Annotated in this window: 105 protein-coding genes, 2 tRNA genes, 2 rRNA genes and 2 pseudogenes (2 of these 111 only partly in view); 57 read left to right on the forward strand and 54 right to left on the reverse strand. The window is 64.7% G+C overall.

From position 1 onward, the window contains the following. The 3 genes from ACQY4S_RS24060 to ACQY4S_RS24070 all read left to right on the forward strand — a co-directional run. Window positions 1–2,677, forward strand: a 23S ribosomal RNA gene (locus tag ACQY4S_RS24060) (it extends 124 nt beyond the left edge of the window). A gap of 218 nt (window positions 2,678–2,895) precedes the next feature. After that, window positions 2,896–3,010, forward strand: a 5S ribosomal RNA gene (gene rrf, locus ACQY4S_RS24065). Between the two features lie 120 nt (window positions 3,011–3,130). Next, window positions 3,131–3,204, forward strand: a tRNA-Met gene (locus tag ACQY4S_RS24070). Between the two features lie 73 nt (window positions 3,205–3,277). Here the strand turns inward: ACQY4S_RS24070 and ACQY4S_RS24075 are convergent. Together ACQY4S_RS24075 and xseB are read right to left on the reverse strand one after the other, a co-directional pair. After that, window positions 3,278–4,015, reverse strand: a complete 738-nt coding sequence (locus tag ACQY4S_RS24075; protein ID WP_428487717.1) for a TlyA family RNA methyltransferase — start codon at window positions 4,013–4,015, stop codon at window positions 3,278–3,280. A gap of 5 nt (window positions 4,016–4,020) precedes the next feature. After that, entirely contained in the window at window positions 4,021–4,251 is a 231-nt protein-coding gene (gene xseB / locus ACQY4S_RS24080; RefSeq protein ID WP_428488489.1) for an exodeoxyribonuclease VII small subunit, read from the reverse strand. A 64-nt stretch (window positions 4,252–4,315) separates the two neighbouring features. Between xseB and ACQY4S_RS24085 the strand changes: the two genes are divergently transcribed. Beyond that, window positions 4,316–4,933 (forward strand): IS701 family transposase, encoded by a 618-nt coding sequence (locus tag ACQY4S_RS24085; RefSeq protein WP_428487718.1) that lies wholly within the window; start codon window positions 4,316–4,318, stop codon window positions 4,931–4,933. Window positions 4,934–5,004: 71 nt separating this feature from the next. On the opposite strand, the gene ACQY4S_RS24090 is transcribed toward ACQY4S_RS24085, so the two are convergent. From ACQY4S_RS24090 to ACQY4S_RS24105, 4 genes are all read right to left on the reverse strand, one after another. Beyond that, entirely contained in the window at window positions 5,005–6,591 is a 1,587-nt protein-coding gene (locus ACQY4S_RS24090) for an amino acid ABC transporter permease/ATP-binding protein (protein ID WP_428487719.1), read from the reverse strand. 305 nt (window positions 6,592–6,896) lie between these two features. Next, a complete protein-coding gene (locus ACQY4S_RS24095) occupies window positions 6,897–7,766 on the reverse strand; it encodes a transporter substrate-binding domain-containing protein (protein ID WP_428487720.1) in 870 nt (289 codons plus the stop codon). Window positions 7,767–8,096: 330 nt separating this feature from the next. Continuing rightward, window positions 8,097–8,843, reverse strand: coding sequence for an SDR family NAD(P)-dependent oxidoreductase (locus tag ACQY4S_RS24100; protein ID WP_428487721.1), 747 nt, complete (start codon window positions 8,841–8,843; stop codon window positions 8,097–8,099). Between the two features lie 13 nt (window positions 8,844–8,856). Next, entirely contained in the window at window positions 8,857–10,338 is a 1,482-nt protein-coding gene (locus tag ACQY4S_RS24105; protein WP_428487722.1) for a S10 family peptidase, read from the reverse strand. A 303-nt stretch (window positions 10,339–10,641) separates the two neighbouring features. On the opposite strand from ACQY4S_RS24105, the gene ACQY4S_RS24110 reads away from it, so the two are divergent. The 5 genes from ACQY4S_RS24110 (at window position 10,642) to ACQY4S_RS24130 (ending at window position 16,827) form a co-directional block, all read left to right on the forward strand. Beyond that, a complete protein-coding gene (locus tag ACQY4S_RS24110) occupies window positions 10,642–11,646 on the forward strand; it encodes a sulfotransferase (RefSeq protein ID WP_428487723.1) in 1,005 nt (334 codons plus the stop codon). Between the two features lie 206 nt (window positions 11,647–11,852). After that, a complete protein-coding gene (locus ACQY4S_RS24115) occupies window positions 11,853–13,319 on the forward strand; it encodes an oligosaccharide flippase family protein (protein WP_428487724.1) in 1,467 nt (488 codons plus the stop codon). Window positions 13,320–13,342: 23 nt separating this feature from the next. Beyond that, complete coding sequence (locus ACQY4S_RS24120) at window positions 13,343–14,134, forward strand: creatininase family protein (protein ID WP_428487725.1); 792 nt, start codon at window positions 13,343–13,345, stop codon at window positions 14,132–14,134. 105 nt (window positions 14,135–14,239) lie between these two features. Further along, complete coding sequence (locus tag ACQY4S_RS24125; RefSeq protein WP_428487726.1) at window positions 14,240–14,722, forward strand: (2Fe-2S)-binding protein; 483 nt, start codon at window positions 14,240–14,242, stop codon at window positions 14,720–14,722. After that, window positions 14,719–16,827, forward strand: coding sequence for a molybdopterin cofactor-binding domain-containing protein (locus ACQY4S_RS24130; protein WP_428487727.1), 2,109 nt, complete (start codon window positions 14,719–14,721; stop codon window positions 16,825–16,827). The genes ACQY4S_RS24125 and ACQY4S_RS24130 overlap by 4 nt, the downstream gene beginning before the upstream one ends. 51 nt (window positions 16,828–16,878) lie before the next feature. Here the strand turns inward: ACQY4S_RS24130 and ACQY4S_RS24135 are convergent, their stop codons facing one another. Genes ACQY4S_RS24135 through ACQY4S_RS24150 form a run of 4 tightly spaced genes read right to left on the reverse strand, consistent with a single transcriptional unit; the run spans window position 16,879 to window position 25,530 of the window. Beyond that, complete coding sequence (locus ACQY4S_RS24135) at window positions 16,879–17,793, reverse strand: FkbM family methyltransferase (protein WP_428487728.1); 915 nt, start codon at window positions 17,791–17,793, stop codon at window positions 16,879–16,881. Next, entirely contained in the window at window positions 17,790–18,824 is a 1,035-nt protein-coding gene (locus ACQY4S_RS24140) for a hypothetical protein (RefSeq protein WP_428487729.1), read from the reverse strand. Before ACQY4S_RS24140 ends, ACQY4S_RS24135 begins: the two co-directional genes overlap by 4 nt. A 44-nt stretch (window positions 18,825–18,868) precedes the next feature. Then, on the reverse strand, window positions 18,869–22,579 hold the full coding sequence (locus tag ACQY4S_RS24145) for an Eco57I restriction-modification methylase domain-containing protein (protein ID WP_428487730.1): 3,711 nt from the start codon (window positions 22,577–22,579) through the stop codon (window positions 18,869–18,871). Further along, window positions 22,576–25,530, reverse strand: coding sequence for a helicase-related protein (locus tag ACQY4S_RS24150; RefSeq protein ID WP_428487731.1), 2,955 nt, complete (start codon window positions 25,528–25,530; stop codon window positions 22,576–22,578). Before ACQY4S_RS24150 ends, ACQY4S_RS24145 begins: the two co-directional genes overlap by 4 nt. A 76-nt stretch (window positions 25,531–25,606) precedes the next feature. Between ACQY4S_RS24150 and ACQY4S_RS24155 the strand changes: the two genes are divergently transcribed. Beyond that, window positions 25,607–26,419, forward strand: coding sequence for an SDR family NAD(P)-dependent oxidoreductase (locus tag ACQY4S_RS24155; RefSeq protein WP_428487732.1), 813 nt, complete (start codon window positions 25,607–25,609; stop codon window positions 26,417–26,419). Next, on the forward strand, window positions 26,416–27,195 hold the full coding sequence (locus ACQY4S_RS24160) for an enoyl-CoA hydratase (RefSeq protein ID WP_428487733.1): 780 nt from the start codon (window positions 26,416–26,418) through the stop codon (window positions 27,193–27,195). Before ACQY4S_RS24155 ends, ACQY4S_RS24160 begins: the two co-directional genes overlap by 4 nt. Before the next feature lie 373 nt (window positions 27,196–27,568). On the opposite strand, the gene ACQY4S_RS24165 is transcribed toward ACQY4S_RS24160, so the two are convergent. Both ACQY4S_RS24165 and ACQY4S_RS24170 read right to left on the reverse strand, forming a co-directional pair. Next, a complete protein-coding gene (locus tag ACQY4S_RS24165) occupies window positions 27,569–28,498 on the reverse strand; it encodes an alpha/beta fold hydrolase (protein WP_428487734.1) in 930 nt (309 codons plus the stop codon). Window positions 28,499–28,584: 86 nt separating this feature from the next. Next, on the reverse strand, window positions 28,585–28,983 hold the full coding sequence (locus ACQY4S_RS24170) for a hypothetical protein (RefSeq protein WP_428487735.1): 399 nt from the start codon (window positions 28,981–28,983) through the stop codon (window positions 28,585–28,587). Window positions 28,984–29,103: 120 nt separating this feature from the next. Between ACQY4S_RS24170 and ACQY4S_RS24175 the strand changes: the two genes are divergently transcribed. Continuing rightward, window positions 29,104–29,676: a TetR/AcrR family transcriptional regulator gene (locus ACQY4S_RS24175; protein WP_428487736.1), complete on the forward strand. Its 573-nt coding sequence runs from the start codon at window positions 29,104–29,106 to the stop codon at window positions 29,674–29,676. Between the two features lie 179 nt (window positions 29,677–29,855). On the opposite strand, the gene ACQY4S_RS24180 is transcribed toward ACQY4S_RS24175, so the two are convergent. Both ACQY4S_RS24180 and ACQY4S_RS24185 read right to left on the reverse strand, forming a co-directional pair. Continuing rightward, window positions 29,856–30,146 (reverse strand): hypothetical protein, encoded by a 291-nt coding sequence (locus tag ACQY4S_RS24180; RefSeq protein ID WP_428487737.1) that lies wholly within the window; start codon window positions 30,144–30,146, stop codon window positions 29,856–29,858. A gap of 14 nt (window positions 30,147–30,160) precedes the next feature. Then, on the reverse strand, window positions 30,161–30,415 hold the full coding sequence (locus tag ACQY4S_RS24185) for a hypothetical protein (RefSeq protein ID WP_428487738.1): 255 nt from the start codon (window positions 30,413–30,415) through the stop codon (window positions 30,161–30,163). A 119-nt stretch (window positions 30,416–30,534) separates the two neighbouring features. Between ACQY4S_RS24185 and ACQY4S_RS24190 the strand changes: the two genes are divergently transcribed. Continuing rightward, on the forward strand, window positions 30,535–31,155 hold the full coding sequence (locus ACQY4S_RS24190; RefSeq protein ID WP_428487739.1) for a hypothetical protein: 621 nt from the start codon (window positions 30,535–30,537) through the stop codon (window positions 31,153–31,155). Between the two features lie 5 nt (window positions 31,156–31,160). Here ACQY4S_RS24190 and ACQY4S_RS24195 read toward each other — a convergent pair. Then, window positions 31,161–32,022 (reverse strand): annotated as a pseudogene (locus tag ACQY4S_RS24195) (IS1 family transposase). A gap of 409 nt (window positions 32,023–32,431) precedes the next feature. Between ACQY4S_RS24195 and ACQY4S_RS24200 the strand changes: the two are divergent. After that, on the forward strand, window positions 32,432–33,268 hold the full coding sequence (locus tag ACQY4S_RS24200; protein ID WP_428487740.1) for an SDH family Clp fold serine proteinase: 837 nt from the start codon (window positions 32,432–32,434) through the stop codon (window positions 33,266–33,268). A 276-nt stretch (window positions 33,269–33,544) separates the two neighbouring features. On the opposite strand, the gene ACQY4S_RS24205 is transcribed toward ACQY4S_RS24200, so the two are convergent. After that, window positions 33,545–33,745, reverse strand: a complete 201-nt coding sequence (locus ACQY4S_RS24205; RefSeq protein WP_428487741.1) for a hypothetical protein — start codon at window positions 33,743–33,745, stop codon at window positions 33,545–33,547. Window positions 33,746–33,954: 209 nt separating this feature from the next. On the opposite strand from ACQY4S_RS24205, the gene ACQY4S_RS24210 reads away from it, so the two are divergent. Beyond that, complete coding sequence (locus ACQY4S_RS24210; protein ID WP_428487742.1) at window positions 33,955–35,250, forward strand: NtaA/DmoA family FMN-dependent monooxygenase; 1,296 nt, start codon at window positions 33,955–33,957, stop codon at window positions 35,248–35,250. 184 nt (window positions 35,251–35,434) lie between these two features. Here ACQY4S_RS24210 and ACQY4S_RS24215 read toward each other — a convergent pair whose 3' ends face one another. Together ACQY4S_RS24215 and ACQY4S_RS24220 are read right to left on the reverse strand one after the other, a co-directional pair. Further along, entirely contained in the window at window positions 35,435–35,995 is a 561-nt protein-coding gene (locus ACQY4S_RS24215; protein ID WP_428487743.1) for an HNH endonuclease, read from the reverse strand. Window positions 35,996–36,148: 153 nt separating this feature from the next. Beyond that, window positions 36,149–36,796, reverse strand: coding sequence for an alpha/beta hydrolase (locus ACQY4S_RS24220; protein ID WP_428487744.1), 648 nt, complete (start codon window positions 36,794–36,796; stop codon window positions 36,149–36,151). A gap of 50 nt (window positions 36,797–36,846) precedes the next feature. On the opposite strand from ACQY4S_RS24220, the gene gluQRS reads away from it, so the two are divergent. Beyond that, window positions 36,847–37,683, forward strand: coding sequence for a tRNA glutamyl-Q(34) synthetase GluQRS (gene gluQRS, locus ACQY4S_RS24225; protein WP_428487745.1), 837 nt, complete (start codon window positions 36,847–36,849; stop codon window positions 37,681–37,683). Between the two features lie 27 nt (window positions 37,684–37,710). On the opposite strand, the gene ACQY4S_RS24230 is transcribed toward gluQRS, so the two are convergent. Both ACQY4S_RS24230 and ACQY4S_RS24235 read right to left on the reverse strand, forming a co-directional pair. Further along, entirely contained in the window at window positions 37,711–37,920 is a 210-nt protein-coding gene (locus tag ACQY4S_RS24230; RefSeq protein WP_428487746.1) for a hypothetical protein, read from the reverse strand. 102 nt (window positions 37,921–38,022) lie between these two features. After that, window positions 38,023–38,901: an SOS response-associated peptidase gene (locus ACQY4S_RS24235; protein WP_428487747.1), complete on the reverse strand. Its 879-nt coding sequence runs from the start codon at window positions 38,899–38,901 to the stop codon at window positions 38,023–38,025. 276 nt (window positions 38,902–39,177) lie between these two features. Between ACQY4S_RS24235 and ACQY4S_RS24240 the strand changes: the two genes are divergently transcribed. The 5 genes from ACQY4S_RS24240 to ACQY4S_RS24260 all read left to right on the forward strand — a co-directional run bounded on the left by ACQY4S_RS24240 (window position 39,178) and on the right by ACQY4S_RS24260 (window position 43,532). Beyond that, a complete protein-coding gene (locus ACQY4S_RS24240; RefSeq protein ID WP_428487748.1) occupies window positions 39,178–39,477 on the forward strand; it encodes a hypothetical protein in 300 nt (99 codons plus the stop codon). A 222-nt stretch (window positions 39,478–39,699) separates the two neighbouring features. Then, the gene (locus ACQY4S_RS24245) at window positions 39,700–40,473 is read left to right on the forward strand and encodes an SDR family NAD(P)-dependent oxidoreductase (RefSeq protein ID WP_428487749.1); all 774 of its coding nucleotides are present in this window, start codon (window positions 39,700–39,702) and stop codon (window positions 40,471–40,473) included. Continuing rightward, the gene (locus ACQY4S_RS24250) at window positions 40,473–41,567 is read left to right on the forward strand and encodes an extracellular solute-binding protein (protein WP_428487750.1); all 1,095 of its coding nucleotides are present in this window, start codon (window positions 40,473–40,475) and stop codon (window positions 41,565–41,567) included. The genes ACQY4S_RS24245 and ACQY4S_RS24250 overlap by 1 nt, the downstream gene beginning before the upstream one ends. A 7-nt stretch (window positions 41,568–41,574) precedes the next feature. Beyond that, window positions 41,575–42,684: an ABC transporter ATP-binding protein gene (locus ACQY4S_RS24255; RefSeq protein WP_428487751.1), complete on the forward strand. Its 1,110-nt coding sequence runs from the start codon at window positions 41,575–41,577 to the stop codon at window positions 42,682–42,684. Continuing rightward, entirely contained in the window at window positions 42,681–43,532 is an 852-nt protein-coding gene (locus tag ACQY4S_RS24260; RefSeq protein WP_428487752.1) for an ABC transporter permease, read from the forward strand. The genes ACQY4S_RS24255 and ACQY4S_RS24260 overlap by 4 nt, the downstream gene beginning before the upstream one ends. A gap of 581 nt (window positions 43,533–44,113) precedes the next feature. Here the strand turns inward: ACQY4S_RS24260 and ACQY4S_RS24265 are convergent. Continuing rightward, the gene (locus ACQY4S_RS24265) at window positions 44,114–45,256 is read right to left on the reverse strand and encodes a lytic transglycosylase domain-containing protein (protein WP_428487753.1); all 1,143 of its coding nucleotides are present in this window, start codon (window positions 45,254–45,256) and stop codon (window positions 44,114–44,116) included. Window positions 45,257–45,554: 298 nt separating this feature from the next. Between ACQY4S_RS24265 and ACQY4S_RS24270 the strand changes: the two genes are divergently transcribed. Together ACQY4S_RS24270 and ACQY4S_RS24275 are read left to right on the forward strand one after the other, a co-directional pair. Further along, complete coding sequence (locus tag ACQY4S_RS24270) at window positions 45,555–46,424, forward strand: ABC transporter permease (RefSeq protein ID WP_428487754.1); 870 nt, start codon at window positions 45,555–45,557, stop codon at window positions 46,422–46,424. A 3-nt stretch (window positions 46,425–46,427) separates the two neighbouring features. Then, the gene (locus ACQY4S_RS24275; RefSeq protein WP_428487755.1) at window positions 46,428–47,210 is read left to right on the forward strand and encodes an ABC transporter ATP-binding protein; all 783 of its coding nucleotides are present in this window, start codon (window positions 46,428–46,430) and stop codon (window positions 47,208–47,210) included. 31 nt (window positions 47,211–47,241) lie between these two features. Here ACQY4S_RS24275 and ACQY4S_RS24280 read toward each other — a convergent pair whose 3' ends face one another. Further along, complete coding sequence (locus ACQY4S_RS24280) at window positions 47,242–48,582, reverse strand: amidase (protein WP_428487756.1); 1,341 nt, start codon at window positions 48,580–48,582, stop codon at window positions 47,242–47,244. A gap of 34 nt (window positions 48,583–48,616) precedes the next feature. On the opposite strand from ACQY4S_RS24280, the gene ACQY4S_RS24285 reads away from it, so the two are divergent. From ACQY4S_RS24285 to ACQY4S_RS24295, 3 genes and pseudogenes are all read left to right on the forward strand, one after another. Continuing rightward, entirely contained in the window at window positions 48,617–49,453 is an 837-nt protein-coding gene (locus ACQY4S_RS24285) for an NAD-dependent epimerase/dehydratase family protein (RefSeq protein ID WP_428487757.1), read from the forward strand. Then, window positions 49,446–50,120 (forward strand): annotated as a pseudogene (locus tag ACQY4S_RS24290) (glutathione S-transferase family protein). Before ACQY4S_RS24285 ends, ACQY4S_RS24290 begins: the two are co-directional and overlap by 8 nt. Before the next feature lie 324 nt (window positions 50,121–50,444). After that, the gene (locus tag ACQY4S_RS24295) at window positions 50,445–51,155 is read left to right on the forward strand and encodes a DUF2278 family protein (RefSeq protein ID WP_428487758.1); all 711 of its coding nucleotides are present in this window, start codon (window positions 50,445–50,447) and stop codon (window positions 51,153–51,155) included. Window positions 51,156–51,294: 139 nt separating this feature from the next. On the opposite strand, the gene ACQY4S_RS24300 is transcribed toward ACQY4S_RS24295, so the two are convergent. From ACQY4S_RS24300 to ACQY4S_RS24350, 11 genes are all read right to left on the reverse strand, one after another. Beyond that, window positions 51,295–52,722 (reverse strand): S41 family peptidase, encoded by a 1,428-nt coding sequence (locus ACQY4S_RS24300; protein WP_428487759.1) that lies wholly within the window; start codon window positions 52,720–52,722, stop codon window positions 51,295–51,297. A gap of 250 nt (window positions 52,723–52,972) precedes the next feature. Further along, a complete protein-coding gene (locus ACQY4S_RS24305; protein ID WP_428487760.1) occupies window positions 52,973–53,788 on the reverse strand; it encodes a DUF169 domain-containing protein in 816 nt (271 codons plus the stop codon). After that, entirely contained in the window at window positions 53,785–54,897 is a 1,113-nt protein-coding gene (locus tag ACQY4S_RS24310; protein WP_428487761.1) for a hypothetical protein, read from the reverse strand. Before ACQY4S_RS24310 ends, ACQY4S_RS24305 begins: the two co-directional genes overlap by 4 nt. Before the next feature lie 166 nt (window positions 54,898–55,063). After that, the gene (locus ACQY4S_RS24315; RefSeq protein WP_428487762.1) at window positions 55,064–56,011 is read right to left on the reverse strand and encodes a cation diffusion facilitator family transporter; all 948 of its coding nucleotides are present in this window, start codon (window positions 56,009–56,011) and stop codon (window positions 55,064–55,066) included. Between the two features lie 4 nt (window positions 56,012–56,015). Continuing rightward, a complete protein-coding gene (locus ACQY4S_RS24320; protein WP_428487763.1) occupies window positions 56,016–56,672 on the reverse strand; it encodes a cation transporter in 657 nt (218 codons plus the stop codon). A 65-nt stretch (window positions 56,673–56,737) separates the two neighbouring features. Then, window positions 56,738–58,192: an N-acyl-D-amino-acid deacylase family protein gene (locus ACQY4S_RS24325; protein ID WP_428487764.1), complete on the reverse strand. Its 1,455-nt coding sequence runs from the start codon at window positions 58,190–58,192 to the stop codon at window positions 56,738–56,740. A gap of 192 nt (window positions 58,193–58,384) precedes the next feature. After that, window positions 58,385–59,437, reverse strand: coding sequence for a gentisate 1,2-dioxygenase (gene gtdA, locus ACQY4S_RS24330; RefSeq protein WP_428487765.1), 1,053 nt, complete (start codon window positions 59,435–59,437; stop codon window positions 58,385–58,387). An 18-nt stretch (window positions 59,438–59,455) separates the two neighbouring features. Further along, window positions 59,456–59,920 carry an aromatic-ring-hydroxylating dioxygenase subunit beta gene (locus tag ACQY4S_RS24335; protein WP_428488490.1) on the reverse strand — a complete coding sequence of 155 codons (465 nt, stop codon included), beginning with the start codon at window positions 59,918–59,920 and terminating at the stop codon, window positions 59,456–59,458. Window positions 59,921–59,922: 2 nt separating this feature from the next. Then, the gene (locus tag ACQY4S_RS24340) at window positions 59,923–61,149 is read right to left on the reverse strand and encodes an aromatic ring-hydroxylating dioxygenase subunit alpha (protein WP_428487766.1); all 1,227 of its coding nucleotides are present in this window, start codon (window positions 61,147–61,149) and stop codon (window positions 59,923–59,925) included. Between the two features lie 236 nt (window positions 61,150–61,385). After that, entirely contained in the window at window positions 61,386–61,598 is a 213-nt protein-coding gene (locus ACQY4S_RS24345; protein WP_428487767.1) for a hypothetical protein, read from the reverse strand. Beyond that, on the reverse strand, window positions 61,573–61,842 hold the full coding sequence (locus ACQY4S_RS24350) for a hypothetical protein (RefSeq protein WP_428487768.1): 270 nt from the start codon (window positions 61,840–61,842) through the stop codon (window positions 61,573–61,575). Before ACQY4S_RS24350 ends, ACQY4S_RS24345 begins: the two co-directional genes overlap by 26 nt. Window positions 61,843–61,993: 151 nt before the next feature. On the opposite strand from ACQY4S_RS24350, the gene ACQY4S_RS24355 reads away from it, so the two are divergent. Then, a complete protein-coding gene (locus ACQY4S_RS24355) occupies window positions 61,994–62,416 on the forward strand; it encodes a DUF2383 domain-containing protein (protein ID WP_428487769.1) in 423 nt (140 codons plus the stop codon). Between the two features lie 307 nt (window positions 62,417–62,723). On the opposite strand, the gene ACQY4S_RS24360 is transcribed toward ACQY4S_RS24355, so the two are convergent. After that, a complete protein-coding gene (locus ACQY4S_RS24360) occupies window positions 62,724–62,999 on the reverse strand; it encodes a hypothetical protein (RefSeq protein WP_428487770.1) in 276 nt (91 codons plus the stop codon). Window positions 63,000–63,273: 274 nt separating this feature from the next. Here ACQY4S_RS24360 and ACQY4S_RS24365 point away from each other — a divergent pair, with 274 nt between their 5' ends. Beyond that, window positions 63,274–63,804, forward strand: a complete 531-nt coding sequence (locus ACQY4S_RS24365) for a hypothetical protein (RefSeq protein ID WP_428487771.1) — start codon at window positions 63,274–63,276, stop codon at window positions 63,802–63,804. A 131-nt stretch (window positions 63,805–63,935) separates the two neighbouring features. On the opposite strand, the gene ACQY4S_RS24370 is transcribed toward ACQY4S_RS24365, so the two are convergent. From ACQY4S_RS24370 to def, 4 genes are all read right to left on the reverse strand, one after another. Further along, a tRNA-Ser gene (locus ACQY4S_RS24370) sits at window positions 63,936–64,025 on the reverse strand. A 65-nt stretch (window positions 64,026–64,090) separates the two neighbouring features. Next, entirely contained in the window at window positions 64,091–65,896 is a 1,806-nt protein-coding gene (lepA, locus tag ACQY4S_RS24375; protein WP_428487772.1) for a translation elongation factor 4, read from the reverse strand. Between the two features lie 108 nt (window positions 65,897–66,004). Further along, window positions 66,005–66,655, reverse strand: coding sequence for a COQ9 family protein (locus ACQY4S_RS24380; RefSeq protein ID WP_428487773.1), 651 nt, complete (start codon window positions 66,653–66,655; stop codon window positions 66,005–66,007). Then, window positions 66,652–67,197 (reverse strand): peptide deformylase, encoded by a 546-nt coding sequence (gene def, locus ACQY4S_RS24385; protein WP_428487774.1) that lies wholly within the window; start codon window positions 67,195–67,197, stop codon window positions 66,652–66,654. Before def ends, ACQY4S_RS24380 begins: the two co-directional genes overlap by 4 nt. Window positions 67,198–67,342: 145 nt before the next feature. Here def and rpsU point away from each other — a divergent pair, with 145 nt between their 5' ends. The 5 genes from rpsU to ACQY4S_RS24410 all read left to right on the forward strand — a co-directional run bounded on the left by rpsU (window position 67,343) and on the right by ACQY4S_RS24410 (window position 71,648). Beyond that, window positions 67,343–67,546, forward strand: a complete 204-nt coding sequence (gene rpsU, locus ACQY4S_RS24390) for a 30S ribosomal protein S21 (RefSeq protein WP_048860545.1) — start codon at window positions 67,343–67,345, stop codon at window positions 67,544–67,546. A gap of 379 nt (window positions 67,547–67,925) precedes the next feature. Then, window positions 67,926–69,353, forward strand: coding sequence for an MFS transporter (locus ACQY4S_RS24395; RefSeq protein ID WP_428487775.1), 1,428 nt, complete (start codon window positions 67,926–67,928; stop codon window positions 69,351–69,353). Between the two features lie 86 nt (window positions 69,354–69,439). Next, the gene (locus ACQY4S_RS24400; protein WP_428487776.1) at window positions 69,440–70,573 is read left to right on the forward strand and encodes an acyl-CoA dehydrogenase family protein; all 1,134 of its coding nucleotides are present in this window, start codon (window positions 69,440–69,442) and stop codon (window positions 70,571–70,573) included. Window positions 70,574–70,585: 12 nt separating this feature from the next. Beyond that, window positions 70,586–71,011, forward strand: a complete 426-nt coding sequence (locus ACQY4S_RS24405) for a VOC family protein (RefSeq protein ID WP_428487777.1) — start codon at window positions 70,586–70,588, stop codon at window positions 71,009–71,011. A gap of 184 nt (window positions 71,012–71,195) precedes the next feature. Further along, window positions 71,196–71,648, forward strand: coding sequence for a DUF29 domain-containing protein (locus ACQY4S_RS24410; protein WP_428487778.1), 453 nt, complete (start codon window positions 71,196–71,198; stop codon window positions 71,646–71,648). A gap of 171 nt (window positions 71,649–71,819) precedes the next feature. On the opposite strand, the gene ACQY4S_RS24415 is transcribed toward ACQY4S_RS24410, so the two are convergent. Beyond that, on the reverse strand, window positions 71,820–72,713 hold the full coding sequence (locus tag ACQY4S_RS24415; RefSeq protein WP_428487779.1) for a LysR family transcriptional regulator: 894 nt from the start codon (window positions 72,711–72,713) through the stop codon (window positions 71,820–71,822). 100 nt (window positions 72,714–72,813) lie between these two features. On the opposite strand from ACQY4S_RS24415, the gene ACQY4S_RS24420 reads away from it, so the two are divergent. Further along, complete coding sequence (locus ACQY4S_RS24420; protein WP_428487780.1) at window positions 72,814–73,209, forward strand: (R)-mandelonitrile lyase; 396 nt, start codon at window positions 72,814–72,816, stop codon at window positions 73,207–73,209. A 29-nt stretch (window positions 73,210–73,238) separates the two neighbouring features. Further along, entirely contained in the window at window positions 73,239–74,228 is a 990-nt protein-coding gene (locus tag ACQY4S_RS24425; protein WP_428487781.1) for an aldo/keto reductase, read from the forward strand. A 272-nt stretch (window positions 74,229–74,500) separates the two neighbouring features. Here ACQY4S_RS24425 and ACQY4S_RS24430 read toward each other — a convergent pair whose 3' ends face one another. Both ACQY4S_RS24430 and ACQY4S_RS24435 read right to left on the reverse strand, forming a co-directional pair. Beyond that, window positions 74,501–75,349: a TauD/TfdA dioxygenase family protein gene (locus tag ACQY4S_RS24430; protein ID WP_428487782.1), complete on the reverse strand. Its 849-nt coding sequence runs from the start codon at window positions 75,347–75,349 to the stop codon at window positions 74,501–74,503. Between the two features lie 18 nt (window positions 75,350–75,367). Further along, a complete protein-coding gene (locus tag ACQY4S_RS24435) occupies window positions 75,368–75,634 on the reverse strand; it encodes a hypothetical protein (RefSeq protein WP_428487783.1) in 267 nt (88 codons plus the stop codon). Between the two features lie 240 nt (window positions 75,635–75,874). On the opposite strand from ACQY4S_RS24435, the gene ACQY4S_RS24440 reads away from it, so the two are divergent. Together ACQY4S_RS24440 and ACQY4S_RS24445 are read left to right on the forward strand one after the other, a co-directional pair. Beyond that, the gene (locus ACQY4S_RS24440) at window positions 75,875–77,077 is read left to right on the forward strand and encodes a Zn-dependent hydrolase (RefSeq protein ID WP_428487784.1); all 1,203 of its coding nucleotides are present in this window, start codon (window positions 75,875–75,877) and stop codon (window positions 77,075–77,077) included. A gap of 56 nt (window positions 77,078–77,133) precedes the next feature. Then, window positions 77,134–78,471, forward strand: a complete 1,338-nt coding sequence (locus tag ACQY4S_RS24445; RefSeq protein ID WP_428487785.1) for an LLM class flavin-dependent oxidoreductase — start codon at window positions 77,134–77,136, stop codon at window positions 78,469–78,471. Window positions 78,472–78,627: 156 nt separating this feature from the next. Here the strand turns inward: ACQY4S_RS24445 and ACQY4S_RS24450 are convergent, their stop codons facing one another. Continuing rightward, on the reverse strand, window positions 78,628–78,870 hold the full coding sequence (locus ACQY4S_RS24450) for a DUF2188 domain-containing protein (RefSeq protein ID WP_428487786.1): 243 nt from the start codon (window positions 78,868–78,870) through the stop codon (window positions 78,628–78,630). Between the two features lie 86 nt (window positions 78,871–78,956). On the opposite strand from ACQY4S_RS24450, the gene ACQY4S_RS24455 reads away from it, so the two are divergent. Then, window positions 78,957–79,820 carry a class I SAM-dependent methyltransferase gene (locus ACQY4S_RS24455; protein ID WP_428487787.1) on the forward strand — a complete coding sequence of 288 codons (864 nt, stop codon included), beginning with the start codon at window positions 78,957–78,959 and terminating at the stop codon, window positions 79,818–79,820. A 29-nt stretch (window positions 79,821–79,849) separates the two neighbouring features. Continuing rightward, window positions 79,850–80,263, forward strand: coding sequence for an N-acetyltransferase family protein (locus tag ACQY4S_RS24460; RefSeq protein WP_428487788.1), 414 nt, complete (start codon window positions 79,850–79,852; stop codon window positions 80,261–80,263). A gap of 21 nt (window positions 80,264–80,284) precedes the next feature. Here ACQY4S_RS24460 and ACQY4S_RS24465 read toward each other — a convergent pair whose 3' ends face one another. Genes ACQY4S_RS24465 through ACQY4S_RS24510 form a run of 10 tightly spaced genes read right to left on the reverse strand, consistent with a single transcriptional unit; the run spans window position 80,285 to window position 89,683 of the window. Then, window positions 80,285–80,776 carry a flavodoxin family protein gene (locus ACQY4S_RS24465; protein WP_428487789.1) on the reverse strand — a complete coding sequence of 164 codons (492 nt, stop codon included), beginning with the start codon at window positions 80,774–80,776 and terminating at the stop codon, window positions 80,285–80,287. A gap of 15 nt (window positions 80,777–80,791) precedes the next feature. Next, window positions 80,792–82,246 carry a sodium:solute symporter family protein gene (locus ACQY4S_RS24470; RefSeq protein WP_428487790.1) on the reverse strand — a complete coding sequence of 485 codons (1,455 nt, stop codon included), beginning with the start codon at window positions 82,244–82,246 and terminating at the stop codon, window positions 80,792–80,794. Beyond that, window positions 82,246–82,443, reverse strand: a complete 198-nt coding sequence (locus ACQY4S_RS24475) for a DUF3311 domain-containing protein (RefSeq protein ID WP_428487791.1) — start codon at window positions 82,441–82,443, stop codon at window positions 82,246–82,248. The genes ACQY4S_RS24470 and ACQY4S_RS24475 overlap by 1 nt, the downstream gene beginning before the upstream one ends. 57 nt (window positions 82,444–82,500) lie before the next feature. After that, window positions 82,501–83,547, reverse strand: coding sequence for an ABC transporter ATP-binding protein (locus tag ACQY4S_RS24480; RefSeq protein WP_428487792.1), 1,047 nt, complete (start codon window positions 83,545–83,547; stop codon window positions 82,501–82,503). Beyond that, the gene (locus tag ACQY4S_RS24485; protein WP_428487793.1) at window positions 83,537–84,613 is read right to left on the reverse strand and encodes an ABC transporter ATP-binding protein; all 1,077 of its coding nucleotides are present in this window, start codon (window positions 84,611–84,613) and stop codon (window positions 83,537–83,539) included. The genes ACQY4S_RS24480 and ACQY4S_RS24485 overlap by 11 nt, the downstream gene beginning before the upstream one ends. After that, entirely contained in the window at window positions 84,610–85,515 is a 906-nt protein-coding gene (locus ACQY4S_RS24490) for an ABC transporter permease (protein WP_428487794.1), read from the reverse strand. The genes ACQY4S_RS24485 and ACQY4S_RS24490 overlap by 4 nt, the downstream gene beginning before the upstream one ends. Next, complete coding sequence (locus tag ACQY4S_RS24495) at window positions 85,512–86,465, reverse strand: ABC transporter permease (RefSeq protein ID WP_428487795.1); 954 nt, start codon at window positions 86,463–86,465, stop codon at window positions 85,512–85,514. The genes ACQY4S_RS24490 and ACQY4S_RS24495 overlap by 4 nt, the downstream gene beginning before the upstream one ends. A gap of 9 nt (window positions 86,466–86,474) precedes the next feature. Further along, window positions 86,475–88,076 (reverse strand): ABC transporter substrate-binding protein, encoded by a 1,602-nt coding sequence (locus ACQY4S_RS24500; RefSeq protein ID WP_428487796.1) that lies wholly within the window; start codon window positions 88,074–88,076, stop codon window positions 86,475–86,477. Continuing rightward, window positions 88,076–89,476: an amidase gene (locus ACQY4S_RS24505; RefSeq protein WP_428487797.1), complete on the reverse strand. Its 1,401-nt coding sequence runs from the start codon at window positions 89,474–89,476 to the stop codon at window positions 88,076–88,078. The genes ACQY4S_RS24500 and ACQY4S_RS24505 overlap by 1 nt, the downstream gene beginning before the upstream one ends. Window positions 89,477–89,479: 3 nt before the next feature. Continuing rightward, on the reverse strand, window positions 89,480–89,683 hold the full coding sequence (locus ACQY4S_RS24510) for a hypothetical protein (protein WP_428487798.1): 204 nt from the start codon (window positions 89,681–89,683) through the stop codon (window positions 89,480–89,482). Window positions 89,684–89,871: 188 nt separating this feature from the next. Here ACQY4S_RS24510 and ACQY4S_RS24515 point away from each other — a divergent pair, with 188 nt between their 5' ends. Both ACQY4S_RS24515 and ACQY4S_RS24520 read left to right on the forward strand, forming a co-directional pair. Beyond that, a complete protein-coding gene (locus ACQY4S_RS24515; RefSeq protein WP_428487799.1) occupies window positions 89,872–90,873 on the forward strand; it encodes an asparaginase in 1,002 nt (333 codons plus the stop codon). A gap of 16 nt (window positions 90,874–90,889) precedes the next feature. Beyond that, window positions 90,890–91,786: a TauD/TfdA dioxygenase family protein gene (locus tag ACQY4S_RS24520; protein ID WP_428487800.1), complete on the forward strand. Its 897-nt coding sequence runs from the start codon at window positions 90,890–90,892 to the stop codon at window positions 91,784–91,786. 188 nt (window positions 91,787–91,974) lie between these two features. Here the strand turns inward: ACQY4S_RS24520 and ACQY4S_RS24525 are convergent, their stop codons facing one another. Then, on the reverse strand, window positions 91,975–93,486 hold the full coding sequence (locus ACQY4S_RS24525; protein ID WP_428487801.1) for a purine-cytosine permease family protein: 1,512 nt from the start codon (window positions 93,484–93,486) through the stop codon (window positions 91,975–91,977). 804 nt (window positions 93,487–94,290) lie between these two features. On the opposite strand from ACQY4S_RS24525, the gene ACQY4S_RS24530 reads away from it, so the two are divergent. The 4 genes from ACQY4S_RS24530 to ACQY4S_RS24545 all read left to right on the forward strand — a co-directional run bounded on the left by ACQY4S_RS24530 (window position 94,291) and on the right by ACQY4S_RS24545 (window position 98,226). Then, window positions 94,291–95,625, forward strand: a complete 1,335-nt coding sequence (locus tag ACQY4S_RS24530; protein ID WP_428487802.1) for an amidase — start codon at window positions 94,291–94,293, stop codon at window positions 95,623–95,625. A 12-nt stretch (window positions 95,626–95,637) separates the two neighbouring features. Next, window positions 95,638–96,408, forward strand: coding sequence for an isochorismatase family protein (locus tag ACQY4S_RS24535; RefSeq protein ID WP_428487803.1), 771 nt, complete (start codon window positions 95,638–95,640; stop codon window positions 96,406–96,408). Between the two features lie 193 nt (window positions 96,409–96,601). Beyond that, window positions 96,602–97,567, forward strand: a complete 966-nt coding sequence (locus ACQY4S_RS24540) for a D-2-hydroxyacid dehydrogenase family protein (protein ID WP_428487804.1) — start codon at window positions 96,602–96,604, stop codon at window positions 97,565–97,567. Window positions 97,568–97,653: 86 nt separating this feature from the next. Beyond that, entirely contained in the window at window positions 97,654–98,226 is a 573-nt protein-coding gene (locus ACQY4S_RS24545; protein ID WP_428487805.1) for a TMEM175 family protein, read from the forward strand. A 78-nt stretch (window positions 98,227–98,304) separates the two neighbouring features. Here ACQY4S_RS24545 and rutA read toward each other — a convergent pair whose 3' ends face one another. Further along, window positions 98,305–99,384: a pyrimidine utilization protein A gene (gene rutA, locus ACQY4S_RS24550; RefSeq protein WP_428487806.1), complete on the reverse strand. Its 1,080-nt coding sequence runs from the start codon at window positions 99,382–99,384 to the stop codon at window positions 98,305–98,307. Window positions 99,385–99,499: 115 nt separating this feature from the next. On the opposite strand from rutA, the gene ACQY4S_RS24555 reads away from it, so the two are divergent. From ACQY4S_RS24555 to ACQY4S_RS24610, 12 genes are all read left to right on the forward strand, one after another. Next, window positions 99,500–100,861 (forward strand): MmgE/PrpD family protein, encoded by a 1,362-nt coding sequence (locus tag ACQY4S_RS24555; RefSeq protein ID WP_428487807.1) that lies wholly within the window; start codon window positions 99,500–99,502, stop codon window positions 100,859–100,861. A gap of 48 nt (window positions 100,862–100,909) precedes the next feature. After that, window positions 100,910–101,365, forward strand: a complete 456-nt coding sequence (locus tag ACQY4S_RS24560) for a DUF29 domain-containing protein (RefSeq protein ID WP_428487808.1) — start codon at window positions 100,910–100,912, stop codon at window positions 101,363–101,365. Continuing rightward, window positions 101,352–101,597: a DUF29 family protein gene (locus tag ACQY4S_RS24565; RefSeq protein ID WP_428487809.1), complete on the forward strand. Its 246-nt coding sequence runs from the start codon at window positions 101,352–101,354 to the stop codon at window positions 101,595–101,597. Before ACQY4S_RS24560 ends, ACQY4S_RS24565 begins: the two co-directional genes overlap by 14 nt. A 252-nt stretch (window positions 101,598–101,849) precedes the next feature. Beyond that, window positions 101,850–102,851 (forward strand): isopenicillin N synthase family dioxygenase, encoded by a 1,002-nt coding sequence (locus ACQY4S_RS24570; RefSeq protein ID WP_428487810.1) that lies wholly within the window; start codon window positions 101,850–101,852, stop codon window positions 102,849–102,851. Window positions 102,852–102,933: 82 nt separating this feature from the next. Continuing rightward, complete coding sequence (locus ACQY4S_RS24575) at window positions 102,934–104,487, forward strand: ABC transporter substrate-binding protein (RefSeq protein WP_428487811.1); 1,554 nt, start codon at window positions 102,934–102,936, stop codon at window positions 104,485–104,487. Further along, complete coding sequence (locus tag ACQY4S_RS24580) at window positions 104,487–105,437, forward strand: ABC transporter permease (RefSeq protein ID WP_428487812.1); 951 nt, start codon at window positions 104,487–104,489, stop codon at window positions 105,435–105,437. Before ACQY4S_RS24575 ends, ACQY4S_RS24580 begins: the two co-directional genes overlap by 1 nt. After that, window positions 105,434–106,318, forward strand: coding sequence for an ABC transporter permease (locus ACQY4S_RS24585; RefSeq protein ID WP_428487813.1), 885 nt, complete (start codon window positions 105,434–105,436; stop codon window positions 106,316–106,318). The genes ACQY4S_RS24580 and ACQY4S_RS24585 overlap by 4 nt, the downstream gene beginning before the upstream one ends. Next, window positions 106,315–107,352 carry an ABC transporter ATP-binding protein gene (locus ACQY4S_RS24590; RefSeq protein WP_428487814.1) on the forward strand — a complete coding sequence of 346 codons (1,038 nt, stop codon included), beginning with the start codon at window positions 106,315–106,317 and terminating at the stop codon, window positions 107,350–107,352. Before ACQY4S_RS24585 ends, ACQY4S_RS24590 begins: the two co-directional genes overlap by 4 nt. After that, window positions 107,349–108,323, forward strand: a complete 975-nt coding sequence (locus ACQY4S_RS24595) for an oligopeptide/dipeptide ABC transporter ATP-binding protein (protein WP_428487815.1) — start codon at window positions 107,349–107,351, stop codon at window positions 108,321–108,323. The genes ACQY4S_RS24590 and ACQY4S_RS24595 overlap by 4 nt, the downstream gene beginning before the upstream one ends. Window positions 108,324–108,432: 109 nt before the next feature. Beyond that, window positions 108,433–109,713: an NAD(P)/FAD-dependent oxidoreductase gene (locus ACQY4S_RS24600; protein WP_428487816.1), complete on the forward strand. Its 1,281-nt coding sequence runs from the start codon at window positions 108,433–108,435 to the stop codon at window positions 109,711–109,713. Window positions 109,714–109,777: 64 nt separating this feature from the next. Next, window positions 109,778–111,091, forward strand: a complete 1,314-nt coding sequence (locus ACQY4S_RS24605) for an NtaA/DmoA family FMN-dependent monooxygenase (protein WP_428487817.1) — start codon at window positions 109,778–109,780, stop codon at window positions 111,089–111,091. A 4-nt stretch (window positions 111,092–111,095) separates the two neighbouring features. Continuing rightward, window positions 111,096–111,849, forward strand: the 5' portion of a protein-coding gene (locus ACQY4S_RS24610) for an ABC transporter substrate-binding protein (RefSeq protein WP_428487818.1). 335 nt of this gene lie beyond the right edge of the window; 754 of the gene's 1,089 nt are visible here — the first part of the coding sequence; its start codon is at window positions 111,096–111,098; its stop codon lies beyond the right edge, outside the window.

The following is a 111,849-nucleotide window of genomic DNA, read 5'->3' on the forward strand; positions in this document are numbered from 1 at the left end:
CAACCCACCCGAAAGGGTATCGTCACATGAATCCATAGTGTGACGAGGCGAACCCGGGGAACTGAAACATCTCAGTACCTGGAGGAACAGACATCAACAGAGATTCCGCGAGTAGTGGCGAGCGAAAGCGGAACAGGCCAGTGGTTTTCGAAAGCTAAGCAGAACGCTCTGGAAAGTGCGGCCAAAGCGGGTGATAGCCCCGTATGCGTAAATGTTTGAAAATCCTTGAGTAGGGCGGGACACGTGAAATCCTGTCTGAACATGGGGGGACCACCCTCCAAGCCTAAATACTCCCTGGTGACCGATAGCGAACAAGTACCGTGAGGGAAAGGTGAAAAGCACCCCTAAAGGGGAGTGAAAGAGACCTGAAACCGAATGCCTACAAGCAGTCGGAGCGGCCGGCCCGCGAGGGTTTGGTGCCGTGACGGCGTACCTTTTGTATAATGGGTCAGCGAGTTTCCGTTCGCGGCGAGCTTAAGCCGGTAGGCGTAGGCGCAGCGAAAGCGAGTCTGAACAGGGCGTAGGGGTTCCCATCGTGCTTGCACGATGGGGTCCCGTTCAGTCGCGGGCGGAAGACCCGAAACCGAGTGATCTAGCCATGGCCAGGCTGAAGGTGCGGTAACACGCACTGGAGGGCCGAACCCACGCCTGTTGAAAAAGTCGGGGATGAGCTGTGGCTAGGGGTGAAAGGCCAATCAAACTCGGAAATAGCTGGTTCTCCGCGAAATCTATTGAGGTAGATCGTCACGTCTATGCCCTCGGGGGTAGAGCACTGGATGGGCTAGGGGGGTCCAAAGCCTTACCAAACCTAACCAAACTCCGAATACCGAGGTGTCTTGCGTGGCAGACAGACGGCGGGTGCTAAGGTCCGTCGTCGAGAGGGAAACAGCCCAGACCACCAGCTAAGGTCCCCAAATCGTGGCTAAGTGGGAAAGGATGTGGGAATTCCAAAACAACCAGGAGGTTGGCTTAGAAGCAGCCATCCTTTAAAGAAAGCGTAATAGCTCACTGGTCTAGTCAAGAAATCCCGCGCCGAAGATGTAACGGGGCTCAAGCCACGTACCGAAGCTGTGGGCGCACGTAAGTGCGCGGTAGCGGAGCGTTCCGTACGCCTGCGAAGCCATACCCGTGAGGGGTGGTGGAGGTATCGGAAGTGCGAATGCTGACATGAGTAGCGACAAACAGCGTGAGAAACGCTGTCGCCGAAAGTCCAAGGGTTCCTGCGCAAGGTTAATCCGCGCAGGGTGAGCCGGCCCCTAAGGCGAGGGCGAAAGCCGTAGTCGATGGGAATGGGGTTAACACTCCCCAGCCTGCTGGAAGTGACGAATGGCCGAAATTGTGCGGGCTTATCGGATTGCCCGTGCCGTCACGCCGTTCCGGGAAACAGCTCCAGCGTATAGACCGTACCCGAAACCGACACAGGTGGACTGGTAGAGCATACCAAGGCGCTTGAGAGAACGATGCTGAAGGAACTAGGCAAATTGCTCGCGTAACTTCGGGATAAGCGAGACCCAAGGGTGGGCAACCACGCTTGGGTGGCACAGAGCAGGGGGTAGCGACTGTTTAGTAAAAACACAGGGCTGTGCGAAGTCGAGAGACGACGTATACGGCCTGACGCCTGCCCGGTGCCGGAAGGTTAAGAGGAGGTGTGCAAGCACTGAATTGAAGCCCCGGTAAACGGCGGCCGTAACTATAACGGTCCTAAGGTAGCGAAATTCCTTGTCGGGTAAGTTCCGACCTGCACGAATGGCGTAACGACTTCCCCACTGTCTCCAGCATCGGCTCAGCGAAATTGAATTCCCCGTGAAGATGCGGGGTACCCGCGGTCAGACGGAAAGACCCTATGAACCTTTACTGCAGCTTTGCAGTGGCATTAGGAGGGGGCTGTGTAGGATAGGTGGGAGGCATCGAAGCCAGGGCGCTAGCTCGGGTGGAGCCAACCTTGAAATACCACCCTGACCTCTTCTGATGTCTAACCGCGACCGGTCAGCCCGGTCCGGGACCCTGCATGGTGGGCAGTTTGACTGGGGCGGTCGCCTCCTAAAGTGTAACGGAGGCGCGCGATGGTGGGCTCAGGCCGGTCGGACATCGGCTGCTGAGTGCAATGGCACAAGCCCGCCTGACTGCGAGAGTGACAGCTCGAGCAGAGACGAAAGTCGGCCATAGTGATCCGGTGGTCCCGCGTGGAAGGGCCATCGCTCAACGGATAAAAGGTACTCTAGGGATAACAGGCTGATCTCCCCCAAGAGTCCACATCGACGGGGAGGTTTGGCACCTCGATGTCGGCTCATCACATCCTGGGGCTGGAGCAGGTCCCAAGGGTTCGGCTGTTCGCCGATTAAAGTGGTACGTGAGCTGGGTTTAGAACGTCGTGAGACAGTTCGGTCCCTATCTGCCGTGGGTGTTGGAGACTTGCGAGGATCTGTCCCTAGTACGAGAGGACCGGGATGGACAGACCTCTGGTGCACCGGTTGTCACGCCAGTGGCACCGCCGGGTAGCTATGTCTGGACAAGATAACCGCTGAAAGCATCTAAGCGGGAAACTTACCTCAAAACCAGGTCTCCCTGGGGTCACACCCTGTAGGGCCGTGATAGACCATCACGTCGATAGGCCAGACGTGCAAGCGCGGCAACGCGTGCAGCCAACTGGTCCTAATCGCCCAAGCGGCTCGATCCCCCAACAGCCCCCTACAGGCCAACACCATGCATGGAAATCATCCCCCGCCACAGCCTCCGCCGTGACAGCCTTCCCCCCCAACAGCGCCGGGGTCGGTTGGCAACGGCGCGGGCCTGCAAGCCGCGGGGGTGAACGCTGCGGGCCGCCAACACAGTCACACAACACCAGAACCACGATCCCCCCTCGCCCAATCACCCTCGACAGGGTGGATTGGACGACCTGGTGGCCATGGCGGGGAGCCCGCACCCGATCCCATCCCGAACTCGGCCGTGAAAACCCCCAGCGCCCATGGTACTGTGCCTCAAGGCACGGGAGAGTAGGTCGCCGCCAGGTCCTCCCATCCACCCTGGAACGCCGTTGCCAGTCGTCAGGGTTCAGACGTCGATCCTCAGACGAAAGCGAAACCCCTCCAGCGCGCAAACCGCCACGTGAACGGCGCAACGTTACCACCACCGCGGGGTGGAGCAGCCCGGTAGCTCGTCAGGCTCATAACCTGAAGGTCACAGGTTCAAATCCTGTCCCCGCAACCCCCCCCATCACCATCCCCCACCACCGCAGAGGCCGCGCCTTCCTGTGGCGACAGGAGAACAAGGGGGCAGGTCATACAATCCGACTTGCACCGATTAGAAACTCCTTGTTTCCCTGCGGCCCTGTTACGGGACTTTCGAGCACGCCTGACACAGTCCAGCCAGGTAGACCTCGCCACCATGCCTCAACCCGCTCGCAAACAGCGTCATGCACAGTTGAATCGCGCACCACGCCCTTGTTTCCAACTGCCGCGACATCAGCCTCGAACTGAGGTTTTATCAGCGCAATAGCCCAGGCGCCGGGACCACATAGAGAGAGCGGCGCCGGCAGCAAGGTGGACAGTCCAATAAAGCTGACGTCACAGACCAGCGCCCCGATCGGCTCAATAGCCATTGTCGCATCCAGGTAGCGTGCGTTGGTCTTCTCGTGCACCTTGACCCGATCATCACAACGCAGTTTCCAGGCAAGTTGCCCATAGCCGACATCCACGGCGTGAACCTTCCTCGCGCCGTTCGTCAGCAGTACGTCGGTAAATCCGCCGGTCGAGGCACCCAGATCCAGACAAACCCGGCCGGCCGGAGAAAAGCCGAAATGCGCCAATCCATGCGCCAATTTCAATCCGCCGCGGGAAACCCAGGGATGCTCCTGCCCGCGTACCGCCAACAGCGTGCCCTCGGCCAGCAGATCGCCCGCTTTCGCGATGCGCTTATGACCGGAAAATACTCTTCCGGCCAGGATGAGCGCCTGAGCCTTGGCATTGTCTTCAACCAACCCAAGCTTGACCAGCCATTGGTCCGCGCGGAGCTTCACACGCCTTACTCAAGCGGCCGCGTCGCCAGAGATCCGTCGGCGCGCTGCACCAATGCCTCGACGCGCGCTTCCACCTCGGCAAGCTTTGCCTCGCAATGGCGGCGCAAGGTCACGCCCCGCTCGAACGCCTGGATCGCGGCATCCAGTTTAAGCGTGCCGCCCTCCAGGCGATGCACGAGCTGGTCAAGTTCCGCCAAGGCGTCCTCGAACGATAGCAGGATGACGTCGTCTCGCAGGCTGTCCGACACGCTTGGTTTTCCTCCTAATTCTACTGTGTCACTTTCTTCCTACATGGAAGGGATGACAAAACCTGATGCAAAGCAAACGCAGTCTGACGAGGATTGGTTCGCGGCCTATCTGGCTGGGATAACCCAGGTGTTGGGCCATGCCAGCCGAGTCGCACCGGCACAGGCCAACTGCAGCGGATTGTTGCTGCCCGGCGAACGCAAAAGCATCGAGCCGATGGCCGCGCGGATTGAACCGGATCAGGTGCAGGCGGTGCACCAGTCGATGCACCATGTCGTGGCCCAGGCCGCGTGGGATGACGCGGCGGTGCGCCAGCAGGTGCTGCCGGCGATCGCGCGGCATGGGCCGATTGGCTACTGGATTGGCGATGACAGCGGCTTCCCGAAGAAGGGTCAGCACTCGATCGATTTGGCGCGGCAAGACTGCCGGCGGCGTGGCAAGCGGGACAACCGCCAGGTGGCGATCAGCCTGTCGGTGGCCAACGATCAGGCTAGTCTGCCGGCTGGCGAGCAGCTTTATCTGCCGCAGGCCTGGCCAGATGACAGCGCGCGGCGCGCCGAGGCCGGTGTGCCGGAGACAATTACGTTTCAGACCAAGGGAGGGGGTGGGCATACCACTGAAAACAAAGAGATAGCGCATGATTGCGCTGAGCGGAACCTTTACGGCGCGTGAAGCACTCGAGCAAACAAAAAGCTAGACCCTGGTCGGACACTGGCGAAGATGCAGCCTCAATCAATCATGGTCTAAACGATCTCCTCCTCGATCTTGTTCACCATTCGCAGAAAGCGCCGGGTGCGCTCCTGAACCGGCCGGTCAAGAACCTGTTCGGCGGCACCCTGTTCCACGATCAAGCCATCGTCCATGAACAGGATTCGATCGGCGACATCGCGGGCGAAACGAACCTCGTGGGTGACGATAATCATGGTCATGCCTGCTTCAGCAAGGCCACGAATCACCGCCAGAACCTCCCCCACCAGTTCCGGATCCAGCGCGGAGGTTGGTTCATCGAACAGCATCACCCGCGGCGAGACGGCCAGGGCACGGGCGATTGCCACCCGCTGCTGTTGCCCCCCCGACAACTGATGCGGAAAATGTTCGGCGTGCCTGGCAAGGCCGACAGCGGCAAGCAGCCGCAGGCCGATGGCGCGCGCATCATCGGGCGGTTCGTGATAAACCGTTACGGGGGCCTCGATCACGTTCTCCAGCGTGGTCAGGTGCTCGAACAAGTTGAAGTGCTGGAACACCATGCCGATACGGGCCTTGGCGCGGGCCTGCGCCAGCCGGCGCGTGGGCCGTAGACCGCCGCCGGGTATCTTTTCGTATCCGACATGGATGCCGTGCACGGTGATCTCACCCCAGCCCAGCGGCTCCAGGTGATTGATCAGCCGCAGCAACGTGCTCTTGCCGGAACCGCTGGGCCCCATGATCACCACGACCTCGCCGGTATGCACAGTCATGTCGATGCTTTTCAGGACCTCCCGCGTGCCATAGGATTTTTGGACGTTCCGGCAGACCACGCACGGCTCGGCGTTCGTGCTTGCAAGATCGCGACAGATGCCGGCGATCAGCGTGGGCAGGCGTTCGCGCGGCGGTTCCGGGCGCGGCTCGGCCGCTGGCTCCGCAGGCTTGCTGCGTCCGAAAATCGACAGCAGACGCCCACTGATCCCCGTGCGATCGTCCCGCATGAAGTCGAAGCGGCGTTCGGCGGCGAGCTGTGCGACCGCAACCGCACTTGTCATGGTCAAATAGATCAGCCCAGCCGCGGTGAACACCTGGAAGAAGCGGAAGTTCTGCGCGACGATCTGCTCCGCCCGGAGCGTCAGTTCGTTAACGAAGATCACCGACGCGATCGACGTTCCCTTGATCAGGCTGATCGTCTGGTTGGCGAGAGCCGGCAGGATCGCCCGCATCGCCTGCGGCAGGATGATACGTCGGAGCGTGAGCAAGGGCGGCATGCCTAGCGCCGTTGCGGCGGTGCTCTGGCTGCGGTTCACCGACAGAATGCCGCCGCGGATGATCTCGGCGGTGAAGGCAGCCTCGTTCAGCGAGAAGCCGACCACCGCCGTGGTGAACGTGCCGAACGTCAGGCCCACCGCGGGCAGCACATCGAAAATGAACACGAGTTGCAGCAACAGCGGCGTGCCGCGCATGAACCAGATGTAGAACCAGGCAATGCCGCTTAGCACTGAACTGCGGGACAATCGCAACAGCGCCAGCCCCAGGCCAAGGATAAGCCCTGCCGCCATCGCCAGTCCGGCGATCTCGAGCGCCAGCAGGGCGCCCTGCAGCATGAACGATGAGGTCAGGTAAGTAACAAAATTGTTCGGCATGACGATGACTACCCAGCAAACATGCCAACGGACGGCTCCAGAAGCATGGAGCGGGCGTCCTGCCCCTGAAGTTTATCGTATTTCGCTGCGGCCCGTCGGTCTGGGCAGGCCATTGAAAGCAAGCATCCAGTACCGACCCCATGGCAGAAGATGACGCTTCTAAAGTATAGACGTCCTGCGCCGGCCGAGAGGCTGCATCCTTTTAACGCGCGACATATCGGTGCGACGCAGGCGCCCAGGCCGGCAGCCCTGCTCTCAAGCGACAAGCAGTCCACGTCACGACGCCCTCATCAACCGAATCGCACTCACTTGGTCAGGATTTCAGGAGGAAGCAGCAGCTTCGGATCAAGCTTGTATGACGTGTAGATCTTCGCGACCTGGCCGGTGGCCAAGGTAGCCCCCATGCCGTCGGCTATTGCCTGCTCAAGCTCCGTACGTCCCTTCGCGATGGCGACACCAACCTTGACGTCGGGCAGGAAATTGAACCCGGTCTCCATGTTCGGCCTTTCAGCCGTTGCCGCGACGGCCATCGCCGAGGACGACAGAACGATGTCGGCCCGATTCGTTTCGATCATCTGCCATGCACTAGGTCTGTCTTGATACGTAATGATATCGATGGGCGGCTTCCCGGCCTGGGTGCACTTCTGGTTGAGGCTGACGAGCAGCAACGCTTCAACCGTGCCGAGACCGGCGACGGCGCGAACACCGCACAGGTCAGCCAGCGATTGGATGTTCTTCGGATTGCCCTTCCGCAGTATCGCACTGTCGGACGCTGTACCGTACAGGACATAATCGACTTTTTGGGCACGCTCCGGCGTGTAGTAGAGGTCGTCCCACATGACGTCGATACGGCCGGACGCGACGGCGGGAAGCAAGCCCGACCAGGCGCCGACCTGGAAGGTCACCGGAACACCGATGCAAGCGAATACCACCCGCGCGTAGTCCGTGTCCGCGCCCAGCAGGCGGTCGGGATTTGACGGATCATGATAGCTATAGGGCAGCGACACGCCGTCCTGACCAACCTGGATGGTCTTGCCAACCAGGCCGGGATAACGCACGGCAAGCTTGTCCGGCTGGCAAGGCTTCACGTCGGCAGCGCATGCCGATCCCATCGACAAGAACAGCATGAAGCCGCACAAGGCGCTGGAAAGCCATGCTGCTGGCTGCGTGATCATGGCACGGATTCCTCAAGACAGAGGTGGCGAGGCGGTCTGTTGATCACAACGCTTGATGGATGCTTCGACTGCTGCGTTGGCGTGTACTTCGGGCTGATAGATCCGGTGGCGAACTAGCAATCCGCGTGCCAGCGTCAGACTGTTGTATGGCGGCCTTTGTGGACGGATACTGAAAGCGGCATCGCTGGCCTCTCCTCGGCCACGGAAAAACTTCCGCAACAGGCAGATCTGTCGCAGTGAGGCCAAAGCCAGCAGCCAATGTTTAACAATAGGGCAGTATGCTTGATATAGGACCGACGGAAGCCAGGTGACGCCGAAGTCTGACGTTCCCTACAGCAACTGCCCGCCATCCACTACGATCGTCTGCCCGGTCACCCACGACGCCAGCGGCGAGGCCAGGAACAGCACCACGTTCGCCACCTCCTCCGGCGTGCCCAGTCGCCCGAACGGGATCGCATTCAATACCGCGCCATAAAGCTTCGGGTTGTCCGTCTTGCGCCGGTCCCACACCCCGCCAGGAAACTCGATGGATCCCGGTGCGATCCCGTTCACCCGCACCCCGGCGCGCGCGTACATCGCCGCCTGGGTATTCGTGTAGTGGATGACCGCCGCCTTGATCGCGCCATACGGCGGCTGCCGCGCCGCTGGCCGCAGCGCGGAAATCGAGGATGTATTGACCACGCTGCCCTTCGCCGCGGTCAGGAACGGCAGTGCGGCCTGTGTCGCATGCACGATCGCCAGCATGTCGATCGCCAGGCTGGACACCCAGGCCGCCTCGTCATCCGCTGACCCAAAGGCCGAGGCATTGTTGACCAGCACGTCGATCCCGCCCAGTTCCGCCGCCGCCTCGGCGACATAGGCCTTGATCGCGGCCGCATCGCCCAGATCGACCGACGCGGCATGTGCCGTGTGGCCAAGGGCGGCGACCTCCCCGCGGGTCTTCTCCAGCGTCTCCGCGCCACGAGCGCAGATAGAGACATCCGCCCCGCTCGCCGCCAGTTCCAGCGCGATGGCGCGGCCAATGCCGCGGCTGCCGCCGCAGACAACGGCCTTGCGGCCGGTGAAATCGATGTTCATCGCGATCCTTCCCCTATTCCGGCGGATCGAACACCGCTTTGGCGTCCTCGCGCAATGCGGCGCGGGAGGCATCAGTGAAATAGAACATGTGCCCACCCGGATAGACCTTCAGCACGACCGGTGCCGCACCTGTCATCTCCGGCAGCATGTCCAGCAGCCGAGCGGTGCCGGCGTAGGGGGTACGGAGGTCGAACAGGCCCTGCGCAACCAGCACCCGCAGATGCGGATCGACCGAGCGGGCCGCCTGCAGCGCGGTCAGCGACTCTGGCCGGCCCAGGCCATGTCCCCAGTCCCAGGACCCGAACACGGCATCGCTCGACAAGTGATACACCATATCCGGGCGCCAGTTCAGCTTGCCGGTATAGATTGCCATCATGGCGCTGGTCACCGGTGCCTCGAAGCCGCCGAGAACAGGGTCGGGAAACTGACCGTCGAGCTGGCGCGGCGTTGGATCGGGTCGGGTCGCGGTGCCGTCGTAGACGCTGGCGACCTGACCGGGAGCCACTGCCTGTTGGAACACCGAAGCGTCCAGCCGCCCATGCATCCGCCGCACCAGCGCGGTGTCCAGGCCGGTCAATGCCGCCACCTGGGTGGTCAGCCGGTCCGTCGCCGCGGCGTCGTGCTCGCCGCGCAGGATGTCGGTGATATAAGCGCCGTGCGCATAGGCTTCCACATCGGCCAGATCCGAGCGTTCCACCGGGCCGTGTTCCGCCCGCACGACCGCGACCTCGGAGGGCAGCAGATCGACCCAGCTCAGCGGATCGGCGAAGCCGCTTTCCTGATGCACATCCAGCAACGGCGACAGCAGCACCAGCCCGCTGACACCGATCCCTTCATCCGATTGCAGCTTGCGCACCAGGCGTGGCCCGCGGAACCCGCCATAGCTCTCGCCGACGATGTATTTCGGTGATGCCATGCGGCCGTTCCGGTCCAGCCAGCGGCGGATCGTCACCGCCAGCGCGTCGATGTCGCCGCCAACCGACCACAGGCGCCGGCGGGTATCGGCATCCGTCGCTACGACCGAGGAATAGCCGGTGCCCGGCGGGTCGATGAACACCAGATCGGTGAAATCCAGCCAGGTCTCCGCGTTCGGCACCGGTACCGGGGAGGCGGAGGGGCCGTCGACATGCGTATCAAGACGGACCCGCCACGGTCCCAGCGCCCCCATCTGCAACCAGGCGGACGCCATGCCGGGGCCGCCATTGAAGACGAAGGTGACCGGTCGGAGGATAGCTTCGGCACTCTCCATCTGGTAGGCGATGAACGCTATGTCGGCGACCGGCGCATCCTTGCCGTCGCGCAGGCGAATGCTGCCGGCGGTCGCGGTAAAGCGCAGGACCCGCCCTGGCAGGTCAAGCGCCTGATGGGTGGTCAGATCGGCCGGCAGATGGACCGCCTCGGGCTCTCGCGTCGGCGGATCGGACCGTTGGGCATGGGCGGGATGAGGCACGCACCAAGCCAACAGCGATAACAGCAACAGCAGCGGCATCATCATCGTGGACCTATACCACGCGCCCCTCGTGCCGCACATCGAAGGGACCGCTGACGTCGTTATTCTTTGCCCGACTGAACGGCAGGCCGTTCCGGCCGGCTTGAACGCGAGCGGCGCTCGCGATGTCGGACGTCTGCCAACACAAGTACGCGAAGATCCAATCGTCGCATAGCCGTATCGGTAAAACGATGGCAGAAGCATTTTCTGCCTCCAACTCACGCCATGATCCGCCAGAGAATTTTGATGCAACCTTCGTAAATGTCAATGCTTTTTGGTGTAAACAAGGCAGCGCCTCTGGTCCGCTTCATGCCCGTTTCCAATCATTACGAAAAGCTTGCCGCGTCCGCCATCCTCGTCCTGGGTTCCCCAAGGTCCGGCACAACGTGGCTGGCGAAGATCATCGACAGCCATCCCGATGTTCTCTATCGGCACGAGCCTGATGAGCTGGCGGGTCCAGACCAGCGGGCGGCGCCGGTGGATCAAATCAGCGCCTGGATCCGTCAGCGCGGGCTCCGGTCGGCCGCCAAGCGTCCCTTCTTCGCGAAGTCATGGCGTCCCGTGCCGCTTGAGTTCACCCGCAAAAGTCTGTCCCTGGCGCTGGCGGCGGCACAACGCATCCCGATGACGGCCGCTCCCGCCAGCCGGTTGGCGCTGCCCGATCTGGTTGCCTTACATCGCCGTCATAAGGTGCGTGCCGCGGTCAAGCTGGTAAACTGGGATGGCAGCCTGGCCGTCGAGACCATGCCGGACTGCCGCTGCTGCTTTATTCTGCGGCATCCTTGTGGCCAGGTGGCATCCATCATGGCGGGCTGGGCTGACGGGCGCTTTGCGGCAAGCGGAACCGGTTCCGGCGAACCGGTCGATCTGGCCGAAGCCGTGTCGTTCGCCGCGACGAAGGGGGTCGGCAAGCGGGAATTCGATGCGCTTTCCGACGCCGGCAAGCTTGCCTGGGGCTGGCTGGCCTTCAACGAGCCAGCGGTCGAAAGACTTCAGCATCAGCCGAACGCACGTATCGTGATTTACGAAGACCTCTGCCGCCAGACCGAGTCCCTGTCAAAGGACCTCTTCGCCTTCGCCGGCCTTGAGTGGCAGCAGCAGACTGCCGCGTTCCTGGCCGCCAGCACGCGCGGCGGCCAGTCCTTGGGCTACTATGACGTGATCAGGGTCACCGCCGTGGTCGCGGACCGCTGGCGCCAGAGCATGAGCCGGCCGGACCAGGACGCGGTTCGCGCCATCGTACGCACCTCGCCGCTCACGCGGTATTGGTCGGATCTGGCGGCGGACGTGAACGACCCGGCCATCACGCAATAGCGGCTGATCGGATTTAAATTGAAACAACTTGGTTTCATGCCAACGTGACTTGTTCCAGCACAACGGTTAATCCAACTACGGGTTAATCGTTGCCTATCAGCCACCCGTCGTGCATGACAGGCATGACGGGTCGTTTTAACCGTTGGCACTGCCGGAACCAGCTATCACACCGGGGCCGCCACTTTGAGGCTAGAGGCAACGCGTCCGTGTATCGGCAGATCATCGGCTATATTCCATCCAACATTGTTCCAGCCGTCGTTTCGATGGTTATGATCTATGCCTATACGCGGCTTCTGTCGCCGGCGGCATTCGGCAGCTACACCTACGTCTTTTCGGCCATCTTGATCTTGCAGACCTCGCTGTTCTACGCGCTGCCAATCGCGGTCATGCGCTTCTATCCGGCGGCGACCATTTCCGGCCGACGCGACGACCTGCTGAAAGAGGCATACGTCGTCTTTTACGCCCTTTGTGGCGCGGTCTGCCTGCTATGGGTTGGCGCCGGTCTGCTGGTCAATCTGCCGGCGCAGTATCGTGCCCCGATCTGGCTGGCCCTGCCCCTGCTGTTGTTCCGCTCGCTGGTCCAGTTGAACCAGGCGATCAACCGCTCCGGCAACAACATGAGGCGCTTCAACACGATTGAGTGTCTCCATGCCGTGCTAGGCTTCGGCCTCGGGTTCTCGGCGCTGTTCGTCCTCGGACGCGGCGCGGATGCGATCCTCACAGGCCTGCTGATCGCCGCGATCCTCTGCGCCAGCATCGACCTGCGGCTGCTGGCGGTGCCGTTCCGCCGCGCCGCGAAGGTCCTGGATCGAGCCGAACTGGTCAGGCTGGTGGAGTATTCATGGCCGATGGTCGCGGTCGCGGCCACCGCCATGATCATGCAGAACAGCGACCGGTTCCTCCTCGGCTCGCTCGCCGGCACCGAGATGCTGGGGATCTTCGCCGTCGCCTACAATCTGGTGGAGCGGCCGACCACGGTGATATGCTCCTCGATTTCCACCGCGACCTTCCCGCTGGTGGTTCAGGTGCTGGAGCACCAGGGCAAGGAGGCGGCGCGCCTGCAGGCCGGGCGCAACGGGATCGCGCTGCTGGCGGTCACCCTGCCGGCCTGCGTCGGGCTGGCGTTCACCGCCGATTATGTGGCGTCATCCCTGGTCGGGCCGGCATTCCGCGATGGCGTGGCGACGCTGATCCCGATCATGAGCCTGACTGCCCTGGCACGCGGGCTGCGGGCACATTTCATCGACCACGCCTTCCATCTGTCCGGACGGCCGCTGATGATGCTCTGGACCTATGCGCCGGCCACGCTGCTGAACATCGGCCTGAACCTGTATGTCATCCCCCGCTACGGCATGCTGGGCGCCGCCTGGACGGCGTTCGCCTGCCAGTGCGGCATCGTCGTGGCCGGCTGGTTTGTCGGCACCTCGGTGTTTCCCGTCTGGCTGCCGGTCTGGCAGGTGGTCCGCTGCGTGGCCGCCGTGGTGCCGATGATCATCGGGCTTAGCTTGATCCGCTTTCCGCTGAACTGGTTCGGACTGCTCGCGGCGGTTTTGCTCGGCAGCGCGATCTATCTGGTAAGCGCCATCGTTCTGGACGTCGGAGAGGTTCGCACCCTCGGCTGGAACGCGCTGCGCAGGCGGATCAGGCCGAACATTGCGGTGCTCACGGATTGATCTCCGGCCAGGAGGCCACGTTCATGCAATACGAATGGCGGAAATTGCGGGCGGACCAGTTGCGGGAGCAGGCGCGTCTCGACGCGATCGTCATCCTGCCGGTCGCGTCGCTGGAACAGCACGGCCCGCATTTGCCGGTCGAGGTCGACTCCCTGCTGGGCGAGACGGTCGCCGCGCGAACCGCCGAGAAGCTGCTGGCGAAGCGCCAGCCGGTGCTGGTGCTGCCGGTGCTGTGGACCGGCCTGTCGGAGCATCACATGAGCTTCGGCGGTACGGTGACGCTGGACAACGCCGCGTTCGCTGCCCTGATCGAAGGCGTGGCGCGGTCCGTCCTGCGGCACGGGTTCAAGCGGATCGTGCTGCTCAACGCGCATGGCGGGAATGAAAACGCCCTGCGCACCATCACCGACGACCTGACGCCGAAGCTGGGCGTGCCGATCGTGCAGTTCACATACTGGTATGCCGCGGCGGTCGCGATCGCTAAAATCCTGGAGACCCAGGGTGGGCTGCAGCACGCCTGCGAGGCGGAAACCGCGATGATGCTGGCCATCCGGCCTGATCTGGTCGCGATCGATCGCATCCCCTTGGCAAAGTCCAACCCCACGCCGGACCTGTCCGATGTCGTCGGCGGCGGGGTCTATCGCTGGCGCAGCATCGGCAGCCGGTCGAGCTCCGGCGTGATCGGCAACCCGGAGGCAGCGACGCCAGGGAAGGGGGAAGCATTGCTCGACGCAATTTCCACCGCGCTGGGGGAGAAGCTGTGCAATCCGGCGCTATGGGATTTGCCGTGGACCTCGGAGAATGTCACGGATTAGCGCCAGCACGCCACGCTTGTCATCGCCCTGGGCTGACCGGACCGGGAAAGGCCCCGATAAACCGGCGATGACGAACAGGCGCCGGCGGTGAAAGAGGAAGCGACGATGACCATCGAGCTGACCGTCAACGGGCGCAGCGCCAGCATTCATGCAGCGGCCACCACGCCGCTGCTGGATGTACTGCGCAATCATCTGGATCTTAAAGGCTCCCGCTATGGCTGCGGACTGGAGCAGTGCGGCACCTGCATGGTGCTGATCGACGGCGAGCCGGCCTATGCCTGCGCGCGCGAGGTGGGCTCGCTGGCGGGCCGATCGGTGACGACGATCGAGGGACTGGGAACAGCGGACGATCCGCACCCGTTGCAGCGCGCGTTCCTGCAGGAGCAGGCCGGGCAGTGTGGCTACTGCCTGTCCGGGATCATCATCAGCGCCAAGGCGCTGCTGGACCGCAATCCCGCGCCGACCCGGGCGGATATCGTCGCGGCCCTGGATAAGCACCTCTGCCGCTGCGGGACGCACACGCGGATCATCGGTGCTGTCCAGAAGGCCGCCGGCATGGCCGTGGCGGTTACGCGAGCGGCGACATGAGCGAGAGCCTGCCCCTCAGCATCCAGAACAACCGGCGGATGGAGACGTGGCTGCGCTTCCAGCCGGACCGCACCGTCAGGCTGGCCGTGGGAAAGGTCGAGATCGGCCAGGGCGTGCTGATCGCGCTGTCGCAAATCGCCGCCGAGGAGCTCGATGTGGCGATCGGGCGGATCAACATCCTGTCCGGCGACACCGCTGACGCGCCAGACGAGGGATCCACCAGTTCCAGCCAATCGATCGAGATGTCCGGCCGGTCCGTGCGCCTTGTCAGCGCCGAGTTGCGCGCGCGCATCCTCGGCCGGCTGGCGCAGCGGCTGAACTGCGCGCCGGACGACCTGTCGGTGGACGACGGCGTCTTCCTGCAAAACGGCAACGCCACCGGCCATGACTACTGGAGCTTCTCCGGCACCGAGGACTTCGCCGCCGAAATTGAAGGTTCGGCTCAGCCGAAATCCCCCGCTGACTACAAGGTGGTCGGCCAGCCGGTTCCGCGCATCGACCTGATCGCCAAGGTGTCTGGCGCGGCGTTCATTCATGACATCGTCCGGCCGGACATGCTGCATGCCCGCGTGCTGCGCCAGCCGTCGCGTGACGCACGGCTGGCGGCGCTGAACGAGGTGGCGATCCGACGCGCCGCCGGGGCTGACATCCGGATCGTAAGGAGGGGTGACTTCGTCGGCTTTGTCGACGCAGACGAAACCACGGTGCAGCGCGCCGCCGTGGCCGCGGCTTCGCATGCGGTCTGGAGTGGCGTGCGACAGCTCGATCCCGCACAGCAGGAAGCCGCGTGGTACCAGACTCAGCCGTCGGACGATCGGCATTACGGCGATGCTATCCCGCCAGCCGACACCGGCGTAATCGTCAGTGAGACCTATTCCCGTCCGTTCGTCGCCCATGCCGCGCTGGCGCCATCCTGCGCGCTGGCGGAGTACCGCGCCGGCCATCTGTCGGTCTGGTCGCATACCCAAGGCGTCTATCCGCTGCGCAACAGCCTGGCTTGCATCCTTGGCTTACGGCATGACCAGGTGACGGTCCGCCACGCGCATGGCGCCGGGTGCTATGGCCACAACGGCGCTGACGATGCCGCGCTGGACGCGGCGGTCATCGCCCTGCGGATGCCTGATCATTGCATCCGCGTGCAGTGGCGGCGGGAAGAGGAATTCGGCTTCGAGCCGGTCAGCACCGCGCAGATGACCCGCATCCGCGCCGCTCTAGACGAGGCCGGACGGCCGGTGGACTGGACCGCCGAAATCTGGGCCGGCTCGCACGTCCAACGCCCGGTGTTCGGCGGCACCATGCTGGCGCATGAGGCGCTGCCGACCCCGCCGCCGCCCGCCAAGGCAAACGACCCGACCGAGGCGAACGGCGGCGGCGGCACCCGCAACGCGTTTCCGCTGTATGATTTTCCCGCCAAGCGGGTGATCCACCATCTGGCGCTGGAGACGCCGGTGCGAACCTCCTCGCTGCGCGGCCTGGGCGCGCTGCCCAATGTGTATGCATTGGAATGTTTCATGGACGAATTAGCGGAGCGAGCCGACGTCGATCCTGTCGTGTATCGTTTGTCGCTGCTGTCCGATCCGCGCGCGCGCCGGCTGATCGAAAACGTGGCGGCGCGCTGCGGCTGGGCGGCGCGTGGGCCGGCCGGCACCGGCCAAGGGCTGGGCCTGGCCTGGAGCCGCTACAAGAACAAGGCGGCCTATGCCTGCGTAGCGGTCGCGTTGGAGGTCGATCACGACATCGCCTTGCGCCACGTCTGGTGCGCGGCCGACGCCGGCCTGGTGATCAACCCGGACGGCGCGCGCAACCAGATGGAAGGCGGGATCGTGCATGCCGCCAGCATGACACTAAAGGAAAAAGTAACGCTGGATGGAGACGGTATCACGTCGCTGGATTGGCGCAGCTATCCGATCATGCGGTTCTCCGAGGTGCCGGAGATCGACACGGTGATCATCGACAATCCGCACCAGCCGACCTTGGGCATGGGCGAATGCACGTTCGGTCCGACCGCCGCCGCCATCGGCAACGCGGTGGCACATGCACTGGGTGTGCGGATCAGGGACATGCCGCTGACCCGGGAGCGAATAGCAGCGGCTTTGGTACGTTAAAGCGATTCCCGATCACGTCGCGCCAATCCGTCATGGCAAGCATCCGCCGGGTCAACTGCCCCCGTGAACATCCGTCCCATCCAGCGCCGGCAATGCTACATCACTGAAACCAACCGCATCGATGAAGCCATACTGCGGCGTCACGATACGCGGCACCGGCTTGGGCTGCAGCAGATACTGGCGCAGGAAGGCCATCCGGTCACCGCCTTCGATGCAGTGCCAGCGACCCTGCTCGTGAAAATACATGGTGCGGTACGGCGCCACCGCCTCGGCGACCTGCAACGCGCGCCGGATCCGCATCACCGCATTCAAGTATGCGTCCTCGCCCGCGACGAGATTGAACGGGTGGAACGACAGATGCAGGAACGGCCTGGTTTCGGCCAGCAGGGCGGCGATCGCCGGCACCACCAGATACTCCGCGCCTTCGATGTCGATCTTCAGCAGCGTCCGCCCGGTCACACCCACCGCGCGCAGCACGGCGTCCGCATCGCGTAAGCCGACCATCGCCTCGGGCGCGCCATCCAGGATGCGCCCGCGCTCGATCGTCCGAAAGATGCTGGAACCCGAGTCCGCGGCGCCCTTGCCATACAGCGGAACCTGCTCGTCGCGGTCGCCCAGCCCATGCCCGAACAGCCTGATGCGATGCCGCAGCGCATCGTTCTCCGCGACGTTGCGGTTCAGCAGGCCGAAGTTCGTCGGGCTGGCCTCGAAGGCGCAGACCTCCGCCACGCGGCCGGCGGCATATAGGCTCATCAGTCCGACATAGGCACCGACATCGATCATCTTGTCGCATGACGGCAGCACGGCATCGAAGAACTCCAGGGTGCCGGCTTCGAACGGCGAGCGGAACTCGTCCAGCGCCGCCGCCACGGCGGCATGCCGGATCACCCGGAAGCATTGACCACGCCAGGCCACGGGGTCCGAGGCCTCGGCTTCAGGCACCAGCCTGCCGGTCCCCACCATCATGATGCCATCGCCAGCGCCGGCGCCCGCAACAGCTCCGCCGTGGCGGCGAGTTGCCGGCTCAGCGAGAAGTGCCGCGCGACGTGGTCGCGCCAGCGATGCGGTGCGGCGTCGCGGATCAGCCAGACGGCCTCCTCCACCGTGCCGAAGCGCGTGGCCGAAGGCCAGAACTCGGCCGACCCGGGATGGTCGAGCACGGCCAGGTCGCAGCCGACCGAAGCAGCCTCGGCAATGCCATAGCCAAAGCTTTCATGCAGGCTGGTGTGCAGCAGGGTGCCGTTGCGCGCGTGCCAGGCCGGCATGGCGGAGGGCGGCAGCCGCCCGTCGATATGAACCGCATCCAGCAGATCGAGGCGCCCTGCCAGATGGAAGAACGACTCGGTCGCCAGCGGCTCACCGCCGTTGCTGCAGATATGCAGGTGGTAGCGCTCGTCCAGGACACGCAGGCCGAACAGGATCTGCAACGCCAGCGACGGGTTCTTGCGCAACGTCATCAGGCCGCACCAGCCGACGCGGTAGCGGTCCCAGCTCGCCAACGGAACAAACAGCGTCGGATCGAGGCCGTTGTGCACCAGATGCAGCCGCGTCGTCCGCTCCAGCTTCGGCGCCGCCTTGGCGACGCGGGCCGCCATGTCGCGGCTGACGACAATGACGTCGCTGACCTTGTGCCACGGCGTGTCCGCGACGTGGCTGGTCTCCATCGCCTCGATCCGGTGCACCCGCACGATCACCCGGCGGCCGCCGAAATCGGTCTGGCCGATCAGACGCGGGAACGGTGGCCAGCAGAACTCGAACCAGAGTGCGTCGATGTCGGGCCGGTCGGTCCACGCCAGCGCTGCCTCGAATGCCGCCAGGCTGGTCACCTGGAAGGCCTGCACGTCGTGATTGGTCATGCCAGGCAAGCCGTCGAGCAGCGCCTGCGCGAAATGATCCAGGCCTGGCAGCAGCAGGAAGGCGAGACGCGGGCGACGGGGCAGCGGCTCCGGAACGAACGGCGGGAGATTGGATATCGGCGGCGTGGGCAGCTGGTCCATTTCTGGCCTCGAGCAAGCGACCCGATCACGTAACAAGGGAGAGGTTAACCAATGACTAACGCCGGCGAGGCATGCAGGCGCTGACCGGCAAGGCCGACAAGCTGTGCTGACGCCATCACCAGCGGCACGTGCCAGTGCGGATCGTGCCGCCGACAGAACGCCTCCATGCCTACGACGAGCAACGATTCGAAGGCGGCCCGGCAGAGCCTGACGGCCGCCGGATGCGACCGGTGACTAAAGCTGGACAGCACATGATCATACTGTTTCCGATCCAGCCCGTAGGCATGCGCCACCACGGCGTCGATCGCCGCCCGCACGGTCGGGCACGCTCGCGGTTCATCTCGTGGACCACCAACCTGTTCCCGCCATAACGCGTCGTAGCCGTCATGAATGCAGGACAGCCGCAGCGCGGCGTGGGCCAGGAAACGGCGCTGGGTTTCGTCCAGGTGGGGAACCGGCAGCGCGTCCAGAATATACAGGCTGAGATGCGTCGCCGCCTTCTGCCGCACCAGCCAGTCGAACGGAAATGCGTTGAACAGAGCGCACAACACCAGCGCATCGGCGTTGGCGCGGGCCCAAGGGACTTTCTCCACCGTCGCGGTATGGCCGAACACCGTCCCGGGTGGCGCCAGGCAGGCAATCATCGTGCGTTCGTCGTTGGATCGGGCGATGTCGCGGAACACCAGCCGGTAGTAGCCAGCGGCTGCGGCGACAGCGGGTTGCACGGTATCGGAGAGCACGGCATAGCGCGGCTTTGCAGTCCAGGTATCAGTATATTGATGAAACGTCTTTCCTTCGTGCACGATCAGATTGCCGGCACCGATCGTCCTGAAGCAGCCGGCATCGTCGGTCATGTGCAGGTCGCGGCCCAGATGCAAGCGGTGCCGTTCGCACCAGGTCTTCAGGCGTTCAGGAACGGTGAACAGCCGTTCGGCGATGGCCAGGTCGGCCGCACCGCGCAATTCAAGCGGTGTCAGGCTGGGACCTCCGGTGCGTTCCAGGAATTCGCGGCTGTAGGTCATGATCTTCGTACGGTCTTCGGCATCCTCGATCCTGTCGAGATAGAACCCGCATCGGATCGACCGCGTCGGACCCGGGCGCTGGGCAACGACAAGGTCGAACTTGAACCGGCTGTCGATGTCGAACACCCGGCGGCGGTTCTCGAACGACAGGCACCAGGCCAGTTCGGCATCCCGCAGATACAGCCGGCGTATCCCGGTGCTGCCCTCGTTGGCATGGAAGGCGGAGGGCAGCAGCATGCCGATCGCCCCGTCGTCAGCCGCCAGTTGCAGGTTGCGTTCCGCGAACAGGCGGTACAGGTCCAGGCTTCCGGCGGTAGAATCGCTGCCGACGCTGACGCGCTGGTGCTGGTACAGACGCCGAACGACGTTCTTGATCCGCTCGAAGCCGGAGCGATACGCCGCGAAGGCGGCCGCGACATCGGGCCGCGACAGCAGCGCCCGTTCGATCGTCACCCGCTCGGTTCGGCTTGCCGCGTCCAGTACGGACGGATCGTAGTCCGACAGGAAATCCGTCGTGTTGGGCAGCACCACATCCCAGGGCGGATTGCCCAGCACAGCGGAGAATCCCGTCGGGAAGATTTCCGGGAAGACCAGGTCCCAGGCCACCGCCTCCGCCCCGGCGTTCATCAGGGCTTGCTGGTTCGGCGTCAGCGTCTCCGGCCACGTGCCCGTTCCGGCCACATGGCGCGCCAGCCCCAGCCAGGCATCGTCGCAGTCCCGCGCCCGCAGCATCGCCGCCCCGGCCCAGGCCCGCGCCAGATGGCGGAGCGGATGCAGCACCGCGTCCAGCCGGTTCTTCACCGCCTGTTTCGCCGCCAGATCGGCCACGTCCCGGCCGATCGACGCATCCAGCGCCGTCACCAGGGACCGCGCCAGGCCCAGGCCAGCATTCAATCGCTCGCCGATGCCGAGCGCCAGCAGCGGATCGAGCACCCCGCCCGTCACCGGCAAGATGGCCAGCGCCGCGAAGAACGGCCCGGTCAGCGCATCGCCCTTTACCAGACGGTGGTCGAGGAAGGTCAGCGGCAGGCCCTCGGCGTAGGATTCCAGCCACAGCGACAGCTTCGCCAGTTCAACCGCCAATCCGTTGCGATCACAGCCATAAAGGCAATGCACCGCGACCAGCCGTCGGCAGATCGCCCGCGCGCGGATTTCGCAAAAGCCCCGGCTGGGCAGATAGGGCGCAATCGTGTTGTCCGGATCGGGCAGCGCCGCGATGCGGTCATGCAAGCCTCGCTCGTCGCAGCGCCGACAGGCGGTCAGCAGCGCCTCGCCCAGGTAGCGGCAGGTCTCCACCAGGAAATGCCCGCTGCCGGTGGCCGGATCGACGATCTTCAAGCGCAGCAGGGCGGCCGGATGCGGATCATCCGGCGGGCTGAGTTCGGCGATTTTCGGCGCCAGCGTCTCGCGCACAAGGAAGTGGACGAACCCATGCGGCGTGTAGAATGATCCGCTCGCCTTGCGGCCCAGGCCGCCGCGCAGGAAGAAGTCGCCGACGGCGATGTCGGCGGGCGCGCCGCCGGCGGGAATCACCACGTGCCGCTTGCCGTGGCGCAGACGGATCAGCGGCTCGGTTGCGATGCCAGGTTCCTGCTCCAGCAGCCCCTCATAGATGCTGCCCAGGTCCTCGACGTCCAGCGCGCCGTAATGCACCCGCACCCGTTCGCCGCCACTGGCGGACAGCCAGATCAGCCGGTCCAGCAGCAACGCCACGGCCCGGTCGCCCCAGTCCAGCCGGTCGAGCAGCGGCGTCGTGTCCGCACCGAACAGTGCGCCGCCCAACGGCACGATCCGCAGCTCGGAACAGCTCAGCCCGTCGCGAAAAATGCCGAACAGCATGCGCAAGCCGGCTTCCAGCATTCGTCCGGTGTCGACGCCAAGGTCCAGATGCCGCCGCACCAGCGGGCCTAGGGCGTGGTTCGGCGACAGCGCCGTCCGCCACAGCCGGGTCGAGGCGAAGCTGAACCCGCCGCCCGGTTCGGATGGACTTTCCAGCTTCAGGATGAACAGCAGCCGGTAGACCAGCACCAGCGCTTCCCGCCAAAGCGCCATCGGATCAAGATCGGTGATGCGCGGCAGTGCATTGATGAAGCCGGTGATCGCCTCCCGCGCCTGGCGGCGCAGCGTCGTGGTGACGCGGGCCTGATGCAGGCGGGCCGCTTGCAGGATCGGCGGCAGATGCGGCAGTGCCGATGCGCCCGCCAGCGCCAGCAGCAGGCGGTATGAATCCGGCGGCAGCGGACTGTCGCGCCAGGCGTCGAGGGAAATCGCAAGAAAACTGTCGGCGCGCTCCGGCTCGCTCAGCAGCAGGCGAAGCGCCTCGCCATCGGTCAGCAGGCCGGCCCGTTCATTGCAGGACAACAGGACGCGTTGTGCGATCCGCGTGGGACTGGCCCGCGCGGGCGCGTCCAGGCCGCCGCCGCCGGACACCGCCCAGACTCGCAGGCATGTGCCGTTTGCGGCCTGAAGCAGCCAGCCGCCGTCCTCCCGCCCCTCCCGCGTCGCGATCGGGTCCTGACGCAGACGGCGCTGGTAGCCAAGAGCCTTGCTCAGTTTTGTCAAGAAGTGCGGCGTGTTGCCGCGGCGCAGCGCCTGGTGAACACTGTCCCAGGCCGGCTCAGGTGCTTGCGGCAGCAGGCCATGGCGGTCCAGCACCTGGGTTAGCCCATCCCGCACGAACGAGGCGGTCATCGCCGATCCGGACAGTTCGACATCACCCAGATCAAGGCTCACGGGCACAGCATCAGCATTCCCAGGGTGCGGACCGTCGGCTGCGGCAGTGGCGTCTGGTCGGCGATGATCGCGCGATACCGGGACAAGCTTTCGGTGGCATCGCGACGTTGCGCGGCAGGCACGGTTCCATCGCCGATGAACCCGGCCAGGCGCTGTTCGGCTACCGGCCAGGCGCGCCAATCGCCAAGGACAGGCCCAGCCTCGAACAGGTCGCCGGTCACGCGAACAACCGGGCCGCAGAGTTCGATGGCGCGGCGCTCCAGCCATGCCCGCGCGGTGGCCGCCGCACGTTCAACCCGGTCCTGATGCGCCCGGTCGAATGCCGTCGCGAGCCTGTCCGCCACCGCGGCGGCCCGCCGGGCAGCGGCGGTGATCCGCCGCGGCGCCCAGTTGGCGAAGTGGTCGGCCCAGGGCTCGAGCGACATCTTGCCAGGCGCGGCAAGCGACAGGAAATCCGCCTGTTCCTGGCAGGTGCCGTCCGGGAACAGGCGCAGCGCGAAGACCGTGCGGAACTGGCTGCCGACCTCGGCCGCATAGGTCATCAGCAGCGATACCGTGTCGGCGCGCGCCGCGCTGACCCGCCCGGTCCGGCCGCTTCGTGCCAAGGCGATCGCGCGCCGCGTCAGCGGGTGAGACCGACCGGGATACATCAGTCCGCGTCCGTCGGCGTCGCGCACCAACCTGGGATCAGCCGTCAGCCGCACCATGCCGTTCGTGCGGTCGAACCCCGGCAGTCCGTCGAGGTCCCGCCACCATTCGGCCGGCACGCGAAAGGCAGCCCCGTCCGGCGTCAGAACCGAGGCGATGAAACCCGGCACATCGATCCCCGCATCAAGCGGTTCCGCCGGCGGATCAGCCGCCCCGCCGCCAGCCATCCAGCCATGCCGGACAGCCATGCGGTCAAAGCTCTGAAACGCGCGGTCAATCTCCCGCAGCAGGTCGCGGTAAGAGTCGCTGGCCTCGTCCTCCGCCGCCAGGTCCAGCGAATGGACCAGCCGTGACGCACCGCTGAACAGATTGTCCGGCCGTTCGGCGAAACCGGCGAGCAAGGGTTCGCGCAAGGCAGCCGGATCGGCTGTCACCGCCAGCGTATTGGGCATGAAGAACAGGCACGCCCGTGCTTTCTCGTATTTCGCGATCAGGTGCAGCAGCAGGCGTTCCTCGAAGGTGCCGGTGAGATACAGGTAGCGGATCTCCGGATCGTTGCGCTGCCCATAGCGGTCGATGCGGCCGTTGCGCTGCTCCAGCCGGTTCGGGTTGTAGGGCAGATCGAGGTGGATCAGGTGATGGCAGCGCTGCTGCAGGTTCAGCCCCTCCGCCAACGAATCGGTGCTGACCAAGATCACGCATTCCTCCGCGGCGCAGCGCTCCGCCGCCTGCGTGCGATCGGCTTCGGAGTCGGCGCCGCTGATCGTCAGCACGGTGCCGCCGATTGCGGCCAGCGCCGCGACGGCGGCACGCTGGCTGTCGGCGTATTCGGTGTAGACAAGGATATTGGCGGCTGGATGGGCCAGGCGGATCAGCCGTATTTCCAGCACCAGCGCGGCGAGTTTCGGATCAGCCGGGGCGGCGGCCTCGCCCAGCCGGATCAGCGCCGCCAGGGCAGCCCGGGTTTCGCCACCGGTCAGGCTGGCGGCCATCTCCTCGGCCTCCAATCGTGCGAATTCTTCCTCGGCGGACGGCTCCAGCACGCCGAACCGCGCTAGGCGCCGGCGCCAGGCACGCAACGCGCGCTGCCGCCCCCGCCGCGGTCCCACCGGATCGGCATAGCGCGCCGCCACCACGCGCAGCGTCGCGACGCAGGCGGCGATGCTCGACATCGATCGTTTCAGCAAGCTGACGAAGGCCAGCGCGTCCGGTGCGCCGCCCCGGCCGCCGGATTGGCGCAGCCGTGGTGCCACCAGTGCCGACAAGGCTTGATGAAAGTCGCGCGCCGGCGCCGCGTCCGTCATGTCGACGCGCACCGGAATGATGACCCTTTCCCGGAACATCGGCGTGCCGGTCCTGGGATCGCGGATATGCGACTTCAGCCGGCGCACCACATGCCGCCGATACAGATTGCCGACCAGGCGCCCCGCGCCATCGACCAGGCTGGGGTCGAGCAGCGCGATCAACGAGGCGAAGTGCGGATCGTGGCCATCGTGCGGGGTGGCCGTCAGCAGCAGCAATCCGTCGCCGCGGCGCGCCAGCACCTCGGCCAGCCGCCGGCGCTGGCTTGCCTCCCCACTGGCCTCCCCACTGGCCGCACCGCTGCCGCCGGCGCAATGATGCGCCTCATCGATGATCACCAGGTCCCAGGCGACGCGCTCCAGTTCCGCCAGCACGCGGTCCTGCTTGGCGAAATCCATCGAGGTCAGGCACAGCGCCACCGCATCAAAGGGGTTGCCGCCGAGTTCCAGGCCGCGGCGGGCGTCCCGCAGGCTGGCGCTGTCGGTGATCGGGGTGAAGCGCAGGCCGAAGCGGATGCGCATCTCCTGTTCCCACTGGCGCAGCAGCGGGCCGGGTGGGCAGACCACCAGGATGCGATGGCCGCGCCGGCGGACGATCAGTTCGGCGGCGATCAGCCCGGCCTGGATCGTCTTGCCCAGGCCGACGCCGTCGGCCAGCAGCAGCCGTGGCCGCACCATGTCCAGCGCGCGAAGCAACGGGACGCGCTGGTAGGCCTCGATCGCCACCCGGCCCGGAGGCGCCGGGGCGCCCGGTATCTGCTCCAGCAGGCAGGCGATATGGTAGCGCCGCCAGGCATCCAGCGGGCCGGCATCCTCCGGCCGCGGGTCGGTGCGCAGCACGGTCACCGTCTCGGGCGGGTGCAGCACGTCCCATTCCAGGCCTTGCAGGTCCCCGGCCGCACAGGCCAGACGCAGGCGCTGCCGCGAGCCCAGCGGCTCGACCTCCATGACGTCCCATTCCAGGCCGCGCGCCGCCACCTTGATCCCGACCGAGATTTCCATGCACGTTCCAGGTTGAACGCCGGCACGGAACCATGATCAGGTTGCCAAACCCTTAACGCGGGCGGGGAGGATGCCTATGATCGCATTGCAGAACCGGTTTGCCGGCAAGGTCGCGGTGGTGACCGGCGCCGCCTCCGGCATCGGCCTAGCCATCACCCGACGACTGCTGGCGGAGGGAGCCAAGGTCGTCGGCGCCGATCTGCGGGCGACCGGCGATCTTGGCCCGGACTTTGTCGCGCCGGATTTTGTGGCGATCGAGGGCGACGTGACCCAGGAAACCTCGGCCGAGACGCTGGTGGCGACCGCCGTCGACCGCTTTGGCGCCGTGCATGCCGCGTTCAACGTCGCCGGCGGCGCCCGCGCCGGCTACATCGTCGATCTGGCCGAGGCGGACTGGGACTTCACCGTCGACCTGTGCCTGAAGGGCGTCTTCCTCGGCATGAAGCACCAGGCCAGGCAGATGATGCGGCAAGGCACCGGCGCCATCGTCAACATTGCCTCACTGAACGCGCACGTGCCGATGCACGCCGGGTCCGCCTATGTCGCCGCCAAGGCCGGCGTCGAGATGCTGTCGCGCAACGGCGCGCTGGAGTTCGCCGAATTCGGCATCCGGGTGAACGCCATCCTGCCGGGACTGGTGCGAACCCCGCTGACCCGCCGGCACTTCGACAACCCTGACGCGCTGGCGGCGTTCGAGGCCCGTATCCCGATGGGCCGGCCGGCGCAGCCCGAGGAAATCGCCGGCCCGGCGCTGTACCTCGCCAGCGACGACGCCGGCTACGTCAACGGCGCCAGCCTGCTGGTCGATGGTGCCTGGGCGGTCAGCGGCTACCCCGACATGCGGCCGTTCCGCGGCCCGATTGGCTGGAACCAGAGGACATCGCCATGACAGACGCGGTATTGGTGCATCGCTCCGACGATGGCGCCGTCGCCACCGTTTCCATCAACAACGCGGCGCGGTTGAACTGCCTCGGGACCGCGCAGATCACTGCGTTCATCGATGCGGTGACGGCGCTGGCGGACGATGCCGGCCTGCGCGTGCTGATCGTCGCGGGGGAAGGCGATCGGGCCTTCATGGGGGGCGCCAACCTGCTGGAACTCGGCGCGCTGAACCCACCGCGGGCACGCGATTTCCTGACCTTGATCCACCGCATGTGCCAGGTGCTGCGCGACCTGCCGGTACCGGTGATCGCGCGGGTCAACGGCTTCTGCCTGGGCGCCGGGCTGGAGGTGATGGCCGCCTGCGACATGCACATCGCCGGCGACAACGCCGTGTTCGGCATGCCGGAGGTGAAGATCGGGCTGCCATCGGTGGTCGAGGCCGCGCTGCTGCCACGCCTGATCGGCTGGGGCCGCACCAAACTGCTGGTCTACACTGGCGACAACATCGACGCGCGCACCGCGCTGGACTGGGGCCTGGTGGAGAAGGTCGTTCCGGCAGCGGAGCTTGATGTGGCGCTGCGGTCATGGGTGTCCTCTATCGTCGAAGCCGGGCCAAAGGCAATCCGCTTGCAAAAGGACCTGATACGCGAGTGGGAGGCGATGCCGGTCAGCGACGCGATCGAGGCCGGTATCCGCTGCATGTATCAGGCGTATCAGTCCGACGAGCCGACGCGGATGGTGAATGAGGCAATTCACCGGTTGAAGGCACGGAAGGCTGGTTGAGGTTCGGCTACTCCGGCGACCGGCCAGCGGCGTGGAACTAGCGCTTCGGAAGCGGCCTCTACGCCCTTCGTTATGGCCGGCGGAGGCCGGCCATCCACGCCTTTAGCGCCTCCAATATCGCAGCTGCGGATGGCCGACCTTCGCCGGCCATGACTGGGTGCGTCAAGACCGCCCTCCCGAGCACTATGTTAGCGACAATGGGCCTTCACCCACCATGGCGATGGAGACGGTCGCACCGACTGATCAACACAGAAGCCGCTCGGGATAATTGCATCATCGCGGATGATGGCCTTGACGCAGAAACCACGGGTCGTGAAGCGACCTCTTGATCTTTCTAATGCAGCGGAACCATCACCGCGACCAACGCCAATAATCAATCCAGCCGTTTCGCGGCAAGCCATTGGGTCATGGCACCATTGACCGCGGCGGGCTGTTCCAGCATCAGCGCATGGCCGCCGTCAATCATTGCCTCGCTCAAGTCGGCACAGTCGGCGCGCATCGGATCGGCAAGTCGGCCATGCGCGGTTTCGCAGGTCGGATCCCATGCCGCATGGAGGAACAGCACCGGCAGGGTCAGCCCGCCGAAGTTCGGCGCCTCGGCGGCATAGGCGAGATTTGCCGCATCATTCATGTACCACGCATTGGCGCCGCTGAAGCCGGTCGCGCTGAACGCCGCGACGAACCTGTCGTAATCGGCCTGCGACAACATCGCCATGTCGCGCGGCATGACAGGCGCTCGGCGAGCCGGTCCGAACCGGCCGCCATTGGCGCGGATGCTGGCGCTTCTTGCGGGCCTGCCGACCGCGTCGGGGGATCCAGCCCGGTAAAGCGCGGCCACGGTCGCCGCGATGTCGGCCTCTAGCTCCTGTGCGGCGTGGGCGAAATTCTCCCGGTAGAACAGGAAGTAGTCCCATTGACCGACCGGATATTCATCGGCCGGGTAAAGCGCACGGTCGATCAGCGGCAAAAGATTGGGCAATGCAAGGCCGCGGGCGAAGTAGGGCACGCAGATGTTGGCGACGGCGCGGCAGCGGTCAGCGTGATGCGAGGCGAGCGCCCAGACCACTGGACTGCCCCAATCGTGCCCGACCCACACCGCCGGCGCGCCGCCGAGGGCATCGTGCAGCTCGATCATGTCGGCAGCCAGCTCGCGGACGGTGTATGCGTTCGTCGCGGTTGGCACCGATGAGCCGCCATAGCCGCGCATGTCCGGCGCGACGCAGCGCCAGCCGGCCGTGGCGAAATGATCGAGCTGCGTACGCCAGACGATGCCGAGTTCGGGCCAGCCGTGAACGAAGATCATCAGCGGGCCGTCAGCTGGGCCCGCCTCGATCCAGGCGGTCCGCTGCCGAACTGTGTCAATGCATCGTTCGGCGAGGGGTGCGTCATTCATGGCATCGCCTTGACCATCGCAATTAGCCGCGAGTCCTCGAGCGCGGCGGTCCGATGGAAAGCCGCTTCCGCCAGGTATCTTGGATGTTCCGTCAGACGCCGGAACGCCGCGAAGCTGGGATATTCCACCAGCGCTATGTCGTCCCATGGCTCATCAGCCGGTGCGACCACGGGGGCGAGCACATGACCGAGCCAAACGAGCCGCGAGCCCTCGCCCATGATCTGGCGTACGAGTGGAGAATAACGCTGCAGGAACGCCTCCCGTCCAGAGCACGGCGCAACATCCGTGCGATCACCGTAATCCGCATGTTCTCGATAGCGCAGCATGTTGAGCATGACGATCGGAACATCTTCGGGGATTACACCGGCCGCGGCCTGGACGGCGCCCGCTGTCATCTTGACCGTTCGCATTGGAGAGATCTCCACAGAATGATAATGGACGAACTGACATTTCACGACAGTCCGTCAGTCAAGCCCTCCATTTGACATCTCCCGTCAAACTGTCAAGTAGCGGGCATGCGACAGCCATCAAAAGCGCCGGTCTCGCGAGAGGAACGCGTGCTTGAAGCGGCGACCGAGGTGTTCCTGCGGTATGGCTTCGCGCGCACCACGATGGGCGACATCGCGGAACGGGTCGGCATCTCCCGGCCAGCGCTCTATTTGGTGTTCGCTGGGAAGGAAGAGGTGTTCGCCGCCGTCATCCAGCGCATGAACGATGATCAGCTCGCCGGCATCCGCGCAGTCCTGCCGAAGCTGCCGACATCCCGGGAGAAGGTTCTGTTTGCCTGTAAAACCTGGGGCGCGCATGGCATGGAGCTCATGGCCGCCCATCCCGACGCCAAGGACCTGTTCAATCTGGCGTTCATCCCGGTCCAGCAGATGTATGCCAAGTTCCAGGCGCTGATCGCCGAGTTGCTCATCGAACCGGCGGCCGCGTCGTCGTTGCACGCCACGCCGGAACAGCTGGCGCGTGTCCTCATCTTCGCCATGCGCGGCTTTCGGGAAACCGCCGTCGATGCAGCCGACGCGCGCCGGCTTATCGCGTTGCAGGTTTCGGTGCTGCTCACGGCACTGGAAAGCCGCGGCTGATGGCGGAACGCGGCCCGGTTCGTCCGTGCGGTTCCTGGCACTCAGGTTCATGGCTGCCTGCTTTCAGGCCCGACCTCGTTTGGCGATGTCCGCTTGCGACAAAGCCGCCAGCCGTGCACGCCGAGCTTGCTGCTGGTCTGAACCGCCGGCGAGGGTCAACGCCGCCAGGCGGTAGTGTCTCAGTTTGAGTTTGGGGTGCGGAGGTTAATCCTATTGTTCCATTCTTCTGACTCTATCATTATAGCTTCGTCCCTTGCTGCCAAAGCTTCTGCAAGGTCGGGGTCCAGGGTATCCGCCGCATAAAGAACGCATGCGGTGATAATAGTCAGATCATCAGCCACTCCCTCGCCAGGAGCGTTGCGAACGACGTAAGCCGCGTCCTCGTAGCACTCGGTTGCAGCCTCGAAGTTGGCGAAGACGGCAAATTCGTTCCGTAACCCTTCAACCTCGCGGACGACCACGAACAGCAATGGAGTATACCGCCTTATCGTCCAAGCTTTGAGCCAAGTGTCCGGCTAAACGCGGCTTTGAGCCGATTCTCCCATCCACCATTCTTGTAATCGAATGCGTACATCGAAATGCGTCGGAGATCATCAGCGGTTAGCTGCAATTGGCCAGATGCTCGATCAATCCTCTTTTGCAAGCTGACCATCAGGCCTTGAAATCCTCCATCCGACGCTGTTGCCGGGTGCTGCTTATCTATTTCCGCCACTTCAGAAGCGGTCAGCGTCACGTCCATAACCAACCTCTTTTTCTCTAGAAGCCATGTACCGCACGCATACCAGCATTGTACCAACCGCTCTGGTACTATGCCATTGATGTTTCCACACTATGATTCTGGTTATGGGGGAGGCGCTTATGAAGTGGGAAGACAGAATCACAAATTATGTGCGAGCGACAAAGTTCCCTCGCAGCCTGTTCGTGGCGGGAGACGGCCGCGTGGTTGGCACGTGGATCATGGGCAACGACTACCGGGTGAAGTCAGAATATTACGGCGGATATCCAGCTGGATATCTTAAGCGCATTCATTCTCTTTTTCCTGACAAGTACCGCGTCTTGCATCTATTTAGCGGAAAAGTTGATCTAGCAACGCTTCCCGGCGACACGGTGGACATCAATCCCGACCTATCGCCAACCTATGTGGATGATGCGCAGAGGCTAGAGCGTGTTCCGCTGGCAATGTATGATCTCGTTCTTGCCGATCCGCCCTATAGTGTGGAAGACGCCGAACGATATCAGACAACGATGGTCAAACGGAACACCGTCTTGGCCGCCTTGCGTGGCCTTTCTCCTGGCGCGCATATTGTCTGGCTGGATCAGGTTTTGCCAATGTATCGTAAAGATACATTTGATGTGGAAGCCGTAATAGGAATGGTGAAGTCCACCAACCATCGGTTTCGCGTTGTGACCATCTTTCGGCGTAGAGCGACAGCCGCTCAAAGGTATGATGCTCCATTGTTGACTGATGCAGCTGAGTAATCCGGTCACCTTTCCTCACGCGTCGCCTGCCGGTCTTCCCATTCCTCGATTACCGTCGCAATATCGCTGATACCCCAAAAGACGCTTAGAAACACCAGCCGCCATAGCCGGAGTACATTTCAGAGACCCGTGGATGCGGACGAAGTTGTAAGCCATGAAGTGCAGCGACACAGAATAGGCGTGGTTCTCGATCTTCTTGCTGGAAGCGTTGGTCAACCGCGTGAACCGGCGCATGTGCATCCGCATGGTCAGGTTGCTGCGCTCGGAATAGCTTGTGCTGACATGCTTGGGGTCAGGACTGCCGGTGATGGCTTCCTTGTCGATGCTTGTGCAAATGCCGGGGCTGTAGCGGCCAGCCGGCTCCGCTACTTCGCCATAGTGCTTCACCAGCATGGCGTAATCAATGTCGCCGCCGAAGGCCTGCTCGCCGGCTTGTAAGTAGGTCTTGTGTCCGTGGCTGGTCAGTTGAACCCGCGTGATCAAGCGGCTGGCAAGGTCAGAGATGAACGCTTTGGCAGTTTCGCCGCTGCGATCTCCGACGAGCCAGGATGGGATCAGCTTCGTGTCCGCGTCGATCGCCGTCCAGGTCCAAACGTCGCCAGCGCCTTCAGGAGCGGCCTTGGCTGTCTCGACGTCGCGTTGCTTGGCGTAGCAGAAAGCCCAACTCTCATCGACCTGGATGCGGCGGCAGGTCAGGTTGCGAAACGCGAGGCTCTGGAACTCGGAGCACGCCTTGCCGGCGTCGATCAGAAGCTTCGTCACCGTGTTGATGCTCACGCCCGTTGTGCGGGTAATGGCACGCAGGCTCATGCCCTCAGTGAGAAGGGCGATGATCTGAATGCGGGTCTCGCGGGGGAGCTTGTTCATACATGCGTTTAGGTGGTGCCCGAAATCTGACGACTCGCGGTAAAGTGCTTCTTAGACAAGAACCTTGTGTCAACCATTTAATGCCGTAATGACAGATTTTTGATTTAACGCGAACCCAAGATCAATGGGACGATGCAGTGCTGTTGGGCAGCATAGTGACTGACGCAAAAAGCGGAAATCTGTCAGTCGGAGATTGGAACGTAGGGGTGAGGAGCCCCCTCTGCCAGAGGTGTTACAAGTCGCGAGGGATAGATCATGCGCAAGATAACAACACGCCCGGAACGGGGGAAAGTGGCTCCTACCAAGCCTTTAGAGACTAGGCGCCCGCTATTTCCTTCACCAAAAATGGAGCCTAACTTAAAAAGCGCAACGTTGTATCCAGCAGAAAGGCAAGTAGGTTTTCGTAGTTATGAGGGAAAGAAAGGCAAAAAGGCAATTCCCACGGACTCCTGATCTCCCAGCTCAATCGTCAAAATATTGGGCAAAGGAGAAGGATCGCTACCTTCGACAGCTTTTAATTAACGATATCGAAGATGAGACAAAAAGAGAGCTGGTGGTCTATTTTTCGCGGCTTGACCAGTATATTTCGGAGACTGACGCCGACGATTTAGCAGAGGTGTTGGAGGGCGTAGAAACCAGTGACATCGATTTGCTGCTTCATACATCAGGCGGTCTCATTGACTCAGTAGAAAAGTTTGTTGGTGTACTGCGACAAATGCACGTCAATTATCGCGTTATTGTCCCTAGCTGGGCTAAAAGCGGGGGCACCTTAATTGCGCTATCTGCGCAGGAGTTATTGCTCGGCGTGAGTTCAGAGCTAGGGCCAATAGACCCACAAATTAACTTGCCGGATTATGGATCGGTATCAGCCGAATTTGTTGCGACTGATGATTCGCAACCAGCAATACTTAGAAGTATAGCAAAAGCTGATATGGCAAGAGCGAAGCATCTTGCGAACCGGTATCTACCTACTGGCCTTCTCAAGGGAAGGGCTGGCGCCATTATCACCACCGCAGTCGAAAAACTATCATCGGCGACAGGATATGGCTCTCACGGAGCGGTTATAGATCATGACGAAGCCCTGAATTTGGAGTTATCGGTTAAATGGATGGAACCCGATTCGACGCTTTGGAGACGGGTGTGGCTTCTTTATTCCCTTTACGATTTCGACACAAAACAAGATAACATCGGAAAGATTACAGAGGGTGCGCTCTATAGCGTCGCTAGGCCTCCGATGGAGAGCTAAAGGTCCTTCCTCTAGATGCGATTGGCGAGGTTCATATATATTTTAGGGTTTTTCCCACCTCCGTTCAGCAGCCTTCCGGGCAATCGAAGCACGTCGCTCTGGCGTCAACGCGTTGGCGCGCGCCTTCCCGCCCTTCAACCCGCCGCTTCGTGCAAACTCTTGCGCTGGCGTGGGGGCCTCGGGTCTATCCTCCGTCACTTCGCCACTGGCAATATCCACGATCTGCTTGGCTAATTGGTTTGGGTCGCGCGGGCGCTTAGGAGTCTTTGGCACGGCCTAAACAGCCCGCAGATGCGCAGAAGCCATCGGCTCCTTCTTCTCGGCTATGACCGCAATGCGCCGATCCTGCGCAATCCACGATTCAGCATCAGCACGGGACGAGAAGCCGCCTGCCGCCTGAATGAAGCTTCCAAGACGAGTTATCCGGATTTTATAAACGTCACCGTCCTGAAGAATCTCGTATGCCGTGTCGGTCATAAGCGGTTCCCTTTGGCTTCGTAAGCCATGCCGCTATGATACCACCGTTGCGCTCATTGGGCGAGAAATGCCCGATAAGACTTTATTCAAGCTGAGACACTACCCGCCACGCCGCCCGCGATCATGCCGGCATGATTATTGCTCTAAACTCGCGCATTCACGCTTCGGATAAAGCGTCTTGGACCGGATCAGCACAGCAGGGCCGCATCATGTTCCACCTCGGATGGTTCGTCGGAAAAGGCTACTCGGTGCACGAATGGAATCAGCCGTGGTCCGGGACCATCGGGTCGGACTGGATGGAACCGGACCTGTACATTGATCTCGCCCGCGCCCTCGAACGCGCCTGTTTCGACTACATGTTGATCGAGGACGGGTCGTTCGTCGCCGATGCGTTCGGTGGCGCGCCGGACTGGTATCTGCGCAACGCCTACGCCGTGCCGAAAAGCGACCCGCTGCCGCTGGTTCCGTTGCTCGGTCACGCAACAAAAAGCCTGGGCATCGTCGCCACCGTCACCACAAGCTTCTATCCGCCGTTCCTCGCCGCCCGTCTGGCGGCAACCCTGGATCACCTGACGCATGGCCGCGTCGGGCTGAACATCGTCACCGCGCACAACGACCGGGCGGCGCAGAACTTCGGCCTGGAGAAGCATTATGAACACGATCTGCGCTACGAGATGGCCGACGAGTGGATGCAGGTCGTCAACCGCCTGTGGGCGTCGTGGGAGCCGGATGCGATCGTCGCCGATGCCGCGACCGGTGTGTTCGCCGATCCCGCCAAGGTTCACCCCATTCATTTCGAGGGCCGCTTCTACAAGTCGCGCGGCCCGCTCAACACCGCGCCCGGGCCGCAGCGCCGCCCGGTGATCGCCCAGGCCGGCGGCTCCCCCGCCGGCATCGCCTTCGCCGCCAAGCATGCCGACACAGTGATCGCCAAGGTCCGCGGCGTCGAAGCGGCGAAACGCTTCCGTCAGCGCATGTCGGAGCAGATGATCGCGCACGGACGCCGGCCGGCTGACCTGAAGGTGCTGTTCGCCACATCGGTGGTCATGGGCGACACCATGCAGGATGCCGACGACCGGCGGGCGCGCATCACGGCGGCACTGGCGGATCAGATCGACACAAGGCTCGCCGGCATGTCGTACCTCAGCATGATCGACTTTTCCAAATTCGATCTGGATGCGCCGCTGCCCAAGCTCACGACGAATGCCTCGCGCGCCTCGTTCGAGGCGTATCTCTCGGGCGACGGCAGCCGCACGCTGCGGGAGATGCTGCTGGACCCCGGCGGCGGCGGTCTGGATTTCGTCGGCACCGCCGACAGCATCGCCGCGGACATGGGAACGGTGATGCAGGAGATCGGCGGCGACGGCATCCTGATCCAGGACCCGCTGACGCGGAAGACGATTGTCGAGATTACCGATGGCGTGGTGCCCGCGTTGAAGCGCCGCGGGCTGACGCGCTCAGCCTATTCCCATGCGCATTTCCGGGACAATCTGCTGGCGTTCTGAATCCTCGCCGTCGCGTCCCGCCTCCGGCGATCGGCAGCGGGAACGGCGGGATCGCATTTAACGGCGCCGTTTCGGCACGTTCAACGACCGATTGCCCGGTGCGGCCAGGGGGTGCGGCCAGGGCTGCCGGCGGGACGGGACGCAGCGGGGCATATCGCGCGGAAGGCGGTGGACCTATCGTGGCTCAGCTATCCAGCTCGGTATCCCAGTAAAGATAATCCCGCCAGCTCTCGTGCAGATAGTTCGGCGGGAAGGCCCGTCCATTATCCTGCAGTTCCCAGGTCGTCGGCTGCCGGGGCGTCGACCGCGGGAACATCCGGATCTCCCGCGGCAGATGCGAGCCTTTCCGCAGGTTGCAGCCGCCGCAGGCGGTCACGACGTTGCCCCATGTCGTCCGGCCGCCGCGGCAGCGGGGAACCACGTGGTCGAACGTCAGGTCGGGCGTCGGGAACCGGCTGCCGCAATATTGGCAGTGAAACGCATCACGCAGGAACACGTTAAACCGCGTGAACGCCGGCTTCCGAGCCGACGGGATATAATCCTTGAGCGCGATGACGCTGGGCAGGCGCATCTTCATGCTGGGCGAGTGGACCTCGGTTTCGTACTCGCTGAGCACGGATACCCGGTCCATGAACACGGCCTTAACCGCGTCCTGCCACGACCACAGGGATAATGGAAAATACGACAGCGGACGAAAATCCGCGTTCAGCACCAGCGCCGGGAAATGCAGTCCGCCGTCAGGCACAAGCCGCTCCCTTTAATCAGCGTGCACCGCCTGAGCGATCCGTCGTCATCGAATCACCCGCGCACGCGCCGCCGAAAATCATACGGTCTATGACAGACGGCCACAGGCGCTGCAACCTGCATCGCGGGCGCGCATCCGGCATTCATTGTTCCGTCATGCGAAACCGCGTTGCAGGGCCAGCGCACCGAACGACAGGCCGGTGTCGTCGATGCCGTGGCCGAGCCGCGCGATGGTGTGCAGGTCGACCGGGATGCCGGCGGCTAGGAGTGAAGTTTCGGCGTCGCGGGAGCGGGCGACCGGGACGACATCGTCCGCCTCGCCATGCACCAGCAGCACGGGCGGGCGGTTGACAAGCTCCGTCGCCAGCGTTTGCGGCGCGATCAATGCGCCCGAGAACGCCAGGATCGCCCGCGGCGCGACACGCCGGCGCAAGCCGGTGAACAGCGAGATCATAGCCCCCTGGCTGAACCCCATCATCGCGTAGGCGCCCGCCGGCAGCCCCAGCCGCGCCAGTTCGGCGTCGATGAACCCGTGCAGATACGGCGCCGCGGCGCGCACGCCGGCCTCGACAACCGCGGGCGAGCGATCGGCGACGCTCCACCACTGCCGGCCGAAGCCAGAGTCGTGCCGGAACGGCGCGTGGACCGATGCGAACAGCGCGTCCGGACAGACGTGCGCCCAGGCCGGGGCGATGTCGATCACGTCGTAGGCATCGGCGCCCAAGCCGTGACACAGCACGACAAGCTGCTTCGGCGTGGCCTTGGAGGCTGGTCCCCAATGGATCGCGTCCAATGTCGGCATCGTGCTGTCTCCCGTTTCCATGCGATTGAAGTAGTCTGCGGCTGGTCGTCATGTTTATCGTCACACGCTTCGCTCCTAGCCCTACCGGGTATCTGCATCTGGGTCACGCCGCCGCCGCGGTGAATGCATGGCGACGCGCGCGAGCGCCTTGTGGCCGGTTCCTGCTGCGCCTGGAGGATATCGACCCCGGCCGCTGCCGCCCCGAATACGCGGCGGCGATAGCCGAAGATCTGGCGTGGTTCGGCCTCGACTGGGATGGCCCGATCAGGGTTCAGTCGGCGCATCTGGGGGATTATCAGGCGGTGCTGGACGATCTGGCGGGACGAGGCCTGCTGTATCCCTGCTTCTGCACCCGTGCCGACATCATGCGCGAGGTCGCCGCCTCCACCGCCGCGCCGCATGCGCCTGACGGCAGCCCGCTGTATCCCGGGATCTGCCGTGGCCTGTCGGTGTCCGAGCGCGCCGACCGCATCGCGGCGGGGCATCGCTTCGCGCTGCGCCTGGACATGCCGGCGGCTTTGCAACGGGTCAGCCATCCACTGATCTATCATGAGGAAGCCGAGGGTTGGATCACCTGCCATCCCGGGCGGTTCGGCGACGTGGTGCTCGCCCGCAAGGATGCGCCCGCCAGCTATCACCTGTGCGTAACGCATGATGACGCGGTGCAGGGTGTCACCCTGGTAACCCGTGGCGCGGACCTGAAGTCCGCCACCGATCCGCAGCGGGTAATTCAGGCACTGATGGGCTGGCCAACTCCGGCTTACGCGCATCACCCGCTGTTGCTGGATCAGGATGGCAGACGGCTGGCCAAGCGCGACAAGGCGGCGACACTGCGCGCCATGCGAGATGCGGGCATCCCGCCGGAGCATATCCTCGCGCGCCTCTAGACGCTGGGGCTCAAGGAGCCGAATGCGTTAGTCCCAGTAGTGCCAGTGACCACGCTCGTCACGCCGACGATGATGGTAGTGGTGATGGTTGTAGTAGTAATCGACATTGGTGACCAAAGCGTGCGACGGCTCCGCCTGTACACCGATCAGAGCCGTGGCCGGCGCGGCCGAGGCGTTCAGCGCCGTCAATGTGAACATGCCAGTCAAGGCGGCAGATGCGAGCAGCAACTTGCGCATAATGAATCTCCTGTCTTACGCGCCGTTACAGTGGCATCCGATTTCGCCGGAACCAAGACCTGATCATGGCATCATCACGTCAAACGAACATTTGCCATCATATTAACTGGAATTTAGCAGCTCGGCCGTATCATTCCGCACATGGTTGACCGCTGTTCCGATCCGCCAGATGCGGAACGCGGCCGCGGACGGACGCAGCAAGGTGCTGACATCCCCCGCGTCCGCACGGACGACATCCCCCGCGTCCGCACGGACGACATCCCCCGCGTCCGCACGGACGACATCCCCCGCGTCCGCACGGACGACATCCCCCGCGTCCGCACGGACGACATCCCCCGCGTCCGCACGGACGACATCCCCCGCGTCCGCACGGACGACATCCCCCGCGTCCGCACGGACGACATCCCCCGCGTCCGCACGGACGACATCCCCCGCGTCCTCGCCCAACCAGGCTGGCCAGGATGCGGGTTCCAGCACGACGGGCATCCGCTCGTGCAGCGGTCGCAGCATGTCGTTCGCTGTCGTGGTAATGATGACGAAGCTGCGGATCAAGGTTCCGTCGACGCCGCGCCAGCCTTCCCACAGGCCGGCGAAAGCCATGGGCTGACCGTCCGCGCGGGCGATGGCGTGGGGGATCTTGCCGTCCTGGGTCGCCTGCCATTCATAGAAGGCGTCGGCCGGGATCAGGCAGCGCCGGCCGGCTGCGAAGGCGTCGCGGAACATCGGCGTGGTCGCCAGGGTCTCCGCCCGCGCGTTGATCGTCATGCGGATCGCCTTCGGGCTCTTCGCCCAATGCGGCACCAGGCCCCAGTGCAGCAGGTCCAGCCGCCGCTCGCCGCTGTCCCGATGCAGCCGGATCACCGGGGCATCACGCGTCGGCGCCATGTTCCAGGTGGGCGCCCAGTTCGGCGTGGCACCCTTGGTTTGAAACAGGGCGACGATCGCCTCGGCTGGGAGAAAGGTGGCATAGCGTCCGCACATCGGAAAAAACCTCCTGTGTTCCGGCAGGACCCCGTTCCAGCAGGGCCCTCGGGCGGAGCCAGCTAGCCCGGCCGGACGCCCTGCTGTAGCATCCGCATCAATTAAGACTTCGGCCGGTGGATGTCGCCGATGAGGTGAAAGAGCGAGTTCATGGAGCATCAGGGTGGCTGTCATTGCGAAAATCTTCGAGTCCATGTGCGGCTGACGAAGCCGCCGGTGGAGAACCTCCTGCGCTCGTGCGCCTGCTCGTTCTGCCGAACGCATGCGACGCGAACGGTGTCGGATCCCGATGGGCAGGTGGTTGTCCAGGCCGTCGACTGGACTCTGGTGGAGCGCTATCGGTTCGGTTCGCGCACCGCGGATTATCTGCTTTGCCGCCGGTGCGGGGTTTACATCGGCGCGGTCTGCGAAACCGCCGCGGGTCCTCGCGCCGTCGTCAACACGCTCTGTCTGCACGATCGTGCGGCATTTACCCAGGAGGCCGTACGGCCCGACTACGACGGGGAAACGACCGACAGGCGGCTGGCGCGGCGCGCGGCGAACTGGATGCCGGCCGTCATGCATGACCTGGGATAAGGGTTGCTTCGCGGAAGGCGGCGTCTACCCCGGTGCGCGCTTAGCGTGATCGCGTGAAGCTGGCCAGCCAAAGAGCGTGAATCGCTCGATCAAACAAGGCATTAGCCCATGATCGGACACTGGCGAAGAGGCAACCTCGAACAATCATGGCCGAATGTTGTGGCGGCCGACCGTGCCTGACGCACAGCGATTATTTGTCCATCGGCAAGGAGGCGGATTCGCATGACTGAAGGCACCGGCAAGACCGTGGTGATCACCGGCGCCGCATCCGGCATCGGCCAAGCCGCCAGCCTGCGGCTGCTTCAGGCCGGCTGGACGGTATTCGGCCTGGACCTGGCGCTCGGCCGGCTAGCCGAGACAGCGAACGGGTTCGGCGCCTGGCAAATGCGTTTCCGGCCGGTCGCCTGCGACGTTGCCGATGCCGCCGCCGTCGCCGGAGCCTTCGCGCAAGTCGGAGCCAGCTTGAACGCTTTGGTCTGCTGCGCCGGCGTGCTGCGCACCGGCCTGCTGGAGAGCATGCCGATCGAGGACTTCGACCTGGTCCTGAACACCAACCTGCGCGGCACCTTCCTGTGCGCCCAGCAGGCGTTGCCGCGGCTGCGCGCGGCGGCGACGCCGGACGATCCGGCCCGGGTTGTGCTGTTATCGTCAATCGCGGCACTGCGGCCGAAGATCGTCAGCGGCGCCTATGCGGCGTCAAAGGCCGCGGTCAGCCAGTTGTGCCGGGTGATGGCGGCGGAGTGGGCGCCGTCGGGCGTGTTGGTGAACGCGCTCGCACCGGGAACCGTGGACACGCCGATGATCCATGCGGTGGCATCGGACACCAAGGGCTACCGGCCATCCGGCGTATCACCGATCGGGCGGATCGCGCGGCCGGACGATGTGGTGGACGTGATGATGTTCCTGCTGTCCGACGCGGCGCGCTACGTCACCGGCACCACCATACCAGTCGACGGGGGCACCCAGGCGGCCTTCGTCCCGCCCGGCTCACGCTGATGCCGCGTTGGCTGCTGGCTTTCGTCGTCATCGCATTACCCGTTTGCGCCCTGCCCGCTCGGGCGCAGGAACCTATCGTCAACATCTACAACTGGACCGACTACATCGATCCCGGCGTGCTGGCCGACTTCACCCGCGAGACCGGCATCAAGACCCGCTACGACGTGTTCGACAGTCTGGAGACCTTGGAAGCAAAGCTGTTCGCCGGCCATTCCGGCTACGACATCGTCGTGCCAAGCAACGAGCCGACGATGTCGCGGCTGATTAGGGCAGGGGCGCTGGCGGTGCTCGACCGCGACCGGCTGCCCAACTGGAAGAACCTGGACCCGACGCTGATGCGGCGCGTGCTGTCCTCCGACCCAGGCAACCAGCATGGCGCGATCTATCTTTGGGGATCGACCGGGCTGGGGATCAATCCGGCGAGGATCAAGGCGCTGGCGCCCGCCGCGCCGATGGATAGCTGGGCGCTTCTGCTGGATCCGGCCTGGGCGAAGCGGATCGCGCCGTGCGGCATCATCATGATGGATTCGGCGATCGACGTGGTGCCATCCGTGCTGCGCTATCTTGGCCGCAGCCCGGACAGCGCCGACGCGGCGGATCTGGCGGCGGTGTCGAAGGCGCTGATGGCAATCCGTCCGTTCATCCGCACCTTCGCCAGCGGCGGCGCGCTGGAAGCCTTGGCGACCGGCGAGGCCTGCCTGGCGATGGATTACTCCGGCGACGTGTCGCAGGCGTCGGCCCGCGCGCGGGAGGCCGGGAACGGCGTGGACGTGCGTTATGTGGCGCCGAAGGAAGGTGCCGAGATCGGCTTCGACATGCTGGCGATCCCAGCCGATGCGCCGCACAAGGACGCCGCGCTGGCGTTCATCAACTTCGTGCTGCGGCCCGACATCATGGCGCGGATCACCGATGCGACGCACTACCCGAACGCCATCCCTGCGACGCGGGCACTGGTGCGTCCGGCGCTGCTGAACGATCCGAACGTGTTTCCGACCGACGCCGAGGTGAAGACGTTCTTTACCATCGGCGCCTCCACGCCCACCGCCGACCGTGCGCGGACCCGCATGTGGTCGCGCTTCAAGGCCGGCACCTGACACGTCGGTGACAACCGGCAGGTCAACGCGGGAGGCGCCGGAAGATGCGGCGCCGCCGCATGGCGGACTGACCATCGCCGGCGTGCGGGTCCGCTATGGCGCGACGCTGGCGCTGGACGGGCTGGACCTGGCGGTGCGGCGCAACGAACTGTTCGTGCTGCTGGGTGGATCGGGCTCCGGCAAGACTACGCTGCTGCGGGCGATCGCCGGGTTCGTGCGGCCGGAGACCGGGCGGATCATCCTGGATGGCATCGACCTGTCCACGCTGCCGCCGCATCGCCGGCCGGTGAACACGATGTTCCAGTCCTACGCGCTGTTCCCGCACATGAGCGTGGCGGCGAACATTGGCTTTGGACTGCGCCAGCAGGGTGTGTCGCGTGCCGATACGCGGGCGCGGGTCGCGGCAATGCTCGCGTTGGTACGGCTGGAAGGCTATGGCGGGCGCCGCCCGACGGACCTGTCCGGTGGCCAGCAGCAGAGGGTCGCGCTGGCGCGCAGCCTGGCCCCCAGCCCGCGCCTGCTGCTGCTGGACGAGCCGCTGTCGGCGCTGGACCAGGGGCTGCGGCTGGAGACCAGGGCGGAACTGGTGCGGCTGCGGCGATCGCTGGGGATCAGTTTCGTGCTGGTCACGCACGATCAGACCGAGGCGCTGACCATGGCCGATCGCATCGGCGTGATGCGGGATGGGCGGATGGCGCAGGTCGGCACGCCGTCGGCGCTTTACGAACGCCCAATCGACCGGTTCGTGGCGGAGTTCGTCGGCGCGGCGAACATCCTACCGTGTATCGTCGGGGCGGACGGCGTCTCGGTGCATCTGCCGGCGCAGGGGGTGACCGCGCGGGCTGCCGTGCCCGGGCCGCCGGGGCCAGGGCTGCTGGCGTTGCGCGCCGAACGGCTGCGGATCGGTGCGTTACACCACGTAAACGAGGTTGCCGGCGTGGTGACAGGTTGCGCCTATGCCGGGGAGAGCCTGGCGATCCAGGTCAGGCTGCGCGACGGAACCCTGCTGCGCGTGGTGCGCGGTCTGGCCGACGGCCTGGCGGCGGCGCTGACCGAGCCGGGTGCCGCGGTCACCGTGGGTTGGCCGCCCGATGCCTGCATCCTGTTGCCGGCATGAAAGCGCGCTGGTTGGTGCTGGCCGGTCCGGCGGTGTGGCTGGCGCTGCTGCTGGGAGCGCCGCTGGCGATCATCCTGCTCATCGCGCTGGCGCAACCGGCGGAGGGCGTGCCGCCGTACAGCCCGGGTTTCACGCTGGATAACCTGCTGCTGGTGGCGACCGATCCGCTGTACCGGGACGCGCTGCTGCGCAGCCTGCTGATGGCGGGCGTATCCACCATCGTCTGCCTGCTGGCCGGGCTGCCGATGGCCCTGGCGATCGCCCGCGCCGAACCGCGGTGGCAGAATCCGCTGCTGCTGGCGGTGATGCTGCCGTTCTGGACCGGGTTCCTGATGCGGATCAACGCCTGGATCGGATTGCTGGCGGATGATGGGGTGCTGGTTCGCGTGCTTCATGTTTTGCGGCTTGGCGCGCCTCGGCTGCTGTATACCGACACCGCAATGTACATCGGCATGGTCTACACGTACCTGCCATTCATGGTGTTGCCATTGTATGCGCGGTTGTCGCGACTGGACCGAACGCTGGTGGAGGCGGCGGCTGACCTAGGCGCTCCGCCGTATCGAGTGTTCCTGCGGGTCGTCCTGCCGTTGTCCCTGCCAGGCATCGCGGCCGGCGTGGCTTTGGTGTTCGTTCCGGCGATCGGGGAGTATGTCATCCCGGCGCTGCTGGGCGGTCCCCAGGCGCAGTTGATCGGTCAGGTGCTGTGGGACGAGTTTTTCTCCAACCGCGATTGGCCGACGGCATCGGCGGTGGCGGTCTCGCTGCTGGTGGTTCTGGTGGTGGTGCCGGGGATGATCGTATGGGTGCGGCGTTGGGTGGTTCTGGTTAGGCGCCACCGCACTTCCTGAGGTTGTGGACGGCCGGACAGCCGGTCTCTCGCGTCGTACGCCGCCAACTAATCGGATAGGCGACAGGTCGATACCCATAGCCGCCGAGAACCGCATCGCAAGGCTGGCGCGCGACATGCCGACGAACGCGGCGAGATTGTCGGCGCGGCATGGCTTGGCGGGTCGCTCATGCATCAGGCGCGGCGCGGACCCGATCCGTTTGCCGGCGAGCGCGTTGATCCGGCCTATCGCCAGTGGTCCGGCGCTCGCTCCATAGGCTCGGATCATCGGCACGAACAGCAACTGAGCGAGTTCCTCCGACGCCAGCACTGAACCAGGTCGCGCATCACTCACTTCCAGGATGAGCTGGTCGAGCGGCCAGCGCACGCAAGGTCGTGCCCGACCAGACCGTCTATTCCGCGACGAAGGCCGCGGCTCTGGCCATTTCCGATGGGCTGCGGCAGGAGATCGCAAGGCAGTTGCGGGTCACGGTAAAACCATAATCGTTTGAGGTTGCATCCTCACCGGTGTCCGACCAGCGTCCAATGCTTTGTTTGATCGCGTGATGGACGCCTTCGGGTCGGCTTCGGGGCGATCACGCTTCAGTACTGTGCGTTGGGCGAGAGCACGATGCAGGCGGATCGTCCATGCATCAGTTTATCGCACGCCTGGACCGCGGTATCTCGCGACATCCCCGTCATTCGCGCCCGCCAAAGGATGGCTCGACCCTGATGGATGCTCGCCACGAAAGGATGCGCGATGGCAAGTTCCACATGAGCGTGATCCAATGCGCTGACCAGCGCACCATGCGCCATCCCCTGGTGGGCATAAGCGCCTACCTGGATCGCCCACTGCCCTGGTGCCGCCGAACCATGGTGCAGCGGGATCGCGTCAGCCGCGTTGGCGGCGGCGATCAGCCGGAAGCCACCACGCATTGGCCGAACCGGCGGCGTCGCCAGGGTGAGCTGCTGCGATTGGCCGCCGCCGTAGCGAGGCGGTTCCGGAAGCTGGGCAACCTCCACCGGAGCCCGTTTTGGCACGCGGCCGCCGCTGCCGCCGGTGGCACGTGCCAACATGATCGGGCGGCCATACCGCTTGCCCGCCGGGATGTTCATCGGCAGGTTGTTCATGGCGAACTCATCCGCGGCGGAGCGGTTGTTCGGGTAGATGCCGCGCAGGTTCGGGCCGATCATCGCGACATAGTGGCGGGTTTCATCCGGCAGCGACCGGCGATTGCCCAGGTAGTCGTCCAGGCGGACCGGTCCGGCATTGTAGGCGGCCAGGAAGCCCGGCGTGCCGTAGATCTCGTACATCTCGCGCATATAGGCCACGCCGGCCAGGATGTTGTCATGCGGATCGAACGGGTCATCGCCCAGATTGTAGCGCTCCTTCAGTCCGTCATAGGTGGCTGGCATCACCTGCATCAGCCCCATCGCGCCGGCGCCCGAGGTAACCAGGTTGCCATCAACGTACTCCTTGCCGCCGGACTCGACCCGCATGACCGAGCGAACCCAGGTTTCCGGTATATCGAATCGGATCGCGGCTTCACGGACATAGGGCCCCCAAGGATCGTCGGCGGGGCCGGGCGGGGTATAGTCGCGATGGGCGGCGGCAATGTAGCGGGCGGTTTCCCGCATGGCGGTCTGCTGCGGCGGCTGACTGCAGGCCGCGAGTGCGGCCAGGATAGCGATAGCGCAGGCGGCGCGGAGGCTGCTGCTGATGGTTTCGCGATCTGGTGCAGTCATGCGGTATCAATCTCCATTCTGGAGGCCCATGGTCGCGTAGCCGGTCTCTGTTTCGGTATCGGTATTTTTACCGCTGAAGCAGAGAATCAGGAAGCTCTCGTAAGTCCTTAAACGAAAGCGATGTTTCAAGCAAGTCATCTCGACATGTTTTCAGCCGAAGGCAATTGAGACGGAAACGTGACCATGTTCTGGTGGGCATCCAACCTCTGACCAGCCGTGTTCCGAGGCTGCCACCACGATCCTGTGCGGCAGCCTTTTGTTGTGCCGCATGGCCGAATGGAGTATCCGGCGCGACGCCATGAGTAGTGCCGTCACGATGCCCGCTGTTTCGACGACCGCCCCCACTGCGGTCCTGGATCTGAATGCGGATATGTCGGTGGCCTCACGCAACCGGCTTGCGCTGGGCGATCTGATGCGGGGCCTGCGGCTTTGGCGGCTGGCCTGGGCGCTGGGCTGGCTCGACATCCGGCTGCGCTACCGCGGCTCCATGCTGGGGCCGTTCTGGCTGACGATCTCCACGGGTGTCATGGTCGCCGCCCTCGGGATGCTGTACTCCACCTTGTTCAAGATGGACCTGAGGAACTACCTGCCGTTCCTGGCGCTGTCGCAGGTGCTGTGGGGATTTCTCGCCGCTCTGGTGTCGGAGGCCTGCACGACCTTTACCGATGCCGAGGGCATCATCCGATCGGTACGCATGCCGTTCTTCGTGTTCTCGACACGAACGCTGATCCGCAACCTGATCGCGCTGGCGCACAACATCGTGGTGATCGTCGTCGTCTTTGCGGTGTTCTCGCTCTGGCCGGGCTGGAATGCGTTGCTGGCACTTCCGGCGCTGCTGCTCTGGGTGCTCGACGCGCTGGCGCTGACCCTGCTGCTGGGCTCGTTCTGTGCCCGCTTCCGTGACATCCAGCCGATCGTCAACAGCGTGATGCAGATCATGTTCTTCGTCACGCCGGTGATCTGGAAGCCTGAGCAGTTGGGTGCGTCGGCGGCGAAGCTGCCGTTGAATCCGTTCTTTGATCTGCTGGAGATCGTCAGGGGACCGCTGCTGGGGGATGGGGTGTCGCGGATGACCTGGCTCGGTGCCATTGGCTACAGCGCTGTGCTGTGCGGCGTGTCGTGGGCGTTCTTCGTCCGAGCCCGCGGCCGCGTCACGTTCTGGATCTGAAACATGCCGACCAAGGCGCGGATCACTGTTGAAAATGTCTCGGTCTGGTTTCCGCTGTATCATGGCAGTGCTCGCAGCCTGAAAAAGACCGTCGCCGCCGCCGCATCCGGCCGACTGGCGCATGACCAGCAGCAGCGCATCGTGGTCCGCGCCCTGCGCGATATCGACCTTCGCCTGAACAGCGGCGACCGTCTTGGCCTGGTCGGTTCCAATGGTGCCGGAAAGACCACGCTGCTGCGGGTGCTGGCCGGTATCTATGAACCGGTGATCGGCCGGGTGCGGGTGCAAGGCAGTCTGAATGCGCTGCTGGACCCAAGCCTGGGCATGAACATGGAGCTGACCGGGCGGGAGAACATCCTGCTGCGCGGGCTGTACAACGGGCTGCCTCGGTCGATGCTGCCACGGCTGGAGGAAGACGTCGCCCAGTTCGCGGAACTGGCCGACTTCATGGATCTGCCGATGCGGATCTACTCCGCCGGCATGGTGGTTCGGCTGGGTTTTGCGCTCGCCACGGCGATCAAGCCGCAGATCCTGCTGATGGATGAGTGGTTCCTGGCGGGCGACGCGGTATTCCTGGAGAAAGCCCGACATCGGCTGGAGGAGATGGTCCGCGGCGCCGATATCCTCGTGCTGTCCAGCCACCAGGCGGACATCATCAAGGACTGGTGCACGCGGGTGCTGTGGATGGACCAGGGCCAGATCCGCGCCGACGGGCCGGCGGAGCAGGTGCTGGCCGCCTACCTCGGCCAAGCCCCTGTCGCGCTAACCGAGGTCGTGCCAGCCTGATACCATGCCAGCCTGATGCCGTGCCGTCTGATCAGCCCAAGAGCACGGCCTCGACCGCGGCGGCAATGCTGAACAGGCGTGTGTCGCCCATGGTCTCGCCCATCAGCATCAGGCCGACGGGCGCATCGCCCGTTCTGTGGCAAGGCACCGAGATCGCGCAACGGTCGAGGAAATTGCCGAGGGCGGTGTTGCGCAAGACGAGCATGTTGACGCTGTTGTAGGCGCGCTCGTCGTCAAGCTCGGCGATACGCGGAGCGACGATCGGCACGGTGGGCATCAGCACGCAGTCATAGGGCGCGGTGGCGCGGTCGAAGCTGGTGATCAGCCTGGCGCGTGCGGTGACCACGTCCAGGTAGTCGGCGGCACTGATGCGTTCGCCGCGGCTGATGCGGATGCGAATGCGCGGGTCGTAGCCGGCGCCTTTCGCCGCGAGCAGTTGGCGATGCCAGGCATAGCCCTCCGCCGCGGCAAGGCCGCCCGCGGCATTGACGGCGGGCAGTTCGGCAAGCTCGGCGAAGCGGACCGTCTCGATCCGGGCACCGGCGGCGGTCAGCGTCGACAAGGCGCGATCGAACGCGGCGGCGACGGTGGCGTCCATGCCGTCCAGGACCATGGTGTCTGGCATCGCCAGGCGTAGGCCGGTCAATCCGATCGGCGCGGCGGCGGGCGGCATCTCACCGGCCAGCATCGCATCGATTGCGGCGCAGCAGGCGACGCTGGGTGCCAGCGGTCCAACCGAGTCAAGCGACGGGGCCAGCGGCAGCACCCCCGCAATGGGAACGCGCCGCGCGGTCGGCTTGTAGCCGACGACGCCACAAAAAGCCGCCGGAATGCGGCAGGAGCCGCCGGTATCGGTACCCAGGCCAGCCGCCGCCATCCCGTCCGCCACCGCCACCGCGGTGCCGGAGGAACTGCCGCCGGGAATGCGCTTCGACTCCCGGTCCCACGGACTGGCTGGCGTGCCGTAGTGGGGGTTTATGCCAAGGCCGGAGAAGGCGAACTCGGTCATGTTGACCCGCCCCATGGGAATGAAGCCAGCCGCCAGCATGCGGGCAACCACCGGAGCGTTGGCCGCCGCCGGCGGGGCGTCGGCCAGGATCATCGATCCCGCGGGTGTGGTTTCACCGGCGATATCGAACAGGTCCTTCAGCGCGATTGGAATACCGGCGTAGGGTCCGGGCAGGCGGTTTGCGCGGCGCAGCAGGTCAGCGGCATCGGCCATGGCGCGGGCCGCCTCTGGGTGGACCTTGATGAACGTCCGCGCACCCTCTCCGGCCGGGTCGGCGATCTTCGCCAGGCTCTCCTCAATCAGTGACCGGCTTGTCGTGCGGCCCTTCGCCAGGGCCTGGGCGAGTTCGTCGATCGTGCGCATGATGCTTCCAATGCAATTCGAGGAGGAGCATGCCATGACTGACACGCCTGCCAAACCGGTTCTTCTGACCGGTGCCACCGGTGCCCTGGGCCGGGTGTTGACGAAGTCGCTCAGCGCGCTGGGCTGGCGGCTGGTGCTGACCGACATCGCGCCGTTTCCTGATCCGGTACCGGCGGGCTGCGCCTTCACCCAGGCGGACCTGTCCGATGGGGTGACCATCCCGCGGCTGGCGGAAGGATGCGGGACGATCATCCATCTGGGCGGGGTGTCGGTGGAGCGGCCGTTCGAGGAGGTCATCGGCCCCAACATTCGCGGCCTTTTCCATATCTACGAAGCTGCTCGCCTGGAGAAGGCGCGGGTCATCTTCGCGTCGTCGAACCACGCGGTGGGGTTCCATGAACGGACCGAGAGCCTGCCGGCGGACACGCAGTTTCTACCTGACGGCTATTATGGCCTGTCGAAAGCCTATGGCGAGTTGATGGGCCGGATGTACTGGTTCAAGCACGGCGTGGAGAATGTCAACGTGCGCATTGGGTCGGCGCGCGAGGAGCCGATCGACGCGCGCATGCTGGCGTCATGGATGTCCTATGGCGATCTGTCGCGACTGATGCAGCGTTGCGTGCTGACCCCGTTCGTCGGCTGCGTCGCGATCTGGGGCACCTCGGCCAACACGCGGATGACCTGGTGGCGGGACGACGCGCGATCGGCACTCGGCTGGACCGCCATCGACAGCGCCGATCCGTTCGCCGGACAACTGGCCGGTGCCGTCAGCGGCGATCCGGTGCAGGAACGCTACATGGGCGGCGCGTTTTGCGCGATCGGGTATTCGCGGCATGAGCCGGCGCCGATATGGGGAGAGCGTGATGTCTGACGGCGTTCTTTATATCGGCCACAAACGTTACTCCTCCTGGTCGATGCGCGGTTGGCTCGCGGTGAAACTGGCGGCGCTGGATGTGGAGGTCCGGGTGCTGCGCTTCACCCGGCCCGGACCGACGAAGGCGATCGCCGAACTGTCGCCGAACGGGCTGGTGCCGTTTCTGGAGCACAACGGCGCGCGGGTCTGGGAGTCGCTGGCGATCTGCGACTACTGCGCCGAGTTTCAGCCGTCGCTGTGGCCAGCGGACCGGGTGGCGCGGGCGCATGCGCGGTCGATCGCGGCGGAAATGCATGCCGGGTTTCATGAGTTGCGGACGGCGATGTGGATGAATCTGGGGCGGTCGTTCGCCGGTCTGGGACGAACGCCGGGAGCGTTGGCGGACATCGCCCGCATCGAGGCACTGTGGCAGGAGACGCGGGTCCGCTTTGGTGATGGAGGCCCATTCCTGTTTGGCCCTGAGTTCGGCGCGGCCGATGCAATGTTCGCTCCGGTCGTGGCGCGGTTGCTGACCTGAGAGCCAGAGGTTTCAGATGAAACCAAAGCCTATTGTGCCGCGCTGCGATGGCATCCGCTGGTTGCGGACTGGTATGACGAAGCGGCGGCTGAGCCAGCCGACTGGCTGATTGAGGATTATGAAACCGTGCCTGTGGAACGCCATTGATCCACCACTTTCGCGGCAAGCGGACCGACGATATCGTGATAGACCTTGGGCCGCAAGCCATCCGGCCAGTCCATGCCAAACCACGTGATCCGCCGCGACCCGAACCATGCAACACCCGCACGCGAAAAGCATCGCAGCCGCTTGTAAACTTAAAGCGCGATTGGTTTAGGTTGACCCACGAATCGCGCTTTAACTCATTGTCTGATCGCGTGATTCACGCCTTCTGACTGGGTCAGCCTCAGGCGATCACGCTCAAGATGGCAGATCCTGGCGACGCGGCCAGGGTCGAGGCTCGACATCGATACGCGAACGACGGAGGACTTCATGTCGCATGCACGGCACTTCGAGCGGGAGCGTCCGAATTTCCCGGGATCCGTCCAGGCGCGATACGGCGTGCTGGTTGGGACCGTCAAGGATGGAGTTCTGCAGGGTGGAAAGTCGCCGCACTACGAAATCTGGGTCGCCGCAGGCGAACAGAATTTCCGCGTCGCGGTCAACGTGCAATCGGTCGACGGCAGCGAGGTCCTTGCACATTTCGATCCGAAATACGTGACAAGTTCGCCGGCGCTCGACATCGCGGCGCTGGCAGGAGGACCGCCGGGCTTCAGCCAGCGCGAGACCGGGCCGGATGGCAACGGCATCGATTACCTTCGAGCCAATCTTTTCGACATCACCACCATGCAGCCGGTGCCCGACCTCGGCGGCAATGTCAGTCTCGGCAACCTTCTCGACGCGCAGATCGAGCGAGCCAAGGCGGACAACAGGGCGGTCGCGATCGTGTTTGGCAACGAATTTCGCGACGGCGGGACGCAGTCGCGCGATCAGACGTTTGGCTTCACGCCGGAGCAGGGACTGCACGACATCCACATGATGCAGGGCAACGCCGGCAGTTTCGAGCGCGACAACACGACGCACGGCGACGGCGCGCTGTTCATCCGCTTCACCGGCGGCGAGACAGTCGCACTGTTCATCCGTTTCGCCACTCAGGGCACCGAGAGCGACGACCAGGGAAACCCGACGGCGATTGACCGCTGAAGCGGCGGCACCCGGACCGTATCTCCCGAAGTCGCCGCGGCGCGCCTGATCGTTCTCGACCGCCAGAAGCGCAGGCGGCCTGATCCCCCCATGCCGAGCTGGAAGCATGGCTCCGCACATCAGCCGACCCGGTTCGCTGTCAGCGCGACACTGATTGCAATCCCGCGGCCATTGCCCGCACCAGCACAAGGCCTTGCTGCAACTGGAAATCCGTCTCCGGCCTGGCCGCGTCGATGGCAGGCCAATCCGGCGGCGGCAACTTCGGGATCTGTTGCGCCGCCGCGGGCAGATCGGCGGACGGCGGCGACATAGCCTTGTCGTTGCCCTGGCTATTCTCCGGCGTGGACAGGATATGCAGAAGATCAGCTTCATGCTGCGGCCCGAAGTGTGGCGCCGGCGTACGGGTCTCCTGCACCACCACGTTCGGCGTGATGCCGAGCCCCTGGATCGAGCGGCCGGAAGGCAGATAGTAGCGCGCGGTGGTCAGCCGCAATGCCCCGTCGTCACCAAGCGGGATCAAGGTCTGCACTGAACCCTTGCCGAATGTCCGGGTGCCCAGCACCAAGGCCCGCCGGTCGTCCTGCAGCGCGCCGGCGACGATCTCAGCGGCGGATGCGGTGCCGTTGTTGGTCAGCACCACCACCGGCAGGTTGCCTGCTATGTCGGCACCGGGTTTGGCGGGCCAACTCGCATCGTCGGCGGCGTGCCGGCCATGCGTCGAGACAATGCCGCCACTGGCGAGGAAGTCGTTGGACACATCGATCGCCTGATCAAGCAGACCACCTGGATCATTGCGCAGATCAAGTATCAGGCCGCGCAATTTTCCGCCGGACTCAGTGCGCAGCCTCCGCAAAGCCGCATGTACGCCGGGATTGGTCTGTTCAGTGAATTCACTGATGCGGATGACGCCAAGATCGCCGATCAGCCGGCTCGTCACCGTCTGCACGTGAACGATCCGCCGGGTCAGCGTGAACTCCAGCGGCTTGGTCTGACCCTGTCGCTTGACCGTCATGCGCAGCATGGTATCGGGCGGCCCGCGCATCTCGGCAACCGCGTCCGTCAGGCTCAGCCCCTCGACGCTTTTGCCGTCGACCGCGGTAATCAGGTCGCCCGGCATCAACCCCGCCTCGGCGGCCGGCGTGCCATCGATCGGGCTAACCACTTCGAGCAACCCACCGTTGTCGGTCACCTGAAGACCAATTCCGCCAAACTTGCCAGTGGTCTCGTTTTGCAGCGCATGCCACTGCGGTTCGGTCAGATAAGAACTGTGCGGGTCAAGCCCGGTCAGCATCCCGTTGAGGGCGCTGTCGACCAGCGTGGTGCTCGACACCGGCTCGACATAGTCGGCGCGAACCCGCTCGAGAACCGTGTTGAACAGCGTCAACAGGTGGTTGGTGTCCTGCCCACCGGGTCCTTGAGCAGCAACCCCCGGCGTAGCAATTCCCTGGGCGGCGGCCCATGGAACGCCAAACGCCCGAGAAAGCAGGTCATTGCCGGTCCTTGCAGCAAAGCCGGCCATGAAGCCGGTCCCTACCAGCAGTGCGACCCCGGTTCGCGTGACTTTCATCGAGACGCCTCGCTGAGCATTCAGACCGAAGACAATGCGGCCGCCGAACAGCAGCGGACCGCATGGTAATATCGTGACAGTTTTGACCGGGTGTATGTCCGCCAGCTTACATCACGGTCATACAAGCAGAAGGCGGATGCACAATCGCGGCAACCGACTGTCGAGCGAGTCTTGCATCATCCCCAGGCTGGCCGCATGCGTCATTGCCGCCTTCGGTCCAGGCTGCGCGCATGTTCCGGAACGGGCCGCCTCAGCTCTTCCCGGCGTAGCTCTTCGCCATCCCTTCGCCAGGTTCAGCCTGTGGGCCAAACGGCATGATCGGATAACGCAGGCCAGCCTTTGACAGGCCCTGCAAGCCGGTTACCGCACGCAGCAGGTCCTCCGGCGGGCAAGCCATCAGCATCTCGTCATCCGCCACACCGCCGTAGCGGCGTTCGGCGTAGCACGGGATCGACAGGCTGACCTTGCGGTGTTTCAACGCGCTGCCCCAGCTATCGGCACAGGCGCTTTCACCGGTAATGCTGAAGTCGTAACGCTGGTAGTTGCGCCACTGCAAGCCGTTGATGAACAGCATCATCTGCGCTGGGTTGCCGTAGAACAGGCACACGTCCGGCGGGCTCAGCCGCGCGGTCCGCAGCGGGGAGATCGCCAGGCCATGATAGGTTCCCGGCGTCACCCGCGGCATCTGCGCCTGATGCGCGGCGGCGGCGTCGCGGTTCTCAAACCAAACGCCTTCCATCTTGCGGCCGGACATATAGACGTCGCCCGGCGCATCCAGCCCAATCACGCTGCTGCAGCTCGAGAACGCCGGCACGTTCGCCGTCGTGATGCCGAGCGTAAAGCCGGCCATGCGGGACTGGGTCACAAGCTGGCACGTCGAAAAGGTTTTTCCCTTTGCCGGCCGGCGCAATCCGGGGACCGCCTCCATCTCGGCCACGTCCTCGAACAGCTTCATGCCGATCGGGAAGGTGCGCAGCCGCAGCAACTGGTTCAGTTGTTCCGCAAGCTCGGCAATGGTCTTGCCATCCAGGACCGCGGCTTCCTGCGTTGTGGGGATGTCGTTCATGGCTGGTTTCCTCCTGCGCGCATGCTGACATGCCCTGGGCCGGACGGAAATATCATGTCGTCAGGTGTGGACAATATCCATGCACGCTCCACTCCGAAACGCCGGCAGAGGCCGGAGATCGCCGGCTCGTGCTCGGCACGCATCCGATTGAACGCCTCGAACGCCGCCGCTCCGCTGCCCGCATTGTCGAAGCCGGCGCGGCGCAGCCTCGCCTGCACGCGGTCGAAGTGGGTCCGCTCAAGATCGGGAATCTCGTCAATCCTGCAGCGAAAGGTGTTGGCAAGGTCCTGCGCCAAGCGGCTGCCCATCCGGTGGCACAAGATGGCAGGCCCGGCCGCGGTATCACCTTCAAGGTTCGATAGCAGCGCGGCGGCATCCATGACCGCGCTAAGCGCCGCCAGCCAGTCGCACTCATGGTCCGTGGAGCGGAAATAGGCTAATGCCGGATAAGCGCGGTGCGTCAGAAGCACATGAGCGGACCAGCGGTCCCAGTCTTCGAAGAACCGCGCGAGTGCCGCCTCCCTGTCTCGGCCAAGGCGTGCATACTGCTCCAATATCGCTGGGCCGGTCGGCGGCTTGCGGTTCCGCTCGCCGATGCGCAGCACCAGTTGCTCACGCTGCATCAGCGCGCCCTGGATGTTCAGCAGGAAGGTGACGACAAGCGGCACAAGGCCGAAGCCGCACAGCGCGGACCCGATTACCAATGCGCGCGCCCAAACGCCGTGCGCCTCATGCCCGCTCACCCCTAGCGTCAGGAACGAACTGGCCGAGGCGTAAAGGGCGTCGAGCAGCCCGACAGGCGGATCGAACCCGTGCGGCAGCGCGTGCATGGCCAGTGCGAAACCCAGGATGAGCGAGAAGAACCAGATCGTTGCATTAAGCACAAGAAGGATCGGACCCAGCGCGCCAAGCAGGTCGTGCCGCCTGTCAGGTGAATGCCGACTCGCCAGCAACAGCACCAGGCGAAGCATTGCATCGGCTACCAAGGGCGCGAGCCGCAGTGTGCGAGCGCTTGCACGTGGCATGACCACACCACGGAACACGTCGGACATGATCACGCTGACCATGAGCACTCCGGCCGCGATTTCGACCAGTCGAGGAATGCTCAAGAAGCCGTGGTGCTCCCCACCCGCTTCCGAGGCCAAGTCATCGGTTCACCGGCAATCATAGCTTTCATATTACGCCTTCTGGCCGGATGACCAGTTCACGGCTTGATCATTGTCCGCATGACCGCACAGCCAGGAAAGCGCGGCAGCGTCCGCCACTGGTCCCAGGTCAGACCACATGATCCGGTTCAAGCTTGCAGGCAATCTGCTCATTCACCTCGACCTGGATCGTTGCGTGCCCGATATTGAAGCGCTCTTGCAGGTCATGCGCGAGGTGCACCAGGAACTCGTCGCCAGGATGGCCGCCCGGCATCAGGCAATGGCAGGTCAGGGCGGTCTCGGTTGTGCTCATTGGCCAGATATGCAGGTCGTGAATGGCCGCTACACCCCGCTGTTGCTTCAGGAAAGCCGTGACATCGCCCGGCTTGATGCCGGGCGGCACCGCGTCAAGCGCGAGATTGACCGAGTCCCGCAGCAGCGACCACGTGCCGGCCACGATCACCACGCTGATGACGAGACTGATCGCCGGGTCGAGCCATGGCCAGCCCCGCCACATCATGACGGCACCCGCAAGCACGACGCCAAGCGCCACGAGGGCGTCCGACGCCATGTGGAGGAAAGCGCCCTTGATGTTCAGATCGCCCTTCCGGCCGGACATGAACAGCAAGGCGGTCAAGCCGTTGACCAGGATGCCGACCGCCGCCACAACCATTATGATCAAGCCGCCGACAGGCTCGGGGTTGATCAGGCGTCGAATCCCCTCCCACGCGATGCCGCCGGTGACGACAAGCAGCACGATGGCGTTGCCGAGGGCAGCCAGGATCGAGGACCGCCGCAAGCCATAAGTGTAGCGTCCGCTGGGCCGGCGTTGACCAAGAACCGAAGCCAGCCAGGCGCCGGCGAGGCCCAGCACATCGCCCAGATTGTGGCCGGCATCGGCCAGCAGGGCGAGCGAATGCGCGATGATCCCGTAGAAGGCTTCTCCCACCACATAGGCAAGGTTCAGCGCGATGCCGATGGCGAAGGCTTTGCCGAAACTGGCCGGGACGTGGTGATGGCCAGCGGCGCCATGATGAGGCTCGTGACCATGATCGTGATGGTGGTCGTGCTCGGCCATGCTTTTACTCCGCCATCATGCCGACTGGCGCCGCGCGTTCAGAGCGAATTTCGCCGCGCGCATGGGCGATGATCTGCCATCCACCCCATAGGCCGAGCGCCGCCATGATCGCGGCGACGATAACGTCCGGCCAAGCGGTTTCTGTGCCGAACACGCCCATGGCCGCGAGCAGCACCGCGGCATTCCCGACAGCATCATCACGCGAGCAAATCCAGACCGAGCGCATGTTCGCGTCGCCGGTGCGGAAGCGGTAAAGCATCAGCGCCACGCCGCCATTGGCGATCAAGGCGGCAATACCCACCATGCCCATGACCTCGGCCCGTGGCACGGTCCCGTAAAAGACGTGCCATGCCGTGCCAGCCAGCACCCACAAGGCGAAGACGATCAGGGTAGCACCCTTGCCGACCGCGGCGCGGGCGCGCCATCGCAACGCCAAACCGGCGACGCCGAGACTGATCGCATAGTTGACAGCATCGCCAAGGAAGTCGAGCGCATCGGCTTGCAAGGACGCCGAACCAGCCGCGGCACCGGCGACGATCTCGGCGACGCAGAAACCGGCGTTGATGACCAGCGCGATCCACAGCGCGCGTCGCCATGCCGGGCTGCTCAGCAAGCCGGCGCCTGAAGCGGCGGAACAGCAGGAATCGCTAGAACAGGCCATGCCAACGCCTCGGCGGTTTGGCATCGCTTGTGCCACAAACCTTGTGGCAACCACACATCATGCCGTTACCCCTGGTTCCGCGTCACCAGCCGGCCGGCGCATGCGTCGGTCGCACCGGCGCCGAAAACGTAGGCGGACTGGCCATTGATCCAGGTCTCCAGGATGCCCTCCGCCGGGCGCGTCGGCGCGTCATAGGTCGAGGCATCGCGCACCGTCGCCGGATCGAACAGCACCAGATCGGCATAGGCGCCTTCTCGGATCACACCGCGATCGACCATGCCGAAGACCGACGCGGTATGGCCGGTCATCTTGCGCACGGCTTCCTCCAGGCTGAACAGCTTCAGATCGCGCGCGTAGTGACCGAGCACGCGGGGGAACGTGCCCCAAAGCCGAGGATGCGGATAGGAATCGTGCGGCAATCCGTCGCTGCCGATCATCGCCAGGCGGTGCGCCATGATCCGCTGCACATCAGGCTCATCCATCTGAAAGAAGATGGCGCCGGCGGGAACCAGTTTTTCCGCCACCGCCCGAAGCTCAAGGCCCCACTCCGCGGCAATGTCGGCCAGCATGCGGCCGGCCAGTTCCGGATGCGGCACCGACCAGGTGATCCGCACCGGCACATCGCGGCGCAGCCGGTGCGGCATCAGCACGGTGGAGCCGGCGGCATAGGGATAGATGTCGAAATCGACCTTCTGACCCGCTGCCCCCTTGTCGATCAGCGGCAACGTCTCCGTGCTGCGGCCGAAATTCTCCGGCATCGAGCACTTATGGTGGCTGATCACCACCGGCACATCGACCGCTCGGCCGATCCTCAGCGTCTCCTCGATCGACAGCAGCACGTCGTTGGCCTCGTCGCGCATATGGGTCACATAAAGCCCCCCGACGGAGCGCAGCGCCTCGGCGACGGCAATGACCTCGTCGGTCGGCGCCATCATGTTGGGCGGATAATACAGGCCGGTGGAGAAGCCGGAGGCGCCCTGCGCCAGCGCGTCCTTCAGGCGTGCCTGCATGTGGGCGGCTTCACGATCGGTGGCGGCGCGCTGGGTATCGCCCTGCATCGCCTCGACCCGCAGCGACATGTGGCCGATCAGGGCATAGGTGTTCACCGGCGCGGGATCGCGCGCCAGCCGGCCGGCATAGTCGCCGAAGCTGTCGAAGGCGAACCAGCTTTCGTCACCCAGCAGGTCCAGCGGCGGCACCGGCCGCGATTTCATCCGCACCGGCGCCAGCGAGATGCCGCAATTGCCGACGACAACGGTGGTGACGCCCTGCGACATCTTGCACAGCATGCAGGCTGGCCCGCATAGCACCGCGCGGTCATCGTGCGTGTGCGCATCAATGAATCCGGGCGCCAGCGCCAGGCCGTCCGCGTCGACTTCCCGGTCCGCGGCGCGACCGCCCAAGTCGCCAACCGCGGTGATGCGGTCGCCGGTCACGCCGACGTCGGCGGTGAAGCGCGGGCCGCCGAGGCCGTCGAGGATCGTGGCGTCTCGGATGATCAGGTCGCAGCGCAGCGTCATCGGCTTGTCCTGTCGGTCGGGTTCATGGAACAGACGCTTTGATGCTAAGCGTGTTTTAAAGCAGCCGCCATGACTCTTGCCGACTTCGGTCTTTTGGCGGCCATCGTCCTGATCATTCCATTAATCGCGCCAGTCAAGCCTGATGGCGCAAAGGAATGCAACAACGCCAATCCGGTCGGCTGGGAGCCGAATTCAGGCCCGATATTCGCGAAAAAGGCCAAGCTTTTCCTGCGCGACACGGTCGGAGTAGCCGAACAGCACGAGGTCTTCGTCCGCCTGCAGCACAAGCTCGCGCCAGGACGGCACCACCAGCACATCGCGTGGCGATAAGGGGATGGTCCGGCCTTCGACCAGCGCCGCGCCATTGCCCTCGACGACGACGAACACCGTGCCGTCCGTGGCGGCGCGTGGGCGGGTGGCGAAGCCGGCGGGCAGCAGCCGGACATGTGCGGAGATTGTCGGCATCACCGCGCCGCCATCAGCGGGATTGCTGAATTCCAGAGCATGACCGAAGTGCGGATCAGGTTCGCCGGAGCGGGCCAGGCCGAGCAGGCTTTCCCGCCACTCGACGTAGGGATAGTGGAACAGCGGCTGGCGGCCCTGACGCCGGTCGCTGACCGTGCCGCGCATCGGTCGCATGTTGCGTCCGTAGCGCCGCAGCGTATCGCCCGCGGGCACGGTTTCCGGATGCGCTGCCGCCGACAGATGTTCGGCGAAGCTGGCGTCGAAATGCAGCACCGTCGGGATGTCGAGCCCGTCCAGCCAGATCATCGGCTCGTTGGAGGTATTGCCGTGGTCGTGCCACTGCCAGCCGGGCGTCAGCACCAGGTCGAACGGGCGCATCATGGCTTTTTCCCCATCGACGGCGGTGAAGGCGCCTTCACCCTGCATGACGAAGCGCAGCGCGCATTGCGCGTGACGGTGGCAGGGGGCGACCTCATTCGGCAGGATAAGCTGCAGGCCGGCATAGAGGCTGGGGGTGACCGAGGACGTGCCTGGCAGCCCCGGGTTCTCCATGATCAGCACCCGGCGTTCGGCTTGCGCGGCGCTGATCAGATCGCCGGCGCGCAGCAGATAGTCGCGTGCGTCAGCATAGGTCCAGCGATGGACCCGCGCCGGCGAACGGGGTTCCGGCGTGACCAGCGCGCCCAGAACCTCCCACAACGGATACAGGCTGCGCGGCTGCATTTCCGCGTACAGCGCCTGCAATTGGCTGGCGGCGTCGTTGCCGAGGGCTGCGGACATCGCGGGTGTTCCTGTCGTTCAGGCGGGATAGATCAGGCTGTTCGGAATCATCTCGGAGTCGGAGACGACGATACGTTCTCGCAACTGTAGCCGTTCGTTGCCGAGCACCACGATGTCGTGGCAGACGGCGGACAGCATGATTTCGGTCTGCTTGTCGATCAGCGTCTGCACCACCAGCAGGTTGTGGCGGGTGCGCACGCCTTGCGCGTCGCCATCGATGATGCGCAGCGGGCCGGGAAAGCGACGATAGGTGCGAGGCGCGTACATCTGGGTCCGCGTCAGCCCCATCACGCGATCGATCAACATGCCGCGGCTTTCGGCATATATGGTGGACAGTGTGTAGCCGGCTTCATAATTCTCACGCGGGATGATGCGATAGATGCAGTCCTCGCAAAAGAACGCCGGCCAGTCGTCCAGCCGCACGTCGTCCAGCGCGTTGTAGTAATCGTCGTAGAAGTCGCGCAGCGTATCGCGGTCGATCATGGTCACAAGCCCATCGCCTGACGCCAGTAACGATACATGCCGCGAATGCCGACCTCGGTGACCATGTGATCGACGCTTGCGATGTCGCGGCCGCCCATCAGCACCAGCGCGTCCTTGTCGGGCGAGTGCGCGAACCCTTGCTGGTTCATTTCGATGATCTCGCTGTCATCGGCGGAGACGAAGCCGGCGGGACCAAACAGATTGGCCTGGCGGGTGCGCCGCAGTCGCATTTCGGGCGTATCATCGGCGTAGCACCAGTGCGTCCAGTGAAAGTCGAACCCGTCGGGCCCGGTCGGCACGATCTGCCGGACGCTGACCGAATTGCTGTTCTGCTGCAACACCACGCTGGGAAACACGGTGATCATGCCGACGGTATCGTCACCGGGAAATTCGCGCACCGCGTCCATGATGCGCGGGTCGGCAAGACGGATGTCGTTTCGGAAGCTGCGCATGTCCGCGGTGACATCATTGAGTTCCTGCTTGCCGGTTCGGCTGATCAGGATGCCATGGCGGCCGGTCGGGTCGATCTCGGTGGCGGATTGCTGGTCGGCGCGGAACAGGCCGAAGGTGACAAAGAAGACGTGCAGCAGGGAGGCATGGTACGGGTCCTTGATGTTCTCCTGCATCAGCTTCCAGTTGCCAGGAATGTGCTGGCGGTTGTAGCCGAGGACCTGCAGCTTTCGCCCGTCGTAGACGCGGGTGTAGTGCTGCCAGAACCGGTCCCCCAGATACTCCCGGAAAGACGGCGCGGCGTCAGAGAATGTAGCCCATACCAGGCCATTGACGACCTCTACCCGCAGCTTGCGCAGGCCGTGGTCCTTTGGGTTGAAGTCTGACGGCATGCCGCCTTGGCCGCGGACCCCGCGGCGGAAGGGCGCGCCCTGCAAGTCGCCGCGCAGGCTGTAATTCCACTGGTGGTAGGGGCACAGCAGGTCCTTCGTGTGGCCCTTGCGGGCCTGGCAGAACTTGACCCCACGATGGGCGCAGCGGTTTTCCACGACGCTGACCTCATCCGGTCCGCTGCGCACGACGATGACCGGGCGTTCGCCGAGTGTTGTCGTCTTGAAGTCACCGACTTCGGGAATTTCCGCTTCCAGCCCGCAATACAGCCAGTGCGGGCCGTACCAGATGCGTTCCAGCTCGGCGGCGTAGACCTCCGGATCGGTATAAACCCAGTACGGCACGCGCCCCGCAACGTCGTTCGGCCAAATTCGGCTGATCGAGCTCATGGCTATTTCCTGAAGATCCCCGCCGGCAACTTTGCAGGCAAGCCGTGCTGCTGTCAAAAGTGTCGTTGACATCCAGTCGTGGCGCCGTCCGTGGACGGGCACAGGGAAGCGCGGGCACTGTTATGCTGTTCCCCGCGTCCGGCGCTACTGATCCGGCGAATGATCGGCTTCCTTCCGATTCGGATGGCCTATCTGATGATGTACCTGACCAACGACGGATTCTCTAAACCGCGGCGCTACCCGCGCTGCCGGTCTGCTCCGCTTCCATCCGGGGTGATGCCGGCACGTGAAGGCGCATCGCTGCCTGGCCGCACGGTTTGCAACTCCTGTTCCACCTCATGATCAACACCGCTCCGCTCGGTTGCCTTTTCACGTTCGGCGCGCGTATCTGCTTCGATTTTCTTGATGTGGGCCTCGCGTGCCTCACGCTCCGGGTTCGTTTCGGTCATTGATCAAAATCCTCTGAATTTGTTGCGGCAGCTCGGCCAGTTTTCCGACAAGCAGGCTGTCCATGATCCAATCACCATGTTGTCGAGGCTGCATGAATGCGGCCGGAATGATAAGGATGATTGCCTGCTTCTCGATGCACGTATCAAAAAGCCCCGACACTTGCGGCCGGTTGCCGGCAGGACGTCCGTTCCACGCGTTCGTGACCAAAGCGGCCGGGCAACGCAATCCAGCCGCATCCGTCATGCCTCTACTTCCGCCGACCATCGGACGGCAATGCGGTAGTTCGTGTCGCGCCGCCACAAGCACGTTTCAGTTGTCCGTCCTGGGACCGACTTGTGTCGACAAAAATAGACATGAAGAAAGCAACGATACATCCAGGGGTATGGGAAAAACAATGGTAACAACAGTCGGAACAGAACGGACTTTACCCGATCTCGTGGAGAATCTTCTTCTGCTCGAGCATGATGCGATTGCCGCGTACGACCAGACAATCGCGCGGCTGGGGAACCCGGACTACAAGCAAAGAGTTGCCGCCTTCAAATCCGATCATGATCGCCATGTCCAGGAACTGACGCAGCTTGCTTCCGCCGTGGGGGCCACGCCACATCAGAAAGGCGATGCCAAGCAGATGCTGACCACAGGCAAGGTTGCTAGGGCCAGCATTATGGGCGACAGCGCCATCCTTACCGCCATGCGCAGCAATGAAGAAGATACCGTCACGGCCTATCAACGCGCATCCGACCATGCGGAAGCGACACCCAACGCGCGCACCATCTTTGAAAGGGCGCATGCCGACGAGCTCCGTCATCGCGAGTGAATGTCTAATCCCACCTAGGCGACCTGATCAGCAAAGCCGGGATTTATCGCTCGGCTTTGCTGCTGATCGAGAGGCTGTCGAGCGTGGCCGGATGAAAAGCTATCCGAGGTCGCGCCTGCCAGCGGGAAAGTAAATCTGTCTTCTGATCGATGTGGATGCCACAGCCTCATGGCAAAATAATTTGATATTGTAGGTGATCCTTGGTCATTCCTTCGCCAGTTCAAGGGTTCCGGAGGTCTTCGCACGACATGTTTCCGGTATGCTTCACGCGGAACATGCCTCTGTCCATCATGGCACGGGATGTTTTCTATGCCCGAACTCTGGTGTTCCTGGCCGCCTCGTCTTCAGCGAACACCCAGAGCAACTCCAGATGGGCCGGCTCGTTGCGCGCCTTCAGCCACTCTTGAAAGGCCTGCGGCGAGATCGGGATCTCCTGCGAGCCGTTCCGGGATTTCCTGTAGGTCTTCGATGCCTCATGGTCTCGAAGCCATTCCTCGTAGGAGGTGTGCCGCAGCTCCACAACGATCTTCTGGAAGCCAGGGTAGTCGTGCTCTGAAATCAAAGGCAGGACACTCGGGGACATGGAACCTCCCAAACTTCACGCGGTCGTGAGGTTAGCAGCACCGGGTTTGGCGGTCGAGAAGATTGATTCGGTGGGCTGCCTGTGACGCCCCGGATCGACGCGCATTTGAAGGAGGATTTGTCGCCGTGGGGTCACAGGTGGCTTGCCACGGCCGCCTTTGGCCACCCGGAGGGCATCCCGCTGGTCAAGGCGACGATCGCTTGGCCCGCGATGCTTTGGTAGGCGATTACCTGTGGTAGCACGATGTGTCGCAGGGGCGTTCAGGGGTGCTATCGTGGCAGTAGACTACTTTGAAACAAAGCTGTCGGTGCTGATGAAGGAATGGGACTACTGCCAGACCCACATCGGTAGGTTTGATACCATCATTTTCGGTATCCGAGGTTGGGCGATCACGGCAGTTTCCGCTATCCTTGGTGTGGCATTCTCAAAACCGATGCCGGTATTAGTTCTACTCGCTGTGTTTCCAGTCTTCATGTTTTGGCTAATAGACGCTCTTAATAGGACAATCCAGAGACGCTTCCTGGGACGAGTGATCGAAATAGAGAGATACTTCCAGTCCGAGGCTTTTCGATGGGATATTGCAAGCGACACCTTCCAACAATTTGAGTCGCCAGTAGGTTTTACGTCCTACATCAAGAAGCGGCGGAAAAAGCAAGTCTTTGCCGTAGTTCGTGAAGCGTTTAGACCCAGCGTCGTCTTGGTGTATGGCTCAATTTTCGTGATAGGCTTGGTATGTTATTTCCGCCTCAACGGGTGTGATCTCTGGCTTCGCGGTTGGCGTTTCTTTAGTTGCGTCTCGGACTAAATATCGCCGAGCAACTCGTCCTGGAATGGTGTTCTTCCCGCGCGATCGTCGCCCTGTGATGGTTAAACCAAGGTCAAATTACCCTCTGCGTTAATGTGCCATGCCGTTAATTCTAACAAAATTCATTGCACTGGCGGAGAGAGTGGGATTCGAACCCACGGTACGCTTTCACGCACACACGCTTTCCAAGCGTGCGCCTTAAGCCGCTCGGCCATCTCTCCCGCGTCCGGTTTGCCACCACGGGCGGCCGGTCCATAGCATCACGGCGGCCCGCCGCAAACCCTGATCACGCATCCATCTTCAGCGCCGCCAGGAACGCCGATTGCGGGATTTCCACCTTGCCGAACTGGCGCATCCGCTTCTTGCCTTCCTTCTGCTTCTCCAGCAGCTTGCGTTTACGGGAGATGTCGCCGCCGTAGCATTTCGCCGTCACGTCCTTCGACAGCGCGCTGATCGTCTCCCGCGCCACCACCCGGCTGCCGATCGCCGCCTGGATGGCGATCTTGAACAACTGCTTGGGGATCAGGTCCTTCAGCCGCGAACAGATCGCCCGCCCGCGGTTTTCCGCCGCCGCCCGATGCGCGATGAACGACAGCGCATCCACCAGATCGCCGTTCACCAGGATGGAGATCCGCACCAGGTCGCTTTCCGCATAGCCATCCATCGCATAGTCGAAGCTGGCATAGCCGCGCGACACCGACTTCAGCCGGTCATAGAAGTCGAACACCACCTCGTTCAGCGGAATGCGGTACACCGCCATCGCCCGGTTGCCGACATAGGTCAGGTCCACCTGCTGGCCCCGCCGCTCAGTGCACAAACCAAGGACGCTGCCCAGGTACTCGTCCGGCACCATGATGGTGGCCTTGATCCAGGGTTCCTCGATCCGCTCGACGACCGAGCCGTCCGGCATGTCCACCGGGTTGTGCAGCTCCTGCATCTGCCCGTTGGTCCTGTAGACGTGGTAGACCACCGACGGCGCCGTGGCGATCAGCTCCAGCGCGAATTCCCGGGTCAGACGCTCCTGGATGATCTCCAGGTGCAACAGGCCCAGAAAGCCGCAGCGGAAGCCGAAGCCGAGCGCCGCGGACGTCTCCGGCTCATAGTGGAAGCTGGCGTCGTTCAGCCGCAGCTTGCCCAGGCTGTCGCGCAGCTTCTCGAAGTCGTCGGCATCGATCGGATACAGTCCGCACCACACCACCGGGATCGACGGCTTGAAGCCCGGCAGCGCTTCCGCCGTCGGCATGCGGTCATCGGTGATCGTGTCGCCCACGTTGCAGTCCGCCACCGTCTTGATCGCGGCGGTGATGAAGCCGATCTCGCCCGGACCCAGATCGTCCATCGGCACCATCTTCGGCGTGAACACGCCGACCTGCTCGACCGCGTGCACCGCGCCGGACGACATCATGCGGATCTTCTGTCCGCGCTTCATCCGCCCGTCCTTGATCCGCACCAGGATCACCACGCCCAGATACGGGTCGTACCAGCTATCCACCAGCAGCGCCTTCAGCGGCGCCTTGCCATCACCCTTCGGCGCCGGCAGGCGGGTGACCAATGCCTCCAGCACACCTTCGATGTTCAGCCCGGTCTTGGCGCTGATCTCCACCGCGTCGGAGGTATCCAGGCCGATCACGTCCTCGATCTGCTGCTTCACCCGCTCGGGTTCGGCGGCCGGCAAGTCGATCTTGTTGAGGATCGGCACGATCTCATGGTTGGCGTCAATCGCCTGGTAGACGTTCGCCAGGGTCTGCGCCTCGACCCCCTGGCTGGCATCGACCACCAGCAGGCTGCCCTCGCACGCGGCCAGGCTACGGCTGACCTCATAGGCGAAATCGACGTGGCCGGGCGTATCCATCAGATTGAGCTCGTAGACCAGCCCATCCCTGGCCTTGTAGGCCAGCCGAACCGTCTGCGCCTTGATGGTAATGCCGCGTTCACGCTCCAGCTCCATGTTGTCGAGGACCTGGTTGGTCATCTCCCGCGCCGTCAGGCCGCCGGTGACCTGGATGAGCCGGTCGGCCAGGGTGGATTTCCCATGGTCGATATGCGCGATAATGGAGAAGTTGCGGATACGCTCGATCGGGGTGTCGGTCATGGGCCTGCGCTATCGACCGGCTGCCGGAACGGCACGGTGCTGGCGCACAGATAGAGTGTCCGCTACCCCGTGTCACCCATTCCGCAAGAGCGATTCCTCAAGCGGCATTCATTCCGCCGGGGTATTGCCCAGGGGCATCCAAGGCATCCGCGGGCGCGGCAGCCTGGCCGCCAGCCGTTCCGCCCTGCGGCGGAGCCCGCCGATGCGGCCGACGCCGGCCAGCCGCCGGTCGAGGAAGGCCATTGTCGCCGCATCGTCCTCCGACATGTCGCGCAGCCAGAACAGCACGGTCGAGCTATAGACCGCCGTCAGGATGGCGCGCTTGGTATACCAACTGAAATCGGCTGAGCGGTCGCCGGCCGCGTGCCAGATCGCGTCGACCGTGCGCGCCGTGCATCCCGCCGCCGCACGGGCATTGCGCGGCAGCGACAGCACGGCGATTGCCCGCCGGATCGCCTCCTTGTGTGGGCGGTTCTGCGTCAGCCGCAGCGCGATGACCGCGCGGACCTTGGCGGAGACCCGCATCGCCGGCAGCGCCGCCGCCGCTGCCTCCATGCGCCGGTCGGCGAGGTCGCAGAACGTCTCGATCATGTCCACGGTGCCCAGCGGGAACAGCAGATCGGCTTCGTCGGCCGGCATCCCGGCGGCAGCGATGCCAGCCCGCAGCGCCCGCTTGCTCCAGCCGTCAAACGGCACGTTCGGCAGCATGGCGTCGATCGCCGCATCACGCTCCGGCAGTCGTTCGGGCGGCTCGATCATACGGGATCCCCTAGCGCGGTAGCGGCGCGGCTGAGTTCTTCGGTAAAGCCGAAATGGCGAAACTCGGTCATCCGCATGGTATACAGGATGCCATCAAGATGATCGTATTCATGCTGAATGATGCGGGCGTGAAGGCCGCTGACCTCGCGTGCGATCACGTTCCCGTCACAGTCGACTCCCCGGTAGCGAATCCGGTTCGCCCTGGGCACCGCCGCGCGCAGGCCGGGGATGGACAGGCAGCCTTCCCAGGCCAGACCGCGTTCCTCGCCGAGCAATTCGAGCGTCGGGTTGATCAGCACGCTGTTGCCGGCCGGCACATCGTCAGGGTCTTCCGTTATCCGTCCGCTGGGCAGGCGAAAGACGAACAGACGCAAGGGCTGGTAGACCTGCGGTGCGGCCAGTCCGACACCAGACGCATCCTCCATCGTCTCCAACATGTCGGCCACCAGCCGGCGGATCTCGGGCGCGCCGGGGTCAGGCACCGGGTCGGCGACACGCAGCAGCACCGGGTGTCCCATGCGGGCGATTTTCAGAATGGCCATGTTCGCTCCGTGTTACCTGCAACTCGAAATAGGCTTGTAACTCTGCAACGCCATGTTATGACCAGCATCTCCGCGCCGGCCTTCCGGCGGCGGAGCATCCGCGCACCCGATCGAAGGGGCGCACTGGAAAGGAGTATGCGGCCAAGTGCAAGTCCTCGTGCGTGACAACAACGTCGACCAGGCGCTGAAGGCGCTCAAGAAGAAGATGCAGCGGGAGGGGATTTTCCGCGAGATGAAGCTGCGGCGGCACTACGAGAAGCCGTCCGAGCGGCGCGCCCGCGAAGCCGCCGAAGCCGTGCGCCGCGCCAGGAAGCTGGAGCGCAAGCGGCTGGAGCGTGAGGGCTTCTAAAACACATCTGCCGAATGTTGGGCATTCTGTTGCGGCTTGGCCGGGCCGGCTCCCCACGCTGAGCATATGGCTGCTGGCATGGAAACGCGCCGCGTGCGTTTCGATCTGACCTAATGCCCACGCCTTGCCACCGGCGAAAATCCTGGCGCCTTGGCATGTTGAAAAGCCTCAGCCGGCGTTTTCAAAATCAGCATTCTGCCTCGCGTCCGGCGCTGGCAGATCCGTGTCGCGTGCCGGCCACCATGCCGCCTGACGCGCTTGGAACGACTAAAGCCGCGCCGACCACCGCCGCGGCCGACTGGCCCTGCTTGACGTAACCGCGACTTCGGGCACCCTTCCGGACAACAAGCCGGCGCAGCCGGAACGGGAGGAATGCGCCATGATGTTCAACCGCCTGGACCAGGCGAAATCGCTGACCGGCAACCAGATCAAGATCATCGTCGCGGCGATCGTCGGCGACATGCTGGAGTTCTTCGACTACTTCCTGATCGGCTTCGTGCTGGCCTTCATCATCAAGCCCTGGCACCTGACCTTCGGGCAGTCCGCCATCATCCTGCTGTCCTCCGGCATCGGCGCGATCCTGGGTGCTGCGATCTGGGGCCGCATCGCCGATGTCCATGGCCGGCGGAAAGTCTTCATCGGCACCATTCTCAACTTCTCCCTCGCCAGCTTCGTGCTGGCCTTCACGCCGGAGAACGGCTGGGTCTTCCTGTCGGTGTTCCGCTTCTTCGTCGGCTTCGGCGTCGGCGGATTGTATTGCGTCGACCTGCCGCTGGTGCAGGAATTCGTCCCGGCCCGCATGCGCGGCTTCATCGGCGGCCTGGTCACCGTGTTCATCCCGCTGGGCGTCATGATCGCGTCAGCCTTCGCTGCCTTCACCACGCAAGCGATCGGCTGGCGCGGCCTGTTCCTGGTAGGTGTCGTCCCCGCCGTCTTCACCCTGCTGGTGCGCGCCTGGGTGCCGGAGTCACCCCACTGGCTCGCCAGCCAGGGCCGGCGAGAGGAAGCCCGCGAATCGCTCGCCTGGGCATTGCGGATCGCCCCGGATACGCTGCCTCTGCCCGATGCGACGCCCAGGCAGCCGAACCCGCGCTGGCGCGAGCTGTTCCGCTATCCCAGAAGCGTCGCCGTGGCGTTTCTGTCCAGCATCGGCGCGCAGACTGCGTCCTACGGCATCACCCTGTGGGCGCCCACCTTGTTCGTGCTGCAACTGGGCGTAACCCCGGCCTATGCCGCCTACCTGTTCCTTTGGGTGCAGTTGTCCGGCATCGCCGGCCGCATCACCTTCGCCTGGCTATCGGATGCGCTGGGCCGGCGCCGCGCCGGGATGCTGGTCGGCTTCGGCGGTGCGGTCACCATCGCTGCTGCCGGCCTGCTGCACAACGAGTTCATCGGCGGCGTTTCGCTGTTCTGGCTGGGCATCGTCATCGCCGACTTCTTCTATGACGGCGGCTTCGCGGTGATCGGCCCCTATCTGGCCGAGGTCTGGCCCATCCGCCTGCGCACCACCGGCATGGGTGCCGCCTATGGCTTCGGCGGCATCGGCAAGATCATCGGCCCGCTGGGCCTGGCAATGATCGTCGGCACATCGGACATCATCACCCCCAAGGCCACGCTGGACGCGATCGGGCCGGCCTTCGCCTACTTCACCGCCTGCATGGCGCTGTGCGGCTGCGCCTTCCTGTTCTTCGGCTTCGAAACCGGCCGGCAATCCATCGGCGCCATCGATGACCAGCTGGTTGACAACGCCCTGGAGCGGGCCGGTGGCCGTGGAAAATGGCCCGCGAAAGATGCCCGCGCAAAATGAATGACCGGCTTGCTTTTCATTCGCCGGAAAATGCGTCATCGTTCAGCCTGTAGCACCGTTGCGGCGCATCATCTGGAGGCACTTGGATGACTGAACCTCACCCACAGGTCGCGAAGGCCCGCGCGCTGCATCCGCTGATCACGCGGGAGGGTGACGAAGTAAACCGCATCCGCGCTTTGACCCCCGCGATCGTCGCGGCGCTGAAGGAAGGCGGCTTCTTCCGCATGCTGCAACCCCGCTCGATCGGCGGCATGGAGCTGACGCCGTCCGAGTTCGCGCAGGTCACCGAGGCAATCTCCGCCGCGGACGGCTCCACCGCGTGGGTCGTCTGCCAGGGCAACGGCTGCGCGATGTCGGCGGCCTATCTCGATCCCAGGGTTGCCAAGGCGATGTTTGGCCCGATCGACGGCATCCTGGCCTGGGGTCCGCCGGGTGGTCCGTTCGAGGCGGAACGGGTCGATGGCGGCTACTGCCTCTCCGGCACTTGGCGCTTTGCCTCCGGCTCGCAGAATGCCACCTGGCTCGGCGCCCATGTGAAGATCGCCGGCACCAAGGATGCCCGCACCCTGCTGTTTCCCAAATCTAGCGCCAGGATGACCGACATCTGGCACACACTGGGCCTGCGGGGAACCGCCAGCAACGAATACACCGTCAAGGACCTGTTCGTGCCGAACGAGCGGGCGATGCAGCGCGATCAGGCGGTGGACCGGCGGGAAGCTGGGCCATTGTATCGTTTCACTAGCGGCCAGCTCTACTCGGCGGGGTTCGCCGGCGTCGGGTTGGGTATCGCCCGTGGCCTGATCGACGCGTTCCTAGCGCTGCCGGCCAACAAGGTGTCGCGCGGCGCCGGCCGTCCGTTGCGGGAGAATAACGTCATCCAGTCGCAGCTCGCCCAGTCCGAGGCACGCTGGCTCTCCGCCCGCGCCTTCCTGCACACAACGCTGCACGAGGTCCATGCGCATGTCGTCCGCCACGGCGAGATGACCGAACAGCAGGCGGCGATGATCCGCCTGGCCTCCACCTGGGCGATCAACCAGTCGCGGGAGGCGGTGAACACCCTGTTCCATGCCGCGGGTTCCGCCGCGGTGTTCGAGGATCAGCCGTTCGAACGCCGGCTGCGCGACATCCACACGGTGTCCCAGCAAGCCCAAGGACGCCAGCTTCATTATGAATCCGTGGGCCAGATCATGTTCGGCATGTCCGCCGAGAACCAGTTCTGAAAGGAGTTTCCAATGCCGGCACAGTCGTTGAACCACTATACGATCAAGGTCCGCGACCTGGAGCGGACGAAGGATTTCTATCAGGACGTCGTCGGGCTGAAGACTGGCGATCGCCCGCCGCTGCCGTTTCCCGGCTACTGGCTGTACTGCGGCGAGGTCCCAACCGTGCACCTGATCGGCCACCGCGCCGAGGATCCGGTCATCTCCGACAACCTTTCCGACCCGGCGCCGACCGGACGGCTGGATCACATCGCGTTCTCCTGCGACGGCTTGCAGCAAATGCGGGAGAACCTGCGGAAGCGGGATATCAAATACGACGAACGCGTACTACCGCGGCTCAACATGACGCAACTGTTCTACCTCGACCCGGATGGGATTTCGGTGGAGTGCAACTTCGATGCGAGCGAGACCGAGGTTGAAGCGATCAAGGGGTACTAGCGGCGACCGCCAGAAGCCGAGGCGCGTTTGAACGGACCAGTCATGGGGCGGGTGCAGGCCCTATTGCTTTGTATATGTCGAGAGAAGGCGTGGGTGCCGACCTCCGTCGGCATGACAAGGTGTCGCCTCCGTTGTGTCACTTCCTCCATCGTCTTGTAACCCATTCGCAACGCAAGGCGGCTGGATGAGCAACTTGTATGAGACCGATGTCGTGGCATGGTCGGAACGGCAAGCTGAATTGCTGCGGCGCGTCGCGGCTGGCGAGACCATCAACGATCAAGTCGATTGGCCGAACATCATCGATGAGGTGGAAACGGTGGGCCGATCCGAACGCGCGGCTCTCCGAAGCCACATCGCCGTGGTGCTGGAGCACCTTATCAAGCTGCAAGCCTCGCCGGCGACGGAACCGCGCAGCGGATGGAAGGCATCGATCGACCGGGCCAGGAACGGTATTTTCAAGGTCTTGAAGGACAACCCCAGCCTGCGTCCCGCGGTTGCCGGTCTGATCGCGGACGAGACGCCGGATGTTCGCACACTGGTTGTCAAGTTGCTGAACCGCTATGGCGAGCAGCCTGGTCTCGACACTGACAGTCTGACGTTCACCCAGGAACAGGTGCTTGATGACTGGTTTCCCTGACGCATCACATTGCCAACCCTGGTTCCGAGCAAGGCGCTACCGCTAAGATAGGCGCGTGGGCCACGCGGGATTTGGCATCGCCGAACGCCGGGGTCCGGTAGCAGCGCAGCCAAAAGTCCGGTTCAGCGTTCTCGACCAGCCGCTAGCGTCGGTTCTACCCGGAGCAAATTTTCATCCGCGGTGGCGCAGTGCATCGACCAGCAGAGCGAATGCCGGTGTGGGCTGGCGGCGGCTTGGATAGTAGAGATGATAGCCGGGGTAGGGCGGGCACCAATCGGCGAGCACTCGGACAAGTTGCCCGTTGGCGAGGTGTGCCTGCACGCTGTCCTCTGGCAGGTAGGCCAGGCCGAACCCCGCCAGTGCCGCGTCGAGCATCGGGGCGGTTGCGTTGAATGTGAGTTGGCCCTCGACCCTTATGCGCAACGCGCGTCCTCCCTTCTCGAACTCCCACGCGTAGAGGCCGCCAAGGGTTGGCAGGCGAAGGTTGATGCAGGCGTGCGACGTCAGGTCTTGCGGCGTTTCCGGCCTCCCCCATTTGGCGAGGTAGGCGGGCGCACCGACAACCGCGGAGCGCAGGTCCGGCCCGATCCGAACCGCAACCATGTCATTCGCCACCATCTCGCCGGTGCGGATGCCGGCGTCGAAACGCTCCGCGACGATGTTCGTCAGGCCGTAGTCGATGACGACCTCCACCTTGATGTTCGGGTTGTCCGGCAGCAGCCTCTCCAGGGCAGGCCACAGAACGGCGCGGACGGCGTGGTCGTGCGCGGTGATACGGATCGTGCCGGAGGGCTTGTCGCGCAGCGCGCTCAGGGCGGTCAGCTCCACATCGATTTCCTCAAGCCGCGGACCAGCGGCCTGAAGCAGGCGCTCCCCCGCCTCGGTTGGTGAGACGCTCCGTGTGGTCCGGGTGAGCAGCCGGAGGCCCAGCCTTGCCTCAAGCCCGCGGATGGTCTGGCTCAGTGCGGATTGCGAGACACCAAGCTGGGCGGCGGCACGGGTAAAGCTCCGCTCCCGCGCCACGGCGAGGAAGGCCACGATGTCATTCAGGTCCGTGCGGGGCATTCAGAAGACCAGCTTCTAGGTCCATTTGGATTTTAGCGCCTAATCGGCGGTAACCGCACCCCCTACATCGTCGTTCAAGCGTCACCGAAGGAGACGGGCGATGGAAATCAAACGAGCGGGCAGTCAGCCATCCGGCAAGGGGCAGGCGGAGTGGTTCACCGGGACAGTCCGCGTTGATCCGCTGTTCAGCGCGCCCGATCCGGCGCGGGTGGCCAGCGCGCTGGTCACGTTCGAGCCCGGCGCCCGCACTGCCTGGCACACGCATCCGCTCGGCCAGACCCTAGTCGTGACCGCCGGGTGCGGCTGGGTGCAGCGGGAGGGCGGGCCGGTTGAGGAAATCCGGCCCGGCGACGTGGTCTGGTTCGCCCCGGGCGAGAAGCACTGGCACGGCGCCTCCGCCACCACGGCCATGAGCCACATCGCCATCCAGGAAAAGCTGAACGGCTCGCCGGTTGACTGGATGGAGCAGGTCAGCGACGCGCAATACCGGCGCTGATCTTGCAAAACTCCGTTTAGGAGACCGACATGCGCAAACGCGAACTTGGCAGCAGCGGCCTGGAGGTCTCGGCCATCGGCCTCGGCTGCATGGGATTGAACTATCACCGCGGCGTTGCGCCGGATCGAAACGAGATGATCACGCTGATCCGCAAGGCGGTCGAGCGCGGCGTCACATTCTTCGACACGGCCGAATCCTACGGCCCCTTCACCAACGAGAGCCTGGTTGGCGAGGCTCTCGAACCCTTCAAGGGGCACGTTGTCATTGCCACGAAGTTCGGCCACGATCTAGGCGGCCTTAAATCATCCAACGGGCTCGACAGCCGCCCCAAACGCATCCGCCAGGTCGCCGAGGAGTCGCTGAAGCGGCTGCGGATCGAGGCCATCGACCTGTTCTACCAGCACCGCGTCGATCCCAGCGTGCCGATCGAGGACGTGGCAGGCGCAGTGAAAGACTTGATCGCGGTGGGCAAGGTCAGGCGTTTTGGCCTGTCGGAAGCGGGCGCCCAGACCATCCGGCGTGCGCACGCGGTCCAGCCCGTCACGGCGATCCAAAGCGAATACTCTCTCTGGTGGCGCCAGCCCGAAGAGCAGGTGCTGCCGGCCTGCGAGGAACTCGGGATCGGCTTTGTCCCCTACAGCCCGCTTGGCCGAGGCTTCCTCACCGGGAGCATCGACGAGACCACCCAATTCATCGGCAGCGACAACCGAGGCTCCCTGCCGCGGTTTGCGCCGGAGGCCCGCAAGGCAAACCGGCCGCTGGTTACCCTGCTGGAGGATGTCGGACACCGGAAGGATGCCACAGCGGCGCAGATCGCGCTTGCCTGGCTGCTGGCGCGAAGGCCGTGGGTCGTCCCGATCCCAGGCACCACGAAGCTGAACCGCCTGGAGGAGAACATCGGCGCGGCCTCCATCGAACTCACGCCCGACGATCTCCGCCACATCGAGGACGCCGCCGAACGGATCACCGTTCAGGGCGACCGGTATCCCCAGGCGGTGGAAGCGCTGTCGGGCCGGTAGGCAGGAGTGAAAGCGATGAACCCGACTTATGATTTTCGGGGCCAGGTCACCCTTGTCACAGGTGCCAGTTCCGGCATGGGACAGGCGACGGCGAAAGCCTTTGCCGAGGCAGGTGCCGCGAGACGGAGCGACGTTTCGTCTGATCTGGACGCTGACCATCTCCTGCGTGCATCAACCCGTGCATTCGGTTACGATCAGCAAATACTACCGTTTGCGGTTTTGCTGAATCGAACTTTCGGTTTCGTTGCTGCCGGAACCCTAACTCCGGCGCATCAATGTTCAACCCTGCTCTCCGGCCAGTCCTTGATCGATGTCCGCCAATGAATGCGATCCTGATCCGGCGGATAATCGCCCGCTGCCTTGTGGTAGCAGCACCGGTTGTCCCAGATCACCACATCGCCGACCCGCCACTTGTGCCGGTATTCCCCGTCCGGCTGAATCATCAGTGTTGTCAGTTCATCGATCAGGTCGTCGCTTTCCGCCTTCTCCGCGCCGTGTATGAACAGGATCTTGCCGGGATCGAAATACAGCGACTTTCGCCCCGTCTCCACATGCCTGGGGATGATCGGGTGCATCGCCGGCGGCCGGTCGCGATCCTCCGGGTTCAGCAGCGCCTGACTCTGCCGTCGGCCGCCGTAGGTGAACGCCCCGGCCACACCTTCCAGCCGGTGTTTCAACCGATCCGGCATCGCGTCATACGCGGCATGGCCACTGGCGAACAACGTGTCCCCACCGGTATCCGGCACCGCCAGGCTGTACAACTGCGTCGCCTTGAACGGCACTACGTCGTAGGCTCCGTCGGTATGCCAGCCTTCCGCCCCGCGGCGATAGATCGCCTGGTTCAGCGTCCCATCCGGCTGGAATTTCCCGACACCGAGCACCGTGATTTCTGGCTGATCAGGATGGCGCGTGCTCTTTGACGGGTGCGGGGAAACCGCCCCAAAACGCCGGCTGTAGGCCAGGAACGCCTCGATCGACAGTTCCTGCCCGGTGACGACCATGACGCCGTGATCGAGCCAGGCGTGATAGATCGGCGCGAACCCGGCATCGTCCAAGCTGCGTAGATCGACCCCGGAAACCTCGACCCCGATTTGCGGACCCATGCGACGTATCTGAACCATCGGCCGTGCTCCCTGCTGCTAGACCTCCAGCCATTCTCGCCTGATAGTGCCGTTCAACGCCAGATCGTCCGGCGTGCCCTCGAAGACGATCTGCCCATGCCCCTCACATACAGCCGGCGGAAGATCTTCAGCGCGATCGTCGGTTTCTGCTCTACCAGCAGGATCGCCATGCCCTGGCTGGCGATTTCCGCCAGCAGCACGCCGCTGTTCCACCAGCAGCGGCGCCAATCCCTCGGTGGTCTTATCGATCAGGATCAGGTTGGGATCACCATCAGGGTGCGGCACATCGTCAGCATTTGCTGCTCGCCGCCGGACAGCAGTCCCGCCTGGAGATCCCGCCGGCTGCTCAGGTCAAGAACCTCCGGCAGCAGCCGTGATGCGGAGTGTCAATCGCCGGACCCGCACGGCAAACCTGTTCGCTTGATCGTCGCGGTGACGATGCTCAAGGTGGCTGGCGCATGAACCGGATTGTGCATCACGTAACACCACCGCAAACTCCGCCGCCACCACCGCCGGATGAACCCCATGTCCATGATCGACACCGAAGCCTTCCTGCGTGACCTGCACGAGCTGCGCAAGATCGGCCAGTTCCGCACCGGCGTGCATCGCCCCACCTTCTCGCCACAGGACATGGAATCCCGCCACTGGCTGATCGATCGCCTGACCGCCTGCGGGCTGCAGGCTTCCATTGACGGCATCGGCAACGTCTATGGCCGGCACAAGGGTTCCGGCCCGCACTTGCTGTGCGGCAGCCACATTGAATCGCAGAACGAAGCCGGCTGGCTCGACGGCGCGCTCGGCGTCCTCGCCGCCGTCGCCCTGGCACGCGCCGGCCTGCCCGTCGATGTCTGCGCCTTCGCCGATGAGGAAGGTCACTTCGACGGCGGCTTCCTCGGCAGCCGCTCCATCATCGGCGAGTTGTCCGAGGACGAGATCGACCGCAGCCGCAACCGCACCGACGGCACGCCCCTGCGCGACGCGCTGCGCACCGCCGGGCTGGACGGCAGGCCGCGCATGCGCCTCGAAGCCGGCCGCCACAAGGGCTTCTTCGAGATGCACATCGAGCAGGGCACGCAACTGGAACAGGGCAACCTGCGCATCGGCGTCGTCACCGGCATCGTCGCCATCTGGCAGTGGCGCCTGAAGGTCCAGGGCCAGCAGGACCACGCCGGTGGCACCACGATGCAGGAACGCAAGGACGCCGGCCTGACCGCGGTGCGCCTGCTCGCCGCCATCGACGCCGAGTTTCCCCGTATCGCCGGCGAGCGCAGCACATGGACCACCGGCCGCATCACCCTGGACCCCGGCGCGCCCAACATCATCCCCGGCACCGCCGAAATCCTGTTCCAGTTCCGCGACGTATCCATGCCCGCACTGGAACGGATGGAGGCAACCCTGCGGGCGCTGGTGCGGGAAGCCAACCGTCGGGAACGCTGCACCGTCAGCCTGGTAGCCGTCTCCAAGGCGATCCCGGCGCTCTGCGACCCGGCGATGATGCAGGCGCTGTCGGCGGCGGCGGAACAGCTCGTTTCCGATGGGTGGCAGATGATGCCTTCCGGCGCCGGCCACGATGCGCAGAACATCGCCCGCCACATGCCGGCCGCTATGTTGTTCGTGCCATCCATCGGCGGGATCAGCCATCACTGGGCCGAGGACACCAGCGATGCGGATCTCGCCCTCGGCATTCAGGTGCTGGACAATGCCGCGCGGCGCTTCCTCGCCGTCTGAGCCTTGGCTTTTCCGAGTCTGACAGTGCAAAGGGCCTGCTCCGCATGATGAATCTGATGACCGGGCTGCTTGGCCTGGGCGGCCACCTCGGCGGCTGGCGCCATCCGGATGCCTGGTCCGATCAGGTCATGAACCTCGACCACGCCATCACGCTGGCGCGGACGGCGGAGCGCGGCAAGTTCGACCTGCTGTTCCTGGCCGATGGCAACGCGGTGCGGCAGATGGACAAGCCGGCGCTGTTCGCCGCCAACAGTCCGTCCGACCGGCCTGCGGTGTTCGAGCCGCTGACCCTGCTCACGGCGGTGTCGCAGCACACAAGCTGCATCGGCCTGCTTGCCACCGCCACCACCACCTATGACGAGCCCTACTCCCTCGCCCGCCGCTTCGCCTCATTGGATCATCTGAGCAAGGGCCGCGCGTGCTGGAACATCGTGACGTCATCGTATCCGGATGACTCGCTGAACTACAGCCGCACCGAGCACGTCGCCAAGGACATCCGTTACGAACGCGCCCGGGAATTCGTCACGATAGCCAAAGGTTTGTGGGACAGTTGGGCGGAGGACGCCTTCGTGCAGGACAAGGCGACCGGCCAGTTCCTCGACCCGACACGGGTGCGCGTGCTGAACCACGTCGGCAAGCATTTCTCGGTCAAGGGCCCGCTGAACGTCGCCCGCATGCCGCAGGGCTATCCGGTGCTGTTCCTGGCCGGCCAGTCGGAGGATGGACGCGAACTCGCCGCCCAGCACGCCGACTGCGTCTTTGCTGTCGCCAACACCAAGCCAGCCGGCCAGGCGTTCTATGCCGACGTCAAAGGGCGGCTGGATCGTTACGCACGTGCCGCGAATTCTTTGCGAATCCTGCCGGGCGCGGCAGTCTATGTCGGCCGCACGCGGGCCGAGGCGGATGAGCTGTTCGAGGAACTGCAATCGCTGATCGCGCCCTCCCTCGGCGTGCCGTACCTGTCGAAACTGGTGGAGATGGACCTGTCCGGCATTCCCCTGGACGACCCGCTGCCCGACCTGTCCGGTGAAACGCTTGGCATTGCCAGCTTCCGCAAGACCATCGCCGAGATGGCCGCGCGCGACAGGCTGACCATTCGGCAGACCTATGAGCGGGTGCTGCCGTCGATGGGCCACGTCACCTTCAAGGGCAACGCCAGCGATATCGCGGATCAGATGGAGGATTGGTACAACGGCAAGGCCTGCGACGGGTTCAATGTCACCATGCCGGTGCTGCCGCGCTGCCTGAACGACTTCGTTACACTGGTGATCCCGGAACTGCAACGGCGCGGCCTGTTCCGCACCGAATATCACGGCCACACGCTGCGCGAACGGATGGGCCTGCCAACACCGAAAAACCCCTATTTCACATCAGGCGTGAAGGCCGCGGAATGACTGCGACCTGCTGATGGACGTCGCTGGACGCGGCTTCTGTACAATCACGAAACCGCAAGCGGCAGCCACACATCTTGGCCCGCGTCCGCCGTGACCAGAGGAACAGTGGTGGCGATCGGACCCGGACTCGACAGCCGGTCCTTTGCTGTCAGGCCGTCATGCAACCACGTCGGCCTCCGGACGATCGCCACCGTCGGACCTCTCCGAATGCCACTGGCCGGCCTCATCCTGGTACTCGATCTGTGTCGTCTCACCGCCGAGCTGCTGTTCGAGGGCAACACGCTTGGCCGCGGCCAGCGCCGCCGCCTTGCTAGTGAACGGCTCCGAGAAGACGTCTTCAAGCTTATAGGCCCAGCCGCCATCGTGCTGGACAATCCGGTAGTGAATTTTCGCCATCATCCGTCCTTCAGGGCAAACATGCTACAGATAGCGCTCGCACTGCCGCTTTGAAGATGGTGACGACGCTCAGCCAAGAGAGGCACACAATGACCGATGCTGCCAGCCAGGACGGCAACGCCGCCCAGATCGCCTATTGGAACGACAGGGCCGCGGTGACCTGGACCGCCTTCCAGACGCACCTCGATGCGGTGTTCGCGCCGCTGACCGCCATCGCGGTGAAGGCCGCCGCGCCCGCTCCGAATGAGCATGTGATCGACATCGGCTGCGGCTGCGGCGCCACGGTGCTGGAACTGGCACGCCGCGTCGGGCCGTCCGGCGATGTGTTGGGCGTGGACGTGTCCGAGCCGATGGCAGCCCGCGCCCGGGAGCGGATCGCGAGCGAGAACCTGGCCAATGCGCACGTTCTTGTGTCCGACGCCGCGACGCATGACTTCCCGCCGGGGGGCGCCGATCTGCTGTTCTCTCGCTTTGGCGTGATGTTCTTTACCGATCCCACGGCGGCCTTCGCCAACCTGCGGCGCGCGATGCGACCCGGCGGGCGGCTGTTGTTCGCCTGCTGGCGGCCATTGGCGGACAATGCCTGGTTCAGCCTGCCGCTGGACGCGGCGCTCGCATTATTGCCGCCCCAACCGCCGTTCGATCCACATGCGCCCGGCCCTTACGCCTTCGCCGATGCCGAACGCGTACGCGGCATCCTGACCACGGCCGGCTGGCGAGACCCCGACGCGGTTCGCCATGACGTCCCGATGCGCCTGTCCGGGCCTGGCGAACGTGACAAGGCCACGGAGTTCGCAACGCGCGTCGGTCCGCTGGCTCGGCTGCTGGCGGAGGCGGACCCCGACTTGCGTGCCGCCGCCTGCCAAGCGGTCGCGACGGCGCTGAGCCCGCACGATGGCGTTGATGGCATCACCCTCCAAGGCTCGATCTGGCTGGTGTCGGCACGGGCGTGATCGGGACGAATTCGATCTCGATCAGGCAAATGACGACCGAGGACGTCCCTTCCGCACAACGGCTGCTCTCGCAACTTGGCTATTCGATCGACGTTGGGGAAGTCAGGCGGCGCTACGGCGCGGTGAACCAGTCCAGCGACCATGTCCTTGTGGTCGCCGAACAAGGCGGGTTCATCATTGCGCTCTGCCACATGTTTGCGCGCCCAGCGCTGGATAAACCACCGGAGGCAGTCGTCCAGGCGCTGGTCGTCGACCAGGCCTCTCGGGGCAATGGGGTGGGCAAGATCATGATGGAAACGGTCGAGTCCTGGGCCGCGGACCACGGGTTCACATCCATTGCCCTCGCCTCGCATGTGTCACGATCCGATGCGCATGCCTTTTATGAAGCCATTGGTTATCGGCGGGAGGCGACGTCCTATCTATTCCGGAAACCGATCGAGTAACGTTCCTTGGTTTCGCTGGAATCAAAATATCCCAGCCGCCAGTCCGCCGGCCATGGCGGCGCCCAGTTCAAGACACCGTGCCAGATCAGCCTCATCAAGAACCTTCGGCGCCAGGATAGCCTCCGCCGTCTGCGCCCGGGTACATACGATCACAGGATCTGCCACGGCCCGCAGGCGCCAGCCGGTCGCGATGCGGGCGATCTGCCGAGCGGTATTTTCGCCGTCGCTGCCGGCGCAGATCAGGGTGGCGTAGGGGCGGCCATTGATGCGGTCCAGCACCGGGTAGTAGGTCCGGTCGAAGAAGTCTTTCATTCGGCCCGCCATCGATGCCAGGTTCTCCGGCGTCGCGAAGATATAGCCATCGGCGGCGAGAACATCGGCTGCGCCAGCCTCCGTGGCACCCACCAGCCGCACCGCTACCGCTGCCTCATCGGACGCGCCCTGTTCGGCTGCTTGCGCCATCTGCCGCGTGCCGCCGGTCATCGAGTGGAACACGATCAGCAGCGTCTTCATGCAAGACGAATGACGTCACGCAAAGGCCGTCCTTTGCCGGGTCACAGCGCTCACGCCAGCCGTTACCACCAGGTTCAGCACCAGCGCCACGACGCCGATGTTCAGGTCGCGGATGACCTCCGGCAGGGCCGGGAACAGCGTCGCGAAGGTGGTGTGGCTCAGCGTCGTCGCCGCCACCGTTGCGACGCCCACGCAGATCCCGGCGAAGGCGCCCTCCTTCGTCACCGGGTTGCGGTCCAGCAGGCTGCACACCAGCGACGGAAAAAGCTGCGTCACGAAGCTGTACCCCATCAGCAGCAGCGCCACGATCGTGGTGCCGCCGCGCAGCGTGAACACCACCGACACCAGCGCCACCACCGGCACCATCAGCTTGGCCGCGCGCGAAATCGCCGCGTCTGCCGCCGCCGGCCGGAACGCGCGGAAGATGTTGTTGGCGAGCAGCGTCGCCGATGCCATCAGGATCATCGATCCCGGCACCAGTGCCGTCAGCACGCCAGCCGCGCCGATCACACCGACGAACCACGGATCAAAACTCTTGATCGACAGCCGCAGCAGCGACAGGTCGATCTCCGGCCCCTTCAGGCCGGGCACCTGCAGGATCGCCGCGAAGCCGACGAAGAACACGAACAGCAGGATAAGCTGGTAAAGCGGCAGCAGCGCCGCGTTGCGACGGAACGCCCGCTCCTCCTTCGCGGTGAACACCGAGCCGAAGGTGTGCGGCCACATATAGAAGCCCAGCGCCGTCAGCAGCACGGTGGAATCGAACCAGGCGACACTTTCGCCTTGCGCCGGCAATGCCAGGAAGCCGGGTTTCGCCACCTGCACCGCCTGGAACATCGCGCCGATGCCGCCATAATAGTGCAGCGGCAGGTAGATCCCGAGGAAAATCACCAGCACCAGGATCGACGTGTCCTTGGCCACCGCCGTCCAGGCCGATCCATGGACGCCGGACACCATCACATAGATCGTGACGACGGCGGCGCCGATCCAGATCGAGAGCGCGGGCGAGATCGCGCCATAGGCCGCGGCATCGACGATGATCCCCAGCCCCTTGAGTTGCAGCACCAGATACGGGATCAGCGCGACGATGCCGACCAGCGCGACCAGGATGCCCAGCGCCGGGCTGTCGTATTTGCGGGCGAAGAAATCCGGCTGCGCGATCAGCCGGTGCTGCTTGGCGTAGCGCCAGACCGGCGGCAGCACCCAGTAGGACAGCACATACGCCAGGCAGCCGTAGGACAGGATGTAGTAAGCCGGCGCGCCATGCCCGTAGGAAAAGCCGCTGCCGCCGAGGAAGGTGAAGGTCGTGTAGATCTCGCCCGCCATCAGGACGAAGACCAGGATGGTGCCGAAGCCGCGGCCGCCCACCGTCCATTGCTCCAGGTCCATGTCCTTGCCCCGGCGGGCACGGATGCCCAATGCCAACACGCCGGCGACAGTGGCGAAGATGATGATCAGCGCGGCGTTCATTACGAGGCATCCCGGTTGGCGGGATCGCACAGATAGACGACGGTCATGATCACCGACGTCAAAACGATCCACAGCACGATCCAGGCCAGCAGCAGCGGCATGCCCAGGATCATCGGCGTTACCCGGTTGAGCAGGGGCACGCCACCCAGGATGCCAACGAACGGCAGCACGGCCAGCCATCGGACAATCGACATCATATTACCTGTTGCTTTTCGATTGGATCGGCACGCATGAAGCGGTGTTCATGAAACGCATTATCGTATTGGAAGTTGCGTACGGCGAGTCGCCTGCTCCCGCCCGACCCGCACGCCCTCGCTTGCCGGCAACGGATTAAAGCACCGCACGCCGCCGCCATCGCTGGACGGCCGCAGCGCCGGCCGCTCCGCCCCGCATGGTCCGATCTGCCGCGCACAGCGTGGCCGGAAGCTGCAGCCGGCCGGCAGATTGCCGAGGTCCGGCGGACCGCCCGGGATCGGCACCAGCGGCGCGCCGCGTGAGGTCTCATGCACCGTGGAGCGCAGCAGGCCGGCGGTGAACGGATGGGCCGGACGGCCGATGATCGTCTCGATCGGCCCGGTCTCGATGAAGCGGCCCGCGTACATCACCGCGACACGATCCGCGACCTCACACGCCACGCCGATGTCGTGCGTCACGAACAGCGTCGCCATGCCAAGTTCTTTCTGCAACTGGCGCAACAGCAGCAGGATCTGGATCTGCACGGTGGCATCCAGCGCCGTGGTCGGCTCATCCGCCAGCAGCAGCGCCGGGCGGCAGCACAGCGCCAGGGCGATCATCGCCCGCTGCCGCAGGCCGCCAGACAGTTCATGCGGATAGGCATCCAGGCGCGCGGCGGCGGAGGGAACCTGCACCAGTTCCAGCAGCTCGAGGGCGCGCCGGCGGCCATCCCGGAAGGAAACACCCTCGTGCGAAACAACGGTCTCGGCGATCTGCGTGCCGATGGTGAACACCGGGTCCAGCGCCGTCATCGGCTCCTGGAACACCATCGCCGCGACCGGGCCGCGGATCGCCTCAAGCTGGCGTTCGGACATCGACGTGACGTCCCGCCCGGCCAGCCGGATGCCGCCGGCGATGCGCGCGTAGGGCGGCAGCAGCCGCAGCAGCGCCCGCAGCGTGACGGTCTTGCCGGAACCGGATTCGCCCAGCAGACACAGCACTTCCCCCGCCCGCAAGCTGAACGACACGCCATCGACGACCCGCACATCCAGATCACGCCGGACGAAGCGCACCGACAGGTCGGTGACCTCGACAACTGGTTCGGGGACAATCGGTTCAGGCGGCACGCGCGACCGCCCGGCTGTGTCCGCTGCCGGCCTGGACGGCGTGGCAGGCAGCATCGTGCCCCTCGATCACCGCCGCCAGCATGGGTTCGACGGCGGCGCAGACCGGCTCCGCCAAGGTGCAGCGGGTGCGGAAGCGGCAGCCGGAGGGCGGTCGCACCGGTGACGGCGGATCGCCGCTCAGTGGCGGCACGCTGAGCCGCACAGCCGGGTCCATCGACAGCCGGGCGGCGAACAAGGCACGCGTGTAGGGATGCGCGGCGGCCTGGTAGATCCGGTCGACCGGGCCGATCTCGACCACCTTGCCCAGATACATCACCAGCACCCGGTCGGCGACGTAGTGCACCACGTTCAGGTCGTGTGAGATAAAGATGTAGGTCAGGTTCAGCTCGGCCTTCAGCGTCGCCAGCAGGTTCAGCACCTGCGCCTGCACCGACTTGTCCAGCGCGGAGACGGACTCGTCTAGGATCAGCAGCCGCGGCTCCAGGGCGATGCCGCGGGCGATATTGACCCGCTGGCGCTGACCGCCCGACATCTCATGCGGATAACGGCCGCCGAACTGCGCTGGCTCCAGGCCGACCAGACGCAGCACGTCGCGCGCCCTGGATACCGGCAGGCCGCGGACACGCAGGCCGAAGGCGATTTCCTCGATCGCGGTGTGACGCGGATTGAGCGCCGCGTAGCTGTCCTGGAACACCATCTGCACCTGTCGCCGCAGGTCACGCACGGACAAGCCATCGCCAAACCGACCCCCGCGGCCGACTGGATCGCCGTCCAGCACCACGCTGCCGGCATCCGGCTCGATCAGTCGCATCAGCAGCCGCCCGGTGGTGGACTTGCCGCAGCCGGACTCGCCGACGACGCCCAGCGTCGCGTGTTTCATGACGCTGAAGCTGACGCCGTCAACCGCCTGCACGGCGGCGCGGCGGATCGATCCGCCCCGCAGCGGAAAATACTTCTTCAGTCCCTCGACCGTCAGCAGCGGCTGCCGCGGCCCACCCCGGTCGCGCGGATCCGGTTCGCCCGGATCTAGCGCGGTCACGGCCTCGCGCCTGCTCGGCGCGGTCATGCCCGTGTATCCATGGCGCCGCGGAAACTGTCGCTGAGCAGATTGAAGCTGACCGAGGCAATGAAGATCATCACCCCCGGCAGCACGGCATTGATCGGCGCGACATAGATCGCCTGCCGCAGCGTGTTCAGCATCAGCCCCCAGTCGGCGATCGGCGGCGAGGCACCCAGCCCGAGGAACGATAGGCCGGAGGCAATGATGATCGCCACGCTGACCAGGCTGGCGGCATAGGTCAGGATCGGACCCGCCACGTTCGCCAGCACGTGCTGCACGATGATCCGCATGGATGACGCGCCGGTCGCCCGCGCTGCCTCCACGAAGTCCTGGTTGCGCACCTGCGTAGTGACGCTCTCCGCCACTCGCGCGATTGGCGGGATGAACACCAGCGTCAGCGAGATCAGGCTGTTGACGATTCCGGCACCCAGCGCGCCGGCCATGGCGACCGCCAGCAGCACCGAAGGAAACGCGTAGAACACATCGACGATCCGCATGATCACCGCGTTGACGTGCCGGCCGAAATATCCGGCGCAGACGCCCAACATGCCGCCCATCAGCGTAGCTAGCGCCACCGGTACCAGCCCCATCGACAGCGACACCCGCCCACCGTAGATCAGCCGAGACAGCATGTCCCGTCCGAGTTCGTCGGTGCCCAGCAGATGGCCTGGGGACAACGGCGGCTTCAGGCGGCGCAGCATGCTGGTCTTGTACGGATCGTCGGGCGAGACCCAGGGCGCCAGGACCGCCGCCAGGATGATGCCGATCAGCAGCACCAGGCATACCACCGCCGTCGGGTCGCGCAACACCCGCCGGATCACCTTGCCCCAATAGCCTCGCGACGTCGGCCGCGCCACCGCGACCGCCGCTTCCGCCACCGCCGGCCTGATCGCGGTCAGCCCGCTCATATACGGCGTACCCGCGGGTCGATCAGGCTCTGCATCACGTCCACCAGCAGGTTGGTGATAACGAAGAAGAACGCCAGCACGATCACCGTCCCCTGCAGCAGCGGCAGGTCGCGGGTGGTGATGGCGGCATTCAGCAGGAACCCTGTGCCGGGCCAGGCGAACACCGTCTCCACCAGGATCGAGCCGCCGAGCAACTGCGCGAACTGCAATCCCATGATCGCCAGCACCGGTGGTGCCGCGTTCTTGACAACGTGCAGAAAGATGCGGCGGCGTTTCAACCCCTTGCCTTTCAGCGTCTGGACGAAGTCTTGCCGCCGCACCTCGATGACGGTGGCGCGGACGGATCGTGCGATGATGCCGGCCGGGATCAGCGCCAGGGTGACCGCCGGCAGCAGCAGGTGCTTGAAATCCTCCACGCCAAACCGCACCAGGTTGGTGCCATCGGGACCGATCCCGGTCGCCGGCAGCGCATGCAGCGTCACGGCGAAGATCACCACCATCACCATGCCGAGCCAATAGTGCGGCACCGAGATGCCGAACACGGCGAAACCGGTCACCGAGCGGTCGGTCAAGCGGCGGTCGGAAAAGCCAGCGAGCAGCCCAAGCCCGATGCCGACGATAAAGCTCAGGCCAATGCCGGCGACCGCCAGCAGCGCGGTATTGCCGGCGGCCGGCAGAACCTCCCGCACCACCGGCCGTTGCGTCATGATGGAGGTGCCGAAGTCGCCCGACAGAACATGGCGCAGCCAGATCAGGTACTGGATCGGCAGCGGCTTGTCGAAGCCGTAGGCCGCCTTGATCTGCGCCATCACCGCGGCCGATGCGTTCTCCGGCAGCACCGCGCTGATCGGGTCGCCCGGTGCCAAATGAATGAAAGAGAAACATACCAGCGACACGCCCAGTAGGATGGGCAGCGTATAGGCCAGCCGGCGCAGGATGTAGGACAGCATGGCGCCGGCTCAAACCACCCGCACCGGCGTCAGGTCCTGGAACCAGCTTTGCGCCTCCACATAGCCGTTGACCTTGGGACCCAGCGCGCGGGGATTGAGGTCGTGCACCACCCAGATCCACATCGCCTGGTCGACGATCCGGGTGTGCAACTGGGCCAGCAGCGCGTCCTGCCTGGCCTTGTCGAACTCGACCTTGGCCTTGGCCGCCAGCACGTCGGCCTGAGGGTCCGCGTAGCCGCCCCAGTTGTAGCCGCCGGGCGGCCGCATCTTGCTCCAGGCGACGCCGATCAGGCCGATGTCGGGATCGGTGAAGGCCCAGGAGTTGTTCAGGCCGTCGGCGCCCTTGTTCTCCGGCATCTCCACCCCGCCACGCCGGCGGGCGCGCAGGGCTTCCCAGTCCATTGTGTCGAAGCTGACGTCGAAGCCGACATCCTTCATGGTCTCCTGGACAAACTCGTTCATCGGCAGCGGCTGCATCTGGCCCGATCCCGCGGTCGAGATCAGGAACTTCACCCGCACCGGCTTGTCGGGGCCAAAGCCAGCGGCCTTCAGCAAGGCCCTTGCCTGATCCGGATCGTAGGTGATGTCGAACGTCGGGTTGCCGAACCACGGATGCTTCGGCGTCACCATCCCCTTAGCCGGCAGCGCCAGGCCGCCCAGCAGCTTGACCAGCCCGTCGCGGTCGATCGCCAGGTTCGCCGCCTTGCGCAAACGCAGGTCACGGAACGGCGAGTCGGGCGCGAAACTGAGCTGATACGGCCAGATATGCGGATAGATGTTGGTCACCACCTGCATCCCGACGGACTTCAGTTGCGGCACCGCGTCGGGTGGCGGCGCCTCCACCCAGTCCACCTGCCCCGACATCAGCGCGGCGATGCGCGTGCTGGCGTCAGGGATGGCGCGCAGGATCATCCGGTCGGATTTCGGCACGCGTTCCGGATCCCAGTAGGCCGCGTGCCGCCGCAGTTCGGCACGGTCGCGCGGCACCACCTTCTCCAGCACCCACGGCCCGGTGCCGGACGGCTTGTCGGCAACCTTCTGCCAGTCGCCGCCCAGCTCCTTCCAGCGCGCCGGGCTGGACATGTAGATGTTGACCACCTGATACGGGAACACCGCGTCGGGCGCCTTGGTGGTGATCTGCACGGTCAGCGGATCGACCACGCGGTATGACGCGATCGAGGCGAAATAGGTGCCGGCCTGCGTCGCCTGTGCCTGGTCGTATTGCGGCGCCGAGCGGTTCATCAGCTTGTCGAGGTTCCACACCACCGCGGCGGCATCAAACGTGCTGCCATCGTGGAACTTCACTCCCGGACGCAGCTTGAAGGTCCAGATCATGTGGGTCGCCGGGTCGACGTCCCAGCTCAGCGCCAGGCCGGGACGTAGCGGAGCGGGGACATCGGCGCGCGACAGGTCCCAGTTGATCAGGCAGTCGTACAGCGTGTAGCCGATGAACCGTTGCCCCTCGCCGCCCTGGCTCGGCTGGCCGGTGGTCAGCGGAATGTCGCCCAGGGTCATCGCCACGCGCAGCACCGACTCGGGCTGCGCGCCCGCCAGCTTCGGCAGCAGCGTGGAGGCCGCGCCCGCCGCGAGCGCCTCGCGTCGCGACAGCATCAGGCGGCGACCAGTTCGGGCCGCGGCTGCCGCCACGGCGTCACCCGCTCATAGGCATCGCCGACGCGCAGCACCGTGGCGTCGTCGAACAGCTTGCCCGTGATCTGCAAGGAGAACGGCAATCCGTTTTCCGCGTAGCCGTTGCACATCGCCAGTGCCGGATTGCCGCCGACATTGAACGGGGTGGTGAAGGAGGTCTTGGTGAACAGCGTCTCCGGCGCCACCGGCTCCAGCTTGCCGGCCGGTTCCTGCGTCGGCATCATCAGCACGTCCACCGTCGCCATCACCGCCTGCATCGCCCGCGCCAGATCGGTGCGCTGGCGCATCGCCAGGATGTATTCCTCGGCCCGCACCAGGCCGCCGGCAATGATCCGGTAGCGCAGGCTGTCGCCGAACAGCGCCGGCCGGGTGCGCAGGTCCTGCGCGTGGATGGTGAACAGTTCCGCCACCGCGATGACCTTCTTGGCGTGGTCGAAGTCGTGCAGCGGCGGCAGGGTCACCGGACGGACCTCGGCACCCAGATGCTTGTAGACGTCCAGGGTCGCCTCGAACGCCGCCATCGTGGCGGGCGACAGCGGCAGTTCCTCGAACCAGCCCCAGGGCACGCCGATCACCAGGCCCTTCACGTCGCCGGTCAGCGCCGCGCGGAAATCGGCTACCGGCACATTCGCCGAGGCCGGGTCTTCCGGATCGTGGCCGGCGATGATCGACATCAGGATCGCCACGTCCTCCACCGTCCAGGCCAGCGGGCCGGCATGATCGTGGCTGAAGCAGTTGGGAATCACGCCGCGCCGGCTGACCAGCCCGTAGGTCGGCTTCAGCCCGGCGATGCCGTTGGCCGCCGCCGGCCCGCGGATCGACCCGCCGGTATCGCTGCCCAAGGTGGCCGGCGAGAACCCGGCCGCCACCGCCGCCCCCGACCCGGATGACGAACCGGCCGGCGAATGATCGCGGTTCCACGCATTGCGCGCGGGCGGAAACAGCACGTCCCACGACGGCCCGCCATGCGCGAACTCCCACGTCGCGTTCTTGCCGAGGAGCACGCCGCCGGCCGTGGTCAGCTTCTCGCCGCACGCCGAATCCCGCGCCGGCACGTTGTCCGCCAGCAGCTTCGACATCGCCGTGGTGCGGATGCCCGCCGTGTCGAAGATGTCCTTCAGGCAATACGGAATGCCGTGCATCGGCCCGCGCGGCCCATGCGAGGCGATCTCCGCCTCCGCCGTCCGCGCGTCCGCCCGGGCTCGTTCCGGCGTCAGCGTGACGAAACTGTCAAGCTGGCTGTCCAGCGCGGCGATGCGGTCGAGATAGGCCTCGGTCAGTTCGACCGGGGATAGTTTCCGATCGGCGATCAGCCGCGATGCTTCGGCCAGCGTCAGGAAATGCAGGTCTGTGGCGGCCATGGCCTATCTGCCCTCCGGCAGGAATGTCTCCGGCACGAAGACATGCGCCGGCTCATCGCCGCGCGGCCGGTTGTGCGGGATCGCGTCGATCATTCGGCGGACGTTGCCGTACGCGCCGACAAGCTGTTCAAGATAGGCGTCCGGCAAATCGAGGCCAGCCTGCCGGGCAAGCGCGGCAACCTCATCTCGTGTGGGGGCGCTGGGCATGCGGCATCTCCGATCAGTTTAATTATGAGTGGGTTGCCAGCAAGCCGTGTGCCATCGTCATGACGCCCTGTTCCAGGCAGGGCTTCACGCTGCGCGGAAAACATGCTGCAATGCACAAACTATGGCCGCTGGGCTCCCGCGGGCACCTGGTCCGGATTGCCCTTGCGTGAAAAGGAGGCTGTTGCTCCGTGGCTCTTCCCAAGATTGCCATCATCGGCACCGGCGGCACGATCTCCGGCGTCGGCCGCGATCGTCTCGACTTCTACGAATACGGCACCTCAGGCCGTTTCATGAAGGTGGACGAACTGATTGCCGGCGTGCCGGAACTGCCGCGCGTGGCAGAGATCGTTTCAATCCCCTACAAGAACGTCGGCAGTACTGAGATTGGCCCGGCCGACTGGCTGGCGCTCGTCGGTATCATTCACGAAACCGCGGCAGCCGACCCGACGATCGCCGGCTTCGTCATCACCCACGGCACCGCCACGTTGGAGGAAACCGCGTATTTCCTCAATCTAGCCGTGAAGGTTCCGTCTCCCGTGGTGGTGGTCGGCGCGATGCGGCCATCCTCCGCCTTGGGTGCCGACGGTGGCCTGAACCTGCTGAACGCCTGCCGCGTCGCCGGCTGTCCGCAGGCCCGCGGCATGGGCGTGATGGTGGTGCTGAACGACGAGATCAACGCCGCGCGCGATGTCGCCAAGACCTCCAACTATCGTGTCCACACCTTCATCTCCCGCGACTTCGGCCTGCTCGGCTATGCCGACGCCGACCGTGTGCAGTTCTACCGCAAGCCGCTGCGCCGCGCCGCGCCGGATACCGAATTCGATGTATCCGGCCTGAAGGCGCTGCCCCGCGTGGACATCATCCCCGCCTATGCCGGTGCCGACGCCACGCTGGTGGAAGCCGTGGTGAAGGCGGGCGCCAAGGGCATCATTTCCGCCGGGTTCCCGTCCGGCTCGCCTTCCCCGGCGCAGAAGAAAGCGCTGGTGCAGGCAGCGGAATCAGGCGTTGCGGTGGTGCAGTCCTCACGCTCTGGCAGCGGCCGTGTGATCGACGACAAGGTGGCGCTGCGCGATGCGGGATTCGTTGCCGCCGACAGCCTGACCGCGCAGAAGGCGCGCATCCTGCTGATGCTGGCATTGACCGTCACCAGCGACCGCGATGACCTGCGCCGCATCTTTGACGAATACTGATCCTGGAGAAAGATTGATGGACGTTGCAACGATCTCTGATGTTGGCAATGCCGGCCCTGGCGCGCGCCAGATCGGAACCACTTTTGGCGCCGAGGTTCGCGGCATGCCGATCCACGGCAATGTCAGCCCGGAGGCGCTGACGCAATTTGTTTCTTATCTGCATCGCTACCGCGTGCTGGTGGTTCCGAAAGCGCATGTCACGCCGGCCGACCTCGTCGCGTTCAGCCGCCGCTTCGGCCCGTTGGAGATCCACAGCCGCTTCGACAACACCCTGCCCGCGCACCGGGAGGTGTTCTGCGTCGGCAACGTCGAGCGCGACGGCATGACGGCCTCGTTCTCCCGTGGGGTGGAGCAATGGCACGCCGATAGTTCCTACCGCGAAGTTCCGTCCGATGCGTCGTTGTTCTATGGCGAGATCGTTCCGCCCGAAGGTGGCGAGACGCTGTTCGCCGATGTCACCGCGGCCTGGCGGTCACTGGATCCGGCGCTGCGGCAGAAGGTCGAGGGACTGCGCGCGGTCCACTCACTGGAGACGCTGCGCCAGTGGGGCCAGCAGCAGAACCCTGACCGCGCACCTGACACTTCGGATCAGGTGGCGAAGTTTCCGCCGGTGGCGCAGCCTCTCGTTCGTATCCATCCGGCGACTGGGGCCAAGTCGCTCTACCTATGCCCGGCGGTGATCAGTCATATCGAGGGAATGGACGCGGCCGAGGGCACCGCACTAATCGAACAACTCATCCGGCACGCGACGCAGCCGCGCTTTGTCTACACGCATCGCTGGCAGCAGGGCGACCTGGTGATGTGGGACAATCGCGCCGTGCTGCACACCGCCAGCCTGTTCGACCACATGAAGTATCAGCGGCTGATGTACCGCACGACCGTGGCGGGCGGGGCACCGAGGCTGGCGGCCTGATGTATCTGTAAACAAATATCCGCCGTGAGCCAGACATGGCCGCTCGATTTCTTCATGACGGGCGCGGGGCCGCCATCCACACCTTGATCGAAACCAGCCCCGCCAGGCAAGGCTGCGGGTCGGCGTTCCCCATCATGTCAGCAGCGCGGCGCCCTGCCGCCACCGCTGCGTTTATTGATCAACAGCCGCTAGCGTTCCGCCAGTTGCCAGGCCAGTTCCTCCACCGTCTGCACCTGCTCCACGGGCCGAGCGGCGCGGGTCAGGGCGGACCAGGAGGCGGACATCAGCCAGGTGGTGATCCAATAGCCAAATCCGCAGAGCAGGACAGTGGAAACCGTCTTCATCATGCCGACCGGGATGACATACATGTAGATCCCGAAGCCTAGCACGGTCCAGACGGCCGCGATCGGGTTGAAGCCGCGCCAATACCAGTAGTTTCCGCCAGGCTGAAACAGTGCCGGCAGGTCGATCCGGGTTTTCTTGACGAACAGGTAATCCGCCATCAGCACGCCGGTGATGGGTGAGAACACATTGCCCAACATGCCGGCGTAGCTGGTGTAGCTGCTCACCACATCCGGCACCGCCGACAGCGCCACACCCAGCACGCTGATGATCAGCGTGGTCCAGAACCGGCCCACCCGCTCCAGCATGTTGGAAAGCGACAATCCCCCAGTGTACAGGTTCAGCACGTTGATCGTCCAGTTGTCCAGGCCGATGACGAGCAGGAACGCCAGGTAGGCCGGCCAGGCACTGGTCAGCCCCGACACCACGTCGAACACGTTCGCCACCTTGCCCAGTGTCGCCGCGGCTCCATAGGCGCCGAGGATGCAGGCGAAGGCGGCACCAAGGAACTTGCCGCACAACGTGCCCCACCACATGTCTGTGCGAGACCGTGTGTAGCGGCAGAAATCCGCCGCATCGGTAACCATGGTGATGGAGCCCGCGGCGACCGCGTTGCCCCAGGTGACGAACAGCACCCAGTTCGACGTCGGCAATCCGGCATAGGCCAGGACGTGGGCCGGCGCGAAATTTGGGTCGGTGTGCGTCATTAGCAGGTACATGATGTAGCTCAGGACAATGATCTTGAACGGCAGCGCCGCGCGCGACAGAAATTTCAGGCTGTCATAGCCGACAATCGCCACCACGGCCTGCAGCACGCCAAAGATCAGGCTGACCGTCACCAGCGAAAACCGTGTTCCGGTCCAGTGCTCCAGCACCGCGACCACGGCGATCGATCCGGCGACGGTCTGGTAGGCGAACCAGTAGGTCGAGGCAATCGTGCGCAGCAGCGACGGAATATATTTCGCGCCGCGCAGGCCATAGGTCATGCGCGTGGCGACCTGGCCAGGGATGCCATAATCTGCGCCGATCGTCGCCATGATCACGTAGAACACCATTGCCAGCATGGTGCCGCCGGTGATGCCGACCACCGCACCCTGGAATGACAGGCCGGCCACCACCGCCATGCCGCCGGTCATGATCGAGCCGGGATTGAGCGCGAAGCCGAAGATGATGGCGAAAATGTCGAACCAGCGCACGGTGCGCTTCTCGGTCGGGATCGGCTCGATGCCGAACTGCTCCACGCCCTTCGGTTGATGGTAATGATGTCGTATCTTTTCTTCAAGCTCGGCTTCCGCATGCGGCTGCCCATTTGGCGGCAGTCCGGTCGGGTTCCCGCTGGGCTTCGTCGCGACTGGCATTGTCATTTCCTTTGGCCGTTGTCGGAGACAGGCTTGAACAAGCACCGGAGACATCACCGGATGGATTGATCACGGAATGAACGAAGGATGTAGCTGCGCGCGTGGTTCAGCGTACGCAAGAAGCGTGCCTGACGCCGGGGAGGACAACACCGGATGAACCAGATCGCAAAATAGCAGGACGGCACGGAATGTTTAAGCACGGGAACTTGTAAAGGCCGTGCCGAGTCATGCCGTCGTGCAGCGCGGCTTGAAGTCGCGAGCGTCCATGGAAAGCATCATAACCGCAGGCGTCGCGGATCTTGTTTCATACCGGAACGCCCATGATCGCGGCATCTGAGGGTGTCGCGATGCGCCACAACCCTCGAAAAAAAATGAGGCTTTATGTTTCTTTATCGCACCATGAAGTCGTGCCGGTTGTCGAGCTGGATAGTTTCACTTTGACCATCTTGTCATACGGGTTGTGTAGCGGCCTGATGCCGTTTCCAGCCGTGGCAGACGCCAGTCACCTCACCTTCGCGGACCGTCAGCAAGGATGCTGTGGATGCAAATGTCGTGACCAGCTTCGCATCCACGCGACAAATAGCCTGGATATCAACCATCCACGGCGAATTTTTGGGCAGTCCCTCGATGTCCGGGGCATGATGCTGGCAACAGCCGCTGCTCTGCACAGACCCCGACGGACATGACCTGGCACGGACGTCGCGTAGTTTGTCATCACGATCAGCATGTCAGGGACAGCGCACATGGCGAAACCCTTGGCACATGCGTTGCACCGCCAGGGCAACTGGTGAGGAGAGCACCCGAATGGAACCCTGCCAACTGAGCGCCACCCAAGCCGCGTCCCTTATCCAACAACGTAAACTGTCGGCGGAGGAGTTGGTCCGCTCCTGCCTCGCCCGCATCGAGGCGCGCGACCCGACCGTGCGGGCCTGGCTGCATGTCGATCCGGCCATGGTGATCCGCAACGCCCGTGAACTGGACAAGCTGGCCCCGCCAGGCGTGAACCCGAAGACGCCGCTGCATGGCATCCCGTGGGGTGCCAAGGACATCATCGACACCGCCGATATGCCGACGACGCACAACTCGCCGATCTACCCCGGCGTGCGCACCAACCGTGACGCCGCCTGCATCGGCGTCGTGCGCGCGTCTGGCGGCGTGATCCTGGGCAAGACGGATACTGTCGAGTTCGCCTCCGGCGGGCGCAAGGCGCTGTCGCGCAATCCATACAACCCGGCGCATACCCCGGGCGGTTCATCGTCCGGCTCAGGCGCGGCGGTGGGGGATTTCCATGTGCCGTTCGCCTTCGGCACGCAGACCGGCGGATCGCATATCCGGCCGGCCGCCTTCAACGGCATCTACGCCATCAAGCCGACCTGGGGCGTCGTCTCCCGCGAAGGCGTGCGGATGTCGTCAATGACCCTGGACACCGTCGGCTGGTACGCCCGCTGCGTCGACGACCTGATGATGGCGGCCGAAGCCTTCCGCCTGCCGAAGACCACCGAACCCTTCAACGCCGGACCCGAAAGCCTGCGGGTCGGCGTCTGCCGCAGCCCGGTCTGGTCAGCCATCGAGCCCGCCGGCGCCGACGCGCTTGCTCTGGCGGCGAAACGACTAGGCGACGCCGGCGCGATTGTTGAAGAGTTCATCCTGCCTGATCCATTCAACCATCTGCACGACGCGCACGCCGACATCGTGCAGACCGAGGGCGGCTGGTCGTTCCTGCCGGAATACCTCTCGTCGTACGGCATCCTCGCCCCTGACCTGCGCGACAAGGTGGAGAACCTGCGCGGCGTGACGCCTGAAAAGCTGCTGGCGAGCTATACGCTGGCGGATTCCTGCCGTCCCGTCTTCGACCGGTTGTTCGGCCGCGGGCTGGACGTGATCCTGACGCCCAGCGCGCCGGGAGAGGCGCCGGAAGGCCTGCACACCACCGGCAGCGCGATCTTCCAGTCGATGTGGACCCTGCTGCACGTGCCCTGCGTGGCGATCCCGGTCGGCCGCGGCCCGAAGGGTCTGCCGGTCGGCATCCAGATCGTCGGTCCCCGGATGTCGGACACCCGGCTGCTGGGCATTGCCCGCGCCCTTGCCCCGGTGATCGATACCGACCCGCAAGCGCCGCTGCGCGAACTCTGGCACTGAAGGAGGATCATCATGACCGAATACGTATGGGACAAGTTCCTGACCGAGCGTGACCGCGCGGTCTTCGCCGCCGGCGGCTTCGGCGCCACCGCTGATCGTGGCAAGCGGCCGGCGCTGCTGGTGATCGACGTGAGCTGGGCGTTCTGCGGCGACAAGCCAGAACCGATCCTGGACAGCATCAAGCGCTGGCGCAGCTCCTGCGGCGCGGAAAGCTGGGTGGCGGTCGATCACATCAAGGCGCTGATCGACCGCGCGCATGGGCGCGGCCTGCCGGTGATCTACACCACCGGCGAATACCGTGACGACAACTGGGACGCCGGAAGCTGGCGCTGGAAGAACCGCCGCCGGGATGAAGACGTGGACCGCCCAAAGACCGCGCTGGACGGCAACGCGATCGTCACGCCGATCGCCCCCGGTCCACGCGACATCGTCGTCTACAAGCAGAAGCCGTCAGGCTTCTTTGGCACCAACCTGGCATCGTACCTGACCCTGCTCGGCTGTGACAGCGTGGTGATCGTCGGCACCACCACATCGGGCTGCGTCCGCGCCACCGCGGTGGATGCGTTCAGCCTGAACTACCGCGTGGTGCTGGCCGAGGAAGGCTGCTTCGACCGCAGCGAAGCCAGCCATGCCATCAGCCTGTGCGACATGCACGCCAAATATGCCGACGTGATGAAGGTGGCGGAGGTTCTGGCCTACTTCGATACCATTCCGTCCGGCGAGTTCGACCTGCCCAAGGGCAGTGGCGCGAGCGAGGCTACTCGGTCGGTCGCGGCAGAGTAGCAACCGGCCGCACCCTCCTCATCGCGTGCCCCTGGGGCTCGGCCGCCAGCCTGACGATAGATGAGCCTGCGTTTGGCGAAGGCCGAACATCGGGTCAATTACGCGGGGCGATGCCAGCCTCGGCAAAGACCTGTATGGTGGATCTTCAGTCATCATGACGTAAGCCGCCGCTTTCGTTCCATGGAGTTGCAGCATGACCAGAATTGCGATTCTCGACGACTGGCAGGATGTAGCGCGCGAGAGCGCTGACTGGTCCGCCCTGGCCGAGCGTGCCGAGCTGGTCTTCTTTGCCGAGGCTCTCAGCGCAGAGGATGCCGCCGCCGCCCTGGCCGATTTCGACATCATCCTGACCATGCGCGAACGCACGCCGTTTCCGGCATCCCTTGTTCAGCGCCTACCCAAGTTGCGCATGATCGGCATCACGGGCGGTAACAACCCCACGCTGGATGTCGAGGCTTGCACGCGTCAAGGCATCACGGTCTGCGATACGGGTAGCGCCAACGGCGCGCCCTATGCCCCCGCCGAACTGGCGCTGGCCCTGCTGCTCGCCGCCGCGCGCGCGATCCCGGCCGCGGACGCGAACATGCGTGCCGGTCGCTTCCAGCATGGCGTGCCGGTTGGCATGGGACTCGCCGGCAAGACGCTCGGCATTATTGGCCTCGGCCGCCTTGGTGCCCGGGTGGCACGCTATGCCGCCGCGCTTGACATGAAGGTCGTCGCCTGGAACCCGAACCTGACCGAAGCCACGGCACAGGAGCGCGGCGCGCGGCTGGTCAGCAAGGCGGATCTGCTGGCCACGTCGGACGCCATCACCTTGCACATGGTCCTTTCGCCAAGCAGCAAGGGGATCATCGACGCCGAGGACATCGCCCGCATGAAGCAGGGTGCCATCCTGATCAATACCTCCCGCGGCCCGCTGGTTGAAGAAGCCGCCCTGATCGCCGCGGTGCAATCCGGCCACATCATTGCGGCACTCGATGTATATGACACCGAGCCGCTGCCAGATGATCACCCGCTGCGCGGGGCGAGCCATACCGTGCTGACGCCGCATCTTGGCTACGGTGTCGCCGAGACCTGGCATGCGTGGTATTCATCTAGCATCGAGAACGCCCAAGCCTTTCTGGACGGTAAACCGATCCGGGTCGTGGAGCCAAAATAGAGGGCTGGGCATGGACTGCGGCCTGGCGTCCATTAAAAAACTTGTTTGGGGGTGAAATTCCTAGGATCTTTCTGACCTCCGATCGATTGGCCAGCCTCAGCGACACGATGTTCGGCGTCGCGATGACCTTGGTCGCGACAACGCTGCTGCCGTCTGTCCAGACGCATAAAGGATCGGTCGTCGACATGCTGCGCGACATGAACGGCAACCTCGTCGCTGTCGTGCTAAGCTTCGCGATCGCCGCCAGATACTGGGTGTCGCAGCAACAACGGCTGGCGATGACCGACTCGGTCACGCCGAACCAGACGAGGCTTCATCTCGTGTTCCTGTTCCTGATCGTGCTGGTGCCGATCTCCACCAGCCTGAATGGCCTGGCAGGTGCGGGCGCGACGGAAGGCGCCGTCATGATCTATGGCGTGCATCTCACGTTGCTCGCATTGGTGAATCTGCTGCTCTGGATCGGAGTTCCTAGCCGTGACGCTACCCATCTGCAGATCGTACGGTCTTTTCTCGCGCTGGCCCTGTTGCTCGTGGCGCTGGCGGTCGGCATCGCGCGACCTGGTCTCGCGCTCTATGTCTGGTTGGCGGTTCTCGCCGTCCCGCTGCTCAGCCGCCCCCTCGCGCGACGCCTACCCAGGCCTGATGTCGGGCGAACCTGACGAGATGGGTCAAGGTCGTGGCGCAAGGTGCCGGCTGGCGGGCGTCCGGCTCTGCTCCAAGGGACGGGTCCGCAGGCCTTACGCCACCGTCATCACCTTTTGCCGACAGGCCATCAGCGGCTGAATCCGCTGGCCGAAATTCTGCATTCCCACAATGAAATCATCGAACGTCAGCATGGCGCCGGCGATCCCCTCGACCGTTGCCAGTTCGTCCAGCATCCTGGCCACCGTCGCGTAGGATCCGACCACGGTCCCCATGTTGAAATTCACCGCCGACACCGGATTGATCATGCTCGCCGCCGTGCCGCCGGCATCCGCCTTGTCGTCCGCGCCGGCCTGGGCGCCCAGCCAGCTCAGCGCATCCAGATCCTTGCCGGCCTTGTAGCATTCCCACTTCGCCTGCGCCGCTGTATCGGTTTCGTCCGCGATCACCATGAACAGCGCATAGGCGCCAACCTTCCGCCCGGTCTTCGCCACCGCCTTCATCAGCCGGCCGATGGTGCCCGCGCATTTCGTCGGCGTATTGACACCCTCACCCAGGCAAAAATTGAAATCGGCGTACTTGGCGGAGAATTCCATGCCCACATCGCTCTGCCCGGCTGAAACGATCGTCGGCATCACCGACGGCCTTGGGCTCAGCTTGCAATCCGTCATCTGGAAGTAGCTGCCCTTGAAGTCCGATGTCCCGGTTGCCCACAGCTCCTTCATGACGGTTACGTATTCGGTGCTGTAGTCATAGCGCTTCTCGTAGTGTGTCTTACCCGGCCACAGTCCCATCTGGGCATATTCCGCCTCGGCCCAGCCGGAGACGATGTTGATCCCGAAACGCCCCGGCGCGATGCTGTCGATGGTGGACGCCATGCGCGCCACGATCGCCGGCGGCAAGGTCAATACGGCGGTGGAAGCATACAACTTGATCCGCTGCGTCACCGCGGCGATGCCCGCCATCAGGGTGAAACTCTCCAGCGCGTGGTCCCAGAACTCGCTCTCTCCACCGAAGCCACGCAGCTTGATCATCGACAAGGCGAATTCGAACCCGTACTTCTCCGCCAGCAACGTGACGTCCCGGTTCAGCGCGAAGCTGGTGTTGTACTGCGGCGAGGTCTTGGAAATTAGCCAGCCGTTGTTGGCGATGGGGATGAAGACGCCGACGTCCATGTGCCATTATCCTCTTGCGAATACCAAGCGCACATGATGCACGCTCTATGCCACCTAACCACAAGGGATCGCACCACGATGATCGGCGGAGACACCCTGGAAGCGGACCACAGACGTGCCCAACGCCGCTGAAGTCTTCGCCACGCACGTCACCGGCACCGAGCTGGCGGACATCCCCGCCGAGGCCATCGATCGTGCGAAAATCTTCATCCTCGACACGCTTGGCGTCGGCATCGCCGGGTCCAGCGCTTATGGCGCCGCCGCGTTGTTGCGGGCCAATCGGCTATGGGGTGATGGCACCGAAGCCAGCGTATGGGGCCGCAGGGATCGCGTGCCTGCCCCCGCCGCCGCGCTGCTGAATGCCTTTCAGGTGCATTGCCAGGAATATGACTGCGTCTGCGAACCCGCCGTGCTGCACCCAATGGCGACCTTGCTGCCCGCCGCCCTGGCCTTCGCCGAACGCCAGGGCGGTGTCAGCGGCAATGACCTGCTGGCGGCGGTGATCCTGGGCGTCGATGTGTCCGCCGGCCTGGGGATCGCCTCCACCCAGGGGCTTCGCTTCTTCCGTCCCGCCACCGCCGGCGGTTTCGGCGCCGCCGCCGCCGTCGCGCGCCTGGCCAGGATGGATGCGGAGACGATCGTCAACGTCCTCGGTATCCAGTACGCCCAGACCAGCGGCACGATGCAGGCGCATGTGGAAGCCTCCACCGTCCTGCCGATGCAGGTCGGCTTCAATGCCCGCGCCGCGCTGCAGTCCTGCGACATCGCCCGCACCGGCCTGACCGCGCCGCGCGGCAGCATTGACGGACCCTACGGCTACCTGCCGCTGATGGAGGGCGGCTACGACCTGCAACCCGTCCTGGATGGCCTCGGCCGGGACTGGCGGGTCATGCAGCTCAGTCACAAGCCGTTTCCGTCCGGCAGAGCGACGCATGGCGCGATCGAGGGCGTGCAGGTGCTGCGCCAGGCGCACGGCTTCACGCCGGAGGAGGTGGCGGCCATCGACATCACCGTGCCGCCGCTGACCGCGCGCCTGATCGCGCGGCCCGACATGCCGAACCCGGTGCCGAACTATGCCCGCCTGTGCACGGCGTTCGTCGTGGCGAAGGTGCTGCGACATGGCACCCTCGACCTTGCGCACCTGCGCGGCGATGCGCTGAACGACCCGGACACGCATCGGCTGGCGGCGCTGGTCCAGGTGCATGGCGACGGCAATCCGGACCCGAACGCCATGGTGCCGCAGGATGTCCGCATTAGTCTACGCGATGGCCGGGTGCTCGACTGGCATTGCGACGCGATGCTCGCCAATTCCAGCCGGCCCTGGTCGCGCGACGCGCATCTGGCGAAGTTTCGCCGTTGCTGGCAGTTCGCCGCCGATCCGCTGCCGGAGGATCGTGCCGAAGCGCTGATCCGCATGGTCGACCGGCTGGAGGACGTGGCGGACCTGCGGTCGCTTATCCGGTTGCTGGTTGCGTAGGTCCCGATCGGTTATGATGAAGATGGTTATCAATGCGGGAACCATCTGATGCCCAACGCCGACCTCTATGACGAAGATATCCTGCTGTGGAGCGAGCGCCAGGCGGACCTTCTGCGACGCACGGCTGCCGGTGCGCACGGAAATCAGGAAGCACCCGACTGGTCCAACATCATCGAGGAGATCGAGAGCGTGGGCCGCGGTGAACTGCATGCCGTACGGTCGCTTCTGGTGCAGGCATTGCTGCATGACCTAAAGGTTCAGGCGTGGCCATCATCGCGGGAGGTGCCGCATTGGCGGGCCGAGGCCCGTGGATTCCGCGGGGACGCGGCTGCAGCCTTCACGCCGTCCATGCGACAGCGGATCGATATGGCTGCGCTTTATCGGCGGGCGCTGGATCGGTTGCCTGAAAGCCTTGATGACCAGCCGCCGCTGCCGGTGCCACACGAATGCAAGATAACGCTGGACGCGTTGCTGACAGGAGTTGCGGGTAATGACCAAGGCTGACCTCTACGACGAGGACATCCTGCTGTGGAGCGAGCGTCAGGCGGACCTTCTGCGACACGCGGCTGACGGCATGCAGGGGAATCAAGAGGCGCCTGATTGGCCCAACATCATCGAGGAGATCGAGAGCGTGGGCCGCGGTGAACTGCATGCCGTCAAGTCGCTGCTGGTTCAGTCGCTTGTCCATGACCTCAAGGCCGATGCCTGGCCGCTGTCGCGGGAACTACCTCACTAGCGTGCACAGGCCCGTGGGTTTTGACGTCAGGCTCGACGGCAATTTTCACCATCCATGCGCCAGCGGATTGTTCTCGCGGAGCTGTATAGGGAGGCGTTGGACCGCCTGCCTGAAAGCATCGACGACCAGCCGCCGCTGCCGGTGCCAAAAGAATACCCGCCAACCCTGGACGCTTTGCTGATGGTTGGCACACCGCTTGCTGGTCCCGGATAGCCGGCCACTCCGCGGCCGGCCTCCGCAAGGACTCCATCCATGCAACGGGTCGTCGACCGCAAGCCGCCGGAAGAGACCATCCCGATCCTCGACCTCGGCCCTTATCTGGCCGGCGAGAAGAACGCCGATCGCAAGCTGGCCGATCAACTGCGTTGGGCCAGCGAGACGATCGGCTTTTATTTCATCCAGAATCACGGCGTTGACCAGGCGCTGATCGACGCGACATTCCATCAAGCGGCGCGGTTCCACGCGTTGCCGATGGAGCAGAAGCAAAAGCTGCTGATCAACCGGCACCAGATCGGCTACCTGCCGATGGGTGGCGCGAAAATGCGCAGCTCCGAGGTCAACCGCAACACCCGGCACGACCTGAACGAGGCACTGTTCATCCGCCGTGAACGCACCTCGGACGACCCGGACGTGATCGCCGGCAAGCCCTGGCGCGGCCTTAACCAATGGCCAGACACCCTGCCTGGCTTCCGCGACACGGTGCTGAGCTACTGGAACCGCATGGAGCGTCTCGGCCAGTCCATGCTGCCGCTGTACGACTTGGCGCTGGATATGCCACCCGGCTTTTTCCGTGCGCGGTTCGAGGGCGCGCACATCAACCTGCGGCTGTCGCACTATCCGCCCGACCTCGCCGCCGAGGACAACCAGTTCGGCATCGCCCCGCACACCGACAGCGGGTTCATCACGTTCCTGCCGCAGTCGGCGGTACCGGGCCTGGAAATCCTGACGGTAGCGAAGCAGTGGATCGCCGTGCCGCCGGCGCCCGGCACCTATCTGGTCAACACCGGCGACATCCTGCACCAGTGGACCAACCGGCGCTTTCGCTCCACCCCGCACCGCGCGGTCAACCGCTCCGCCCACGATCGTTATGCGATCCCATATTTCTATGATCCGAACACCGACGTGATGATCGAGTGCCTGCCAGGCTGCAGCGGGCCGGACAACCCGCCGCGCTATCCGCCGCGGACCTTCGCCGACTACTACGGGTGGTTCGTCAAGATGAACTACCGCCATCAGCAAGATGCGGCTGCATGAGCGTTCGTGTTCCCACGCGCTATCCGCATCCGCGCGCGAATGCCGGCCCGACCATCATCAACGCCAGCAGGAAAACCACGTGATGCCGCATCAACCGACCCGCCGCTCGACGCTGTACGCGGGGGCGGCCGCCGTGTTGTCCTCGGCCTGGGTCCGCACCGCGCGGGGTGATGAAACCGGCACCCTGACGGTCGCGCTGTCGAACAATCCGATCACCTGCGATCCGATCAACATGGCCAGCCACGATACCGAAATCCTCAGCCAGAACATCTTCGAAAACCTTGTCGAGGTCGACATCGAGGGCAACCTGAAGCCGCAGCTCGCCAAGACGCTTCCCGCCATATCAACCGACAGCCTTGTCTATACATTCGACCTGCGCGACGACGTGTTGTTCCAGGACGGCAAGCCGGTGACGTCGGACGATGTGAAGTATAGCATCGAATACACCATCAATCCGGCCAACAAGGCGACACGCGGCCCGATCTTCAATCGCCTGTCGCATGTTGAAACGGACGGGCCGCACCGTCTGCACGTGTACCTGAAGGAACCCTTCGCACCCTGGACGTACTTCCTGACCAAGTTCATGGGCGTCTGGCCCGCCGGCTCGCGTGAGAAATACGGCCCCGACTACTTCCGCCTCAGCCCTAAAAACGTCGGCACCGGCCTGGGCATCTTTGAGGAATGGAAGCCGAACGACCATGTCAGCTTCACCCGCAATCCGCATTATTGGCAAAAGGGCCTGCCGCACTGGGATCGCCTTGTGGTCAAGATCGTGCCGGAGGACGCCACCCGCATCGCCTTCCTGCTGACCGGTCAGGCCGACATCATCGGTGCGCCGCCGCCGCGCGAGTTCAGCCGGCTAAAGTCCCGCAAGGGCATCCACGGCGAGGCCATCCCCACCCTCGGCGGCTGGACCGTCCTGCTGCAGAATCCGACCCGTCCGCCCTTCGATGACGTCGAGTTCCGCCGCGCCGTCGCCCACGCCATCGACCGCAAGACCATTGCCGAGAAGATCTATTACGGCTTGGTGGAACCGACCACCATCCCCGCGCCCGCCTCAAGCTGGTGGTGGGACAAGGAGGCCGACGCCATGTCGGCCTATAACCTCGATCTGGCCAGGCAACATCTGGCGAAGTCGAAATACCCCAACGGCGCCGCGTTCGACATGGACCTGCCGGCGGAGCCCTACCTGCTGGACGCCAAGGATGCCGCCGTCTTCATCCAGGCCGAGCTGGCCAAGCTGAACATAAAGGCCAACCTCAACATGGCGCCGTTTCCCACGGTCTCCGCCCGCATGCTTGGCGGCGACTACACCGCCAGTCTCGCCAACATCATGTCGCCCGGGGAGCCGACCTACTTCCTGATGGCCAACTTCACCGGCAACAGCTTCATGGCGAAAACCTCTGGCGGCATTGCGGACCCGGAGGTCGAGGCCGCGCTGAAGATCGCCTTCGCCGAAACCGATCAGGCAAAGCTCAAGCCGGTCTATGCGAAACTGATGAAGCACATGGCGGAAACATCGTACTACACCTGGATCGGCTATTTCGCCGCCGCCAACCTGTGGCGCGACCGGGTCAGGAACTTCAAGCCGAGCCGCGGACTGACCATCAACGTGCACGACGTGGCGCTGTCCTGATGCTCGGCCTGCTGCTCCGTCGTGCCGGCTTTTCATTGCTGTCGCTGGTGATCGTCACCTCTGCGCTGTTCGTGCTGACCCGCGCCATTCCGGACAGCCCGGCCCGCATCGTCCTGGGCCAGGACGCCACCCAGGCGCAACTGACGCAGTTCGAGCACGACCATGGTCTCGACCGCCCGGTCCTTGCGCAGTATGCCGCCTGGGTGGACAGGCTGGTGGTGCATGGCGACCTTGGAACGTCTTTCATCACCGGGCTGCCAACAGGACCGCAGATCCGCGCCACGCTGCCGGTCACCTTGGAATTCGTTGTCGTCGCCTTCCTGTTTTCCTGCGGCCTGTCGATCCTGGCCGGCACCTTGTCGGCCCTGCTGCGCGACACGCCGCTGGACTACGGCGTGCGGCTGGTCGCCGTTGTCGGCGTCTCGGTGCCCGGCTTCTGGCTGGCGCTGGTGCTGATCATGGGCTTCGCGGTGGACCGCGACTGGTTCCCGCCCGGCGGCGTCCAGCCCTGGTCGGCCGGCATCGCCACGCACCTTGATTCGATCGTTCTGCCAACGTTCTGTCTAGCCATCTTCTACATGGCGGTGCTCAGCCGCATGACCCGGTCCAGCATGCTGGATGTCCTCGACCAGGACTACATGCGCACCGCGCGCGCCACCGGATTGGCACCCTGGCGGGTGCTGGTCTACGCGCTGCGCAACGCCCTGGTTCCGGTCGTCACCATCGCCGGCATGTCGTTCGGCTACATGTTCGGCTGGGCCTTGGTGATCGAGGCGGTGTTCAACATCGACGGCCTGTCGCGCGCCCTGCTGACGGCGATCCAGCAGCGCGATTTCGTGCTGGTCCAGGGCGTCGTCATGGTGTTCACCTTCATCTTCATCCTGGCCAACCTGATCGCCGACCTGACCAATGCGTGGCTCAATCCCCGCCTCGCCGCGGTGCGCCCATGATCCGGCGCCTGGCCGCGCTGTGCGGCGGCCCCGCCGGGCTGATCGGTGCGTGCCTGGTGCTGCTGATCGTCGCCGGCGGCCTCGCCGCGCCGCTGGTGGCACCCTACGATCCGTTGCAGGTCGACATGACCGCGGTGCTGGAAGATCCCAGCGCGGCGCACCCGTTCGGCACCGACCAGTCCGGCCGCGACGTGCTCAGCCGCGTCATCTGGGGCGGCCGAGCGTCGCTGGAGGTATCGGCGCTGGCGGTGGTGATCGGCACGTTTGGCGGCATCACGCTGGGCCTGCTGGCCGGGTTCTTCAACGGCGGCTGGCTGGAGCAGTTGCTGATGCGCGTGCTCGACGCGATGGCGGCGATCCCGCTGCTGATCTGGGCCATCGCCCTGGTCGGCATCCTGGGCGTCGGCCCCTTCACCATCGCCGGCATCCCCTTCGGCAACGAGGTCAAGCTGCTCGCCCTGCTGGGCCTGCTATACATCCCGACGCTGGCCCGCATCGTCCACGCCACGGCGTTGGGCGAGGTCCGCGGCAACTACGTCGCCGCCCGCCGGCTGCAAGGCGTCGGCGGCCTGCGGATCATGCTGTCGGACGTGCTGCCCAACTGCCTGTCGCCGGTCATCGTGCAGGCGACCCTGCTGCTGGCGATTGGCATCATCATCGAGGCCTCGGTCAGCTTCGTCGGCCTCGGCGTGCAGCCGCCGCAGCCAAGCTGGGGCAACATGTTGGCCGACGCCCGCGACTACCTGTTCAGCGGCGAGTGGTGGCTGTCGGTGTTTCCCGGCGCGGCGATCTCGCTCAGCGTCATCGCCTTCAACCTGCTGGGTGACGGCCTGCGTGACGTGCTGGACCCCCGCCACACCGCCCAGGCGCTGACTGCATGACAGCGGATGCAATGCCCGCTGATGGAATGCCCCGTGGCGACATGACCGCTGATGGCAGGGTGGTGGACCTGCTGCGTATCGACGGACTGCACGTCGGCTTCCGCTCCGGCGATACGATGCGCGACGTGGTGCGCGGCGTCGATCTGCGGGTGGCGCCGGGTGAGGTTGTCGGGCTGGTCGGCGAATCCGGCTCCGGCAAGAGCATGACCGCGCTGGCGATCATGCGGCTGCTGCCGACCGGCGGCGGCATCACCAGCGGCCGCATCCTGTTCCGCGGCAACGATCTTGCAACTCAGGGCATACGCCAGATCAACGCGCTGCGTGGCAGCCAGATCGGCATGATTTTCCAGGACCCGCTGACCGCGCTCAATCCCGCCATGTCGGTTGGCCGGCAGTTGCTGGACGCCATCCGCGCGCACCAGGCGATCAGCCGCAGGGCCGCGATGACCCGGGCGGAGGAGTTGCTCGCCCTGGTCGGCATTCCCTATCCGCGCCAGCGCCTGCTGGCCTATCCACATGAATTGTCAGGCGGCATGCGCCAGCGGGTGATGATCGCGCTGGCGGTGTCCTGCAATCCTAGCCTGCTGATCGCCGATGAGCCGACCACCGCGCTGGATGTGACGGTGCAGGCGCAGGTGATGGACCTGCTGGACCGTATCCGCGCCGAGTTCGGCATCGCCATCCTGTTCATCAGCCACAATCTGGAACTGGTCGCCGAGATCTCCACTCGGGTGACAGTGATGTACGCCGGCCGCGTGGTGGAAACCGGCGATGTCCGGGACCTGTTCGCGGCACCCCGGCATCCCTACACGCGCCAGCTTATCCGTTGCATTCCCCGACTGGATGGCAGCCGCGGCGCGATGCCCACCATCCCCGGCCTGCCGCCGCGGATTGGCGCGCTGCCGCCGGGATGCCCCTTCGCGCCGCGCTGCGACCGGGCCGACGCGCGCTGTCGGGCCGACGAACCGCCGATAAGCTGGCGTGGCCGGCAGATGGCGGTGTGCTTCCACGCCGGCGAGAAGGCACTGGCATGAAGGCTGGTGCGCCACCGCTGATGCGGCTGGACGACCTGCGCAAATCCTATCGCCTTCGCCGCGGCCTGACCGACCGGCTGCGCGGCATCAACCGCGGCGTGACCGCGGTGGACGGCGTTTCGCTGTCGATCCAGCGCGGCGGCATCCTGGGCCTGGTTGGCGAAAGCGGCTGCGGCAAGTCCACCCTGGCGCAACTGATCGTCGGCTTGCTGGAACCCACCGGCGGCAAGATCCTGTGGGACGGCGCCAATCTGAAGACATTGGCCGGCAGCGCCCGTCTGGAGTACCGCCGCGGCGTGCAGATGGTGTTCCAGGACACCCATTCGTCGCTGAACCCGCGCAAGCGCATCCGCACCATCCTGACCGAGGCACTGGCCGCCCGCGGCCTGCATAAGCCGGACCGTGCCCCGCGCGTCGCCACCCTGCTGCGGCAGGTCGGCCTGGACGCGCAGCTTCTGGATCGCTTTCCGCATGAATTGTCCGGCGGCCAGCGCCAGCGGGTCGGCATCGCCCGCGCGCTGGCGATGGAGCCGGCGCTGCTGGTGGCGGACGAGCCGGTGTCATCCTTGGATGTCTCATTACAGGGACAGATCATCAACCTGTTGCGCCAGTTGAACGAGGACCTCGGGCTGACCATCGTGCTGATCAGCCACGATCTGGCGGTGGTCGCCCGGGTCTGTGACAGCATCGCGGTGATGTACGCCGGGCGTGTGGTGGAAAGCGGCATTCCGGACCAAGTTTTGACCACACCCCGGCATCCGTACACGCAGGCGCTGCTGGACGCGGTGCCGCGCGGCCTGGAACGGCGCGGGCGCAAACGCGGCGTGCTGCCGGTGGAAGCCGGCGCTACCCAAGGCGGCTGCCACTTTCGCGCCCGTTGCGCGCTGGCCCAATCGGTCTGCACCGAACAGGACCCGGCACTGCGGCCAAGTGGGCCAAACCATGATGTCGCGTGCCTGATGGCGCTGTGACAAAGTTCGCCTCTCGTTATGGCCGCGCCCTGTCATGACGGTAAGGCTGGATTTCACGTGGCCTCGCGCCCCGGCCATGGCGCGAAGGAAGGGACACCGTTGATCAGCCATGCGCCAGCCGCTGCCCCCCAGCCTCTATGCCGACACAGCCCGTCCGCCGCCCGAAACGCCGCCGCTCGATGGCGACCGGCGTGCCTCCGTCGCCATCGTGGGTGGCGGCTTCACCGGCCTGTCCGCCGCACTGCATCTGGCCGAACACGGCACCGACGTGGTCGTGCTGGAGGCGAATGAGCCAGGCTGGGGCGCCTCCGGCCGCAACGGCGGGCAGGTCAACCCCGGCCTGAAGCACGATCCGGACCGGGTGGAAGCCGACTTCGGCCGCGACCTCGGCAGCCGGATGGTGGCACTGTCCGGCAATGCCCCGAATGTCGTCTTCGACCTGATCCAGCGGCATCAGATCGCCTGCGCCGCCTTGCAATCAGGCACTCTGCGCGCCGCCATGCATCCGCGAGCCGGCAAGAACATTCGCATCTCGGCTGAACAAGGGATGCGCCGCGGCATGCCGGTGACGCTGCTCGACCGAGCCGCCGTCAGCCACGCTACCGGGACGGATCGCTACCATTCCGCCATGCTCGATCGCCGCGGTGGCCAAGTGAACCCCCTCGGCTACGCCCGTGGTCTGGCACAGGCGGCGATGCAGCAGGGCGCCACCGTGCATGGCGGCACCCGGGTGCAACGCCTCCACCGCGACGGCGGGCTTTGGCAGGTAAAAACCCCAACCGGCATCCTGCGTGCCGACAAGCTGATCCTGGCGACCAACGGCTACACCGGCGATCTCTGGCCGGGGCTGCGGCGCAGCATCGTGCCGGTCTACAGCGCCATCGCCGCCACCGGGCCGCTGCCCGACTCGCTGGCGCGGCGCATCATGCCGACGCGATCCGTGCTGTATGAGATCGGCAACGTCACGGTGTATTATCGCCTCGACCCGGATAACCGGCTGCTGATGGGCGGCCGCGGCATGCAGCGCGACATCGCCACACCCGGCCAGATCCAGTACCTCATCGACTACGCCATCCGCCTTTGGCCAGCCTTGCGCGGGGTGAAGTGGACGCATGGCTGGAACGGCCAGCTCGCCATCACGCCTGACCATTACCCGCATATCCACGAACCGGCCGACACCGTGCTGGCCTGTCTCGGCTACAACGGCCGCGGCGTGGCCATGAGTTCGGCCATGGGACCTGAACTGGCACGCCGAGCCCTGGGTGGACGGGCGGCGGAGATCGCCATGCCGATCACCGGCATCAAGGAGATGCCGTTCCATGCGCTGTGGCGCTCCGCTGTCGCCGCCCGCGTCGCTTACGGCCGCATTCGCGACTCGCTCGGACTGTAGGCGGGCACGGAATTTGCTTGGCTAAACCCGGCCTGAGCGGTCGAATAACTGGTGGAGTTTCCTGATGTCGCGAAAGCCATTCCATCTCGCCTGGTTCTTGCAAGGCTCCAGCGCGCAGGCCTGGGGTGAGCCGTGGACCGGCCATATCGGCCAGACCTGGATGCAGCCGGAGCTGTTCCTGGACATGGCGCGCTGCCTGGAACGCGCCTGCTTCGACTACATCCTGCTGGAAGATAGCTCCTATGTCGGCGAAAGCTACGCCGGCTCGACCGAGGTCTACCTGAAGCACGCCATCGCCGTGCCGCGGCAGGACCCGTCCGTGGTCGCCGCGCTGATGACGCAGGTGACCTCGCGCATCGGCATCGTTCCGACCTTCGGCACCTATGCCTATCCGCCGTATCTGCTGGCGCGGCTGATGGCGACGCTCGATCAGGTTTGCGCCGGCCGGACCGGCTGGAACATGGTTACCGGAAGCTCCGACTTCGCGGCGATGAATTTTGGCCTGAACGGCATGCCGGAGCACGATCTGCGCTACGACATGGCCGACGAATATATTGATGTGGTCAAGCAACTTTGGGCATCGTGGCAGCCGGACGCGATTATCGCCGACCGCAAAAGCGGCATTCTGGTGGACCACACCAAGGTCCACGCGGTGAACTACGAGGGTAAATTCTACCAGACCCGCGGCCCGCTGAACTCAGGTCCCGCGCCGCAGGGCCAGCCGGTGATCGCCCAGGCCGGCGGCTCGCCGCGCGGGCGCGAATTCGCCGCCCGTCACGCCGACACCATCGTCGCCCACCCCAAGGGTATCGACGGCATGAAGGCGTACCGCGACGACGTCCGCCGGCGGATGGTGGCGCACGGACGCAATCCGGACGACTGCAAGGTGCTGTTCATGATCGCGCCGATCATCGGCGAGACCGAGGCCGACGCCCAGGAACGCAAGCGGCTGCGGGAAGCCCGCGCGGCGGCGGCGCTGCCGCAACGGCTGGCGCATCTAGGCAAGCTGATGAACATCGACTTCGGCAGGATGGACCTGGACGCGCCGCTGCCGGAACTGTCCACCAACGGCCACCAGCAGACGCTGGACCAGTTGAAGAAGCTCGCCGCCGGCCGGACGCTGCGGCAGACCATGGCCGACCACAACGTCACCGCGCTGTCGGTGGAACTGATCGGCACGCCGGACAGCGTCGCCGCCCGCATGGGCGAGATCATGGAGGAAGCCGGCGGCGACGGCTTCCTGTTCTCCATGCCTAACGTCAGCCGCAAGCTGCTGGCGGAAATCGAGGACGGCCTGGTGCCTGCCCTGCAGGACCGCGGCCTGGTCCGCCAGAGCTACAGCCACCAACAGTTCCGCGACAACCTGCTGGAGTTTTAGTCGAATGACGAAACACACACTCGGCCGGCGCGCGGTCATCGCGGCCGGACTGGCGTTGCCCTTCATCAATACCCGGGCCAAGGCCGATCTGCCGGAACTGACCAGCATTCCGGAAAAGCTGAAAGGCACCGGCGAACTGCGCATCGCCACCTTTGGCGGCTTCATGCAGCAGTCACAGAAGAAAGCCTATTTCGAGCCGTTCGAGAAACTCAGCGGCATCAAGGTCAACGACTTCGCCGGCTCCGACTTCACCAAGATCAAGGCGATGGTCGACACCGGAACGGTCGAGTGGGACCTGGCGCAGACCGGCCGCGGCGCGGTGCTGAACCTGCAGAAGAAGGGCGATTACTTCGAGCCGATCGACTACAACCTGGTCGATCCCGGCGTGGGCGAGGATTTCCGCTTCGATCGTGGGCTGGAGATGCTGGTCTGGGCGCAGGTATTGGCCTTCCGCACCGATGCCTTCAAGGGCGCCAAGCCCAGCGGTTGGGCCGACTTCTGGGACACCAAGAAATTCCCCGGCGACCGCACCCTGATCGGCGCCGGCAGCGGCAACAATCCGGAGCTGGAATTCGCTCTGCTGGCCGCCGGCGTGCCGGCCGACAAGCTGTATCCACTCGATCTGGACATGGCGTTCGCCAGCTACGACAGGATCAAGTCCGATGTGGTGAAGTGGTGGGAAACCGGCGCGGTGCCGCCGCAGATGCTGACCGATCGGGAAGTGGTGCTGGCCAGCGTCTGGAACGGCCGTATGGCGG

Source organism: Rhodopila sp. (assembly GCF_965276935.1).
GTDB lineage: Bacteria > Pseudomonadota > Alphaproteobacteria > Acetobacterales > Acetobacteraceae > Rhodopila.

What these genes read in the sequence shown, in the direction of transcription:
- ACQY4S_RS24280 (WP_428487756.1), bottom strand. Translation starts at nt 48,582, where the DNA reads ATGCGCACGATCGACGAACTCGCCCAGGCCCTGGCGAAGGGCCGCACG.
- ACQY4S_RS24155 (WP_428487732.1), top strand. Translation starts at nt 25,607, where the DNA reads ATGATCGCATTGCAGAACCGGTTTGCCGGCAAGGTCGCGGTGGTGACC.
- ACQY4S_RS24425 (WP_428487781.1), top strand. Translation starts at nt 73,239, where the DNA reads ATGCGCAAACGCGAACTTGGCAGCAGCGGCCTGGAGGTCTCGGCCATC.
- ACQY4S_RS24320 (WP_428487763.1), bottom strand. Translation starts at nt 56,672, where the DNA reads ATGGCCTGTTCTAGCGATTCCTGCTGTTCCGCCGCTTCAGGCGCCGGC.
- ACQY4S_RS24420 (WP_428487780.1), top strand. Translation starts at nt 72,814, where the DNA reads ATGGAAATCAAACGAGCGGGCAGTCAGCCATCCGGCAAGGGGCAGGCG.
- rutA (WP_428487806.1), bottom strand. Translation starts at nt 99,384, where the DNA reads ATGGACGTCGGCGTCTTCATCCCCATCGCCAACAACGGCTGGCTAATT.
- ACQY4S_RS24475 (WP_428487791.1), bottom strand. Translation starts at nt 82,443, where the DNA reads ATGATGTCGATTGTCCGATGGCTGGCCGTGCTGCCGTTCGTTGGCATC.
- gluQRS (WP_428487745.1), top strand. Translation starts at nt 36,847, where the DNA reads ATGTTTATCGTCACACGCTTCGCTCCTAGCCCTACCGGGTATCTGCAT.
- ACQY4S_RS24495 (WP_428487795.1), bottom strand. Translation starts at nt 86,465, where the DNA reads ATGCTGTCCTACATCCTGCGCCGGCTGGCCTATACGCTGCCCATCCTA.
- ACQY4S_RS24355 (WP_428487769.1), top strand. Translation starts at nt 61,994, where the DNA reads ATGGTAACAACAGTCGGAACAGAACGGACTTTACCCGATCTCGTGGAG.
- ACQY4S_RS24340 (WP_428487766.1), bottom strand. Translation starts at nt 61,149, where the DNA reads ATGAGCTCGATCAGCCGAATTTGGCCGAACGACGTTGCGGGGCGCGTG.
- ACQY4S_RS24465 (WP_428487789.1), bottom strand. Translation starts at nt 80,776, where the DNA reads ATGAAGACGCTGCTGATCGTGTTCCACTCGATGACCGGCGGCACGCGG.
- ACQY4S_RS24430 (WP_428487782.1), bottom strand. Translation starts at nt 75,349, where the DNA reads ATGGTTCAGATACGTCGCATGGGTCCGCAAATCGGGGTCGAGGTTTCC.
- ACQY4S_RS24160 (WP_428487733.1), top strand. Translation starts at nt 26,416, where the DNA reads ATGACAGACGCGGTATTGGTGCATCGCTCCGACGATGGCGCCGTCGCC.
- ACQY4S_RS24230 (WP_428487746.1), bottom strand. Translation starts at nt 37,920, where the DNA reads ATGCGCAAGTTGCTGCTCGCATCTGCCGCCTTGACTGGCATGTTCACA.
- ACQY4S_RS24360 (WP_428487770.1), bottom strand. Translation starts at nt 62,999, where the DNA reads ATGTCCCCGAGTGTCCTGCCTTTGATTTCAGAGCACGACTACCCTGGC.
- gtdA (WP_428487765.1), bottom strand. Translation starts at nt 59,437, where the DNA reads ATGTCCGCAGCCCTCGGCAACGACGCCGCCAGCCAATTGCAGGCGCTG.
- ACQY4S_RS24135 (WP_428487728.1), bottom strand. Translation starts at nt 17,793, where the DNA reads ATGATGGTGGGGACCGGCAGGCTGGTGCCTGAAGCCGAGGCCTCGGAC.
- ACQY4S_RS24520 (WP_428487800.1), top strand. Translation starts at nt 90,890, where the DNA reads ATGGACGTTGCAACGATCTCTGATGTTGGCAATGCCGGCCCTGGCGCG.
- ACQY4S_RS24250 (WP_428487750.1), top strand. Translation starts at nt 40,473, where the DNA reads ATGCCGCGTTGGCTGCTGGCTTTCGTCGTCATCGCATTACCCGTTTGC.
- ACQY4S_RS24380 (WP_428487773.1), bottom strand. Translation starts at nt 66,655, where the DNA reads ATGATCGAGCCGCCCGAACGACTGCCGGAGCGTGATGCGGCGATCGAC.
- ACQY4S_RS24595 (WP_428487815.1), top strand. Translation starts at nt 107,349, where the DNA reads ATGAAGGCTGGTGCGCCACCGCTGATGCGGCTGGACGACCTGCGCAAA.
- ACQY4S_RS24175 (WP_428487736.1), top strand. Translation starts at nt 29,104, where the DNA reads ATGCGACAGCCATCAAAAGCGCCGGTCTCGCGAGAGGAACGCGTGCTT.
- lepA (WP_428487772.1), bottom strand. Translation starts at nt 65,896, where the DNA reads ATGACCGACACCCCGATCGAGCGTATCCGCAACTTCTCCATTATCGCG.
- def (WP_428487774.1), bottom strand. Translation starts at nt 67,197, where the DNA reads ATGGCCATTCTGAAAATCGCCCGCATGGGACACCCGGTGCTGCTGCGT.
- ACQY4S_RS24415 (WP_428487779.1), bottom strand. Translation starts at nt 72,713, where the DNA reads ATGCCCCGCACGGACCTGAATGACATCGTGGCCTTCCTCGCCGTGGCG.
- ACQY4S_RS24105 (WP_428487722.1), bottom strand. Translation starts at nt 10,338, where the DNA reads ATGATGATGCCGCTGCTGTTGCTGTTATCGCTGTTGGCTTGGTGCGTG.
- ACQY4S_RS24270 (WP_428487754.1), top strand. Translation starts at nt 45,555, where the DNA reads ATGAGTAGTGCCGTCACGATGCCCGCTGTTTCGACGACCGCCCCCACT.
- ACQY4S_RS24350 (WP_428487768.1), bottom strand. Translation starts at nt 61,842, where the DNA reads ATGACGGATGCGGCTGGATTGCGTTGCCCGGCCGCTTTGGTCACGAAC.
- ACQY4S_RS24445 (WP_428487785.1), top strand. Translation starts at nt 77,134, where the DNA reads ATGACCGGGCTGCTTGGCCTGGGCGGCCACCTCGGCGGCTGGCGCCAT.
- ACQY4S_RS24125 (WP_428487726.1), top strand. Translation starts at nt 14,240, where the DNA reads ATGACCATCGAGCTGACCGTCAACGGGCGCAGCGCCAGCATTCATGCA.
- ACQY4S_RS24285 (WP_428487757.1), top strand. Translation starts at nt 48,617, where the DNA reads ATGACTGACACGCCTGCCAAACCGGTTCTTCTGACCGGTGCCACCGGT.
- ACQY4S_RS24140 (WP_428487729.1), bottom strand. Translation starts at nt 18,824, where the DNA reads ATGGACCAGCTGCCCACGCCGCCGATATCCAATCTCCCGCCGTTCGTT.
- ACQY4S_RS24585 (WP_428487813.1), top strand. Translation starts at nt 105,434, where the DNA reads ATGATCCGGCGCCTGGCCGCGCTGTGCGGCGGCCCCGCCGGGCTGATC.
- ACQY4S_RS24575 (WP_428487811.1), top strand. Translation starts at nt 102,934, where the DNA reads ATGCCGCATCAACCGACCCGCCGCTCGACGCTGTACGCGGGGGCGGCC.
- ACQY4S_RS24200 (WP_428487740.1), top strand. Translation starts at nt 32,432, where the DNA reads ATGAGGGAAAGAAAGGCAAAAAGGCAATTCCCACGGACTCCTGATCTC.
- ACQY4S_RS24395 (WP_428487775.1), top strand. Translation starts at nt 67,926, where the DNA reads ATGATGTTCAACCGCCTGGACCAGGCGAAATCGCTGACCGGCAACCAG.
- ACQY4S_RS24090 (WP_428487719.1), bottom strand. Translation starts at nt 6,591, where the DNA reads ATGCCGAACAATTTTGTTACTTACCTGACCTCATCGTTCATGCTGCAG.
- ACQY4S_RS24265 (WP_428487753.1), bottom strand. Translation starts at nt 45,256, where the DNA reads ATGACTGCACCAGATCGCGAAACCATCAGCAGCAGCCTCCGCGCCGCC.
- ACQY4S_RS24110 (WP_428487723.1), top strand. Translation starts at nt 10,642, where the DNA reads ATGCCCGTTTCCAATCATTACGAAAAGCTTGCCGCGTCCGCCATCCTC.
- ACQY4S_RS24335 (WP_428488490.1), bottom strand. Translation starts at nt 59,920, where the DNA reads ATGATCGACCGCGATACGCTGCGCGACTTCTACGACGATTACTACAAC.
- ACQY4S_RS24315 (WP_428487762.1), bottom strand. Translation starts at nt 56,011, where the DNA reads ATGGCCGAGCACGACCACCATCACGATCATGGTCACGAGCCTCATCAT.
- ACQY4S_RS24295 (WP_428487758.1), top strand. Translation starts at nt 50,445, where the DNA reads ATGTCGCATGCACGGCACTTCGAGCGGGAGCGTCCGAATTTCCCGGGA.
- ACQY4S_RS24405 (WP_428487777.1), top strand. Translation starts at nt 70,586, where the DNA reads ATGCCGGCACAGTCGTTGAACCACTATACGATCAAGGTCCGCGACCTG.
- ACQY4S_RS24410 (WP_428487778.1), top strand. Translation starts at nt 71,196, where the DNA reads ATGAGCAACTTGTATGAGACCGATGTCGTGGCATGGTCGGAACGGCAA.
- ACQY4S_RS24510 (WP_428487798.1), bottom strand. Translation starts at nt 89,683, where the DNA reads ATGCCCAGCGCCCCCACACGAGATGAGGTTGCCGCGCTTGCCCGGCAG.
- ACQY4S_RS24540 (WP_428487804.1), top strand. Translation starts at nt 96,602, where the DNA reads ATGACCAGAATTGCGATTCTCGACGACTGGCAGGATGTAGCGCGCGAG.
- ACQY4S_RS24275 (WP_428487755.1), top strand. Translation starts at nt 46,428, where the DNA reads ATGCCGACCAAGGCGCGGATCACTGTTGAAAATGTCTCGGTCTGGTTT.
- ACQY4S_RS24505 (WP_428487797.1), bottom strand. Translation starts at nt 89,476, where the DNA reads ATGGCCGCCACAGACCTGCATTTCCTGACGCTGGCCGAAGCATCGCGG.
- ACQY4S_RS24535 (WP_428487803.1), top strand. Translation starts at nt 95,638, where the DNA reads ATGACCGAATACGTATGGGACAAGTTCCTGACCGAGCGTGACCGCGCG.
- ACQY4S_RS24450 (WP_428487786.1), bottom strand. Translation starts at nt 78,870, where the DNA reads ATGATGGCGAAAATTCACTACCGGATTGTCCAGCACGATGGCGGCTGG.
- ACQY4S_RS24400 (WP_428487776.1), top strand. Translation starts at nt 69,440, where the DNA reads ATGACTGAACCTCACCCACAGGTCGCGAAGGCCCGCGCGCTGCATCCG.
- ACQY4S_RS24235 (WP_428487747.1), bottom strand. Translation starts at nt 38,901, where the DNA reads ATGTGCGGACGCTATGCCACCTTTCTCCCAGCCGAGGCGATCGTCGCC.
- ACQY4S_RS24120 (WP_428487725.1), top strand. Translation starts at nt 13,343, where the DNA reads ATGCAATACGAATGGCGGAAATTGCGGGCGGACCAGTTGCGGGAGCAG.
- ACQY4S_RS24260 (WP_428487752.1), top strand. Translation starts at nt 42,681, where the DNA reads ATGAAAGCGCGCTGGTTGGTGCTGGCCGGTCCGGCGGTGTGGCTGGCG.
- ACQY4S_RS24580 (WP_428487812.1), top strand. Translation starts at nt 104,487, where the DNA reads ATGCTCGGCCTGCTGCTCCGTCGTGCCGGCTTTTCATTGCTGTCGCTG.
- ACQY4S_RS24245 (WP_428487749.1), top strand. Translation starts at nt 39,700, where the DNA reads ATGACTGAAGGCACCGGCAAGACCGTGGTGATCACCGGCGCCGCATCC.
- ACQY4S_RS24565 (WP_428487809.1), top strand. Translation starts at nt 101,352, where the DNA reads ATGACCAAGGCTGACCTCTACGACGAGGACATCCTGCTGTGGAGCGAG.
- ACQY4S_RS24570 (WP_428487810.1), top strand. Translation starts at nt 101,850, where the DNA reads ATGCAACGGGTCGTCGACCGCAAGCCGCCGGAAGAGACCATCCCGATC.
- ACQY4S_RS24590 (WP_428487814.1), top strand. Translation starts at nt 106,315, where the DNA reads ATGACAGCGGATGCAATGCCCGCTGATGGAATGCCCCGTGGCGACATG.
- ACQY4S_RS24460 (WP_428487788.1), top strand. Translation starts at nt 79,850, where the DNA reads ATGACGACCGAGGACGTCCCTTCCGCACAACGGCTGCTCTCGCAACTT.
- ACQY4S_RS24170 (WP_428487735.1), bottom strand. Translation starts at nt 28,983, where the DNA reads ATGACAGCGGGCGCCGTCCAGGCCGCGGCCGGTGTAATCCCCGAAGAT.
- ACQY4S_RS24455 (WP_428487787.1), top strand. Translation starts at nt 78,957, where the DNA reads ATGACCGATGCTGCCAGCCAGGACGGCAACGCCGCCCAGATCGCCTAT.
- ACQY4S_RS24530 (WP_428487802.1), top strand. Translation starts at nt 94,291, where the DNA reads ATGGAACCCTGCCAACTGAGCGCCACCCAAGCCGCGTCCCTTATCCAA.
- ACQY4S_RS24345 (WP_428487767.1), bottom strand. Translation starts at nt 61,598, where the DNA reads ATGACCGAAACGAACCCGGAGCGTGAGGCACGCGAGGCCCACATCAAG.
- ACQY4S_RS24130 (WP_428487727.1), top strand. Translation starts at nt 14,719, where the DNA reads ATGAGCGAGAGCCTGCCCCTCAGCATCCAGAACAACCGGCGGATGGAG.
- ACQY4S_RS24525 (WP_428487801.1), bottom strand. Translation starts at nt 93,486, where the DNA reads ATGCCAGTCGCGACGAAGCCCAGCGGGAACCCGACCGGACTGCCGCCA.
- ACQY4S_RS24470 (WP_428487790.1), bottom strand. Translation starts at nt 82,246, where the DNA reads ATGAACGCCGCGCTGATCATCATCTTCGCCACTGTCGCCGGCGTGTTG.
- ACQY4S_RS24220 (WP_428487744.1), bottom strand. Translation starts at nt 36,796, where the DNA reads ATGCCGACATTGGACGCGATCCATTGGGGACCAGCCTCCAAGGCCACG.
- ACQY4S_RS24150 (WP_428487731.1), bottom strand. Translation starts at nt 25,530, where the DNA reads ATGGAAATCTCGGTCGGGATCAAGGTGGCGGCGCGCGGCCTGGAATGG.
- ACQY4S_RS24085 (WP_428487718.1), top strand. Translation starts at nt 4,316, where the DNA reads ATGACAAAACCTGATGCAAAGCAAACGCAGTCTGACGAGGATTGGTTC.
- ACQY4S_RS24100 (WP_428487721.1), bottom strand. Translation starts at nt 8,843, where the DNA reads ATGAACATCGATTTCACCGGCCGCAAGGCCGTTGTCTGCGGCGGCAGC.
- ACQY4S_RS24210 (WP_428487742.1), top strand. Translation starts at nt 33,955, where the DNA reads ATGTTCCACCTCGGATGGTTCGTCGGAAAAGGCTACTCGGTGCACGAA.
- ACQY4S_RS24560 (WP_428487808.1), top strand. Translation starts at nt 100,910, where the DNA reads ATGCCCAACGCCGACCTCTATGACGAAGATATCCTGCTGTGGAGCGAG.
- ACQY4S_RS24500 (WP_428487796.1), bottom strand. Translation starts at nt 88,076, where the DNA reads ATGCTGTCGCGACGCGAGGCGCTCGCGGCGGGCGCGGCCTCCACGCTG.
- ACQY4S_RS24185 (WP_428487738.1), bottom strand. Translation starts at nt 30,415, where the DNA reads ATGGACGTGACGCTGACCGCTTCTGAAGTGGCGGAAATAGATAAGCAG.
- ACQY4S_RS24605 (WP_428487817.1), top strand. Translation starts at nt 109,778, where the DNA reads ATGTCGCGAAAGCCATTCCATCTCGCCTGGTTCTTGCAAGGCTCCAGC.
- ACQY4S_RS24190 (WP_428487739.1), top strand. Translation starts at nt 30,535, where the DNA reads ATGAAGTGGGAAGACAGAATCACAAATTATGTGCGAGCGACAAAGTTC.
- ACQY4S_RS24485 (WP_428487793.1), bottom strand. Translation starts at nt 84,613, where the DNA reads ATGACCGCGCCGAGCAGGCGCGAGGCCGTGACCGCGCTAGATCCGGGC.
- ACQY4S_RS24095 (WP_428487720.1), bottom strand. Translation starts at nt 7,766, where the DNA reads ATGATCACGCAGCCAGCAGCATGGCTTTCCAGCGCCTTGTGCGGCTTC.
- ACQY4S_RS24490 (WP_428487794.1), bottom strand. Translation starts at nt 85,515, where the DNA reads ATGAGCGGGCTGACCGCGATCAGGCCGGCGGTGGCGGAAGCGGCGGTC.
- ACQY4S_RS24600 (WP_428487816.1), top strand. Translation starts at nt 108,433, where the DNA reads ATGCGCCAGCCGCTGCCCCCCAGCCTCTATGCCGACACAGCCCGTCCG.
- ACQY4S_RS24165 (WP_428487734.1), bottom strand. Translation starts at nt 28,498, where the DNA reads ATGATCTTCGTTCACGGCTGGCCCGAACTCGGCATCGTCTGGCGTACG.
- ACQY4S_RS24440 (WP_428487784.1), top strand. Translation starts at nt 75,875, where the DNA reads ATGTCCATGATCGACACCGAAGCCTTCCTGCGTGACCTGCACGAGCTG.
- ACQY4S_RS24305 (WP_428487760.1), bottom strand. Translation starts at nt 53,788, where the DNA reads ATGAACGACATCCCCACAACGCAGGAAGCCGCGGTCCTGGATGGCAAG.
- ACQY4S_RS24300 (WP_428487759.1), bottom strand. Translation starts at nt 52,722, where the DNA reads ATGAAAGTCACGCGAACCGGGGTCGCACTGCTGGTAGGGACCGGCTTC.
- ACQY4S_RS24325 (WP_428487764.1), bottom strand. Translation starts at nt 58,192, where the DNA reads ATGACGCTGCGCTGCGACCTGATCATCCGAGACGCCACGATCCTCGAC.
- ACQY4S_RS24205 (WP_428487741.1), bottom strand. Translation starts at nt 33,745, where the DNA reads ATGACCGACACGGCATACGAGATTCTTCAGGACGGTGACGTTTATAAA.